Origin of the sequence: Streptomyces sp. NPDC007905 (assembly GCF_042959345.1) — a bacterium.
Taxonomy (GTDB): domain Bacteria; phylum Actinomycetota; class Actinomycetes; order Streptomycetales; family Streptomycetaceae; genus Streptomyces.
This window is the reverse complement of sequence record NZ_JBIBKS010000009.1, coordinates 1-113,097: the sequence shown is the minus strand read 5'-3', so window position 1 is coordinate 113,097 and position 113,097 is coordinate 1. Positions and strand designations below refer to the sequence as shown.

The window sequence follows — 113,097 nt, the reverse complement described above, 5'->3', positions numbered from 1 at the left end:
GACGGTTGAGCTGCTTGATGCGTTCCTCCAGTTCCGAGCGCCACACCTGCGAAAGACGCGCCCAGTCCTCGCGGGTCGGCGTGCGTTCCTCGGGGAGTTCGGCGAGGGCCCCGCGGATCGTGGCGAGGGGGATGCCGACCCGTTGGGCCGCGCGGACGAAGGCCACGCGGCGCAGCGTGTCACGGGTGTAGCGGCGCTGGTTGCCGGCGGTGCGGCGACTGCTGATCAGGCCCTTGGACTCGTAGAAGTGCAGGGCGGAGACGGCCGCGCCGCTGCGTGCGGACAACTGGCCGACGGTCAGCTCGTGGATCTTCTCGGGAATCTGGGGCACTCCTCAGACACTACCGACCCGGTCGGTCCCGGTCCGTTGACAGGGGCCCCGGACCCGAGCATGCTAAGCAGTTGCTTAGACATGCGAGCGAGAGGCCGGGAACATGGCAGAACCGAGGACCTTCACCTCCCCCGACGAGCTGAGGGCCGCCGTGGGCGAGCAACTGGGCCACACGGACTGGCTGGAGGTCGACCAGAAGCGGATCGACCTGTTCGCCGAGGCCACCGGGGACCACCAGTGGATCCACGTGGATCCGGAGAAGGCCGCCGCGGGGCCGTTCGGGACCACCATCGCCCACGGCTATCTGACCCTGTCGCTGATTCCGCTCTTCGGACCGCAGCTGATCAAGGTCGAGGGCGTGAAGATGGGCGTCAACTACGGGACGAACAAGGTTCGTTTCCCCGCACCCGTGCCCGTCGGCTCCCGGCTGCGCGCCACCGGGACGATCAGCGGCGTCGAGGACGTCCCGGGCGGCGTGCAGGTGACCGTCGCCTTCACCGTGGAGCGCGAGGGCGGCGACAAGCCGGTGTGCGTCGCGGAGTCGGTGGCCCGGTACTACCTCTGAGCCCGGGGTACCACCGCTGAGCCGAGGTGGGGCGCCCTACGCGGCGCCCACCATCCGCAGCACGAGGTCGGCGTAGAGCGCGCCGACCTGCTCGGGAGTGCGCGGCCCGTCCACCGTGAACCAGCGGGCCACGTCGATGCACAGCGACAGCACGGCCAGCGTGGTGCCCTGCACATCCAGCACCTGGAACTCGCCCGAGGCCACGCCGTCCTCGATGATCCCGCGCACCTCGGCGTCCACCTGCCGGCGCAGCGCGACGATCTCGGCGCGGGCCTCGGGGCCGAGCGCGTCGAGTTCGTACTGGACGACCCGCGCGGTGGTGCGCCGCCCGGCGTGCCAGCGGACGAAGGAGCTGACGGCGTCGGCGAGCCGCTCCGTGGCGGTGCCCTCGCGCCGGGCCGCCGTACGCAGGATGCCCAGGGCCTTGTCGTGGCCGATCCGGCTGATCCGGTGGAGCAGCTCTTCCTTGGTCTTGTAGTGGATGTAGAGCGCGGCCGGGCTCATGCCGGCGCGGCCCGCGATGTCGCGGGTCGTCGTCGCGTGGTAGCCGCGCTCGGCGAAGGCCTCCACGGCGGCGACGAGCAGCCGCCGGGCCGCGTCAGGGGTGACCTCTTCCCACGGCTCGACCTCGCCGCCGGCCGTCTCCTCCACCGTACTCATCGCTCGCTCGCCCCTCTCGGTGACAGGAGCACCACCATACCGCCCACGGTGAGCGGGCGCTTAGCGTGGCCGCTCGGCGCTCTTCACAGCTTCTCGAAGGGGTCGTGCTCGGCGAGCAGCTTCTCCAGCCGGGCCTGGTCGACGCGGCTGACGATCTGTCCGGCCTCCTGGCGGTCCCGGACCACCTTGGCGAGCGTGAATGCGGAGGTGACGAGGTAGAGGACGGCGATGGCCAGGAAGGCCCGGACCCAGGCGTCGGCGTTCAGCCGGAAGATGCCGATGGCGGTGGCCGCCATGGCGACCGCGAAGGACGCGACGGCCTGGCCGTAGAAGGCGGCCGTGCTCTGCTGTTTGACCGATGTGTCACTCATGGCGACGATCATCGGCGCACGCGGCCCGCGCCACATCCGCCGAGATACTCAGGGAACGTACTCAGAAGGCGGAGACGCCGGTCAGGGCCCGCCCGATGAGCAGCTTCTGGATCTGGCTGGTGCCCTCGTAGAGGGTCATCACGCGGGCGTCGCGCAGGAGTTTGCCGGCCGGGTACTCGTCGATGTAGCCGTAGCCGCCGAAGACCTGGAGGGCGTTGTTGGCGGCGCGCACGGCGGCCTCGGAGGCGAACAGCTTGGCCTTGGAGGACTCGACGGCGAACGGCTGCCCGCGGTCGATCAGGTCGGCCACCCGCCAGGTCAGCAGCCGGGCCGCGTCCACGTCCACGGCGATGTCGCTGATCAGCTCCTGCACCAGCTGATGGTGGGCGATGGACCTGCCGAACTGCTCGCGCTCCCCGGCGTACCGCACGGCCGCGTCCAGCGCCGCCTGGGCTATGCCGACGCAGCCGGCGGCGACCGACATCCGCCCCTTGGCCAGCGCGGACATGGCGACGGAGAAGCCCTTGCCCTCCTCGCCGACCAGCGCCGAGGCCGGCACCCGGACGTCCTGCAGGACCAGTTCGGCGGTGCCCTGGCCGCGCAGGCCGAGCTTGCCGTGGATGGTGCGGCGGGTCAGGCCGGGGGTGTCGGTGGGTACCAGGAAGGCGGAGACGCCCCTGTGCCCGGGGGCGTCCGTGGAGCGGGCGAAGAGAAGGACGACATCGGCCCAGGTGCCGTTCGTGATGAACATCTTGGTGCCGTTGACGACGTAGTCGTCGCCGTCGCGCACCGCCCGTGTGGCGAGGTTGCCCGCGTCCGAGCCGGTGCCGGGCTCGGTGAGGCCGAAGCAGCCCACGTACTCGCCGGCGGTCAGCCCCGGCAGCCAGCGCCGCTTCTGCTCCTCGCTCCCCCAGGCCGCGATCGACTTGGCGACCAGCCCCAGGGACACCGAGACGATTCCGCGGACCGAGGAGTCCCCGCGCCCCAGCTCCTCGGTGACCAGGCAGTACGCGAGATGGTCGCCGCCCGAGCCGCCGTACTCCTCGTCGACGGTCAGACCGAGGAAGCCGACCTCGCCGAGCTTCTTCACGATGCCCCGGTCGACCTCCTCGGCCCGGTCCCAGGCGACCACGTGCGGGGCGATCTCGCGCTCCACGAAGTCCCGGGCTAGCTGCCGCACGGCCGCCTGTTCCTCGCTGAGCCCCAGGTTCACCACGAGATCACCCCACACCAGATGTATCTTGAAAGCCGGACATTTAAATTAGCACTGCTAGTTTCCGGTTGCAGCCCTACTATGTGCGCCATGGCCCGACCGCGCAAGCCCCTCCTCAGCACCGACCGGATCGTCGAGACGGCCCGGGAACTCGTGGACCGGGAGGGCCTGGCGGCCGTCTCCACCCGGCGGCTCGCCGCCGAGCTGGGGGTGAGCGGGCCCTCGCTCTACAACCACTTCCGCACCAAGGACGAGATCCTCGAGGTGGTCGCCGACTCGGTGAGCGCGCTGGTCGACCTGTCGATGTTCGAGGACGGCCGGGACTGGCGGACCGCGCTGCACGACTGGGCCGTCTCCTACCGGGCGGCCCTGCGCGCCCACCCGAACATCGTTCCGGTCCTCGCCCGCGGACCCGGCCGCCGCCCCGCCGCCCTGCGGCTGGCCGACGCGGTGTACGGCGCGATGGTCGACGCCGGCTGGCCGCCCGCGCAGGCCACCTCCATCGGCGCGCTGATGCGGTACTTCATCATGGGCTCCGCGCTCGGCTCCTTCGCCGGGGGCTTCGTGGACGACGCGAGCGCGTACGACCCCGCCGACTACCCTCACCTCGGGCAGGCGCACCTGCTCGCCGAGCAGCAGGAGAAGATCGACGAGCGGGCCTTCGAGACGGGACTGACGGCGCTGCTCGACGGTCTGGCGCAGCACTACGAGCAGGTGCGGCAGCGCGTGTAGGGATCCTTCGGCCGTCGCCGAAGCGTCGATGTTCCATGCTGGGTGCATGACCGCCAAGGACTCCCGGGCCGCCGGCCTCGCCGCCTTCGCCTCGCTGGCCGCCGACGAGACGCGGGCCGCGTGCCTGCTGGCCCTGCTGGACGGGCGGGCCTGGACCGCCGGGGAACTGGCCCGGCACGCCGGGGTCGCCGCGTCCACACTGAGCGAGCACCTGGGCAAGCTGGTCGCGGGCGGGCTGCTCGCGCAGGAGCGGCAGGGGCGGCACCGGTATGTGCGGCTGGCCGGCGCGCGGGTGGCACAACTCGTCGAGGATCTCGCCGCGCAGGTTCCTCCGGCGGCCGTGCGGCGGCCCCCACGCGGCCTGCGCGAGTCGAGCGCGGGCTCCGCGATGGCCCGGGGCCGTACCTGCTACGACCATCTCGCCGGGCGACTCGGCATCGCGGTCACGGATGCGCTGACCGCGCGGGGACTTCTTCAGCAGGACACCGGATTCGCGCTGACGGAGGCGGGGCTGGAGTGGTTCGGCAGGGCGGGGATCCCCCTCGACCGCGCGGGGCGCCGACCGCTCGCCCGGGCGTGCCTGGACTGGACCGAACGGCGTCCCCATCTCGCGGGCGTTGCGGGGGCCGCGTTGTGTCGGCACGCGCTGGAGGCGGGGTGGTGCGTGCGCATCGGCTCCGAGCGGGCCGTGAGAGTGACGCCGTCGGGGGAGCGGGAGTTGGACGCTCTGCTGGGCATTCCCTCCGGTGCCCTGCGATGAGTTCGGCTACGGGTGGGCACGCGCCGGCCCGCCGAGTGGGGGTGCGCGGTGACTGGGCGCGCGGTTCCCCGCGCCCCTGGGAGGTGCAGTCGTCGCACCCGCGCAACGCGCCGCAGCCCGCGCGCAGCCGATACCCGCCCCGTTCACGGCCGATCCGCGCCCCGGCGCCCCGTCCGATTCCCGCCAGTCCCGTTCGACCCCGTTATCCAGCCTCAGGAGCATGATGCGTACCGCCCCACTCCACCGGTTCCTCCCCGCCGGCGCCGCCGTCGTCACCGTCGTGCTCTGGGCCTCCGCGTTCGTGGCGATCCGCAGTGCGGGGGACGCCTACTCGCCGGGGGCGCTGGCGCTGGGACGGCTGCTCGCCGGTGCCCTCGCGCTGGTCGTCCTCTGCGTCGTACGGCGGGAGGGGCTGCCGCCGAGGTCGGCCTGGCGGGGAATCGGGCTCTCCGGGCTCCTCTGGTTCGGGTTCTACATGGTCGCCCTGAACTGGGGCGAGCGGCAGGTGGACGCCGGTACGGCGGCCCTCGTCGTGAACGTCGGCCCGCTGCTGATAGCCCTGCTCGGTGCCCGCCTGCTCGGCGACCCGATGCCGCCCCGGCTGCTGGCGGGGATGGCCGTCTCGTTCGCCGGTGCCGTGACCGTGGGTCTGTCGATGTCGGCCGGGGGCGGGTCCTCGGTGCTCGGGGTGGTGCTGTGTCTGCTCGCCGCCGTGGCCTACGCCTCCGGGGTCGTGGCGCAGAAGCCCGCCCTGGGGCAGGCCAGTGTGCTGCAGGTGACGACCTTCGGGTGTCTCGTCGGTGCCGTGGTCTGTCTGCCGTTCGCGGGGCAGTTGGTGAGCGAGGCCGCCCACGCACCGGCCTCGGCGACCCTCGACATGGTATATCTGGGCCTCTTCCCGACCGCGCTGGCCTTCACCACCTGGGCCTACGCCCTCGCCCGGACCACCGCCGGCCGGATGGGCGCGACGACGTACGCGGTTCCGGCCCTGGTCGTGCTCATGTCCTGGCTGGCGCTCGGTGAGGTGCCGGGGGTGCTCACGCTGGTGGGCGGGGCGCTGTGCCTCGCGGGGGTGGCGGTGTCCCGGTCCCGGGCGCGCGGGCGGACGAGGCGGGTCGCGGCCGGGGAGCCGCGACCCGAGAAGGTCGGCTGACCGTCAGAACACCACCAGGGCCCGGCCGCCCTTGCCCGCGATCATGTTGTCGAAGGCCGCCGGGATGCCCTCCAGGGCGATCCGTTCCGTGACCAGCGCCGAGAGGTCCAGCCGTCCCTCCCGTACGTGCTCGGCGAGCACCGGCAGGTCGCGGGCCGGGTCGGTGTTGCCGTACACGCAGCCGGACAGGGTGCGGCCCCAGTGGAAGAGCTCCAGGGCGTTGAAGGTGACCTCCTGCTCCTTGCCACCGATGCCGACGACGGTGGTACGGCCGCCCCGGCGGGTGGAGTCCCAGGCGGCACGGATGGTGACCGCGCGGCCCACGCACTCCACGGAGACGTCGACGCCCTGCTTGTCGGTGAGGGCGCGGATCTCCCGGGGGGTGGTGTCGGAGGCGAGGACGTAGTCGGTGGCGCCGGCCGCCCGGGCCAGTTCCTCCTTCTCCGGGGAGACGTCGACGGCGATGATCCGGGAGGCTCCCGCGATGCGGGCCGACTGGAGGGTGGCCAGGCCCACTCCGCCGACGCCGAAGACGGCGACCGTCTCGTCGGGCCGGACGCGTGCCGAGTGGTGGACGGCGCCGTAGCCGGTGAGGACGGCGCAGCCGAGGAGGGCCGCGTCGGTGAGCGGAATGCCCTCCGGGAGGGGCAGCACGCAGGACGCGGAGACCACCGTCTCCTCGGCGAACGCGGCCACGTTCAGACCGGGGTGGAGGTCGGTTCCGTCGGCGGTGCGGGCGTGGACGTCGGCGGCGCCGTTCAGCGCGTTGGCGCACAGCCATACCTCGCCGAGCGCGCAGGCGTGGCACCCACCGCAGGAGGGTGCCCAGTTGAGGACGACGGGAGCGCCGGGGGCCACGTGGGTGACGCCCTCCCCCACGGCCACGACCGTCCCCGCGCCCTCGTGGCCGAGGACCGCCGGGACCGGTACCCGCATGGTGCCGTTGGACAGGGACAGGTCGGAGTGGCAGACGCCGGCGGCGGCGAGGCGGACGCGGACCTGCCCGGGGCCCGGGTCGGGCAGGTCGATGTCGGTGATCTCCAGGGGGGCGCCGATGGCGGGCAGGACGGCGGCTCGTACGGCCATGGGTCGCGGACTTCCTTAGAACTGGAGGGACTTGGTCTGAAGGTACTCGGCGAGCCCGTGGCTGCCGAGCTCCCGCCCGACCCCGGACTGCTTGTAGCCGCCGAAGGGGGCGAGGGGGTTGAACCGGCCGCCGTTGATGTCGACCTGGCCGGTGTCCATGCGGCGGGCGAAGGCGACGGCTTCGGCCTCGTCACCGGCCCAGACCGCGCCCGCGAGGCCGTACACGGTGCCGTTGGCGATGCGCAGGGCGTCCTCCTCGTCCTCGTAGCGCAGGATCGTGAGGACCGGACCGAAGATCTCCTCCTGGGCGACGGTCATGTCGGCAGTGACGTCCGCGAAGACCGTCGGGCTGACGAAGTAGCCCTTCTCGCGGGGGGATTCGGGGCCGCCCGCGACGAGCCGGGCGCCCTCGGCGATGCCCTTCTCGATGTAACCGCGGACACGAGCCTGCTGCTTGGCGTTGACCACCGGGCCGATCCGGTCGCCGTACTTGGCGGCGGCCGCGGCGGCCAGTTCGACGGCCTCGGCGTACTGGTCGCGGTGGACCAGCATCCGGGTCCAGGCGCTGCAGGTCTGCCCGGAGTTGGACATCACGTTGGCCACGCCGACGTTCACGGCCTTGGCGAGGTCGGCGCTTCGCAGGATGACGTTGGCGGACTTGCCGCCCAGCTCCAGCGCCACCTTCTTGACGGCCGCGCCGGCCACCGCGCCGATCCGCCGGCCGACCGCCGTGGAGCCGGTGAAGGAGACCAGGTCCACGCCGGGGTGCTCGGCGAGGGCCTGACCGGCCACCGGGCCGAGGCCGGTGACGAGGTTGAACACCCCGGCCGGTACGCCCGCCTCGTGGACCGCCTCGGCGAAGAGCTGGGCGGTGAGCGGGGTGTCCTCGGCGGGCTTGAGGACGATCGTGCAGCCCGCGGCGAGCGCCGGGGCGACCTTGGCGACGATCTGGTGGAGCGGGTAGTTCCAGGGGGTGATCGCGCCGACGACACCGATCGGCTCGTGCAGGACGGTGGAGTTGCCCACCTTCTCCTCGAAGGAGTGGGTCGCCGCCAGTTCGGCGTAGGAGCCCGCTACCGCGATCGGCACACCGGCGTGCACCGCCTGGGAGAACTGCAGCGGGGAGCCCAGTTCCGTGGTGACCGTCTCGGCGATCTCGTCCTTGCGGGCCACCAGGACGTCCCGCAGGGCGGTCAGGCGCGCGGCCCGCTCGGCCGGAGGTGTGGCGGCCCAGGCCGGGAGGGCGGCGCGCGCGGCGCGTACGGCGATGTCGACGTCCAGGGCGCTTGCGGCCGGCACCCTGCCGACGACCTGCTCGTCGGCAGGGTTCACGACCTCGATCACGTCCTGGCTCTCGGCGGGGCGCCAGGCGCCGTCGATGTACAGGTCGTCATGTGCCTTCATGGTGCTTCCTCCCGGCAGGTCTCCGTCGTCCGCCACACAAACTAGCGGCGATAGTTTTCGCGCGCCAGAGACACCTGGTCACCAGACGTACCGGGACATCATCGCGGGCGCGCTCACTGCTCCAGGTCGGGCAGCCGGGCGGGGGACGGGCAGATGCGGTCGCCGTGCTGGTCGAAGACGAACAGGTGGGCGAGGTCGACCAGGAGCGGGACCTGCATGCCGTGACGGAGCCGGATGTCGGGGGTGGTGCGGACGACCAGGTCGCCGGGGAGTCGCCCCTGCGGCGGTGCGGGCTCCGCTTCCGTGTCCTCAGGGTGCTCCAGTACCACCACCGGCCCGGCGCGCAGTGCACCGGCCCGCTCCCTCAGCCGGTCCAGCACGGACGACCCTTCCCGCCGTCGCCGCCGCGCCGGCCGGGCCCCCGGGCGCGGAGCCTCCAGCTCGGGTACGACGGCGGGGCGGGAGCCGGTGTTGAAGTGGACGAGGGTCTCGTGCCCCTGGAACTCCATGTGCTCCACCAGTCCGGTCAGCGGCACCTCGCCGGGCCTGGCGGCACTGCGCTTGGCGATGCGCACCGCCTCCGAGCGCAGTCCGACGATGACCTCGCGGCCCTGCTGCACCCGGAGCAACTGGTGGTCCAGGCACAGGGGTTCGGGCAGCCGCAGGTACTGCTTGCCGAGGCTGATGGTCATGGCGCCGTCCAGCGGGGCGCGGACCAGGCCGCGCAGCAGGTTGATGCGCGGGGTGCCGATGAAGGCGGCGACGAAGACGTTGCGGGGCAGGGCGTAGACCTCGCGCGGGCTGCCGACCTGCTGGAGGACTCCGCCGCGCAGGACGGCGACCCGGTCACCGAGCGACATGCCCTCGGCCTGGTCGTGGGTGACGTACACCGTGGTGACACCCAACTGGCGGGTGAGCTGCGATATTTCGGCCCGCAGATGGTTGCGGAGCTTGGCGTCGAGGTTGGACAGGGGCTCGTCCATCAGGAACGCGGAGGGGTGGCGGGCGATCGCCCGGCCCATGGCGACGCGCTGGCGTTCGCCGCCGGAGAGCTGGCCGGGGAAGCGGTCGAGGAGGTCCTCGATGCCGAGCATGCGGGCGGTCGCGTCCACCCGCGGGCGGGGATCGGCGCCGGGGGCCTCGATGCGCAGCGGGAAGCCGATGTTGTCGCGGCTGGTCATGCTCGGGTACAGGGCGAAGTTCTGGAAGACCATCGCCATGTTGCGTTCGGCGGGCTGCCAGTCATTGGCGTACCCGCCGTCCAGGAGCAGTTCGCCCTCGTCGATGCCCTCCAGTCCGGCGATCATGCGCAGCACGGTGGACTTCCCGCAGCCGGAGGGTCCCAGCAGGACCAGGAACTCGCCGGGCGCGATGTCCAGCGAGAGGTGCTCCACCACGCGGGGGCCGCGTGCGTAGGACTTGCTCACGTCGTGCAGAGAGATGGCGCGTGTCATGACTGCTGCCCCCGGGGCTGTCCGGAGCGCCGCTGCTCCGTGGGTCCGAAGGCCCCGTGCGGTCGTACGGGGCCGAGGGCCCGTCGTCGCATGCCCGTCGCGGCGGGCGGGAATGTGACGACAGGCCCTACGGGTCACGGAAGTTAACGGAATGTGCCCGGCCGGGGAAGACAGGACGCGGCACCGGACGCTGCGCCCCAGGCAGGGGTGGAAACGGACGGCGGCATTCGGGGCGCCGGGCTCGGCCGCCGCCGTCCGCACCACGCGGTCACCTCGTCGCGGTCAGGTGGGCGAAGACCACCACGTTGCTCGTGTAACCCGTACGCCGGCTGAACAGGCCGCCGCAGGTCAGTACGCGCAACTCCGGGCGCCGGGCGGGGCCGTAGACCTCTTTGTCGGGGAAGCCGGCCTTGTCGAAGACCTTCACGGAGTCCACGGTGTAGACGGCGGTACGGCCGTCCGCACGTCCGGCCTCGATCAGCTTGCCGGGTCTGAGTAGGGCGAGCGCGGAGAAGACGGCGGGGCCCGTTCTGGTGTCGCGGTGACCGACGGCGAGGGCGGTGCCGGTCTCCCCCGGTGTGGGGCCGCCCTCGAACCAGCCGACCAGCTTGGGCTTGTCGAGCGGTGGCGTCTCCAACTGCCGGTCCCGGTCCAGCCGGAGACCGGTGATCGGCGCGTTGATCCCGAGGGAGGGGATGCGGAAGGAGGTCGGCCGGGACCGGGGCAGCGGGCGGGGCGGGGGCGTCGGGCTGGGAGTGGGCGTCGGGCCGGCCGGATCGGACTCCTCCCGGCCCGCGCCCCGCCTGTCCGATCGGGCGGAGTCCGGACCGGCGGCCGGGCCCCCCGCCTGGAGGGGGGTGGCCGGCCTGTGGTGCCCGTCGCACCGGACCCCCACCGTCACCAGGACGGCCGCGAGCAGGGCCGTCCTGGCGAGCCGGTAGGCACGGGTGCGGTGCCACGGCCTGCGCCTGCGCCTACGCGGCGCCATGCGGCCGCCGGCGGATCAGCCGGAAGTACACCGCACCGCTGACCGCGACCAGTCCCACGGCCGCGGCGGCGGCCACCGGTGAGAACGCGCCGGTCGTGTCGACCAGGCCACCGCCGCCCGCGTGGACACCGCCCTTCGGACCGTCGTTGCGGTCGCCGCCCTGGCCCGAGGTGGTGTCGCCGCGCTGGTCGTCTCGCTGGTGGTCCTCGATCTGGCCGGCCGGCCCGTGCTGGCCCTCCTGCTTCTCGTCGTGGCACTTGACGCGGAAGACCTTCTCCTTCGGGGCGCCGGCGATGATCCAGGTGATCTTGTACTGCCCGTCCGCGAGCCCCAGCGGGTCGGTGTGCCCGGCACCGCCGGCGAGCTGGATGCTGCCGGTGACGGTCGCGGCGGTGGGCAGCGGGGGCTGCGGGGTGATGGTGTAGGCGATGGTGGTCAGGACGTCGAAGTTGACGGCGTCGAGGTAGAATCGGCAGGTCACCGGGTCGTCTTTGGAGACTCCGAAGGGCACACCCTCTCGGTGGATCCTGATGTCGCCGTTCTCCCCCTGGGCCGCCGCGGGGGCTGCCGCCACCCACGACGCGCCCGCCGCGGCGAGGGCGGTGAGGACGACGGTGGCGCCCGCGCGGGAGAAGGTCCGCGGAAGTGTCAGCGTGGCCATGCAAGCTCCTCCGAGTTAGACGATTTTCATATAAATCGACCTTTCGATGGGACTCTCACGCACACATTCCACCGTCCGCGGCACCACGCCGGACGCGGCGTCAGATATCGCTCGTGCGGCGCAACGCCGAGCCCTTCCGCCCCGCCCGCGGCGCCGGACCGGCCCCCTCGGCCGGCCTTCCGGTGCCCGGTGAGCCCAGCGCCACCCCCGACGACACGAACAGCGGCGCCCCGGGCATCACGAACGGCGCGGCCACCCCGGCCACGCCCGCGACCAGGTCCGCGGCGGCCGGTGCGGCGACCTGGCCGAGCCGGTTGCCGGTCAGCGCAGGGCGAGGGCGGTGGAGCGGGCGCCCTCCGGGCGGCCCGGACGACCGTCGTCATGGACAGCGGCTGCCCGTCGCCAAGCGCAAGACCCAGGCCACAGCTTTGGTCAGGTCACCGGGCTGAGTTTTTCGGACACGGCGGCGACCGCGGACACCTCCACGGGGACCCCGTTGAGGACCGCGTTGCCCGACAGCGGGTCGAGCAGGCTGCCGTCGAGGAGCTGGTTCACGTTGACGCCGGGGTCGGTGGTGGCGTGGCCGAGCCGGGTGCCGGGGCGGTCGTGGCCCCAGCCGTGCGGGAGACTCACCACACCCGGGCGTACTCCGTCGGTGACCTCGGCGGGGGCGGTCACCTCTCCCCCGGCACCCTTCACCCGCACCGGCTCCCCGTCGCGTACGCCGAGGCGTGCGGCGTCCTCGGGGTTGAGGTGCAGGGTGCAGCGGTTGCTGCCGCCGGTGAGCGCGGGCACGTTGTGCATCCAGCTGTTGTTGGAGCGCAGATGACGGCGGCCGACGAGGACGAGCCCCTCGGGGCGCTCGCGCAGGGCATCCCGGAGGCGGGGCAGGTCGCCGGCGATCGGCTCGGGCAGCAGCTCGACCTTGCCGCTCACGGTCTTCAGCGGCTGCGGCAGGCGGGGGCGCAGCGGGCCGAGGTCGATGCCGTGCGGGTGGGCGAGCAGCTTCTCCAGCGTCAGGCCGTCGGGCCGTACGCCGAATCCGTCGCCGTACGGGCCGAGGCGCAGCATCATGTCGAGTCGGCGCTCGGGGCCGCTGTCCCCGGTGAGCTGTGCGGCGAGCTGCTCGGGGTCGCGGCCGTGCACCGGGGAGTGGGGTTCCTGGACGGCCCTGTCGAGGGTCTGGTCGATGACCATCGCGTCCACGGCGGCCGGGTCGGCGCCCTGCCTGCCGGTCGCGGCCAGGATCAGCCGGGCGAGGATCTCGGTCTCGGCCATGCGTCCGGGTTCGAGGGGGACGGCGGGACGGCTGTAGCGGACCTGGTTGCGGACGGCGAGGGCGTTGAAGGCGAAGTCGTGGTGCGGGCTCTGCGAGGGCGGGGGCGGGGGCAGCACGACGTCGGCGTGGCGGGAGGTCTCGTTGAGGTAGGGGTCGACGCTGACCATGAAGTCCAGCGAGCCCAGGGCCTTGTCGAGCCGGTCGCCGTCGGGGGCGGACAGTACCGGGTTGGCCGCGATCACGACGAGCGCGCGGACGGGCTCCCCCTCGTCGGTGGCGGTGTCGATCTCCTCCGCGAGCGCGGAGAGCGGCAACTCGCCCTTCGCTTCCGGGAGTCGGCGCACCCGGGAGTGCCAGCGGCCGAGGGTGAAGCCGCGGCCGGGGCCCGCCGGGCGGGGTGTCCTGTCGGTGGCGGCCTGCGGGAACAGGGCGCCGCCCGGCCGGTCCAGGTTGCCGGTGAGGACGTTGAGGACGTCGACCAGCCAGCTCGCCAGGGTGCCGTGCGGGACGGTGCAGCTGCCGATGCGGGCGTAGACCGCGGCGGTGGGCGCGGCGGCGAGGTCGCGGGCGAGGTCACGGATGACGGCGGGGTCGAGGTCACAGGCTTCGGCCACGGCCTCGGGGGTGAACTCCCGCAGGGCGCCCCGCACTTCCTCGACGCCCTGGACGTGCGGGGCGAGGTCGTGGAGGTCGACGAGGTCCTCGGCGAAGAGGGTGTGCGCCATCGCCGCGAGCAGCAGGGCGTCGGTGCCGGGGCGGATCGCGAGGTGGCGGTCGGCGAGCTTCGCGGTGCGGGTGCGGCGCGGGTCGACGACGGTGAGCCGGCCGCCGCGGGCCTTGAGGGCCTTGAGCTTGCCGGGGAAGTCGGGTGCGGTGCACAGACTGCCGTTGGACTCGAGCGGGTTGGCGCCGATGAGGAGCAGGTGGTCGGTGTGGTCGAGGTCCGGCACCGGGATGGCGTGGGCGTCTCCGAAGAGCAGCCCGCTGGAGACGTGCTTGGGCATCTGGTCGACCGTGGATGCGGTGAACAGGCTCCGGGTGCGCAGGGCACCGAGCAGAACCGGCGGATAGAGGGCGCCGGCCATGGTGTGCACATTGGGGTTGCCGAGGACGACACCGAGGGCGTCGGGGCCGTACCGCTCCACGACCGGTCGCAGACCCGCCGCCACCGCGTCGAAGGCCTCCTCCCAGGTGGCCTCGCGCAGGGCCCCGTCCTCGCGGACCAGCGGGGTGCGCAGCCGGTCGGGGTCGCCGTCGACGGCACCGAAGGAGGCGCCCTTGGGGCAGATGAACCCCTTGCTGAAGACGTCCTCGCGGTCGCCGCGGGCGCTGGTGACACGGGTGCCCTCGATGGTGAGGGTCAGCCCGCAGGTGGCCTCGCACAGGGGGCAGATTCGCAGGGCGGTGCGGGACACGGGTCCTCCCGGAGGGTCGGCGGCGGCAGTCCCGCACGAACGGGGGTTCGGCGGCATGCCGGGCAAGCACAGGCGGGCTCTGGGCGAGCATACCGACCGGTAGGCATGTGGGGGAGCCCCCTGCGGCGGTCCGTGGCGTTCCTCAGTCGAGCACGCGTGCCAGGTACGCCCGCAGCAGCTCCCGCGTCTCGTGGATGATCGCCTCGTCCCCCTGGGCGTCGACCTGGAAGGCCAGCTGCACGAGGGCGTCCGCGCTCTCCACGGCGACCAGGAAGACGCGCCGCAGCTCCTCGTCCGGGGTGCGGCCGAGGTAGCCGGAGAGCAGGTCGGTGAGGCGGTCGGCGACGCGGGTGTTGGGCTCGGCCTGCCGGACGCCGACCGGGATCTGGTTGCCGAAGTCCACGAGGGAGAAGCCGGGCGCGGTGCGCTTCATGCTCAGGTACTCGTCCAGCACGGCGTCCATGGCGGCCCGCCAGTCTCCCCGCCGTGCCTCCTTGAGCCGCTCGGTGACGCGTTCGCTGTACCACTCCAGGTTGCGCTGGGCGAGGGCATCGGCCATCTGCCGCTTGTTGCCGAAGAAGCGGTAGACCGAGCCGATGGGCACGCCCGCCCGCGCGGCCACCGCGCGGGTGCTCAGGTCGTCGTAGCCGACCTCGTCGAGGAGGTCGGCGCAGGCGTCGAGGATCCTGGTCAGCCGTTCTGCGCTGCGCCGCTGGACGGGCGCACGGCGAAGCGATGTCGCGTGGGGCACGGACTTCATGATGCCTTTCCGCCGGGGTCAGGTGAACCTCGCCCCCCAGTACGCAACAGGGTGGCCGGTGCACTCATCGGCCCCCGGTGAGGGACGTGCCGACGGCCGGCCCGGACGGGGCCGGGGCGGATTCGGCGGCGGATTCGGGCGGCTCCGGCTCCGCGCCGGACGCGGTGATGTCGGCGGTGCTCTCGACCGGGTTGCCGTGCACGGCCCACGCCGTGCCGTCGTCGGCGTACAGACGGGCGGTGACGTGGTGGGTGCCGTGCGGGACGAGACGGCCGGCCAGGCGGTACCGGGGCGCGCGCAGCCGGGTCACCGGGCGGCCGTCGACGTAGAGGTACGCGAGCCCGCGGCCGGGAACCACCTCGGGCCGCGCACCGGCCGGGGAGAAGCGGAAGCGGCGCAGCGTCAGCACGACGTCCCAGCCGCGGGCGCTGTCCCAGGTCACCTCGACACCCACCTCGGGCGCGTGCTTCCTCGCGACCTCGCGCAGGTGCCGGCCGGTCTCGTCCGTGCCGTCCAGGACCTTGCCCACCGGCGGGGGAGAGACGGCGTCGGCGCGCCCGTGCGCCTCGCCGGTCGCGCACCCCTGCGCTCCGAGCGGCAGCAGGACGCAGACCGCGAGCGCGATCAGAGTTCTCCGCGTCCACGACATGTCCGGGACGGTAGAACAACGCTCCGGCACCCGAATCCCCCTGAAGTCTGGTTCCCGCCCTACCTCGGAGGGAGATCCGGGCCCTCTTGCGCCCGACCTCTCTGATTCCTACGGTGATGCATAGGAATCAGGAGCGCAAGGGAGCGATCATGAGCGGGGACGCACGGAAGACCGCCGAGGGACTGTCGTATCTCTGCGGGTTCGGCAACGAACACGCCTCGGAGGCGGTGCCGGGTGCCCTGCCCGACGGCCGCAACTCGCCGCAGCGCGCGCCGCTCGGTCTGTACGCGGAGCAGCTGAGCGGTACGGCCTTCACCGAGCCGCGGGCGCACAACCGCCGCTCCTGGCTCTACCGCATCCGCCCGTCGTCCGCGCACCCGGCCTTCACCCGGACCGGCAACGGCGCGATCCGCACCGCTCCGTTCGCCGAGACGGAGCCCGACCCCAACCGGCTGCGCTGGAACCCGCTGCCCGAGCCGCCGGCGGGCACGGACTTCCTGGCGGGGCTGTGGACCCTGGGCGGCAACGGCGACGCGACCCAGCGCACCGGCATGGCCGTGCACCTGTACCACGCCAACTCCTCGATGGAACGGGTCTTCTCCGACGCCGACGGGGAGCTGCTGATCGTGCCGGAGCGCGGCGGGCTGCTGCTGCACACCGAGTTCGGCCGGCTTCATGTGGAACCCGCCCAGGTGGCGCTGATTCCGCGTGGGGTGCGCTTCCGTGTGGAGCTGCTCGATGAATCGGCTCGGGGTTATGTGTGCGAGAACTACGGAGCCCCCTTCCAGCTCCCCGACCTCGGCCCGATCGGCGCCAACGGTCTCGCCAACGCCCGGGACTTCCGAGCGCCGGTCGCCGCGTACGAGGACGTGGAGGGGCCGGTGGAGGTGGTGAACAAGTTCTGCGGCAACCTCTGGACGGCCACCTACGACCACTCCCCGCTCGATGTGGTCGCCTGGCACGGCAACCATGTGCCGTACATCTACGATCTGCACCGTTTCAATGTGATCGGCACCATCTCGTACGACCACCCCGACCCGTCCATCTTCACGGTCCTGACCTCCCCGTCCGACACCCCGGGCCTGGCCGGCGTCGACTTCGTGGTCTTCGCGCCCCGCTGGCTGGTGGGTGAGGACACCTTCCGGCCGCCGTACTTCCACCGGAACGTGATGAGTGAGTACATGGGCCTGATCGAGGGCGCCTACGACGCCAAGGCGGAGGGCTTCGTGCCGGGCGGTGGCTCGCTGCACAACATGATGTCCGCGCACGGCCCCGACCGGGAGACCTTCGACCGGGCGAGCGCGGCCGAGCTGAAGCCGCAGAAGATCGACGACGGGCTGGCTTTCATGTTCGAGACGCGCTGGCCGGTGACGCTCGCGCCGCAGGCGGCCGAGGCGGACCACCTCCAGCAGCGGTACGACGACGTGTGGCAGGGTCTCGAGCGTCACTTCCGCGCACTGTGACGCCTCCGTTGCACCGAACGTTCTTCAACAGGTACGGATAGCCGTGTGACCTCCTTCGCTCCGGATTCGATCGTCCTGAACCGCAAGCTGCCGCTGTGGTACCAGGTGTCGCAGTCGCTGCGCGCCTCCATACTCGGCCGCTCGCCGCGGGACCCGCTGCGCCTGCCCACCGAGGAGCAGCTGGCCGAGCACTACGGGGTCAGCGTGCTGACCATGCGGCAGGCGCTGAAGGAGCTGGAGGACGAGGGGCTGATCAGCCGGCACCGGCGGCGCGGCACCTTCATCGAGCCCGGGGTGCGGCGAGGGGCTCCGGTGCGGCTGCTGGGCTCCGTGGACGCCATCGTGGCCCAGCAGTCCGGCATGACGACCGAGCTGCTGGAGCACGGCCACGCGCCTGTGACCGGCGAACTCGCCGAGTACTTCCCGGACCTCACGGAGGTGGCGACGTACCACCGCCTGCGCAGCGACGAGAAGACCGGCGAGCCGACCAACCACGCCCGTAACCACGTCCGCCCCGAACTGGCCGCGCGCATCGACCGGGAGGACCTGGTGCGCTGGCCGATGACCAAGGTGCTGCGGGACGCCGTCAGGGCGGACATCAGCCGCATCACGGACACCGTGGAGGCGAGGCTCGCCGACCCGGAGACCGCACGCCTGCTCCAGGTGCCGCTCCTCAGCCCGATCCTGCACTACACGGGCGTGACGTACGACGCCCAGGGCCGGGTGCTGGACGTGGCGGTGATCCACTACCGGGGCGACCGCTTCTCCTTCACGGTGACCTTGGACGCCACCTGATCCGGGTGTCCCCGCGAGGCTCTACGATGCCCAGCGTGACGCACGACGACGCTCCGCTGCTGGCGGACCTCATGCCGTGGTCCGTCGCACCGCTGCGGCCCGGCCGCGCCTGGCCGACGGCACCCGATCCGGCTTCGCTGAAGGCCCGCTGGGACGCCCTGCTGAAGTCCGCGGGGCCGGCCCGGGAAGCGCTGTTCGAGCCGACCCGCTCCCGCACGCTGCAGTCCGCGGTGGCCCAACTGCCCGGCCGGTCCGGCGGCACGGAGCGACTGGCGCGCGCCGAGGGCCCCTGCGCCGAGCCGGTGCGGGTGCTCACGGCGCCCTTCGACGAGCAGTGGCTGATCCCGGACCACCGGCTGATCGACGCGGCCCGCCCGGAGCTGTGGCGAGTGGCGGACGAGCACCAGGTGTTCGTGGTGGAGACGGCCGGCGACGACCCCCTGCTGGCGACCTCGCTCCTGCCCACCCTCCGCACCGGCCGCATCCGCCCGCTCTACCGCCGCCCCGGGGGCAGGGAACCGAACCTGGCTTTGGGCCTGCTGGACCACCTGTCGGACCGCCTGGGGGTGCGACCCACCGCACCGGACGTGCTGGCCTGGATCCTGGCGGCGGTCCGCCCCGACCTCACCGTGCCGCTCACCGGGGACGTTGAACGCTGGTCGCAGGGCGTGGAGACGGGCCACCGCGCCCTGTGGCTGATGCGCCGCAACGGCGAACGCCCCAAGCTTCCGGGCGGCCGCCGTCCCTACGTCCGCTCACCGCTGCCCGCTCGCCCCCTCACCCTGCACTACGACCGTGACGAGGAGACCCTCCACCTCGACGAGGGCCGCATCTCCCCCGTGCCGCCGCAGGCCTGGGACCACGAGGTGGCCGGCGTCCGCTCCCTTGAGTCCTGGTTCGCCGTCCGGACCGCGACGGCCGAGCCCGGCACCCTCGCCGCGATCCGCCCCACGACCTGGCCCCAGCCCTGGACGTCGGAGCTGCTCGAGCTGATCACCGTGCTCGCCCTGCTCGGAGAACTGCGGGCCCGGCGGACCGAGTTGAAGCCGACGTCCCCGGTCACGGCAACCGATCTGCGGCACGCCGGCATCCTTCCCGTACCCGAGGCGTCCCGCCGCCCCGCGTCGGTCCTCGACCACCACGAGGAGGGTCCGGAGGGCCAGTTCGCCCTGCTCTAGGACCGGCGCCGCAGAGCGGTCTCGAGGCGCGCGATGTCTCCCACGTCCTTCGCGCGGCGGGGCCGGGAGGGATCCCGGACGGGCATCATGCGCTTGATCTCGATCTGCACCCGGGGACTGACGATCGGCGCCTGCAGCGGGCCGATGCGGCCCGGCTCGCCGTCGGGCAGCCCGTCCGGCCAGGGAGTCCCGGCCCAGGGGCCGCAGCGACGGTCACCCGGCCCGCCGCGTCCCGGTCCAGCAGGGTGAAGCGGCTGTCGAGACCGTCCTTCACGAAGTCGAGCCGAGATCGGAGGGCGGCCCGGGCACCGGCGTGTGGCCGGGCCGGGTGAGGACATCGGCGAGGACCGCCGCGTCCCGCGCCCACGCGAACCAGTCGATGTCCCCGTGGTCCCGGGTGACCTCACCGAGAAAGACGTCCATGGCCCAGCCGCCGCGCAGCCGCAGTGCGAGCGACACCGCTCCTGCACGCCGCGTCCAAGGTCGCCGAGATGCCGCCGAGTTGGCGCCGTGCGCGCTCTTGATCCCTCACCTGTGCACCGCTCCGATGCGGCCCACGCTCCCCCGCCCCTCACGAACCGCCTCGCCTTCCGCCGTGACCGGCTGCTGACAAAGCCGCCGGTCAGGGGAGATCATCCACTCCATGGATCATCTCCCGCTGCCCCTGGAGGGCATCACCGTCGTCGCCGTCGAACAGGCCGTGTCCGCACCCTTCGCGACCCGGCAGCTCGCCGACCTGGGCGCCCGCGTGGTCAAGGTGGAGCGGGTCGACGGCGGCGACTTCGCGCGCGGCTACGACACCGCGGCCGGCGGGCTCGCCTCGCACTTCGTGTGGTGCAACCGCGGCAAGGAGTCCATCGCCCTGGACCTCAAGGACCCGCGCGGTCTGGACGTCGTACGGCGGCTGATCGCGGACGCGGACGTGTTCGTGCAGAACCTCGCCCAGGGGGCCGCGGCCCGGCTCGGCCTGGACGCGGCCACGCTGTGCGCGGCGCATCCGCGGCTGATCGCCGTGGACATCTCGGGGTACGGCGGCTCGGGGCCGTACGCGGACAAGCGGGCGTACGACATGCTGGTGCAGTGCGAGGCCGGGCTGGTCTCGGTGACCGGGACGCCCGGGCAGCCCGTGAAGGCGGGGATCCCGGCGGCGGACATCGCGGCGGCCATGTACGCCTTCTCGGGGGTGCTCGCCGCACTGGTGCGGCGCGGCACGACCGGGCGCGGCGGCCCGGTGGAGGTGTCGATGCTGGAGGCGCTCGCCGAGTGGATGGGCCATCCACTGCATCACGCGATGCACGGGGGCGAGCCCCCGGCCCGTACCGGCCTCGCGCACGCCGTCATCGCGCCCTACGACGCGTATTCGACGGCGGACGGCGGGCGGGTGCTGTTGTCGGTGCAGAACGACCGGGAATGGCGGCGGCTCGCCGAACAGGTCATGAAGCGACCGGAATTGGGGACGGATCCGGCATATGCGACGAACGCCGCCCGCGTGACGAACCGGGAGCGGACCGACGAGCTGGTCGCGGGGGCGCTGGGGGTGCTGGACGCCGACGAGGCGCTGGACCGGCTGGAGAAGGCCGGCATCGCCTGCGCGCGACTCAGGGACCTGCACGAACTGGCGGAGCATCCACAGCTGGCGGCCCGGGAGCGGTGGCGTCAGGTGGGGTCGCCGGTCGGGCCGCTGAGGGCGCTACTGCCCCCCATCACGCTGCCGGGCGGGGACGAGGCACGGATGGGCGACGTACCCGCGCTCGGACAGCACACCGAGGCGCTGCTGCATGCCGTGGGGATGACGGACGACGAGATCGCAGCGTTGCGCCGGGACGGTGTGGCGGCCTGAGCGCGGGTCCTCGAAGGACTCTTGAGGAAGGCCGGTTCACCAGGTGACCGCTCAGTGGCCGCCGAACAGCGAACGACGCAGCCGGCGCAGCGGTGCGAAGAGGGACACGCGGCTGACCCGCCTGCCTCGGTCGCTGCGCTCGTGCGCGGTGTCACGTGCCGTCAGCTCACGCATCAGCGAGGTGGCCTCGACCGTCTCCCGCTGCGGTATGGCGGGACCCGCCAGCACCGACAGATGGCGGTCGAGGCGCGAACTGGTCGCGCCGCTCCCGCAGGTGATCGCAGGGACCCTGGCCCTGCTGCGCACTGTTATCTGCTCCATGTCACTCCCCACCCGTACGAGTCCACCCGGCCCGGGCAGGGTAACCCTATCGCCCCAGCGGGGCACGCGTGTATCTCGGCCACAGGATTCACCTTCCCTGCAAGGCGGTTGACCATCCCATTGCGACTACTCTCCGAATCCGAGCGATTTCAGGGTGAGTTGGACAACCGGCTGGCTGGTGGGTTGCGCTGAGCCACCCTCAGGCTCCACGGTTACGGCGAGTGACGTCGACGACTTGTCGAGGCCCTTCGCGACCAAGGGCGTGTCGCCCGCGAAGAGCCCCAGGGAGCGCGGTTGCACACGGGGGCGCATGAGCCAGAGCTGGTGCACGCGTCCGCCGGACGGGGCGCCGTATCCGCGCAGGGTGACGACAGCCTGCCCCTCCGATGCGGAAGCGATCACTCCGATACTGCGGCCCCGGGCGTCCTCGCTGCCACTGGCGCGTGCGTCCGGAGCGGCCAGAACGTGGGCGATCTCACGTGCCCGGTCCCGCTCGGCGTCGAGCCTGCCCTGGGTGCGGTTCGCCTGGACCGCGAAGAGGGAGGCGACGACGAGGGCCGCGGCGGCGGTCGCCGTGGCGAACGGGACGAAGAGAGGGCGCGGCCGGGCCGCACGGGTGCGCGCGGGCGGGGGCTGGGTGCCCCAGACGTGCGGCGGCAGCTGGGGTGCGCGCTCCCGCGCGGCCGCCGGCGTCTGCTCCTGCGGGATGGTGCGGACGGCGGCCAGGACCCGGTCGCGCAGGGCGGCCGGTGCGGGGGCCGCCGCGGACCAGGCCAGGCGGACCGCGTCCTCGGCCAGGGCCCGGACCTCGCCGGCGCAGCGGTCGCAGGACTTCAGGTGCTTCTCGAAGCGGCGCCGCTCGCCCGGATCGAGGGCGTCGAGGGCGTAGGGCGCGGCGAGGGAGTGCAGGTTCTCGCGGCCCAGCAGGCGGCCGAGGATGCTCACGCGGCACCTCCCAGGCACTCGCGCAGCCGGGTGAGTCCGTCGCGCATCCGCGTCTTGACCGTGCCCAGCGGCAGCGAGAGCCGCTCGGCCACCTCACGGTACGTGTAGCCGTCGTAGTAGGCGAGGGTCACGGACTGGCGTTGCAGTGCGGTGAGCCGGTCCAGGCAGCGGCGCACCCACTCCCGCTCGAGGCCCGCCTCGACCTCCTCGGCGACATGGTCGAATGCGGGTTCGCCCGCGCGCAGCGCCTCCCGCTGCTCGCGTTCCCCGGCCGCGCGGGCGCTGCGCACCCGGTCGACGGCGCGGCGGTGGGCGAGGGTGAGGATCCAGGACAGGGCGCTGCCGCGCCGGGGGTCGAACCGGGCGGCGGAGCGCCACAGTTCGAGCAGCACCTCCTGAGCCACCTCCTCGGACTGGGCGGGGTCGCGCACGACCCGTCGTACGAGTCCGAACACCGGTCCGGACACCAGCCCGTAGAGATCCTCGAACGCCTTCTGGTCTCCGCCCGCAACGAGCACGAGGAGCTCGTCCGCCTCCACCCCGGCCCTCCCCCTCCCGTGTCCGCAGCCGGCCCTGCCTCTGACTCCACGCATCCGCACGAGCGCACACCTCCGGCGGGTGATACGGATCAGTGGGCCGAAAACGCGGGTCCGGAACGAGGAAAAAAATCTTTCCGCCGGACCAATCCGATCGGCTCGCCCGCTCCGTATACCCGTCCGTCAAGGCAAGTTGGCACTGAGGACGGACGGCATGACACCTCTCTTCTCCAGGAGCGGCACGGGACGCAAGGGCCTGGTCTCGCTCATCTGTGGTGCGCTGGCCGCCGGAGGGCTCGCAGCCGCCGGCGTCGCCACGCTGGAACCCGGGGCGGCCTCCGCCTCCTCCCACCGGGAGGCCCCGCTGATCTCGGGCACCCCGCAGTACGACAACACGGACCTGTACGCGTTCGTCAGCCCGGACAAGCCCGACACCACGACGATCGTGGCCAACTGGATCCCGTTCGAGGAGCCGGCCGGCGGCCCGAACTTCTACACGTTCGCGGACGACGCCCAGTACGACATCCACATCGACAACAACGGTGACGCGCAGGGCGAGTTGCTGTTCCGCTACACCTTCAAGACGCACACCAAGAACGGCAACACCTTCCTCTACAACACCGGTCCGGTCACCAGCCTGGACGACCCGGACCTCAACGTCACGCAGACCTACGACATCGACCTGATCCGGCTGAAGAACCAGCACGTGGTGTCGAAGACGAAGCTCGCGGACGACGTACCGGTCGCACCGTCGAACGTGGGCAAGGCGTCCATGCCGGACTACGGCAAGCTGCGTGCGCAGGCCGTGTACAAGACGGCGGGCGGTGCCGCGACCTTCGCCGGCCAGGCCGACGACCCGTTCTTCCTGGACCTGCGGGTCTTCGACCTGCTGTACGGCGGCAACCTCACCGAGGTCGGCCGGGACACGCTCAAGGGCTACAACGTCAACACGATCGCGCTGCAGGTCCCCAACGACCTGATCCGCGAGTCGTCGAAGCAGCCGATCGTCGGCCTGTGGTCCACCACCCAGCGCCGTAACGCCCAGGGTTACTACGCGCAGGTCTCGCGGCTCGGCAACCCGCTGGTCAACGAGGTCGTCAACCCGCAGAAGGACAAGGACAAGTTCAACGCGTCCCAGCCCTGGTACGACGGGCAGTTCCTGAAGAACGTCACCAACCCCGAGCTGCCTAAGCTCATCGAGTCCATCTACAAGATCAAGGCGCCGGCCGAGCCGCGCAACGACCTGGTCGACGTCTTCCTCAAGGGCGTCAAGGGCCTGAACCAGCCGCCGAACGTGCGGGCTTCGGAGGAGCTGAGGCTCAACACCTCCATCCAGCCGAGCATGCATCCCAAGCGTCTCGGCGTCCTGGACGGTGACAACGCCGGCTTCCCGAACGGCCGCCGGCTCACCGACGACGTGGTGGACGAGGCACTGCAGGTCGTGGAGGGCGAACTCGTCGGCTCCAAGAACGACTTGGGCGACGCGGTGAACAAGAACGACAAGAAGTTCGAGAAGTACTTCCCCTACGTCGCCGAGCCCACGTCGGGTTCGCGCGGACCGCTCGCCAAGGGCACGACCTCGGGCACGGACGTGCGCAGCCAGCTCGGCGACGCGCTGCAGCCGGCCGGCTCGTCCTCGGGCGGCTCGGGCAACACGGTCCTGATCGCCGCCTCGGCGGCGTCGGGCGCGGCCGGGATCCTGCTGATCGGCACCGCCTTCGCCTGGTGGCGCCGCCGGATGCAGCGCCCGTACTGACCCGCACCACCCGCACCCCACAGACCGGCGCGGCCCGTATCCCCTCCCCCACGGCGGGCCGCGCCTTTTCCTTCGACCACTTGAGGCGACCGAGGAGAGGCATGTCCGCGCGCACGAACCACGAGCCCGGCGAGCGGAGGACGCGCCCGGGCGATACCGCCGCCCAGGGCGACGCGGTGACGACGTCCGGGGTCCCCCCGCGGGAGACCTCCGCGGACCGGCCGCGGCCGTCGGCGCCCTCCCCACCCGAGCCCACCGCGGTCACTCCCGCGCCGACCGCGGACGCACCGGGCAGCTCCACGGCCACTCCCGCACCGGCCGCGGACGCACCGGGTGTCCGGACGGCGCCGGGCGGGCGCCGTGCCGCCGGGAGCCTGGCGCCGTCCCAGAGCGCCGCGGTCCCGGCCGGCGACGCCTCCCGGGAGGCTCGCGTGACGGAGATCCCGGCCGAAGACGCCGCCCCGGCCGCCTCCGAGGCCGGGGCCCCACCCCCCGGGGGCGCCTCGCCCCCGGGGCCCCCGGCCGCCCCCGTCGGCGACGAGCGTGTCGCCGCTGTCCGCCGGCTCGCCGCAGCCGGCCGGCGCCGGCGTGGTGCGCGACTCGTCGGCTGTGCGGCGCTGTTGGCGGTCGCCCTCACCGGCGGGGCGATCGCCCTGGGTGCCGCGCGGGATGGGGCACCCGTGGCCGTGGCCGCCTCCACCAGTGCCGTGGATCCAGGGATTCTGGGCAGCGGCGACCTGGACGCGAGCATCGCCGCCCTGCAGTCACATCTGCGCTCCCAGCCACGGGACTCGGGCAGCTGGGCCACCCTCGGTCTGGCCTACGTCGAGCAGGCGCGGACCAAGGGCGACCCGGCCCGCTACCCGCAGGCCGACAGCGCGTTGAAGCGGTCCCTGGCGGTCGCCCCCGGCAACGACCAGGCGCTGGCCGGCCGGGCCGCCCTCGCCGCCGCCCGGCACGACTTCAAGGACGCCCTGACCTACGCGGACCAGGCGCTGAAGCAGAACCCTTACAGCGAACGCGCCCTGTCCTCGCGCATCGACGCCCTGGTGGAACTCGGCCGGTACGCCGAGGCGTCCCGCGCCGCCGGGACCGCTGACGCGCGCAAGCCGGGCGTGCCGGTCTTCACACGGTACGCGTACGTGCACGAGCTGCGCGGCGACGTGCCGACCGCCCGGCGTGTGCTCAAGCAGGCCCTCGCCGCCGCCACCTCGCCGGGTGACGTGGCGTACGTGGCCGCACAGCTCGGCCAACTCGCCTGGAACCAGGGCGACTACACCTCCGCGCTCTCCTACTACGCCCGGGCCCTGGCCGCTGACGAGAACTACCTCCCCGCGCTGGAGGGCCGGGCCCGCGCCCAGGCGGCGAGCGGCCACCGGGACGAGGCGATCAAGGGCCTGCAGACCATGGTCTCCCGCTATCCGCTGCCCCAACCGCTGGTCGAGCTCGGCGAGCTGTACGAGGCCCGCGGCGCGTCGGGCGACCGGGCCAGGGCCCGGGACCAGTACGCGCTCGTGGACGCCTGGATCGCGCTCGCCCGCGCCAATGGTGTGAACGCCGACCTCGACACCGCGCTGGCCGCCGCCGACCACGGCGACAAGGCGTCCGCCCTGCGCGCGGCCCGCGCCGAATGGGCCCGCCGCCACACCGTGCACACCGCGGACGCCCTCGCCTGGGCGCTCCACGTCAACGGCCGTGACGAGGAGGCCCTCCCGTATGCCCGCCGGGCCACGGCGACCGGCTACCGCAGCGCCGCCTTCCGCTATCACCGCGGCATGATCGAGCTGGCCACGGGCCACGCCGAGGACGGCCGCGCCTCGCTGAGGGCGGCCCTGAGGCTGAACCCCGGCTTCTCCCCTCTGGGCGCGGCCAGGGCCCGCACGGCACTGGAGGCCGCCAAGTGAACCTCCGTCGCCAGCTCACCTGCGCCGCCGCCGTCCTCACCGCCGCCTGCGCCCTCGCGCTCGCCCCGGCCACGGCCGCGAGCGCGCACCCCCTGGGCAACTTCACCGTCAATCGCTACGACGGTCTCGTCGCCGCCCCCGGACAGCTCCGCGTCGACCATGTGGAGGACCTCGCCGAGATCCCGGCCACCCAGGCCAAGCCCGACATCCAGCGGCTGGGTCTGGCCACCTGGGCCGAGCGGCGGTGCGCCGAGGCCGCGCGGGGCAGCAGGCTCACCGTCGAGGGACGCTCCACGACACTGACCCCCGGCTCCGCCCACGCCGGCCTGCGGCCCGGTCAGGCCGGGCTGAACACCCTGCGCGTGGAGTGCCGGTTCACCGCGGCGCTCCCCCGGGGCAGGTCCGTCACCCTCGGCTTCCACGGCGCAGGCGCCACCAGCGGCCCCGGCTGGCGGGAGATCACCGCGCGCGGCGACCGCATGACGCTCACCGCGACGGACGTACCGAAGACGTCGGTCTCGCACGAACTCACCACGTACCCGAAGGACTTGCTGTCCTCCCCCGCCGACACCCCCAGCGCCTCCCTGCGCGTGCGGCCCGGCGGCCCGGCCCTCGCGGCGGAGCGGCAGGCCGCCCCGGGCGCCTCCGTGCTGCCCCGGGGCGCCGATCGCTGGACCCGCGCCCTGGACGACCTGGTGGCCCGCCACGACCTCACCGCCGGTTTCGCCGCGCTCGCCCTGCTCGTCGCCGTCGTGCTCGGCGCGATGCACGCCCTCGCACCCGGCCACGGCAAGACCCTGATGGCCGCGACGGCGGCCGCGCGCGGGGGCCGGGCCCGGCTGCGGGACGTGCTGCCGCTGGCCGCCTCGGTCACGGTGACCCACACGCTCGGCGTGGTCGCCCTGGGCCTGCTCGTCACGGCCGGTTCCGCCGCCACGCCCTCGGTGATCGCGTGGCTGGGCATCGCCAGCGGCGCCCTGGTGCTCGGGGCGGGCGCGAACCTCGTACGACGGGCCTGGCGCAACCGCGCACACGAACACACCCATGTACATGCCCATGCGGAGGTGAAGACACGTCAGCCGGTCGGCGTGGGCGCCCACCACGGAACAGCCCAGCATCACCCTCACGACCATGGCCACCACAGCCACGGCCACGGCCACGGCCACCACGACCATGACCACCACGACCATGGCCATCACGAGCACCACCACCATGGGACCCACCACCACGCCGTCGAGCACAGCCATGGCGGTCGCACCCACACCCATCCCACCGCCCCCACCCTCCGCGGCACGATCCTGCTCGGGTTCGCCGGGGGGCTGGTGCCCAGCCCCTCGGCGGTCGTCGTTCTGGTCGGTGCCGCCGCGCTCGGCAAGGCCTGGTTCGGGCTGCTGCTCGTCGTGGCGTACGGCGCCGGTCTCGCGCTGACGCTCACGGCGGCCGGGTTCGCCGTCGTCAGGCTGGGCTCGGGCGTCACCCGCGCCCTGGACCGGCGTCCGCGCTGGACCGCACACCCGGGGGCCACCCTGGTGCGCCGGACCCTGCCACTCGCGTCCGCGATGGTCGTCGTCGCCCTGGGTGCCGGATTGGTGCTCAAGGGGGCCGCATCCGCTCTCGGCTGAGCTACTTTTGTGGAGAAATCGCGTCAGATGCCATGGGGGGGCGCCCGTGTCCGAAGAGCCGGGCCGTGAACGTGTGATCGCGGGCCGCTACCGTCTGCTGTCCCCGCTGGGCGAGGGCGGCATGGGCACCGTGTGGCGCGCCCGCGACGAGGTGCTGCACCGTGAGGTGGCCGTCAAGGAGGTGCGGGCCCCGGCCGGGTTGCCCGTCTCGGACGTGGAGCGGATGTACGCGCGCCTGGAGCGCGAGGCGTGGGCGGCGGCCCGGGTCGCGAACCGCAACGTGGTCACGGTGTACGACGTGGCGATGGAGGGCGGCCGCCCGTGGATCGTGATGGAGCTGGTCCGCGGGCTGTCCCTCGCCGACCAGCTGGAGGCCGAGGGTCCGCTCACGCCGCAGCGGGCCGCGCACGTCGGTGCCGAGGTGCTGGCCGCGCTGCGTGCCGCGCATGGCGCCGGGGTGCTGCACCGGGACGTGAAGCCGGCCAACGTGCTGCTGTCCAACGACGGCCGGGTGGTCCTCACCGACTTCGGCATCGCGACGGTGGAGGGCAGCTCGGCGCTGACCATGACCGGCGAGGTGATCGGCTCGCCCGAATTCCTGGCACCCGAGCGGGCGTTGGGGCGTACGCCGGGACCGGAGTCGGACCTGTGGTCGCTGGGCGTGCTGCTCTACGCGGCCGTGGAGGGCAACTCCCCGTTCCGGCAGGACACTCCGCTGAGCACCCTGCGTGCCGTGGTGGACGACGAGCTGCCGCCGCCGCACCGGGCAGGACCGCTCGCTCCGGTCATCCAGGGGCTGCTGCGCAAGGACCCCGCCGAGCGGCTGTCCGCCGAGCGGGCCGAACAGGATCTGCGGATCGTCGCGGCGGGTGGAGGGCCCCGCACGGAGCCCCTGCCGGCCGCGCCGTACGCCCCGACGGTCGCCACCCAGCCGCAACGGCCTGCCCCGGCCCCGCCGATGCCGCCCACGGGGTATCCGGAGCCACGGACGACGGCCGCCGTCGAGCCGGAGCGCAACCGGCGGGCCGGTGCGGTGCTGGTGGCCGGCCTCCTGGCGGTCGTCCTGGCGGTGGCGGGACTGACGTACGCGCTGCTCAACCGGGACAACGGCAGCGGCGACCGGAACAACGGCGCGCACACCAGCCGGGCGAGCGGCAGTGCGCACTCCCCCTCCCCGAGCACCGGAACCGACTCGGACTCCGGGGCGCCGCCGCCCGCGCGGAGCAGTGGTACGGCGAGCAGCCGGCCGGCCCAGTCGGTACGGGTCACCCTGACGGGCTCACACACGGCGTACGACGGGACCTGCCCGCCGCCGACCGCGCAGGCGCCCGCGTTCACGGCGACGTTCACGGTGGGGCGGCTGCCCGCGCAGGTGGAGTACCGGTGGGTGCTCGCGCACGGGTCGGTCTCCGACCCGGGGTGGAAGACGCTGTCGTTCCCGTCGGGCGGTGGGAGGACCAGGCAGGTGCAGGTGGTCGTGACCGCCTACTCCGACAGCGCGACGATCGAGAACGAGATCAGCGTGGAGGTGCGCAGTCCGGTGCGGACCACGTCGAACGCGGTGCCGTTCTCGGTGACGTGCGCGACGACGGCGACGGAGACCCCGTCGGACGGGGCCTCCGCATCGCCTTCGGGCTCACCCTGAGAACTCACCCTGAGAACTCACCCTGCGATTTCACCCTGACGAGTGAGTCCTGAAGGTGTCGCGGTGACGGTCTCGCCGCCATGGCTCAGGCCGCGTTGGCGAACACCGGCAGATAGCCGCCGGACTGGCCGGCCGCGGTCGGGTGGTACGACTCGCCGATGTCGAGCCAGTTGACGCTGTGCAGCCAGGAGTCGCTGGAGCAGATCTCGTGGCCGGTGAACGTGGTGCGGACGTCGCCGAACACGAAGTTGTGGTCCAGAGCGCGCTTCTGGATGGCGTTGTCCAGGTGGTCGGCCGCGTCGTTGATCGCGGACCTCTTGGTCCCGGAGAGCCCGATGCAGGTCTGTCCGAGCTTGTAGAAGCGGGGGTAGCCGAGCACGACCACCCGGGCGGACGGGGCTTTGGCCCTGATCGCGTTGTAGACGGCGTCGAGCTTGCCGGGGAGCGTCGAGTCGACGTACGCCTCAGCGGTGTTGATCCTGGCCAGACAGGTGCTGTCGGAACTGCTGACGCAGGTCGTCATGACGTCGGCGAAACCGGCGTCGTTGCCGCCGATGGTGATGGACACCAGGGCGGTGGAGGAGCTGAGCGAGCCGAGCTGGCTCGCCAGCACGTCGTCGGTCTTCGCGCCCGAGCAGGCGTTGAAGGCGAACGAGGACGGGCCGTGGGCGGCGTTCCACAGGTACGGGTACGCCTTGGTGCTGCGGTCGCAGCTGCCGCTGGAGCTGATGTAGCTGCCTGATCCCACCCCGGAGGAGTAGGAGTCGCCGAGCGCCACATAGCCGCCGGTCGCGACCGTCGAAGAAGCCTGCGCCGTGGCGGCCCCGGTGAGGGCGAGGCCGGTGGCGAGGAGAAGCGAGGTAACGAATCCGGTAAGTCGGGAACGTCTCATGGAACCTCCCTTTAGCAGGATCTCTGCCACAACTGTCGTAGCAACTACGCGTGTTGACGGGAAGTGTCCATGCCAAGACTTTTGGCGTCTCAACGAGATCGATCGGAGATGTTCACCGATCCGAATATTGCGTGCGCATGCCACATCAACGGGGCGGATCGCCACCGCAGTCGAAGCGCGCTCCGCAACACCGCCCGGATCACTTTGAACACCCGTTCCCCGGGGGCCTCGAAACGTCCGGGGAACACGTGTTTAAAGAGGGACCGTCGTCTTGACGGCCCGCACGGGCCTGCGCGACATTGAAGTCCGGCATCCGGCGCGTCGGGGGGCAAAGTCGCCAATGCAGACGTTACGCATCAAGACACCTTCAGCAGACGGCTCCGGGGACGGCCCCGAGCGGGCCGGGTCAGGACCGGGGAGGGACCTGTCACCGCTGCTCGCCGGTGCGGCCACCGCCGTCGGGGCGGTCGGCGCACTGCTCGCGTTCGCCGGCGCCGGCACACCGCTGCGCGGTCCGTGCATGCTGTTCTTCCTGCTCGCGGCGCCGGCCGTGGCGATCGGGTCGGCGCTGCGCGGGCTGGATCCGTTCGGCCGGGCGCTCACCGCGCTTGCGGGCGCGGTCGTACTGAACATGCTGGTGGCTCAGGGCATGCTGGCCGTGCACCGCTGGTCGGTCCGGGGCGGGGTCGTCGCGGTGACCGTGCTGAGCCTGACGGCGCTTCTACTCACCCTCGCCCGGAGGGAATTGCGTTCGAAGAAACCCCCGAAAGAGTGACCAACGCAGGCCAAAGTCATGTAACAGCCAAACCAATAAAAACGTGAGGCCTCGTTCCAGGTCTTGCCATTCTGCTTCAATCGTCAATACCGTCATACATCTCACTCGCATCGGTCCGTCAGCACACGGTTCAGGGGAGGGCTCAGGGCCGTGACGTTCCGGCGCGGGGCGCGGTAGGGGGGTGCCGTGCTCGGTGACCGCACTGGTGACCGAGTCGTGCCGCGCGACCGACTGCCGTCTTTTTCCGGCAGGCCGGCCAGCTTTGCCAGCTCGTCCGGGTGCACGGAGATCAATTCGCCGTGCCGAAGATGAGAACCCCCCTTTCGAACCGGACACAGAGCCGGGCCGCCCAGGGGCGGGCGGTCCACCGGACGAGAGGGACCACACTCATGAGTTCTGTTCTGCATCCGCCGAGTTCGGGCCGGGATCCGTTACTGGCGAGCCACTACCGGCCCATCTCCTCTCACCTGGCGATCACTCCGCCGGTGAGCGTGGTGATTCCCGCCATGAATGAGGCGGAGAATCTGCCCTACGTCTTCAAGACCCTTCCGGACTGGGTACAGGAAGTGGTTCTCGTGGACGGCAATTCCACCGACGACACCGTCGAAGTCGCCCGTTCGCTGTGGCCCGAGGTGAAGGTCGTCGAACAGCAGGGCAGGGGCAAGGGGGATGCCCTGATCACCGGGTTCGAGGCGTGCACCGGCGACATCATCGTGATGGTCGACGCGGACGGCTCGGCCGACGGCAACGAGATCGTGTCGTACGTCTCCGCCCTGGTCTCGGGCGCCGACTTCGCCAAGGGCTCGCGCTTCGCCAACGGCGGCGGCACGGACGACATGACCTTCATCCGCAAGCTCGGCAACTGGGCGCTGTGCACCGTCGTCAACCGCAAGTTCGGCGCCCGCTACACCGACCTGTGCTACGGGTACAACGCGTTCTGGCGGCACTGCCTCGACAAGATCGACCTCGACTGCACCGGTTTCGAGGTCGAGACGCTGATGAACATCAGAGTGGTCAAGGCGGGGCTGAAGGTGCAGGAGATTCCCAGCCACGAGTACCTGCGGATCCACGGCACGAGCAATCTGCGGGCGGTACGGGACGGGTTCCGGGTGCTGAAGGTCATCCTCAGGGAACGCTCCAACCGGCGGGAGCTGCGCCGCCAGGAACACCACTCACCCCTGCTCGACACCATGCGGGGAGAGGTGTCTTGAGAGATCCCGGCATCTCCGTCGTGATCTGCGTGTACACCGAGAACCGCTGGGAGGACATCCTCGCGGCGGTCTCCTCGGTGCGCGCGCAGTCGTATCCGGCGTTGGAGACGCTCCTGGTCGTCGACCACAACGCCGCCCTGCTGGAGCGGCTGACACGGGAGTACCAGGAGGCCGTCGGTGTCCGGGTGCTGGCCAACGCGGGCCCGCGCGGCCTGTCGGCCGGTCGCAACACCGGTATCGCCGCCTCCCACGGCGAGGTGATCGCCTTCCTGGACGACGACGCCGTGGCCGAGCGGGACTGGCTGCGCCGCTTCGCCGAGGGGTACGCCGACCCGCGGGTGATGGCGGTCGGCGGCCGTACGGTCCCGATCTGGGCGTCGGGCCGGCGTCCGGCCTGGTTCCCCGAGGAGTTCGACTGGGTGGTGGGCTGCACCTACCGGGGGCTGCCGCCGGGCCGGGCACGGGTCCGCAACGTCCTGGGCGGAAACGCTTCTTTCCGCCGCACGGCGTTCGAGGCCGCGGGTGGTTTCGCCACCGGCATCGGCCGCGACGGCGACCGGCGCCCGCTGGGCTGCGAGGAGACGGAACTGTGCATCCGCCTCACCCGGGCCCGCCCCGACGCCGTGCTGCTCATCGACGACCGCGCGGTGATCCACCACCGGGTGCCCGAGCCCCGCGAACACTTCGCGTACTTCCGCACCCGCACCTACGCCGAGGGCCTCTCGAAGGCCCTGGTGACGAGGAGCGTCGGCGCCGGCAAGGGGCTGGAGACCGAACGCCGGTACACCACCCGGGTACTGCCCGCGGGAGTGGCCCGGGGGGTGCGAGACGCCCTGCGCGGCCGGCCGGGCGGCGCGGGTCGCGCGGGCGCGATCGTCGCGGGGGTGCTGACGGCGGCGGGCGGCTATGTGATGGGCAGTGTGCGGGCACGGCGGGGTGGGACGACGCTCTCCGTCGTACGGATCGAGGGGGAACGCCCAACAGTCGCACGGGCGTACGGATCGAAGGGGAACGCCCATGAGTGACACACCCGTACCGATCCTCATGTACCACGCGGTGGCGAGCGCGCCCCAGGACGCCACCCGGGCCCTGTCGGTCGCTCCGGAGGCGTTCGCCGAGCAGATGGCGCTCATCGGTGACCTGGGGCTGACCCCGGTGACGACCGCCGACCTCGCGGCACGCTGGCGGTCCGGCAGGCCGCTGCCCGGCCGTCCGGTGCTGGTCACGTTCGACGACGGCTACGAGGGCGTCCACCGGCATGCCCTGCCCGTGCTCGCCAAGCACGGATTCCCGGCCACGCTGTTCGTCTCCACCGGCTGGATCAGGGGCGCGTACGACACCGGAGGGGGTCTGGACACCATGCTCGACTGGCAGCAGGTGCGCGACCTCGCGGACACCGGCGCCGAGATCGGCGGCCACAGCCACACCCATCCGCAGCTCGATCAGCTGGACGACGCGGCCCTGCGCGCGGAGCTGGTGCGCAGCACGGAGATCCTCACCGGTGAACTCGGCTCGCGGCCGCTGTCCTTCGCCTACCCGTACGGCTACTCCAGCCGCCGGGTGCGGCACGCCGTGCGGGAGGCGGGGTACGCCCAGGCGCTCGCCGTCGGCAACTCGCTCGCCCGCCGCCGCCAGGGGCCGTACGCCCTGCGGCGCGTCACCGTCCGCCGCAGCACGGGTGTCGAGGAGTTCCAGCGGCTGCTCCAGGGCCGCGCGATCGCCCGTGACTTTGCCCGGGACCGCGCCCTCACCAAGGGGTACGCCCTCGTCCGCAGAGCACGCCAGGTCCGCCGGAAGGCCATCAGCTCCCGTGTCTGACACGACCACCACAACCGAGGCCGCGACGCCCGGGACCGAGGCGCCCGAACCCTCCCGGCGCCGTCTGCGCCTGCCCGGGACGGGCCGCTCGGCCGGCGGCAACCACCTGTTCCGCAACGCCTACGCGCTGATGCTCAACACCGGCATCTCCGCCGTCCTCGGGCTCGGCTTCTGGCTCGCCGCGGCACGCCACTACTCCGACTCGGCGGTCGGCCAGGGCTCCGCGGCCATCGCCGCGATGAAGCTGCTCGCCGGGCTGACCGCGGTGACCCTGACCGGTGCCCTGGCCCGCTTCATCCCGGTGTCCGGCAAGCGCACCGGACGACTCATCTTCCGCACCTACACGGGCAGTTCGCTGATCGTGGCGCTCGCCGCGGGCGTGTTCCTGATGACCCTGGACGTGTGGGGGCCGTCGTACCGCTTCCTGCACGGACCGGTCAACGGACTCGGCTTCATCGGGGCCGTCGTCGCCTGGAACGTGCTCACCCTCCAGGACGGCGTGCTGACCGGGCTGCGCAGCGCTCCCTGGGTGCCGGTGGGCAACACCGTGTTCTCGGCGGTGAAGCTGGGGCTCCTCGTCGCGTTCGCCGTGGCCATCCCGACCACCGGCGTCTTCGTGTCCTGGGTCGCCGCGATCGCCACCTCGGTGGTGCCGCTGGGCTGGCTGGTGTTCCGGCGGCTGGTGCCGCGGCACGTCAAGGCGACCGCGGACCACGCCAAGCCGCCGACGCTGCAGGAGGTCGGCAGGTTCCTGGCCGGGGACTACACCGGTTCCCTGTTCTCGCTCGCCGTGGTCTACCTCGTGCCGGTGATCATCGCCTCGCAGGTCAGCTCCGAGGACAACGCGTACTTCTACATCACCACGACCATCGGCGGCACGACCAACCTGCTCGCCATCAACATGGGCGCGTCCCTGACGGTCGAGGGTTCGCACGACCCGGGGCGCCTCGCCGCCAACACCCGCGCCGCGCTCAGGCGGATGGCCCGGATCATGCTGCCGATCGCGGGCGTGCTGTTCGCCGGCGCGCCATGGATCCTGGGCGTCTTCGGCGACGGCTACGCGGACGCGGCGACCCCGCTGCTGCGCTGGTTCGCGGTCGGCGCGGTGCTGCGGGTCGTGATGGAGACGCACTTCGCGGTGTTGCGCGCGCAGAGCCGCACCGCGGGACTCGCCTGGCTGCAGGGCCTGTTGTGCGTGCTGGTGCTCGGTCTGACGCTGCTGCTGCTGCCCCGCATGGGCCTGACGGGCGCGGGTGTCGCCGAGATCTCCAGCCTCACCCTGATCGTGGCGATCGCGGCGCCGAAGCTGTGGAAGACGGTCCGGGCGGCTCCTGCCACCGTGCCGGAGACGGCGGCACCGGACGGGGACCTCGCCGACCTGGGGGCGCTCGCCCACTCGCGGCTTCTCCCCCACTCCTGGCTTCGCCCCCGCTCCCGGCCTCGCTCGAGCGGGGAGTCCCCCAACGGGGTGACCCCCGCCGTCCCGGCCGGTTCCCCGAGGCACCGGCACAGCCCGGCCTGGGCGCTGGACAACGACACCCTCGCCCTCGGCATCCCCGTCGACTTCGACCACGTCGAACGCCGGCCGGACGTCCGCCCGGGTCCCGGCACCCCGCCGGCCGGTGTGCCCGCGCTGCGCCCGGTCGAGGAGCCGGAACCGGGCGCCGAGGCGTCGCTGGGCCCGGCCGAGGCGGCGCTGTTGCGGGAGGCGGAGGCCGACGCACCGTTCGCGGCAGCTGCGGTGCCGCAGGAGTACGAGGTCGACGCGCCGTTCGCGCAAGCGGCATCCGGGGACGCCGCGGCGGACGACGTCGTACCCGAGGAGCAGCCGGCGCCCGCACCGGGCAACCGTCCGCTGCCCACCCGTTCCGGAGTGGTCCTCGGCTGTCTGCTGACCGCCGCGCTCCTGCTGTACTGGGTGCCCGCGCTGCGGCTCGGCGAGGCCGACCTGGACGGGATGGGCGGGCTCGGCCTGGTCTCCGTCCTGCCGCTGCCCACGCTGGTGGGGGCGGCGCTGCTGATCACGGTGTTCGCCTCGCTGCTCTGGCTGCGCCGCGAGCACCGGGCCCTGCTGCTGGTGACGCTGCTGGCGACCGTGGTGTCCCTGCACGCGCTGCCGGCGGTGCTGGAGACCGAGCCGCGGTTCGCGACGGCCTGGCAGCACCTGGGCTTCATCGACTACATCGACCGCACCGGGTCCGCCGTGCCGGACCTGGACGCCCGCTGGAGCTGGCCGGGGTTCTTCGCGGCGGCCGCGTTCATCGCCCGGGCGTGCGGGATCGAGGACTTCACCGAGATCATCCGCTGGTGGCCGACGGCCATCCAACTCGCCTATCTGGCACCCATGTTCCTGCTGACCCGCGCCCTGCGGGCGAGCTGGCGGGCCAAGTGGACCGGCATCTGGATCTTCGTGCTGAGCGGCTGGGTCGGCCAGGACTACTTCTCCCCCCAGGGCTTCACCTACCTGCTGTATCTCGCCTTCGTCGCCGTCCTGCTGGTCTGGTTCCGCGCCCCCCGGATGATCTGGACGAGGTACTGCCCCGGCGAGGCCGAGGTGGAACCCACCGACCGGCGGCAGCGGGCCGTGCTGCTGCTGGTGCTGATCGGCCTGTACGCGGCGAGCGTCCCGGCGCACCAGCTCACCCCGTTCATGATGCTCGGGGTGCTCACGGCCCTGGTGCTGCTCGGGCGGTCGGAGCTGCGCGGCCTGCCCATCCTGTTCGCGGTGCTGGTCGCGGTCTGGGTCGGCTTCATGGCCGAGCCGTACTGGTCCGGACACTTCGACGACCTCTTCGGCGGAGTCGGCGGAGTCGGCAGCAACGTCTCGACCTCCGTCTCCGGCCGTATCCAGGGCGGCAGTTCCACACACAAGCTGGTCCTGTACACCCGGGTCCTGCTGGCCGGCTCGGTGATGGCGTTCGCCTGCTGGGGCTGGTGGCGCAGGCGCTGCCACACGTACCGCGAGCGGTCGCTGCCGGTGCTCACCTTCGTCCCGTTCCTCGGCTTCGGCATGCAGTCGTACGGCGGTGAGATGGCGCTGCGCGTCTTCATGTTCGCCGTACCGGGCGCGGCCCTGCTGGGCGCCCTCGCCCTCTTCCCGCGCACCGGCGTCACCGCGCGGGAGCGCGAGAAGGACCGGGTCAGCGTCGCCCCGCTGGCCGCGCTGCTGGCCGGGCTGCTGCTGATGGGCGGTTTCCTGGTGGCCCGGTGGGGCAACGAGCCGTTCGAGCGGACCCGGCCCGGTGAGGTCGCGGCCATGGACTGGGTGTACGCCCACGACCGGCCGACGGTACGGCTGCTGTGGCTGACCCAGGATCCGGTCAACGACGTGACCCCGGCGCTGCCGTGGGGTGCGCGGGACATGGAACGGGTGAACTACGTGCCGACGCAGGCACCGGTCGATCCGGTGCTGGTGTCGGGCCTGGTGAAGGCGCTCAAGGACGCGGGACCGCACTCGTACCTGATGATCAACGAGAGTCAGGTCACGTACCTGGAGCTGGACGCGGGCTACTCGGCGACCTGGGAGTCCCGGCTGATCCACCACCTGGACAACCGGCAGGAGCTGACGAGGGTCCTGGTCAACGACGATGTCGCCGTGTACGCGCTGCGCAGACAGCCCGCGGGCGCGGTACCGAAGCCCGACCCGGGCCCCATCGGGCCACAAGTGACGTGGACGCCCTGGTCGGTGGTCGGCGCGCTGGCCGCCGTGGCGCTGATCCTGCTGCTCACCGCCCGCGAGGTGGTCCGGGTCGCGGTGCGGCCGGGGGTACGGCAACTGCGTCGGCTGCAGGGCAGCTTCTGGTTCTCGCTGCCGCTGCTCGCGGTGCTGCTGGCCTCGCTGGTGCAGCGGTTCCTGACCATGAAGTGACGGGTGCGTGCGGGGTGGACGGTTCAGCGGTCCGAGCCGCTTCGGGGTGACTCAGCGGTCGAGCCACTTCACCTCGTACGCCTGCATGTCGAACCGCTTCCCGTCGACCTGTGCGCTGATCGTCCGGTCCAGGGTGTTGACCACCAGGACCGTTCTGCGGTCGGCGAGCACCCGGACGTTGGGCACGTCGTCCCGGGCGACGGACACGGTCTCGTACCTGGTGCCCGGCGGAAACGCCCTGCCGAACCAGGACACCAGGTCGTACATGGGGAGTTCCTTCCCGCCGCCGGCGCTGTCGGTGGGCGTCCACAGGCAGCCGGGGCAGTCGGTGCCCTTCTCCTCCTCCGGGTTCCAGTAGAAACCGGAGTCGGCGCCGCCCTTGACCATGGCGATCAGCCCGGAGGCGTGGACGGCGAGGCGGTGGGCCTCGGACCAGCCCTTGCGGTCGTCGTTGCCGTCGGCGGGCTCGACGTAGTACTCGGCCCACCACAGCGGAAGGTCGTGGGTCTGCTGCCGGACCCACTCGCCCACCGCGGTGAGCTTGTCGGTGGCCGCGAACTCGTCGGGCAGCAGTTCGTCGTCGTTGGTGTAGCTGGAGCCGTCGACGACCACGAAGTCGGCTCCGGTCCTGTGGCCGTTCCAGTAGGCGAAGGCGTCGAGGACCCGCCGGTCCATGGCGCCCCATGGGCCCTTCAGCACGTCGGAGGCGTTCTGGTCGCGCGGGTCGAGGCTGTCCATGACCAGATACGGGCCGCCGACCATGATGTCCTTGTCGACCTGCTTCAGCGCCCTGTAGACGAGGTTGTACATCCTCGTGTAGCCCTCGTAGTCCCAGCGGCCCCGGGCGTTGTTCCAGAAGCCCTTGAACTCGTTCCAGACGAGGAAGTGGCGTACGTCGGGATAGCGCCTGGCGACGGTCGCGGCCAGGTCGGCGAAGTCCTGGTAGTGCTTGGGGGTGGGCGCGGTCTCCAGGGCGGTCCGGCTCCAGTCGGTGTTGCCGACGCCGGCCCTGCCGCCCTTCATCCAGTCCGGTGAGCAGCACAGCGTGATGACAGGGGTGCCGCCGGACCTGCGGATGAAGTCGATGCGGCGGTCCATCGCCCCGAAGTCGTAACGTCCCTTCACCGGCTCGGGGTTGTCGGCACCCCAGCCCATGATCGCCTGGTCCTGCGGCAGCCCGCCGTCCTTCGCCAGCAGCTGCTCGACCCGCTCGACGGCCGTGTCGCCGCCCTCGTCGGCGCTGTACTGGGTGTGGGTGAAGCCCCAGCCCACGTACGGCTTGGGGCGTCGCGGCGGCGTGAGGGGCGTGCCGTGCACCTTGTCTCCGTCGCGCGAGGTCCCGGCGGTGCCCGCACCGCCCCCGGGCAGGGTGTTGATCAGGCTCACCACCAGGGCCAGAGCGGCCACTCCCACACCGAGCAGGGCGGTGAGCCGCCACCGCCGAGTCCCCGTGTACCACTCATGACGTCCCATCAAGGACCACAGTAAAGGCCGAAACGACCTACGGGGCAGGTGTTGGGAACACCCGGAACAAGCGGCGGAAATGCCGTGCGCCGAGGGCATCGGTGCCGGATCATGGCGGCATGTCTGCGAACCCACACGACGCTCTGCCGATCCGGCTCCACGTCGACGACTCCGACTCGCCGTCCGACGTCGTCGACGCGCTGTTCCTCGGCCGCTTCGCGACGGGCGAGCAGCCGTACTCGCACGCCGTGAACATCGACCGCGTGCGCTCCGGCGCGACCCTGCTGCCGGACGGCGCCCGGGTGCTGCGGGTCGCCCGCGACGACGACCGCAGCGCGACCCTCGCCGAGGGCGAGGGCTGGACCCTGCTGATCTCCCGCTGGAACCGCGGCGCGGACGTCACGGTCACCGCGACCAGCGCCGAGCTGGCGAAGACGGTCCTCGACCGGGCCACGGACGGCGCGGCCGACGAGCCGGAGCCGCAGCCGGAGAACGTGACCATGGGCTTCTGGTACGTCTCCCCGCGGCGCGGCCCGCACCGCACCACCCGCCAGATCTCCGCGGGCACCTGGGACGAGGTCCGGCCCAACTACACGGCACCCGTGGCGGACGCGATGGACCGCCTGATGAAGACGACCCCGGAGGACATCGCGGGCCGTCTGCTGCTGCTGCACGGCCCGCCCGGGACCGGCAAGACCTCCGCGCTGCGCACGCTCGCCCGCTCCTGGCGGGACTGGTGCCAGGTGGACTGCGTGCTCGACCCGGAGCGGCTCTTCTCCGACGTCGGCTATCTGATGGACATCGCGATCGGCGAGGAGGACAGCGCCGGCAAGGGCCGCTGGCGTCTTCTCCTCCTGGAGGACTGCGACGAGCTGATCCGCGGCGAGGCCAAGCACACCGCCGGCCAGGCCCTGTCCCGGCTGCTCAACCTCACCGACGGCCTGCTCGGCCAGGGCCGCAACGTCCTGGTCGGCGTCACCACCAACGAGGACCTGGAGCGTCTGCACCCGGCCGTGGTCCGCCCCGGCCGCTGTCTGGCCCGTATCGAGGTGGGCCCGCTGACCCGCCGGGAGGCGGTGACCTGGCTGGGCGGCGAGGCCGCGGGCCGGGAGGACGCCGTCGGCCGGGACGGTGCGACGCTCGCCGAGCTGTACGCGCTGCGCCGGGGCACGGCGCCCACGTCGGTGCCGGGGGCGCGGGACGGGGCGGACGCGGGGCTGTACCTGTAGTGCTTTGATGGTGCTATGACCTTGTTCGTCGGCACTTCGGGGTGGCAGTACAAGGACTGGCGGGACGTGGTGTACCCGGCGGGCGTGCCGGCGCGGCTGTGGCTGGAGGAGTACACGCGGCTCTTCGCGACCGTGGAGATCAACAACGCGTTCTACCGGCTGCCGTCCCGGGAGACCTTCGCGGCCTGGCGGGACCGCGTCCCGCCGGACTTCGTGGTCGCGGTCAAGGCCAGCCGCTTCCTGACCCACATCAAGCGGCTGAAGGAACCCGGGGAACCGGTCAGCCGGCTGATGACCCACGCGGCGGGCCTGGGCGACCGCCTCGGCCCGGTCCTCCTCCAGCTCCCGCCGACCCTGCGCGCGGACCCGCCCCTGCTGGACGCCTGCCTGGCCTGCTTCCCGGCGGGTACGAGGGTCGCGGTCGAACCGCGCCACGACTCCTGGTGGACACCGCAGGTGCGCAAAGTCCTGGAGTCCCGTGGCGCGGCCCTGTGCTGGGCGGACGTCCAGGCACGTCCGGTGACGCCGCTGTGGCGCACCACCGACTGGGGCTACGTCCGCTTCCACCAGGGGCGCGCCCAGCCGTGGCCGCGCTACGGCAAACGGTCCCTGGAGACGTGGGTGGACCGCATCGCGACCACCTGGTCCGACCGCCACGACGTGTACGCGTACTTCAACAACGATCCGGCAGGCGCGGCGGTGGAGGACGCGGTGACCTTCGGGAGGACGGCGCAGCGGGCGGGGCTGACGGTGACACGGATTCCTGAGCACGCGAGACTCCGGTGACCGCCTTCCGCCGTGGCGGCGCTCGGCCGGGGCGGCGCTTTCCGGCGGCGCCGAACCCCGCTCGGCCGAGGACGGGCCATCCCCTACTCGCCGTAAGCCGCCCGCAGGGCATCCCGCACGGCGGCCAACGCCTCCTGCTCCCCCAGCCCGAGCCTGCGCACCCGCTCCGCATAGGCCTGAGCGGCGAGGGACGCCTCACGTACCGCCGCCGAGCCGGCGGCGGCCACGAAGGTTCCGTTGCGCCCCCGCGTCTCGATCACCCCGTCGCTCTCCAGCGCCCGGTAGGCCTTGGCCACCGTGTTCACCGCGAGCCCCAGCGACTCGGCCAGCCCGCGCACGGTCGGCAGCCGGTACCCGACCGGCAGCGCCCCGGAGCGCGCCTGCTCGGAAATCTGCGCCCGCACCTGCTCGTACGGCGGCGCGCTGTCATCGATGTGGATCTTCATGCTCACAGGGCCGATTGTCCCGTACCCCGGGAAAAATGAGAGGCATCCCCGGCACGTCTCCCCGTACGGTGCCTCCCCATGACAGTGATCGTGCGCGACCTTCGCCCCGACGTCCCGGCCGACACCGAGGGCTACGCCCGGGTCCGCCATCTCGCCCTGCCCTACATCCTGTTCACCCCGGACTCGGTCCGCCACCTCCTCACCCGCACTCATCCCGACGCCCACCTCCGCTCGCTGATCGCGGTCGAGGACGGCGACGTCATCGGCACGGCCGGGGTCTCCCTGGCGCACGACAGCCCTGAGCCGGGCCAGGGATGCCTCAACATCTACGTACGCCCGGACCGGACCCACCGCGGTGCCGGCCGGCTCCTCGTCCGGGCCGCCGAGGAGCATCTCGCCGCCGTCGGCGCGACCAAGCTGTACACCTGGGTCCTGGACGAGCCGGGCAACCGCGCCTTCGCCGAACGGCACGGCTACACCCGGGGCCGCCCCGCCCACTTCCTCCGTCTCGACCTGGCGAACGGCACCCTCCCGCCGCTCCCGGAGATCCCGCCGGGCGTCGAGCTGCGTACGGCCGTCGACTTCGCGGGCGACCCGCGGCCGTTGTTCGAGCTGGACGCGGAGACGGTGGCGGACGAACCCGGCGAGGTCTCCATCGAGTTCACGGACTACGACGCCTGGCTCGAACAGAACTGGAAGCATCCCCTGCTCAACCGCACGCTGACCATGGTCGCGGTCGTCGACGGCCGTCCGGTCGCGCTCACCCTGGCGTACACCGACGGCGCCACCCGCTACTCCACCTCGATGACCGGCACGGCCCGCGCCCACCGCGGCCGCGGCCTGGCCAAGCTCGCCAAGATCCACTCCCTGTACCGGGCCCGCGCCGCCGGCCTCACCGAGGCCTTCACGGGCAACGACGCCGGCAACGACCCGATGATCGCGATCAACAAGTGGCTCGGGTACGAGATCTGCGCCACGGAGGTGCGCTATGTCCGCGAACTCGGCTGAACCCGCGGCCCAGGTGGAGGTCGTCCTGGTCAAGGGCGGCCGCACGAAGATCCGTTATCCGGCGGAGCTGCTGTACGACGACGGCGTCCACGTCTGCGTCCGCGCACCGTGGGCGGGCGGTGGCGTCCGCGACTTCGGCTTCGTGCGCTTCGAACCGGGCGACGTGTTCACCGAGCACTACTGGCGGGACCGCTGGTACTCGGTGAAGGAGGTCCGCGCCGCGAACGGCACCGTCAAGGGCTGGTACTGCGACATCACCCGCCCGGCCGCCCGGTCCGGCGCCGAACTGGTCGTCGAGGACCTCGACCTGGACCTGTGGCGCTCCGCCGACGGCACGGACGTACGGCGCCTGGACGAGGACGAGTTCGCCGAGAGCGGGCTGACGGAGACCGACCCCGAGGCCGCGTCCGCCGCGGTGGCGGCACTGGACGAACTGGAGGCGCTGGCCCGCGGCGGCGGCCTCGATGACCTGCTGACCTGAGGCCCCGGGATCCGGCTGCGCCGGCTATACCGTCGCCACCACCGCGTACCGCTCGTCGTCCACCATCTTCCCCCACAGCACCGGGTCGTCGGACAGTCGCTCCACGCGCACCTGCCGGGCGACCGGCCGCAGGAGGGACGTGAGCCGGTCGGCGGGTATGCCGACCGGGCTGAGGGTCCCCCAGACGCCCTCGACCAGCACGAACCGGCCCTCCGGCCGCAGCAGGGTCCGCCAGTGCCGCAGGACGCGCGCCGGGTCGGGCAGCGTCCACAGCACATGCCGGACGAGGACGACGTCGTAGCGCTGCTCCCCCACCGGCGGGGCCGCGGCTTGCCCGCGCAGGACCACCGCGTCCCGTCCGGCGAGCTTGGCCCGGGCCCGCTCCACCATGGCCGACGAGCTGTCGACTCCGGTCACGCGGTGTCCCCGCTCGGCCGCGAGGAGCGACAGACTGCCGGTGCCGCAGCCGAGGTCGAGGACATCGGCGGGGTGCTCGGGCAGCCAGGACCGCAGCCGCGCGGCCCAGGCCGCCCGCACCTCGGGTGCGCGCAGGCCGTGGTCGGGCTCGTCGTCGAACGCGGCGGCCTCCGCGTCCCAGTCCACCTCGGCACCCAGCGCGACCGTGTGCTCACTCTCGTTGGTCATGCCCCAAGCGTGACACCCGCCACTGACAGTCCCGACGTGACAGCCGCCACTGACAGACCGGCACCGATGAGGAACTCTCCCCAAAAGCGTCTACCTCCGTGACAACGCGGAACTCGGTAGGCACTGAGGAGGCAGCCATGCGCCGTGCGACCGTGCACAAGCCCCTGAAGAGGACGGACAGCCGCCGGATCCGTGAAGAGGCGGAGGAGCGCCCGGCAGGGCGCCCGGAGGTGCGCAAGGAGATCGCACGCACCTGGTGGCCCGACGGCTGACCGCCGAGGTCCGTCAGTCCAGCCGCTTGCGGTAGTGGATCCGGTCGTAGGGGCCGTCGGCACGGCGTTCCACGACGTCGTACCCGTACTTCGGATAGATCTCCTGGTTCTCCCACATCATCGCGTTGGTGTAGAGCCGGACTTCGCCCAGCCCCAGCGCACGCGCGCGTGCGTCGACGAAGCGCAGCAGCCGCCGCCCGACGCCCTTGCCATGGGTGCCGGGGTGGACGGCGATGCTGTCCAGGAGGAGATGGTCGGCGAACGCCTCGATCACCACAAGTCCGACGACGGGCTCTCCGGTGACGAACACCTTTCCGGCGGCCACGTCGGCCGCGTGGTCCGCCTCCATGGGCTGCGGCACCACGCCGATGCGCTCGATGTAGTGGCGGTAGGCCGCGTCGGTCACGGCCCGTACGGCCGGCACGTCCTCCGCGGCGGCCGGCCGGATCTGCTCATGGCGGTCGTTCCTCATACCAGGAACGCTACTTACCTGAGCGCAGCCTGAGCACGTCCTTAAGACGACCATAAGGATCTCCAACGACCGCGCCGAGCAGGCGATTTCACGGTTTCTTGGGGCTAGCTTCGGATCACCCCACGGGATCCGGGCCGCCGGAGAACCGCTTTCGAGGAGGCTCGGTTCGGCGGCGCTGTTCCTGTCGGTACGGCGGCGTGCGGCGGGTGGCGGGCGGCACCGCCGCTGAACCTCGCCCGGCAGCACTCCGGGGCCTGTCCGGCGGCTCAGGTCGGACAGGCCCCGGCGGCGCGTCAGCTGAAGGCCGACGCGCAGGTGGTGGCGGTGGCGCGGGCCGGGTCGAGGGCGTTGGCCACCTCGTGGAAGGCGATGCGGTCGAACAGGCCGATCGCCACGTGCTCGGACAGGTCGAGCGGGCACAGGTCCTGGAGCAGGACGTTGTGGACGTCCGATCCGCTCAGATACTGGTTGCGCCAGGGGGTGGCCACCTCGTCGTACTTGGTGGCGATGACCGTGTAGTGCACTCCGGGGACGGTGTCGCCGCCGGCGTTGAGCTTGGTGAGGAAGGCGGAGCCGGCGATCTGATCGGCGAGGCCGGGGGTGGTGGCCTTGATCAGGTCCACGGCGCCGGGGAAGTACGGCACCAGGTTGGTGAGGCCGTTCAGGTCGGTGCCGTGGTTGTCGGGGGCGAGGCCGACGAAGGCGTTCACCTTGGCGGCTCCGCCAAGGAACTTCAGGTAGTAGCGGGGCATCATGCCGCCCTGGGAGTGGCCGACCAGGTCGGCCCTGGCGGCTCCGGTCGACGCGAGCACCTTGTCGACGAAGGTGGACAGCTGCTCCGCCGACTTGTCGATGGGGCCGAGGCCGTAGAAGAGGGGGACGCCCGGCAGCTGGCCGTAGTCGAGGGAGTAGACGCAGTATCCGCGGGTCTCCAGATAGGGGGCGAGGGACAGCCAGTTGTCGATGGAGTTGCCCAGGGTGCCGTGGACCAGCACGACCGGGCGGGGATGGGCGGTGGAGGGCAAGCAGGACCAGTCGTTCCAGCCTCCCCCGCTCTCGGCTCCGCTCGAGCGGGTGGACCCCGAGCTGGGGGCGGTGTCGGCGGCATGCGCGGTGGCGGCGGGAACGATGGCGACGGCGGCGGTCAAAAGCAACGCGGCGAGGGGTCTGAGCACTCGCTTCCAGGGCAGCATCGGGTGATCTCCTTGCGGCTCAAGGGAGGTGCGACGGCCTAACCTTGTGATCCGGATCACGAGGATGCTGTTCACTCGTCAAGTTACGGGCGAGTAGTGCAGGTGTGAAGTTACGTGTCAGTAAAAACTTCCAGCGACAACCAGGGGCTCACTCGACCGCCGACGAACCGTCACCAGGCAGGCCTGACCGGACCGTAGGGCGCGATCCGCATCAAGCATTCCCGCAACACGCGCACTTCCCCCTCGCCCATCAGTTCGACCCATAGCCCCACAGCCTCGGCGGCCGCGGCCTCCGCCGCCCGGGTGCACTCCCACCCCCGCTCGGTGAGCACGACGAGCCGGGCCCGAGCGTCTTCGGGATGCGGCCGCCGCTCGGCGTAGCCCTTCCGCACGATCTCGTCGACCAACTGGCTCGCCGCCTGCTTGGTCACCCCGAGATGGGCGGCGAGGTCGGTGACGGTGGCGCCGTCCGGCGCGAGCCGCGCGAAGGCGAAGCCGTGAGCGGGCCGAACGTCCGTGAAGCCGCGAGCCACGACTCCGTTGTGGATGCGTTGCGTGAGATCGCCCGCGACGGCGAGGAGGGCGGCGGACAGGGCCATGGCTTCGGAGTTCTGCACGGAGGCATTGAAACACCCTTGACGAGTCGGTCAAGCTGCTTGACCATGTAGTCAAGTAGCTTGACCGAATGAAACGGAGTTTCCCATGCCCGTCGTCCGCTCGGCCGAGGCCGTGACCCACGAGATCCACGGCACCCGCTTCGTCTCGTACGCCACCCCCCGCACCGGAAGCAGGGAACTGTGCGCGTGGCGGGGCGAGATTCCCGCCGGGACCAGGGCGCCGGCCCACACGGTCAACCGGGAGGAGATCTTTCACCTGCTGGTGGGCGAGCTGCTGATCAGCCTCGACGGTCGCACCGAGCGGGTGTCCGCCGGCGACACGGTGATCATCAACGCCGGCACGACCCTGGCCGTCGAGAACCCCACCGACCACACCGCGATCTCCTGGGTCGCCACCTCCGTCGGCCTGGAGGCACGGCTGGCCGACGGCACACGCATCACGCCGCCGTGGGCCAACTGAACGTCCCGCGGTGGTGTTACGCCGCCAGCGATCCGGGCATCACCGCCCGCGGTCCGAACTTCGCGCGGGCGCGGTCGGCGACCTCCTCGATGCGGCGGACCCTCTCGTCCACGGCGTCGAAGGTGAGCTGGTAGGAGGCCTGGTCGGCGGGGACCAGGCCCTCGGCGCGCAGGGCGAGCGCGCGGACCCGGGCACGCTGGAGGCCGAGCGCCTCGTACATGCCGTAAGCCGTCTTCGTCAGGGCCGCCGAGTGCGCGGTCGGCTCCTTGAGGGTGCGGCTGCGGGTGGTCGAGGAGCGGTCGGCGTAGCGCACGGTGAGGGTCAGGGTGCGGCAGACTCGCTCCACCGCGCGCAGCCGGGCACCGATCTCCTCGGCGGCCGACAGCAGTGCCCTGCGATGCCGGTCGGGGTCCAGCTCATCGAGTTCAAAGGGGCGTTCAGCAGCCAAAGAACGGGAAACGGCGTTCGGCACGACCCGGCCGCGGTCGATGCCGCTCGCCTTCTCGCGCAGCTCACGGCCCGCCTTCGCGCCGATCAGCCGCTGGAGCGTGGACAGGGGCGCGGCGGCGACCAGGCCCAGGGTGTCCAGGCCGTACTCGCACAGGGTGCGGGCGGTCGCCGTACCGACGCCGGGCAGCGCGGACACGGGCCGGTCGGCGAGGAACTCCGCGATGGCGTCCGGCTCTTCGGGCACGACACAGGTCACCCCGGGACGGGCGTCGCGCAGCGCCACGCGGGCCAGCATCGGGCCCGGCCCGGCGCCGGTCACGCAGTCGACGCCGTGCAGCGCGAGGGCGCGGACCCGGATCACCGAGGCCAGCTCGACGGCGCTGCGCCCGAAGTACCGCTCGGCGCCCCGGAGATCGGCCAGCGCCCCGTCCGGGGGCAGTGCCTCCACGACCGGGGTGAACTCCTCCAGCAGTCCGAGCAGGCCGGGCAGGGCCGCCTCGTACATCGGCGGCAGCCGGAAACGTACACAGAGAATGGTCATCCCGCGCTCCCCGGACTCTGGTGCCACAACTTCCTTACGGCCGAAGGCCCTTGTGAGGCCTCCTGGCCCGCGGGCCGCAGGTCGGCCCACGGATGCATCTCGTATCCGGTCGGCAGATGGATCCGGCGCCCGCCCGTCGGATCACCGTCCGCCCGTTCCGCCACGGGCTCCGCCAGCCGCGCCGCCACCTCGTCGAGCCCGCCCTCGACGCGCAGTTCGACGAGTTCGGCGAGGTTCCAGGCGGCGGAGCCCACCACACTCAGACTGCGCGGACCGCGCCGCTGCACCACTCCGCGCACCAGCAGCAGCCAGGAATGGAAGACCGTGTGGGCGCAGGCGTCGTGCGAGTCGTCGAAGAAGGCGAGGTCGACCAGGCCCGTGCCGTCGTCCAGCGTGCTGAAGATGACCCGCTTGCCGGACCGGATCGGCGGGGTCTGGGTGGCCGCCTTGGCGCCCGCGACCAGCACCGTCTCCCCGTGCCTGGCCTCGCGCAGCCGACGCGCCGACACCACGCCCAGCTCCTTGAGGAACTCCCGGTGGTCGTCCATCAGGTTGCGCGAGGCGTCCATGGAGAGCACGCCCAGCTCGGCGCTGAGCCGTTCCGCCGAGGTCAGGTCGGGCAGCCCGGCCGAGGCCGTCCTCCGGCCGCCGGCCAACGGAAGCTGACCGCCGCCCCCGCCCCGGGCGCCCCGGTGCAGCTCGGTCAGGTGCAGTTGCAGATCACGCCGATTGGCACCGAAGGCGTCCAACGCCCCCACCTGGGCGAGCCGCTGGGCCAGCGGACGGCTCGGGCGGGCCCGCTCCCAGAAGTCCAGCAGGGAGGCGTACGGCTGCCCGTCCGCGATCCGCTTCGCCTCGGCCTCGCTGATGCCGTGCACGTCGGAGAGGGCGAGCCGCAGCCCCCATACCCCTGATTCAGACACCAGTTCGATCCTGTGTGCGACCCCGGACACGTTCACGTCCAACGGCAGGATCGGCACCCCGCGCCGCCGCGCGTCCGCCAGCAGCAGCCGCTTCGGGTACATGCCGGGGTCGTGCGTGAGCAGCCCGGCGTAGAAGGCGGCCGGGTGATGGGCCTTCAGCCATGCCGACTGGTAGGTCGGTACGGCGAAGGCGACCGCGTGCGCCTTGCAGAAGCCGTACGAACCGAAGGCCTCGACGATCTCCCAGGTCCGCTGGATCGTTTCCGCGTCGTACCCGTTCGCCGCCGCGTGCTGGGCGAACCACACCTTGATCCGCCCCTGCGACTCCGGATCGGACAGCCCGCGCCGGATCCGGTCCGCCTCACCGCGCCCACAGCCGGCCATGATGGCGACGATGTCGATGACCTGCTCGTGGAAGACGACGACCCCGTACGTGTCCTTCAGCGGCCCTTCGAGGTCCGGGTGCGGATACCGGACGGGCGCCCGCCCGTGCCGCGCCTCGATGAACGGCCGCACCATGTCGGCGGCGACCGGCCCGGGCCGGAACAGCGAGATGTCGACGACCAGGTCGTGGAAGGTGGCCGGCTGCAGGCGTCCCACCAGATCCCGCTGTCCCGGCGACTCGATCTGGAAGCAGCCCAGCGTCTCGGTGGACCGGATGAGCCCGTACGTAGCCGGGTCGCCCGGCGGCAGCGCGTCCAGGTCGACCCGCTCGCCGGACACCCGCTCCACCTCGGCGACCGCGTGCGCCATCGCCGACTGCATCCGCACCCCGAGCACGTCCAGCTTGAGCAGTCCGAGGTCCTCCACGTCCTCCTTGTCGAACTGCGACATCGGCAGCCCCTCGCCACTGGTCGGCACCACCGGCGTACGGGCGAGCAGGGAGGCGTCGGACAGGAGCACCCCGCACGGATGCATGGCGACGCCACGCGGCAGGGCGTCGAGAGCCTCGACCAGCTCCCACAGCTTGCCGAACTTCTCCTTCTCCCCCGCGAGCTGCTTCAGCTCGGGCAACTCCTCCAGCGCCGCGCGAGCGTCCCGCGCCCGGATGTGCGGAAAGGACTTGGCCACGCGATCGATCTCGGCCGGATCCATGGACAGAGCGGCCCCCACATCGCGGATGGCGTGCCGCACCCGATAGGTCTCGGGCATGGAGACGGTGGCGACCCGCTCGCTGCCGAACCGGCCGATGATCGCCCGGTAGACCTCCAGCCGGCGCGCGGACTCCACATCGATGTCGATGTCGGGCAGCACGACCCGCTCCTTGGACAGGAAGCGCTCCATCAGCAGCCCGTGCTCGATCGGGTCGGCGTGCGCGATGCCCAGGAGATGGTTGACGAGAGAACCGGCGCCGGAGCCGCGAGCGGCCACCCGGATCCCCATCTCCCTCACGTCGTCCACGACTTGGGCGACGGTCAGGAAGTAGGAAGCGAAGCCGTGGTGGGCGATGATGTCCAGCTCCTGGTGCATCCGCTCCCAGTAGGCGCGCCGGCCGGCGTAGCCGTGCAGCACCATGCCCGCCGCCGCCCGGGAGGCGAGCGCCCGCTGGGCGGTGCGGCGGCCGGCACCGACGAGGTGCGGCTCGGGGAAGTGGACGGTGCCGATGCCGAGGTCGTCCTCGGGATCGACCAGGCATTCGGCGGCCGTGGCCCGGGTCTGCTCCAGCAGCCGGCGGGCGGTGTCCCGCCGGTACCCGGCCGCCTCCACGACCCGCTCGGCGACCCGCAGCATGGTCTGCGCGTCCTTCAGCCAGGCAGCGCCGGAGTCCAGCTCCTTGCGAGGGTCGATCGGAACCAGACGGCGGGCGGCGTCCAGGACGTCGGCCACCTGCCCCTGGCCGGGGTCGGCGTACCGGACGGCGTTGCTGAGCACCGGGCGGATCCCCTGCTCGGCGGCGAAGCCGACGGTGCGGGCGGCCAGCCGCAGGGAGCCGGGCCCCGTCCCTTCACGGCCGTGGCAGACGGTCTCCAGACGCAGCGCGTCGCCGTAGATCTCGCGCCAGGGGACGAGCAGCTTCGCGGCGCGGTCGGGACGCCCCGCGGCGAGCGCACGACCCACGTCCGACCCCGGACCGAGCAGCACGGTGAGACCGTCGCCATGGTTGCCGGCCCAGGGAAGCAGGGGCCCGTCCTCGCCCCCGTGCGCCGCCGTGACGATCCTGCACAGGTCGGCCCAGCCGCGGGCCCCGTCCCGGGCGAGGAAGGTCACCCGGGGAGCCGACTCGTCCACGAAGGCGCCACCGCGCACCGGGGTACGACGCCGCTCACGCCGTACGACCTCCGGCTCGGCCACCGCCAGGTTCACGCCGAACAGGGGACGGACCCCCGCCCTGGCGCAGGCCTTGGCGAACCGGACCGTACCGGCGAGGGTGTCGCGGTCGGTGAGGGCGAGAGCGTCCATGCCCCGTTCCTCGGCGCGCTCGGCCAGCCGCTCCGGGTGGGAGGCCCCATACCTCAGGGAGAACCCGGAGACGGTGTGCAGATGCGCGAAGCCCGGCACACACACCTCCCGCACTCGTGAGTCCCGAACGACTCTCGAACATCAGTTCCCACTCCCACCATACCCTCATTCCCGAACAAGTGTGCGACATCCGTGCGACCGCATCCCACCTGCACAAACACCCGATGCCCGGGGTGGCCCGCACCCGCCGGGGGGGTGTACGCCCGCAGCGGCCGAGGTGATGCCGGAGAGCCCGCGGAGACATGGCGCGAGTCGAGCCCGGACAGGCGTGAGCCCCCGCACGCACCTCGCGCGCGGGGGCTCACCGGAGCCGTCCCGTCAGGGAAGGGTCACACCGTAGTAGCTCAGCGCTTCGGTGACCGGCTGGAAGAAGGTCGTACCGCCGGAGGAGCAGTTGCCGCTGCCCCCGGAGGTCAGACCGTAGGCCACGCTGCCCGCGTAGAGCGGACCGCCGCTGTCGCCGCCCTCGGCGCAGACCGTGGTCTGGATCAGGCCGTAGACGATGTCACCGCTGCCGTAGTTGACCGTGGCGTTGAGGGCCGTGACCCGGCCGCTGTGGGTGCCGGTGGTGGAGCCGCGCCGGTAGACGGTCGTACCCACGGCCGGGGTGGCCGCGCTGCTGATGGTCTGGCTGCCGACCGCGCTCGGGTGCGCGATCGAGGAGTTGGTGTAGCGCACCAGCGCGAAGTCGTTGCCCGGGAAGCTGTAGCCGACGTTCGTGCCCAGCACCGTGGAGTGGCTGGAGTTGCTGTACCAGGTGGAGGCGACCTCGCCGCAGTGGCCGGCGGTGAGGAAGTAGTACGTGCTGCCGCTGCGCACGTTGAAGCCGAGCGAGCAGCGGTACTGGCCGCCGTAGATGGCGTCGCCGCCGGTGATCAGCTTGTTGAACTTGCCGGCGGTGTGCTTGATGGTCAGCGCGCCCGCGTCGGCGCCGGCCTGCCGCCTGATCTTGGCGATCTCGGCCTGGGAGACCGTGCTGTCGACGGTGACGACGACACGGTCGGTCCTGCTGTCCACCGCCCAGGCCGTGCCGGGGACGTCGGCCTTGAGGACGGAGTCGCTCGCCCTGGTGAGCTGGTTGGCGCTGAACGTGTGGGCATCGGTGGCGTTCGCGGTGGGGGCGGCGAACGCGGCCGCGGCCAGGAAGCCGGTCGCCACGGCGATCAGCCGGGTCCGTCTCGCGGTGCCGCTGCGGGGAGTGGTGCGCTTGATCCTCACGTTTCGTTCCCTCCCAGGGGAAGTCGGGGGCCCGCGTGGGGTCGGGGCCCGTGAGGCGCAGCCAGGAACCGGCCCGGGATTCCGAACACTCATGCCCCTGACAAGCGCTGAGGGGGAGTATTCGGCCGAACGGCCGGTCGGCACAAGGGCGCCTTTCGGCCGTGCAGCGTTCAACCGCCGTACCGGTCACGCGCCTTGACTTTTCCTGAAAGCGGAAGCCCTACGGGGTGGGGGCCAATGGGACGCTGCCGGATCGGCGTGTTCCTCAAGGTGCGGCCCCCGGGTTCAGCTCAGAGCGCGCTCCCCCGCCTCGACCGCCACGTCCAGCCGGTCCCCCGGCGGCGGGAAGGGGCAGACGAAGTGGTCGGCGAAGGCGCACGGCGGGAGCTGGGCGCGGTTGAAGTCCACCGTGGTACGGCCCTCGGCGTCCGGTGCCCGCGGGAAGAGGAACCGGAAGCGGAAGCTGGTGTCGCCGCTGGTGGCGTCGGCGAACACCGCCCACAGCCGGCCGTCGCCCTGCTGCGCGACCTGGAGCGTCAGGTCCTTCCCGGCCACGGTGAAGGCGAGTTCGCCGGCGAGGGCGAGCCCGCGTTCCCGTCCGTCCGCGGTGCCGACCCGCACGGTGCGCGTGTCCTCGTACGGCGTGAAACGGCCCGGCACCGACCAGCTCGGGTCGTACGGGGTGGCCTCGATGCCCCGGAAGGCGCGCCGGGTCTCGGCCTCGGGGTCGAAGACCCGCACGCCCCAGACGCCCTCACGGACCAGCACCACCAGCCGCTTCTCGCCCAGTGCGACCCGCGCCCCGGCCTCCGGTCCGCTGTCGGCGGAGAGCTCGACCTCTCCGGAGAAGGGCCGGCCGTCCACGGTCAGGCCGTGGGCCTCGACGGCGGCGAGCACCACCCCGTCACCCTCGGCCACCCACGTTCCGGCGATGTCCGGAAGTCGACCCTCCGGATGATCCACGATCCAGTGGGTGGCGGTCAGCGCGAGCGGTCCGTGAGGAGCGGAGACCGCCGCCACGCGCTGCTCGTGCCACCGCTTCCAGGCGTCGGGTGCGTCGGTCGTCATGCGATCGGTTCCTTTCCTGTGCGCTCAGCCTTCTCCCGTGGGTCGGGCAGCCCGAGGTGTGAGCGCAGGGTCGTGCCCCGGTATTCCGTGCGGAAGACGCCGCGCTCCTGCAGCAGCGGCACCACGCGGTCCACGAACTCCTCGAGGCCGCCGGGCGCGAGGTGCGGAAGGAGAACGAATCCGTCGGCGGCGTCCTCGCGTACGTAGGCCTCGAGTTCGGCGGCGACCGCCTCCGGGGTGCCGATGAAGGACTGGCGGCCGCGCAACTCGATCACGGTCTCCCGGATCGACAGCCCCTTCTCCTCGGCCAGCGCCCGCCACTTCTCGGCGAGCGTGAGCCGAGTCCGGTCCTCGCTCGTCCCCCGCCCCGGCACCGGGTCGGCGTCCGGGAGCGGCCCGTCGGGGTCGTGGCCGGAGAGGTCCCGGCCCCAGACCCGCTCCAAGGTGTGCAGCGCGCCCCGCGGGGTGATCTGCTGCCGTCTGATCTCCACGGCCCGTTCCTGGGCCTCGGCGGCGGTGTCGCCGAGGACGACGGTGACAGCGGGCATGACCTTCAGGTCCTGCGGTGCCCGGCCGTACGCGGCGAGCCGCCGGTGGATGTCGGCGCGGAAGGAGCGGCCCGCCGCCGGCGGGCGGTGCCGGGCGAGGAGTACGTCGGCCGAGGCCGCCGCGGACTCCCGGTCCTGCTCCGAGTCCCCCGCCCGGATCACCACGGGGTGGCCCTGCGGCGAGCGGGGCAGGCCGAACTCGCCCGCGATGTCGAAGTGCCGGCCTTGGTGCGCGAACGGCCGGGACACCCCGTCGGCCGTCCAGGAGTCCCACAGCTGCCGTGCCACGGCGACAAACTCGGCGGCCCTGCCATAGGGATCCGCATGCTCGACACGGCCGCCGTGGCGGAAGTTGGCGCCGGTGAAGGCGTCCGAGGAGGTCTCCACGTGCCAGGCGGCCCGGCCGCCGCTGAGGTGGTCCAGGGTCGCGAGTCTGCGGGCGAGTTCGTACGGCTCGTTGAAGGCCGCGTGCACGGTGGCGGCGAGCCCCAGCCGTTGGGTGACGCCGGCGAGCGCGTTCAGCACGGTGACCGACTCCGGCCAGCCCGTGGCGTGCAGGTCGTGGATCCGCCCCTTGTGCTCGGGCAGCCGCAGCCCCTCGGTCAGGAGCATGAAGTCGAACAGTCCGCGCTCGGCGGTACGCGCCGGCTGCTCCACGGTGGCGAACGCGGTCCGCGAGCCGGAGCGCGGATCGGTCCACACGGCGGTGTCACCGCTCCCCGGCAGACGGGCCGCCAGGTGTACCTGCCGTCGTACGGTCATGACGTTCCCCCCGTCACGGCGTACTGGCTGACGGGCCGGGACAGGCCCAGGTGCTCGCGCAGGGTGCTGCCCGGGTAGAAGGTGCGGAACAGGCCACGGTGCTGGAGCAACGCCACCGTGCCGTTGACCAGCCGCTCCAGGTCACGGCCCGGCTCGACCGGGATGAGGTGGAAGCCGTCGGTGACGCCCTGCGCGTGCCAGGCGGCGATCAGCTCCGCGAGGTCGACGGGGCCACCCCGGTACAGCGGGCCCTGTGCGCTCGCCCGGGGCCCTCCCCCGCCGTGCCCTGGCTCGGCGGCGTGCTCACCGGCCCCGAGGTCGACGATCAGGCTCACCAAGACCCGAAGAGCCCCCGGATTCCTGCCGGACCCTGCGGCCCCTTCGTGCAGTTGCCGGCGTACGGCGGCGGCCTGCGCGGGGCTCGCGGCGCGGACCAGGGCCACGTCGGCGTACCGGGCCGCGATGGACCGGGCCCGCCCCTCGGTGGCGTCGACCACGCGGACGGGGTGGCCCTGCGGTGGCCGGGACACGGTCGAGGGGCCCTTGACGGAGAAGCCGGTACCGGTGAAGTCGACGTGGTGCAGCCTGTCCCGGTCGAGGAAGCGGCCGCTCGGCACGTCCCGGATCTCCGCGCCGTCCTCCCAGCTGTCCCACAACCTCGCGGCCACGTCGGCGACTTCTCCCGCCTCCTGCCACAGCGCGTCCACGGGGCCGGCGTGTCTGCGGCCGAAGAGGCGGGCCTCGCCCTCGGTGGTGGAGACGTCGATCCGCCAGCCGGCCCGGCCCCGGCTGGCCCAGTCGAGGGTGGCGACGGCGGCCTGGATGCGGAAGGGCTCGGTGTGCGTCGTGCTGACGGTCGGGACCAGCCCGATCCGCCGGGTGGCGGGTGCCACGCGCGACAGCACGGCGAGCGCGTCGGGCCCGGGGCGTGCGAAGGAGTCGTCCAGCGTCACGAAGTCGAACCCACCGCGCTCGGCGAGCTGCGCCAACTCGACGTAGCATGCGGCGTCGAAGGAGCCCGGCCGATCGAGGGCGGCGGCGAGGTGCAACAGCCCACTCATGTCAACGCCCCTCGGCCTTCGTTCCACAACGGCGCGCAACGGCGACGCGGGCCGGCGGCGGCCGGACACAGGGGACCCACGGCGGCCATCCTCACAGCACCTTCGACACGAACGCCCGAGTCCGCTCCTCCCGCGGAGCGCCCAGCACCTCGCCCGGCGGCCCCTGCTCGACGATCCTCCCGTCGGCCATGAACACCACCGTGTCGGCGACCTCCCGGGCGAAGGAGATCTCGTGCGTGACGACGATCATCGTCGTGCCCCGGCTCGCCACGTCCCTGATGACATCGAGGACTTCCCCGACCAGCTCGGGGTCCAGCGCCGAGGTCGGCTCGTCGAACAGCAGCAGCTTCGGTTCCAGCGCGAGCGCCCGTGCGATGGCGACCCGCTGCTGCTGGCCGCCGGACAGCTGCCGGGGGTAGGCGTCGGCCTTGTCGCCGAGCCCCACCCGTTCCAGCAGCCGGTGCGCGCGCTCCACCGCCTCCTTCCGCGGCCGCTTCAGCGCGGACACCGGCGCCTCGACGACGTTGTCGAGGACGGTGAGGTGCGGGAAGAGGTGGAAGTTCTGGAAGACGAAGCCGATCCGCGTGCGCTGAGCGAGGACCTCGCGCTCGGGCAGCTCGTACAGCTTGTCACCGGCGCGCCGGTAGCCGATCAGCGAGCCGTCCACGCTGATCGTGCCCTTGTCCACCTTCTCCAGATGGTTGATGGTGCGCAGCAGCGTCGACTTGCCGGAGCCGGAGGGGCCGAGCACGACGGTGACCTCACCGGCGCGCACCTGGAGGTCGATGCCCTTGAGGACGTCGAGCGAGCCGAAGCTCTTGTGCACCGACCTGATGTCGACCATGACGGTCATGGTGGGGGTTCCTTGTCAGTGGACGTGGGTGGGGCGGTCACGCGGCGGCCTCGCCGGCCCGGTCCCGCAGGAAGGCCAGCGCGGCCCGGGCGGTGGAGTCGTTCTGCCGGAACGCGGGGCCGCCGGTGCGCGGCCGGGTGAAGGCGCCCGGGGTGCGGGCGTCGGTGAACGGGCCGAGCGCGAAGCGCCGCGGATGCGGTCGTCCGGCCCCGTCCAGAATGCGGCCGTCGCCGGGGTCGACGCGCAGCAGCCCGTCGGGGGTCTCGGCGGCCCCGTCGGCGTGCAGGTCCCGCAGCAGGGCGTCGCGGGCCCGGCCCACGGCCGGCTCGGGCAGCCGGGCCTCGACCAGCGCCCGCGCCTCGACGGAGAACCCGGGCACGGTGGGACTGGTCGCCCGGAACACGCCGCCCTCGGCGGTGACGGCCATGTCGGCGCCGACGAACCGCACCAGCCCGGCCCGGGACAGGGCGAGCATCTGCCGCAGCCGGGGCCCGGGCGGCCCGGACGCCAGACAGCTGAAGAAGCCGTGCCACCAGGGGGCCGTGTTCCCGAGCCGCACCAGCTGCCCGTAGACGGACAGCAGCCCGAGGAAGACGCCCAGGTCGGCGCTGTGGTCCGGATCGTGCCTGCGGCCCAGGTCGCCCTCGACATAACCGCGCAGGCCCTCCTGGAACTCCTCGTGCGAGGCGTACCGGACACCGTCGAGGGGGTGGTCGAGCGCGGCGAGGTCGAGGCGGTCGGCCGGGTCGGGTACGGCGGCGGCGACGAGCGCCCGGGTCTCGGCGGGGTCGGCGGCCGCGTACTGCTCCTCGAAGTCGGCCCAGGTCATCGCCGTACGTTCGGCGTGGGCGGTGAACAGCCGGTGGTAGTGGGCGAAGCCCAGTTCCTTCTCCACCAGCGGCCACACGTCGCGCCGGAAGTCGAAGCCCTCCGGCCGGGCCAGCAGCCCCTCGACCTCGGGAGGGCCGAAGAAGCGGGGCAACGGCGGCCGGTCGCCGGTCCAGTCGTAGCCGATCTTCGAGTGGTACGGCACCCCGCGCCGCGAGCCGACGTACAGCACCGGCTCGCGCCCCGACGGAACATAGGTGTCACCCTCGTAGCGCCCGCCCCGGCCCTCGGTGAGCAGCACCATCAGGTCGACGAAGGCCAGCCCGAAGCCGCGTACGAGGACGGGTTCGCCGGGTCTCAGCGGGGACAGGTCGCTGTCGGCGGTGAAGTCGGGCGGCAGGTGGACCAAGCCGTGCTCACCCGCGTAGGCGGCCAGCTCGGCCTGGTCCGGGTCGAGTTCGGAGTCGAGGTGGCCGAGGGCGAGGACGACCAGGTCGGCGAGCAGGGGGCGCGGGCGGCCCTCCAGCCACACCTGCTGGCGTCCCTCGCGCGGGCCGCTGACGCGCAGGGCACGCCGGGCGTGGTGGTGGACGGTGATGCCCGGGGGCAGCTCGGCGAGGGCCCGCTCGTACACCCAGCGCAGATAGCGGCCCTGGAGCTGCCGGTCGGCGAAGGTGCGGCCGTCCAGGCCGGCCCACTCGTGCAGGGTGGGACCCTCGCGCACCGGGCCGTCCATCCGCACCGTCCCGTCGGTGAACATGGTGACGTCCTCGGCGTGCGAGTTCATCCACAGCAGCGGCGACTGCGCCTCGCGCCAGATGCGTCCGCCGCCCGGTGGATGGGGGTCGACCAGGTGGATGTCGAGCCCCGAACCGGTGTACAGCGCAGGCGCGTTGGCGGCGATGCGTTCGAGGAGACCGGTCCCCCGCGGCCCGGCACCCACGATCACCAGGTGCGACCTCATCGGGCGGACTCCGTCCCGCGGGCGTAGTGCCTCTCGACGTAGTGCTGGCCGACACCGAGCACCGAGGTGACGATGGTGTACCAGAGGGTGGCGACCATCAGCAGCGGAATGACCTGGTAGGTGCGGTGGTAGATCAACTGCGTCGAGAACAGCAGGTCGTTGACGGCGATGACGCTGACGATGGAGGTGCCCTTGAGGGTGCCGATCAGCATGTTCCCGGCGGGCGGCACGATGGAGCGCATGGCCTGCGGCAGCACGATCCGCCGCCCGCGCCGCCACCGGCTCAGGCCGAGCGCCTGGGCGGCCTCGGTCTGCCCGCGGTCGACGGAGAGGATGCCGCCCCGGACGACCTCGGCGGCGTAGGCGGCCTCGTGCAGGGTGAGTCCGACGACCGCGACGGCGGCGGGGCTCAGCAGGTTGACGGTCTTCACCCCGAACACCTGCGGGTACAGCGCCCCGATGTTGAACCACAGGAGCAGCTGCACCAGGATCGGGATCGACCGGAACAGCCAGACGTATCCCCGGCTTACCCACCGGAGCACCGGGTTGGCGGAGAGCCGGAAGACGGCGAGCAGGGTGCCGAGGGCGAAGCCGAGGACCATCACGACCGCGGTCAGCCACAGAGTGAGCCACAGTCCGCGCAGGACGGAGTCAGAGGTGAAGTAGCCGGCGACGACGTTCCACTGGAACGCCTCGTTGCGCAGGACCGAGTTGACGGCGAGGGCCAGCAGCACCAGGACGGCGACGGCGGCTGTCCACTGGCCGAGTCGGCGCTGCGGGACGATCCGCAGGGCGTCCGCGCGCTCGGGTGCCTCGGAGGCGGCGGGGACGTGGGCGAGGGTGTCGGATGACATGCGAAGGCTCCGTGGTGGGGTCCCCCGGCCCGAACGAAGTCGAGAGTGGGGGAAGGTCGAACACGGTGGGTGCCTTCACACGGGCGCGCCGCTGGCGCGGATACGGCCGAGCCCCTCAGCAGGGCCGTCCACCGAGAGTACGTGGGCGTTTCGGTGCACTGTCAAGGCCGTCCACACTGTGAGCCGTACGTCTCAACTCGGTTGACGCGGAATCGGATGCCTGTTCCACTTGGCCCATGCATCCACAGCAGTGGCTGGTCACCCGCTCCCACATCGACTTCGGTCGCGTGTGGTCCGCGTCCTGTTGAGCTGACCCCCTGCCACGTCTGCCCTTCGGCGGGCGTACTCGCGTTCTCCCCTTGTCTTCGCGTTGCTCTTCGCGTTCTCTTCACGCCTTCACACGCGCACCCCCTCCCCTCGCGCTCTGCACGCCTGCTGCTCTCAGGAGACCGCTTTCCGATGCGTACGCGTCATCTGCTGCCTTTCATCACCATCACTTCGGCCGCTCTGCTCCTCACCGCCTGTGGCTCCGGATCCGGTGGCCCGGGCGGGACGGACGCCGCCGGAGTGGGGGGCACGTCCGACAGGGTGCCCACCACCGACGTCGTCTCCGCCGAGCAGAAGGACGGGGCGGCCGCGAAGCTGCTGCCCGCCGGCGTCACGAGCCTCACCGTCGCGGTCAGCGTCGGCGGCACCCCACCCGGCACCACCTACCTGCCCGACGGCAAGACTCCGACCGGCCAGGACATCGACTTCACCAAGGCGGTCGCCAAGGTGCTCGGCCTCGAACTCAAGGTGGAGCAGGCGAGCTTCGAGGCGATCCTGCCCGCCCTGGACAGCGGCAAGTACGACGTCGGCGCGAGCAACTTCGGTGTCACCGACGAGCGTCGCAGGACGATCGACTTCGTCACCTACGTCAACGACGGCCAGGGCTTCGCCACCCGCAAGGACAGCAAGCTGACCAGGATCACCGATCTCACACAGCTGTGCGGCCTCACCGTCGCGACCGGCGCGGGGACGACCTTCGAGGCCACGCTGGAGGACAACGCGCACGTGTGCACCGACGCGGGCAAGAAGGCGTACCAGGTGCAGACGTACTCCGAGCAGGGCGCCATCTGGTCCTCGGTGCAGCAGGGCCGCAGCGACGTGGTGATGTCCACGATCAACGGTCTGCGCTACGCGGTTGCCCACCAGCGGGGCGTGAAGTTCCTCAACGAGTACCACCGCCTGGACGTCGGCTTCGCCTTCAAGAAGGGCACCCCCCTGGCCCCGGCCTTCCGGGCAGCGGTGAACAAGCTGATCGCCGACGGCACGTACGACAAGATCCTGAAGAAGTGGGGGACGACGGGCTCGGCGATCGCCACGTCCCGGATCTCTCCTCCGGAACCGAAGAACTGAAGCGGCCGGGGTCCGTACGGGGGGTCCGTGGGCGGACCCCGGCTGTTCGTGAGGTGACGCTCAGCAACCGTCGCACGGACAGCAACAGTCACAGCCGTCACAGCCGTCACAGGGGCAGTCGCAGTCGCAGTCGCGGCAGCAGCCCTCGCGCTTCCTCCGGGACCAGGGGCCCTCGTACTCCTCGGCGCAGCACAACCGGCAGGTGCAGCACAGCGCCAGGAACGCCCCGCAGCCGGCCAGGAACCCGCGTGGCACCGTGGGCTTCTGCGGCGTGTACGGCCCGTACGGACCGGACCCCGGCTGATGTGCGGCACACGCCGGTACCGTGCCGAACGCCCGGTCCACGGAGCGCCGCAGTTCGTGTGCGAGCAGCAGATGGACGAGCTTGCCGTCGGTGAACTCCGCTTCCCGCAGGGCGAGCCGGATGCCGTGCAGGGCGTCCTCGGCGAGCCTGCGGGCCTCGGCGAGGGGGGTGCCGGTGACGGTGAGGGGGTTCCAGGCGCCCGAGCGGGCGTCGGGCTCCCTGTCCTCCACGGCGTCCAGCAGATGCGCCAGCCGCCCGAAGAGGCGGCCGGCCTCGGCGAGCGGCTCGGCGTTGCCCGGCCGTCCGGCGAGCACCGCGGTGTGCGCGAAGGCGGCCGCGGTTGCGGTCTCGGTCGGCTCGGTGACCGTCAGCAGCGGGGTGCCGTACCCGGCCAGGGCCTCGATGCCGGTCTGCCGGTCGACGGCGTCGACCAGGACACCGGTGTCGAACCCGACCGCCGACCCGCCGCGCTCCCCCGCCCGTCCCCAGCCGACCGCGACCCGGCGCGCCGCTGCCGCCATCGGCCGGTGGGCCAGCAGCCCGTCCCGGTCGGCGACATGGTCGTGGACCTTGGCGGAGGCGAGCACCAGCGACACGGCGGCGGCGAGCCGCGCGCCCTCACCCTGCGCGACGGACGCCGTCCGCATCCCGCGCAGCGCACAGGGGCCGGCGGGCCGACGGGACCCGCTCGTCGCGTCCGCCTGAGCCTCCGTCAGAACCGATAGGAGAAGCCCGTCATAGTTCGTCACGACGCGGGCGAACTGTCCGTGGTCGCGGCGCAGCGCGAGACAGAGTCCGCACAAGTGCGCCATCCACTGGGCCTTGAGCCCCTCACCGAGCCGGTGGCCGCACGGCCTGACGATTCCGAACACGCCGATCCCCCGTGGTGTGCTGCGACCTTGAGCCGGGGCATCATATCGGCCGACTGTCAGGTCGTATCAGGCGTCACGTTCACCCGTACGCACCGTGCATCACCCATCCGCCGCCGACCATCATATTTCACTCACAGTCAGCAGCCGTATGAGTCGGGACCCTTGGGGCACAAGGACTCTCGACGGATCCGCTGTGCACCAGTACCGTCACAAACCCCCCGCGCGGCGTCTATCCACTTGGCGCGCCGTCCGCATCATGGATGACCATAGGGATGCGGAAAGCAAGAAGGACCGCTGTGAGAGGAGGCGTCCATGGGATCGGTACGCAAGGCGAGTGCGTGGCTCGGCCTCGTCGACGACAACGATGACGAGCGCTACTACGACGACGACTACTCCGAGGGCACCGAGTCCCCAGACGCCTGGGTCACGGACCCCCGGGTGAAGGTGGCCACGGACACGGCCGAGGAGAAGGGCCGCCGGATCGGCACGGTCACCCCGGACAGCTTCCGGGACGCCCGCGCCATCGGCGAGCTGTTCCGGGACGGCGTCCCGGTCATCGTGAACCTCACGGCGATGGAGCCGGCCGACGCCAAGCGCGTCGTCGACTTCGCGGCCGGGCTGACCTTCGGCCTGAGGGGCACGATCGAGCGGGTCGCGAACCGGGTCTTCCTGCTGACGCCCTCGAACACGGAGATCGTCAGCGGTGAGCCGGCGAAGAACCGCGAGGACGGCTTCTTCAACCAGAGCTGAGGCAGGGCCGCTCACCGGCCCTGCCTACCCTTCGGGGGCTCACCGGAAGGCGTCGAGCCCGGTGAGCGCCTTGCCCAGCACGAGCTGGTGCATCTCGACCGTGCCCTCGTAGGTGAGCACCGACTCGAGGTTGGTCGCGTGCCGCATCACGGGGTATTCGAGGGAGATCCCGTTGGCACCGAGGATCGTCCGCGCCGTACGGCAGATCTCGATGGCCTCGCGGACGTTGTTGAGCTTGCCGAAGCTGACCTGCTCGGGACGCAGGCGGCCGGCGTCCATCCGACGCCCCAGATGGTGGGCGAGCAGGATCCCCTTGTGCAGCTCGACCGCCATGTCGGCGAGTTTGGCCTGGGTGAGCTGGAAGCCGCCGATGGGCCGCCCGAACTGCTCCCGCGTCCGCGCGTACTCCAGGGCCGACTCGAAGCTGCTGCGCGCCGCGCCCATCGCGCCCCAGACGATGCCGTAGCGGGCGTGCGAGAGACAGCTGAGCGGTCCGCGCAGGCCGGTGACCTCGGGGAGCGCGGCGGTGGCGGGCAGCCGTACGTCGTCGAGGACGAGTTCGCTGGTCACGGAGGCGCGCAGGGACCACTTGTGCTTGATCTCGGGCGCCGAGAAGCCGGGGCGGTCGGTCGGTACGACGAACCCCCGGATCCCGTCCTCGGTCTGCGCCCAGACGACCGCGACCCCGGCCACGGACCCGTTGGTGATCCACATCTTGCGGCCGTTCAGGACCCAGTCGTCACCGTCGCGCTTGGCGTGGGTGCGCATGGCGGCGGGGTCGGAGCCGTGGTCGGGCTCGGTGAGCCCGAAGCAGCCGATCACCTCGCCGGCGGCCATGCGCGGCAGCCACTGCTGCTTCTGCTCCTCGCTGCCGAACCGGTGGATGGCGTACATGGCGAGGGAGCCCTGGACGGAGACCAGGGACCGGATGCCCGAGTCGGCCGCCTCCAGCTCCAGACAGGCCAGGCCGTACTGCACGGCCGTCGCGCCCGCACAGCCGTACCCGGTCAGCGACATGCCGAGGGCGCCGATCGCACCGAGCTCGCGCGCGAGGTCCCTGATACCGGGCAGCTCCCCCTTCTCGTACCAGTCGGCGACGTAGGGCAGCACGCGGTCGGCCGCCCAGCCGCGGACGGTGTCCCGGATCGCCAGGTCCTCCGGGTCCAGGAGGTCGTCGATCCCGAGCGGGTCGGCGGCATCGAACGGGGGCAACTTCGCGGACGCGGACATGGAACACCCTCCGGGACACTGAGGCACGTTGCGGCAGAGTAAAAACTAGCAGCGCTAGTTACGACTCCACAGCCGACGTTACGGTGCAGTGTCCCGCACGTCCAGAGCGGGGGTCAGGCCGACACCCTCGGCTTCGCGGCCTCCCGCGGCGACGGCAGTTCCACCTCGGCGGCCCGCTCGCTCTCCTCGCCGCACTGCATTTCCCGGGGCAGCCGCAGCGCCATCACCGCCCCCATCAGCAACAGGCCCGCACTGACCAGCAACGTGACATGCAGGCCGTGCACGAAGGACTCCTGCGCGGCCCGGCGCAGCGCCGCCCCGGCGGAACCACCCAGGCGCCCGGCCACCGCGTAGGCCTCGCCCAGCGAGTGGCCTGCCGCGTCCGAGGCGCGGGAGGGAACTCCCGGCACCGACGCGAGACCGGGTGCGTAGGCCGCGTTCATCACGCTGCCCAGCAGAGCGATCCCGATCCCGGCGCCCAGCTGGTACGACGTCTCGCCGATCGCGGCGGCCCCGCCGGCCTGCTCGGCCGGGGCCTCGCTCAGCATCGACTCGTACGCCCCGAAGAGCGTGGTCTCCAGGCCGAACCCGAGGAGCACGAAGCCGAACAGCAGCAGGCCCGCGTTGTCGTTCCCGCCCATCGCCGTCAGGGTCAGGACCGCGGCGGCGGTGAGGCAGAAGCCGAAGCAGACCATCCGGCGCGGTCCGAAGCGGCGCAGCATCCGCGCGCCCGCCAGACCCGCGGCCATGGCCGCGATGGTCAGCGGCAGCAGCCTGAGGCCCGTCTGCAGCGGCGAGAGACCCAGCACCAGTTGCAGGTACTGCGCCGCGATCAACTCCAGGCCCACCAGCGCGAGCATCGCCAGCACGATGCAGCACACCGAGGTGCTGAACGCCGGCCGCCGGAACATGCGCAGATCCACCAGCGCGAGCGGCCGCCGCGCCTGCCGCCGTACGAAGAGGAAGAGCAGCGCCGCACCCACCAGCAGCGGCACCAGCGTGAACGGGCTCGCCACCGGCTCACCGCCGCCGAGCCGCTTCACGCCCAGCACCACACCGAACAGGCCGACCGCCGCCATCAGCGCGCCGACGACGTCCCACGGGCCGTTGCGGTCACCGCGCGACTCGGGCAGCAGCAGCCGCCCGACCGGCAGGCTGACGAGCATCAGCGGGATGTTGACGAGGAAGACCGCGCCCCACCAGAAGTGCTCCAGCAGGAAGCCGCCGAGCAACGGGCCGACCGCCGCGCCGACGGCCGCGACCGCGCTCCAGATGCCGATGGCCAGCGCGCGCTCGCGCCGGTCCGGGAAGACCTGGCGGAGGATCGACAGGGTCGCCGGCATGATCATCGCACCGCCGACGCCGAGCAGCGCCCGCGCGAGGATCAGCGCCTGGGCGCTGGGCGCGAAGGCGGCCACACCGGAGGCGACCCCGAAGAGGGCGTAGCCGAGCAGCAGGACGCGTCTGCGGCCGACCCGGTCGCCGAGCGTGCCGAACAGGATCAGCAGCGAGGCGCAGACCAGTGGGTAGACGTCGACGATCCAGAGCAGTTCTATGGCGCCGGGCCTGAGGTCCTCGGTGACGGCGGGGACCGCCACGTGCAGCACGGTCGCGTCGAGGGCGACGAGCAGCAGGCTGACGCAGAGGACGACGAGGACGACCCAGCGGTTGGCACCGGCCCCGGCCGCCCGACGGCGCGGCCCTACGGCAGCCGTGGTCGTCCCGGACATGTACGTACCTCCCAGATGATCCCTCGCGTGCGGCGGATCGGCGGGGTGGGGATCCCCGTCGTACGGCCGGAGAGGAGCGGTGTCTCCGGCCCGCGCAAACCCACGCGGGTGACTCGCCAGCGTACGCGAGTTCGCTGCGGGCACGCGTGGCGGACCTCTCAGACGCAGGACCGAACCCGTGTGGCATACGCCACCTCGGCCGCTCTCGACCATGCCCCGGCGGACGGGCCGGTTCCGCGTCCGGTCGATAATCGAGCCCGTGACCGACCTCGCACCACGCGTGGCCCCGCCCCACGCCCCACTGCTGCGCCGGGTGGCTCCGGCCCTTCTCGGGTACATGGCGGTCCGCGCCCTGGGCCTGGTCGTCCTGGCCGGGTGGAGCGCCGCTCGCGGCAAGAGCGCGTACACGCTGCTGACCGCGCGCTGGGACTCGCTCTGGTACACGCGGGTGGCCAAGCTGGGGTACGGCTACGAGGTCCGGCTGCCGAACGGCGACGTCCACTCCAATCTCGCGTTCTTCCCGCTGCTGCCCTGGCTGGAGCGGCTGCTGCACGCGGTCGGGCCGCTGTCGTACGCGGACGCCGGCTTCGTCGTCAGCCTGCTCGCCTCGCTCGCGGCGGCCTCGGGGATCTTCGCGGTCGCGGAGCATGTGTACGGCCCTCGGGCCGGGGTCTGCGCGGTGCTGCTCTGGGCGCTGCTGCCCGTCGGGATCGTGCAGTCGATGGCCTACAGCGAGTCCTTGTTCACGGCACTGGCCGCGTGGTCGCTGTACGCCGTGCTGACCGGCCGGTGGGTGAGCGCGGGTGTGCTCGCGGCACTGGCCGGGCTGACCCGGCCGGTGGGGCTCGCGGTGGTCGCGGCGGTGTGGGTGGCGGCCGTGACCTCGTTCGTGCGAGACCGAAGCGCGCGGGCCACGCACGGCGCACACACCAGCGAACACGCCCCTACTGCGGCGGGCGACGCCCGCTCGGGGCGCACGGCGCACAGTGGAGGCACGGACGCGACGACGCACGCCTCCTCAGCATCAGAGGGCGCATACGTGACAACATGCGCCCCTTCTTCCTCAACAGGCCCGGACGGCACCACACGCGCCCCCTCATACCCAACAGGCCCACAGGACACGGCACTCGTCCCCGCGCGCACCCCCGGTGCGAGGGGGGCGAGCCGCGCCGGCGCCGGGCGCCGTGTCCTCGGCATGCTCCTCGCCCCGCTGGGCACCGCCGGTTACGTCCTCTGGGTCGGCCACCGCACCGGCAGGGGTCCGCTCGGCTATCTGGATGTGCAGGCCGGCTGGCGCAACGGGTTCGACGGCGGGTACGCCTTCGCCCGTTTCGTCGCCGACAAGTTCACGTCACTTCCATCGGCCCTCGCCGGGGCGGGTCTGATCATCGGGGTGGTCCTGCTGATCCTGCTCTACGTGACCGGCGTGCGGCAGCGCCAGCCCGTCGCGCTGCTGGTGTACACGGGTGTCGTCCTGGCCCTCGCGCTGTGCGCCTCGAGTTATTTCGGGTCGAAGCCGCGGCTGATGATGCCGGCCTTCCCGGTGCTGTTCCCGCTCGCCCGGGCCCTGGCCCGACTGCGGACGTCCAGGGCGGCGCTGGTCACGGCGGGTGTGACGGCGGCGACGGCGGCCTACGGGGCGTTCTGGCTGAACGGCTCCGGTCCTCCGTGATCGAACCCGGCGGCCGATGACGCCCCGGAGAATTCCACCCCATGAACCGGTGAACGCATTAATAAGGGCGATATAAACAACACCCGGCATGATCAAAGGAATTGCACGAAGTGGTCTCAGCAGATTGCTGAACCCCGGTAATTCAGGCCACTCCTGAGAGGTTTCCCACATCACATCGTCATCACAAACCCCCTGTTTCGACCGGGAACAGAGCTCACTCGCTGTAACGTCGATTGAGTGCGTACCGAACGAAACCTGACCCGGCGTCTGGACCGGGTCTTCGCCAGACTCGACCGTGAGCCGGAACGACCGGCCCACATCGATGTGCCGAGGATGAGCCGGCACCGGGTCGTGCTGTTCACCGCGACCCTCGCCTTTTACCTGGCGATCGTGTGGGCCGTGGTGATCACCTCCTGGCTGGTCAGGCTCGACTGGCAGGTCATGTTCTTCCGGCCGTACCAGCAGTGGCCGCAGATCCACGCCTTCCTCGACTACTACGTGGTGCTCGGCCAGCGCGGCCCCACCGCCGTGATGGTCGCGGCCTGGCTCGGCTGGCGCTCCTGGCGGCAGCACACGCTCCGCCCGCTGCTGACCCTGGCCGCCTCGCTGCTGCTGCTGAACATCACGGTCGGCGCCGCCAAGCTCGGCATGGGGCGGCTCGGTCCGCACTACGCGACCGTGATCGGCTCGAACGAGATGGGTCTGGGCGGCGATATATTCCCCAGCGGCCACACCGCCAACGCGGTGGTGACCTGGGGAATCCTGGCGTATCTGGCCTCCACACCGAGAGCGCGCCGCTGGTTGTCGGCGCTCTCCGCGGTCACCTCGCTCGGGGTCGGCCTCACCACCGTCTACCTCGGTACGCACTGGCTGAGCGACGTGCTGCTGGGCTGGGCCGCGGGCCTGCTGATCCTGCTCGCCCTGCCCTGGTTCGAGCCGCTGATCGCCGGGGCCGAGACCACGCTCTTCGACCTGCGCGACCGCTGGCGCGCCCGCCGGGGCCGTACGGTGCCCGCGCCGGCCGTCCCGGTCGCGCCGGTGGTGCTCAAGCCCCGGACCGCTGCCGCCGAGCAGCACGCCGTGGCGCGCGAGCCGGTGGCGTCGGCGCGCGGCTCCCGGGCCCCGATGCATCTGGCCCCGGGCCCGCACACGGCCCGTTCGGAGCGCACCCCGGTCACCCCGGTGGGCAGCCGCCGCCCGCCGCACGCCGACCGTCTTCCGCGCGGCACCTCCCAGTCGGCCCGTCCCGTGACCGGCGGCTGACGGTTCACCACGGCAGTGGGGTCCGGTACGCACAGCCCGCCCCGCCCCGACGAAGGCCCCGCCTCCCTCTGCCGGGAGCGGGGCTTCGTTCTGCGTGCGGGGGCCTCAGCCCTTCCAGGCGCGGGCCACCCGGCCGTCCCGTACCTCGAAGTTGAGCCGGCCCACCCGGTACTCCATGGTGATGATCGCGCCCGGCGGCAGCGACCGTACGGTCGACCACCCGCGCTGCCGGGCGAGCCGCTCGGCGCTTGCGGCATGGAGGCCGACGTACCCGTCCGGACTGTCCTGGGGCTCCGCTGGCGGAGTGGGAATCGGTGCCATGCCGCCACGCTAGGCCGCTTCGCGCGGCGACGGAAGCCGGAAACCCGCGGCCGGCGCCACGGGTCCCTCTCCGGTCACACTTCTGTCACAGGTTCCCGACACCCATTTCTGTCGAACTGCGTGGACACGTACAGGCGTTTCCCGTGCTGTCACCGGGGTAATCGAACAGAATTCCCGCGCGTCGGCGCACCCCCTCGAATTACCCGGCGGAAAGCCTCGCAGCGGGGAGCGCAGCCGGCCCGGGACGCGATTCCCCGCGGAATCCGGCGTCCTACGGGCGAGCTGACGCCGCATAGGAAATCCACGGATTCGGCACACGACCGCCATACACCTCCGGCCGAAGCGCCCGCCCGGCGAGCATCATGACGTCAGCTCGCGGCTCCGCGTGCCGCGGGCCACGGCGGGGGCGCGGGGTGCGATGGGGCGGGCTGCCGGTGGTGGACCGGCTCACACCCCGGACCACGAGAAAGCACAACGTCGTCACCTGCCCCGGATCCGCTCGGAGGCGCCGGCGTCCGCCCCGCACCCTCCCCCGTACGCGGTCCGGGCGCCGCGGCGCGGGCCAGAGCGGCGTCGAGCCGGTCCCGAACCGTCCTGATGGCCTCGGTCAGCTCGGCGGGCTCCAGCACCTCGAAGGGGACCCCCGTCATCATGATGTGAATGACCATCACCTCCAGGTTCGGCGCACCGCTGTGCAGGATGCAGGCGTTCTCCCCGTCGGCCTCCAGCGTCCCGGCGGACGGCGAGATCCGCTCGGCGGCCTCCCGCAGCGGCACCAGCAGCCGGACGGCGGAGTGCGTGGCGTAGGCGCGCGTGGAGACTCCCTTCGACACATAGGCGGCGAGATCCTCGGCGGGCGCCTCGCGCGGGGTGAAGCGCGGGCCGTGCGGCGGCTTCGGCGTGATGCGGTCGACGCGGAAGGTCCGCCAGTCCTCCCGGTCGACGTCCCAGGCGACCAGGTACCAGCGCCGCTCGGTGCACACCAGCCGGTGCGGTTCGACGGTACGGCGGCTGGCCGCGCCCTCGTGGCTCAGGTACTCGAAGCGCAGCCGCTCGGCGTCCCGGCACAGGTGGGCGAGTTCGGTGAGCAGCGCCGGATCGACGGGTGACACCGGCGGGCCGCCGCGCAGCATCGGCACGGTGAAGGCGTTGAGGGCGCTCACCCGGCGGCGCAGCCGGTCCGGCAGCACCTGTTCCAGCTTGGCGAGGGCGCGTACGGAGGTCTCGCCGATGCCCTCGATGCCCTGTCCGGCGGCGGTGCGCAGGCCCACGGCCACGGCGACGGCCTCGTCGTCGTCGAGCAGCAGCGGGGGCAGCTCGGCGCCCGCGCCCAGCTGGTAGCCGCCACCGGTGCCGGGGCTCGCGTTGACCGGATAGCCCAGCTCGCGCAGCCGGTCCACGTCCCGGCGGATGGTGCGGGCGGTGACGCCGAGCCGCTCGGCGAGTTCGGCCCCCGACCACTCGCGGTGGGCCTGGAGCAGCGAGAGCAGGCGCAGCAGGCGTGCCGAGGTCTCCAACATGGCGCCGAGTCTGCCAGCCGATGCGGACAGCCGCTGTCCTCGTCGGGGACAGCGGCTGTCCTGAGCGGGTGATCGGCGCTCAGAGCGCGAGGCGCTGGCCGGGCACGATCAGGTTCGGGTCATCGCCGATGACCGTCTTGTTGGCGGCGTAGATCCGCTGCCAGGTGGTCCCGTGCCGGGAGGCGATGGTGCTCAGGGTGTCGCCCTGGCGGACGGTGTAGTCGCCGCGGGAGGCACTGCGGTTGGTGTGGGCCTTCGGGCGTTCCGGCGCCTTCGCGGGTGCGGACTTCGTCGTCACGCTGCCCTTGGAGGCGCTGCCCGAGGCGGCCGCGGGAGCGGCTCCCGAGGCTCCGGCCCGGGCCGAGCAGACCGGCCAGGCGCCCCAGCCCTGGGCACTCTGGACCTTGCCGGCGACGGCGATCTGCGCGCTCCTGGAGGCCTGGTCGGCCGTCGGGGCGTAGGCGGTGCCGCCGTACGCGCGCCAGGTGCCGGCGGAGAACTGCAGCCCGCCGTAGTAGCCGTTGCCGGTGTTGATGTGCCAGTTGCCGCCGCTCTCGCACTGGGCGATACGGTCCCACACTCCGTTGTCCGCCGCGGCGGCGTTGCCGGTCGCGGCCAGCAGCCCCAGCGGGGCCAGCAGCGCCGCCCCGGCGAGGGCGGCCGTCGTACGGCCCTTGCGGGCGCTGTCGTGACGAGCGGTGTTGCGGGTGGTATCGGCACACTCGGACATGTAATTCCCTCTCCACGAACCCGGGCTCCCCCGGGCGGGACGCGCCTTGCCGCGCATGACCGCGGTTCCTCGCGCCCGCCCCGTCCGCCGCTGCCGGTGCCGTGATCGTGCTCTGCTGGTGCCGGCCGGCGGACGTACCCGAGCGGTGCTCGTTGCACACGGCGGAGGAATGTAGGGAGTACGGGCGGCTGATATCAACCAACTCCTCGTCATTCCAGGCCAGTTCGCCGTTACCCAGGGTACCGGCGATTTTCGGCCAGCCCTTTCATGCGTTGATTTCATGATTTTTCGACCATCCACTGAGGCGATCTGTGACCCACTTCACCCATTCAAGTTCCTTGACTCCGCCGAGAGTTGACGGTGAGTGTCCGATTCCGTACCACAGGTGACCCTGTGCGGTGGATGGTTCGATTCCGTTGTCCCCGGGGCGTGACCCCCACCACAGGACGCCCGTTGTCTTCTTCATGAGCCCGGAACCCCGGGGCTCAGGGGCCGGGAGCCACCCGGCCGACCCAGCACCGCATCCCGAGGGAGCCACCGTGCCGCGCATGCTCGACGTCAGTGACGCCGTACGCGCCGAGATCGGCGACGAAGAAGCCGACCGGCTGCTCGCCGGAGAGAACGCCCCGGGCAGTTACGACTGCACGTCCTGCCGCACCCCGGGCGACTCCGAGCAGGAGCGCACCAGCACCGTTCTGTTCGTCGGCGACGAGACCGCCGTCCTCGCCTTCGCCCACGCCAGCTGCCTGCCCTCCCAGGTGGTTCAGGTCACCGAGGAGCATCTGCAGGGTGCCGTCCGCTCCATCGGCGGCACCGGCAGCGACATGGCCGCGGGCGGCGAGCCGTACGGGTCCGTGCCCGAGCAGGCCGTGCTCGGCGTGACCAGCGGACTCGTCCTGATCGAAGGCGAGTTGCACCCCGCCCTGGTCGTCGAGCCGACCGCGCCGATCGTGCGCCCCGGCTCCGCCGGGCTCGGCGACGACTTCCTCCCGCTGCTCATCGAGCAGGGCTTCATGCCGGTGACCCACCTGGCGTCCGTGCCGCCGGTGCTGCACGGCTGGTCGGTGCTGCTCGCCGTCGGCCAGCTGCACGCGGTACTCCAGCCGGGCGCCAACGGTGGTCAGCCGGTGGCCTGGTGGCAGGCGCATCAGCCGCTGCAGGTCACGGACAGCTGGCGGGCCGCCGCCAACAAGCACCAGCAGGTGCTGATGTTCGCGGCACCGGTGGGGTCCATCGGTCGGCAGCCGCGGGAGGATCTGCTGCGGGAGGCGCTGGACAGGGCCGCGGCGAACGGGAAGTTGGTGGCGGCGGCGCTGCCCCTCGCGGGCACATGAGCGTCGTCCGGGGCGCGGGGAGCCGCGTCAGGAGGGTAGCCGCTGGTTCGTCGTGACGTGTCGCGCCCAAGCGGCGAAGCCACCTGTCCGGCACAGCCGCGCCCTAAAAGGGCTTGCACCGGCCGCATCCCTTCCAGGTTGCCGTCGTTTGGACATACGTGCACGCATACGACACTCCTCCCCGCCGGTCCTCCTACTCCTCCATCCCGCACGCGCGGGCGGGCCAGGAGGGGGCCGGCGGGCCATCGGCCACGCCGATCTACGACATGCTCTACGCGGAGTGGGTCAGGACCTTCCGTACGCTGCCGGGTGACCGCAGCGGTGAGGAGGAGCTGGAGTTCAGCGCCTTCGGGAACGCCCCGTACAGCACCGGCTCGTACCGTTCGAGCTCCTACAGCGCCTACAGCGCGGGTGCGTACAGCGCCCGGTACGGCAGCGGTCAGCACCAGGCGCAGTGGCAGCGGGTCGGCACTCTGGGACGGCAGCACGACACCGGGATGCACCACGTTCCGGCGGCGCTGCCGCCCGGCCCGCGCCGGGGTGTGTGACGCACGGCGAAGGGCGGCCCCCGGTACGGGGGCCGCCCTTCGCCGTGGAGCCGTTACTTCTTCTTGGCGCCGCGCTTCTCGCGCACCCGGACCGAGATGTGGATCGGGGTGCCCTCGAAGCCGAACTCCTCGCGCAGCCGGCGCTCGATGAAGCGCCGGTAGCCGGCCTCGATGAAGCCGGAGGCGAACAGGACGAACCGCGGGGGCTTGGTGCCGGCCTGGGTGCCGAACAGGATGCGCGGCTGCTTGCCACCGCGGACAGGGTGCGGATGGGCCGAGACCAGCTCGCCGAGGAAGGCGTTCAGACGGCCCGTGGGGACGCGGGTCTCCCAGCCGGCGAGGGCGGTCTCGATCGCCGGGACCAGCTTCTCCATGTGCCGGCCGGTGCGGGCCGAGACGTTGACGCGGGGCGCCCAGGCGACCTGGGCCAGCTCGGTCTCGATCTCCCGCTCGAGGTAGTAGCGGCGCTCCTCGTCGAGGGTGTCCCACTTGTTGAAGGCAAGAACGACCGCGCGACCCGCCTCGACGGCCATGGTGACGATGCGCTGGTCCTGGACCGAAATGTTCTCCGAAGCGTCGATCAGGATCACGGCGACCTCGGCCTTCTCGACGGCAGCCGCGGTGCGCAGCGAGGCGTAGTAGTCGGCGCCCTGCTGGAGGTGGACGCGCTTGCGGATGCCCGCCGTGTCGACGAACTTCCAGGTCACGCCGCCCAGTTCGATCAACTCGTCGACCGGGTCGCGGGTGGTGCCCGCCAGCTCGTTGACGACGACGCGCTCCTCGCCGGCCACCTTGTTCAGCAGCGAGGACTTGCCGACGTTCGGGCGGCCGATCAGCGCGATCCGGCGCGGGCCGCCGACGGCGGTGCCGAAGCTCTGCTCGGGCGCCTCGGGCAACGCCTCCAGGACGGCGTCCAGCATGTCGCCGGTGCCGCGGCCGTGCAGCGCGGAGACCGGGTGGGGCTCGCCGAGGCCGAGACTCCACAGGTAGGCCGCGTCGGCCTCGCTGCTCGGGCCGTCGACCTTGTTGGCGCACAGCACGACCGGCTTGCCGGCCTTGCGCAGCAGCCGTACGACCGCCTCGTCGGTGTCGGTGGCGCCGACCTTGGCGTCCACGACGAAGACAACGGCGTCGGCCGCCTCGATCGCGTACTCGGCCTGGGCGGCCACGGAGGCGTCGATGCCGAGGACGTCCTGCTCCCAGCCGCCGGTGTCGACGACCTTGAAGCGGCGGCCCGCCCACTCGGCCTCGTAGGTGACGCGGTCACGGGTGACGCCCGGCCGGTCCTCGACGACCGCCTCGCGACGGCCGATGATGCGGTTGACCAGGGTCGACTTGCCGACATTCGGCCGGCCGACGACGGCGAGCACCGGGAGCGGCCCGTGGCCGGCCGCCTCGATGGCGCCCTCGACGTCCTCGAGGTCGAAGCCCTCTTCCGTGGCGAGCTCCATGAACTCCGCGTACTCGGCGTCGCCGAGTGCCCCGTGCTCGTACTCGTGCTCGGCCGAGCCGTCGGGCTGGATCTGGTCGTTCATGAAGTCCGTACCTCGTTGTTCATCGTGGTGATCGGTGGAACGACCCTTTTGGGCTGGTCCACTACTCAAGTGTCGCCTAGCGCCCGGTCAGGCGCCTGGCGTTTTCCAGGTGGCTGGTGAGCTGCTTCTGGATGCGCTCGGTCGCCTCGTCCAGCGCCCTGCGGGTGCGCCGCCCGCTGCCGTCACCCGCCTCGAACGGGTCACCGAAGACGACGTCGACACGGGAGCGCAGCGGAGGCAGCCCCTTCATCAACCGTCCCGGCTTGTCGGTACTTCCCAGGACGGCCACGGGCACAATCGGCGCGCCACTGCGGACCGCGAAGTAGGCGAGGCCTGCGCGCAGGGAGGCGAAGTCGCCCTCGCCCCGGGTGCCCTCGGGGAAGATGCCCAGCACTCCCCCGTTCTGCAGGACGCCGAGCGCCTGGCCGATGGCCGTGCGGTCGGCGGACGCGCGGTCCACCTTGACCTGGCCGATGCCGGTCAGGAAGGGGTTCAGCGGTCCGACGAACGCCTCCTTCTTGATCAGGAAGTGCGTCGGCCGGGGCGACACGCCCATGACCATCGGGCCGTCGATGTTGTGGGAGTGGTTCACCGCGAGGATCGCCGGGCCGGTCGCGGGCACCCTCCAGGCGCCGAGCACGCGCGGCTTCCACAGCCCGTACATCAGGCCGACGCCGATGCGCCGCCCGACCTCGGCGCCCCGCTCGGACGGAAGGCTCACTTCCCGGCCCGCTTCTCCTCGACCAGGGTGACGACGCACTCTATGACCTGGGCAAGGGTGAGTTCGGTGGTGTCCACCTCGACCGCGTCGTCCGCCTTGGCGAGCGGCGAGGTCTTGCGGCTGGAGTCGGCCGCGTCCCGCTTGATCAGCGCCTCTCGGGTGGCGTGGACGTCGGCACCCTTCAGCTCGCCGCTGCGGCGGGCGGCGCGGGCTTCCGGGGACGCGGTGAGGAAGATCTTCAGGTCGGCGTCCGGCAGCACGGTCGTGCCGATGTCCCGGCCCTCGACCACGATGCCGCGCTCGGCGCCGGCGGCCAGCGAGCGCTGCAGCTCGGTGATCCGGGAGCGCACCTCGGGCACCGCGCTGACCGCGCTGACCTTGGAGGTGACCTCCTGGGTGCGGATCGGGCCGGCCACGTCGACGCCGTCGACCGTGATGGTCGGGGCGGCCGGGTCGGTGCCGGAGACGATCTCCGGCTTCCCCGCGACGGCCGCGATCGCGGTGGGGTCCTCCAGGTCGATGCCGTTGTTCACCATCCACCAGGTGATCGCCCGGTACTGGGCACCGGTGTCCAGGTAGCTCAGGCCGAGCTGCGCGGCCACGGCCTTCGACGTGCTCGACTTGCCCGTGCCGGAGGGGCCGTCGATCGCGACGATCACGGGCTTGGCGGTCGGGGCGCCGTTTTCCACGAGGGGACACCTTCCTGGTGCGGTGCGGTGCGGTGCGGTGCGATGCGGTGCGGTGCGGTGAGCGGGGTGCGGGGAGCGAGAGCGCCCTGCACAAGGTTACTGGGTACGGGTCACTCGTCCGGACGCACGTGCGCGCCGGACGGGAGCGCGCGGCGGGCGCCTACTGCCGCAGCGCCCAGCCCCGCTCCCGCAGGCCGGCCGTGAGCACCGGAACCGCCTTCGGCTCCACCATGAGCTGGACGAGGCCCGCCTGCTGCCCCGTCGCGTGCTCGATGCGTACGTCCTCGATGTTGACCCCGGCCTGTCCCGCGTCGGCGAAGATCCGGGCCAGCTGTCCCGGCTGGTCGTCGATCAGCACCGCCACGACCTCGTAGACCCGCGGCGCGGACCCGTGCTTGCCGGGTACCCGCACCTGGCCCGCGTTCCCGCGCCGCAGCACGTCCTCGATGCCCGCGCTGCCCTCGCGCCGCTTGGCCTCGTCGGAGGACTGCAGGGCGCGCAGGGCGCGCACGGTCTCGTCCAGGTCGGTGGAGACGTCCACGAGAAGGTCGGCGACCGGGCCGGGGTTGGCGGAGAGGATGTCGATCCACATGCGGGGGTCGGAGGCGGCGATCCGGGTCACGTCCCGGATGCCCTGCCCGCACAGCCGTACGGCCGCCTCCTCGGCGTTCTCCAGGCGGGCGGCGACCATGCTGGAGACCAGGTGGGGCATGTGCGAGACGAGGGCGACGGCCCGGTCGTGGGCGTCGGCGTCCATGACGACCGGGACGGCACGGCAGTGCGAGACCAGTTCCAGGGCGAGGTTGAGGACCTCGGTGTCGGTGTCCCGGGTCGGGGTGAGCACCCAGGGGCGGCCCTCGAACAGATCGGCCGTCGCGGCGAGCGGGCCGGACTTCTCCCGGCCGGACATGGGGTGGGTGCCGATGTACGACGACAGGTCCAGGCCGCGGGCCTCCAGCTCGCGGCGCGGGCCGCCCTTGACGCTCGCCACGTCGACGTAGCCGCGCGCCAGGCCCCGGGTCATGGCGTCCGCGAGGACGGCGGCCACGTGGGCGGGCGGGGCGGCGACGATCGCGAGGTCCACCGGGCCCTCGGGTGCCTGGTCGGTGCCGGCGCCGAGCGCGGCGGCCGTACGGGCCTGCTCCGGGTCGTGGTCGGCGAGGTGGACGATGACGCCCCGCTGGGTCAGGGCGAGCGCGGCGGAGGTGCCGATGAGCCCGGTGCCGATGACGAGTGCGGTCCTCACTGGGCGATGTCCTTGCGCAGGGCGGCGGCGGCGCCGAGGTAGACGTGGGCGATCTCGGCGCGGGGCTTGTCCGACTCGATGTGTGCCAGTACCCGGACGACCCGGGGCATGGCGCCCTCGATGTCCAGTTCCTGCGCGCAGATCAGCGGCACGTCGACGATTCCGAGCTTGCGGGCGGCGGCCGCCGGGAAGTCGCTGTGCAGGTCGGGGGTGGCCGTGAACCAGATGCTGATCAGGTCGTCGGTGGTCAGGCCGTTCCGCTCCAGGACGGCGGTGAGCAGGGCGCCCACCTGCTCGTCCATGTGACCGGCCTCGTCCCGCTCCAGCTGGACGGCCCCCCGGACCGCTCGTACCGCCACGGCGCTGCTCCTCGCTGACATGCGTATCGGCTCCTGGTACGTCCAGCCTAGTCAGACCGGACGGGCCGGGCGCGCGGGGTTCGCACGCTGAGACGGGGGCCGGACCGGTGACGCCCGTCCGCCGGCCCCTTCGCCTCCTTCGACTTGGAGACCTTTGGTGAAAAGGTGTCGGACATTACGGCTTTTTCCTGCCACGGTTCGGAGTGACGGCATGACCTACAGCACGACGCGGCGCACGGTGATGGCGACGGGGGCGGCGGCGCTCGCCGTCTCCTGCGGCGGCAACACGACCAAGGGCTCCTCGACGAACCCCTCGACGAGCCCCTCGTCCAGCCCTTCCGGCGCCTCGTCGAGTCCCTCGACCAGCCCCTCGTCCAGTTCCTCGGCGAAGCCCTCGGCGCCGGGCGGTCAGGAGCTGACGAGGACCAGCGACATCCCGGAGGGCGGGGGCAGGGTCTTCAAGGCCCAGAAGGTCGTGGTGACCCAGCCGAAGAAGGGCGACTTCAAGGCCTTCTCGGCGATCTGCACGCACGAGGGGTGCCTCGTGAACCAGGTGGCGGACGGCACCATCGACTGCCCCTGTCACGGCAGCAGGTACCACATCGCCGACGGCGCGGTGGCGCACGGGCCGGCGACCCTGCCGCTGGCCCCCGAAACGATCATGGTGGAGGGAAATTCGATCCGCCTGGCGTGACCGGCCCGCGTACGCTCCCGGCATGCTGCCCGAGCACCCCGAGGACCTCGTACGCGACCACACGATCTACGCCTGCGTCATGGGGTCCCGCGCCTTCGGCCTGGCCACGGACACCAGCGACACCGACCGCAGGGGTGTCTTCCTCGCCCCCACCCCCCTGTTCTGGCGGTTCGAGAAGCCGCCGACGCATGTGGAGGGGCCGGGCGAGGAGCGGTTCTCGTGGGAGCTGGAGCGGTTCTGCGAGCTGGCGCTGCGCGGCAACCCGAACATCCTGGAGTGCCTGCACTCCCCGCTGGTCGAGCACGTGGACGACACCGGCCGCGAGCTGCTGTCCCTGCGCGGCGCCTTCCTGTCCCGCCAGGTCCACGGCACGTTCACCCGCTACGCCCTCGGCCAGCGCCGCAAGCTCGACGCCGACGTCCGTACGACGGGCGCCCCGCGCTGGAAGCACGCGATGCACCTGCTCCGGCTGCTGACGAGCGCCCGCGACCTGCTGCGCACCGGCGAGCTGCGGCTCGACGTCGGTGACCGGCGGGAGCCGCTGCTGGCCGTGAAGCGGGGCGAGGTTCCGTGGGCCGAGGTCGAGGCACGCATGGTCCGGCTGGCCGCGGAGACCGACGAGGCCCTGCGGCACACTCCCCTGCCGCCGGAACCGGACCACGCGCGCGTGGCCGACTTTCTCCACCGGGTCCGCCGTGCCTCAGCCTGTGGGCCGGACCCGCACCACGAAGTCGTGCAGGGCGTCGTGGGCACTGGGCGCGTCGGGCAGGGCTGAGGCGGCCTGCGCCTCGTCGAGCACGGCGTGCAGCCGCTCCACGTCGGCCTCCACGCGCGCGTGCTCGATGTCGGCGGTGCCGTGCTCACGCTCCGCCTTGGCGGCTATCAGCTCGGGCAGACAACCGGGCGCGTCCACCTGCTCCAGGAGCGTGGGCAGATGGGCCTCGACCTCGCCGCTGCGCATCAGGTGGATGCCGGTGAGCAGCACCCGGAACGTGTAGAGCAGCGGCTTGAGTTCGCCGGTCTTGTCGAACAGCCGCCACTGGGTGACCGCGAAGCCGCGGTAGTGGTGGGCGTGGTGGGAGGTGAGGACGCCCGGCACGAGAGCGGTCAGCTCCCGGTGCGCCTGCGTGGTGTGCGCGACCAGGGGCGAGAGCAGTTGCACCAGCACATAGCCGTTGCGCCGGAGCATCAGCCGTACGAACTTGCGCACGTCGTGCGTGACGAGGTCCATCTCGACGCCGAACCGCACCCACGCCCGTGACCGGGTCTCCTCCGGCTCACGCAGTCCCACCAGGTCGGCGACGGGGAGCAGGTGGGCGCCGCGCAGGTCCAGGTCGGAGTCCTGGGAGGGAAAGCCGTACAGGTGGGCTCCGGAGACGGTCGCGAACAGCTGGGGGTGCCCCCAGGCCCTCAAGGCACTGGGGGAGGGTCCGGCTGTTCGGCGATCACGGGCGTCAGGTCCATGTCGAGGTCGTCGATCATGGGCCTAGCGTCCCAGAGCGCTCCCAGCATCAACAGGTCGCCCCGGTACTCGATCCGCTCGGCCCACTAGGCCGGCCAGGCGTCCGCGCCCAGCCAGGCGCCGGCGAAGGCCCCGGTGAGGCAGGCGATCGAGTCCGAGTCACCCGAGGAACAGGCGCCCCGGCGCAGGGCGGTGACGGGCTCGTCGGGGAAGAGCAGGAAGCACAGCAGCCTGGTGGCCAGGGCCTCTTCGGCGATCCAGCCCGCGCCGGTGGACAGGCACGGATCGGTCTCCGGGGAGACGCCGCGCACGGCCTCCTGGAGCCGGCCGAGGATCTGCAGGCACTCGTCCCAGCCGCGCGCGATGAAGTGCTCGGGGCTGGGGTCCTGGGAACGCGTCCACAGGTCGCCGAGCCAGGTGTGGTCGTAGCGGGTGCGGTTGTCGTAGGCGTACGAGCGCAGCTGTCCGACGAGTCCGGCCGGATCGGTGCCCCGGGCGAGCAGGTGGACGGCGCGGGCGGTGAGGTCGGAGGCGGCGAGCGCGGTGGGGTGGCCGTGGGTGAGCGCCGACTGCAACTGGGCCGCGCCGGAGCGCTGTTCGCCGCTCAGGCCGGGGGCGAGCCCGATGGGGGCGACGCGCATGTTGGCGCCGCAGCCCTTGGAGCCGGCCTGGCTGGCCTCCTGCCAGGTCCGGCCCTCCTCCTTGAGCAGGCCGCACGCGGTCAGGCAGGTGCGGCCGGGGGCACGGTTGTTCTCCTGACGATGCCGTTGCGCTGTGATGCCACCTCGACCGGCCGGTCACCAGCCCGCCGACGGGCCTGTCAGCTCCCGCACCGCGGGCAGCGCGACTTCCAGCACGGTGCCGAACCACGCGGACAGCGTGGTCTGCTCCCTCAGCTCGGCGAGGCCGTCCGGGGTGACGAACGCAACGTCGCAGACCTCTTCCGGATCGGGCCGCAACTCGGCCCGGACCAAGCCCACGATCAGATGGTTGTACTCCTGCTCCACCAGACCCGAGGCCGGATCCGGGTGGTTGTAGCGCACCGTTCCCGCCTCGCGCAGCAGCACGGGCGCGACGCCCAACTCCTCGGCGGTGCGCCGGGCAGCAATCAGTGACGCGGTGGCGTGCCCGAACTTGATCGACCCGCTCAGCCGCAGCAAGTCGTCCCAGTGCTCCTCGATCAACGAGAAATTGATCTTCGCCGTTGGTTTTGCGGCCATTACTACCGGGACCCCGATCCGCAAGCCCCGCAGCGCCTCTCGGGCCCCGTCCGCGCACACGACGACGGCCGGGCCCGGGGATCCCGGGACCGGCCGTCGGAAAGCCGCGCAGCCGCCTCCTAGAGGTCGACCTCCTTCATGAGCATCCCGACCTCGGTGTTGGACAGGCGGCGCAGCCAGCCCGACTTCTGGTCGCCCAGGGTGATCGGCCCGAAGGACGTGCGCACCAGCTTCTCCACCGGGAAGCCGGCCTCGGCCAGCATGCGGCGCACGATGTGCTTGCGGCCCTCGTGCAGGGTCACCTCGACCAGGTAGTTCTTCCCGGTCTGCTCGACCACCCGGAAGTGGTCCGCGCGCGCGTAGCCGTCCTCCAGCTGGATGCCGTCCTTCAGGCGCTTGCCGAGGTCGCGCGGGATCGGGCCCACGATGGCGGCGAGGTAGGTCTTCTTCACGCCGTACTTGGGGTGGGTCAGCCGGTGGGCCAGCTCACCGTGGTTGGTGAGGAGGATGACGCCCTCGGTCTCGGTGTCGAGGCGGCCGACGTGGAAGAGCCGGGTCTCGCGGTTGGTGACGTAGTCACCGAGGCACTGCCGCCCCTCCGGGTCCTCCATGGTGGACACCACGCCGGCGGGCTTGTTCAGCGAGAAGAACTGGTACGACTGCGTGGCGACCGTCAGGCCGTCGACCTTCACCTCGTCCTTCTCCGGGTCCACGCGGCGGCCCTGCTCCAGGACGATCTCGCCGTTGACCTCGACGCGGGCCTGCTCGATCAGCTCCTCGCAGGCGCGCCGGGAGCCGTAGCCCGCGCGCGCGAGGACCTTCTGCAGCCGCTCGCCCTCCTGCTCGGCACCCGGGAAGGTCTTGGGCAGCTTGACGTCCTTCTTGCCCTCGTACCGCTCCCTGTTGCGCTCCTCGACCCGCGTCTCGTACTCGCGCGAGCGGGCGGGAGCCGTACGGCCGCCCTGCTGGGGCTTCTTCGGGCCGCCCTTGGCACCGCCGCGCGCGGCGCCACCGCGTCCGGCCTTGGGGCCGTCCTTGGTGGCACCGGGGCCCACGTCGTAGCGGCGCTCCTCGGGGCGGGGCTTGCGGGGCCGGCCCTGCCCCTGCTTCTGGTCCCTGTCGTTGCCGGCACCGCGGTAGTTACCGCGTCCGCCGCTCTTGCCGCTGCCGCTGCTTCGCATCAAGGTTTCCGTCTTAGTCGTCTGCGTCCTGACCGCCGGGCGCGTCGGGCGCGTCCGGGTCGAACGACGGGACTCCCTCCTGGGTCTCGGCCTCGATCGCCTCCGCCTCCGGGAGGAAGGGCGCGAGCTCCGGAAGCTCGTCCAGGCCACGCAGGCCCATCCGCTCCAGGAAGTAGTTCGTCGTCCTGTACAGGATCGCACCTGTTTCGGGTTCCGTGCCCGCCTCCTCGACCAGACCGCGCTGCAGGAGGGTGCGCATCACGCCGTCGCAGTTGACTCCGCGCACGGCGGAGACGCGGCTGCGACTGACCGGCTGGCGGTAGGCGACGACGGCCAGGGTCTCCAGTGCCGCCTGGGTCAGGCGGGCCGTCTGACCGTCCAGCACCAGCCGCTCGACGGCGGGCGCGTACTCGGCACGGCTGTAGAAACGCCAGCCGCCCGCGACGAACCGCAGCTCGAAGCCGCGGCCCTGCACGGTGTAGTCGTCGGCCAGCTCCCGCAGCGCGTCCGCGATCTGCCGCTTCGGCCGTTCCAGGATCCTTGCCAGGTGCTCCTCGGTCGCGGGCTCGTCCACGACCATGAGGACCGCCTCCAGGGCGGGCTTGAGGTCGAGATCGGCGACGGTACGGAGTGCCGGCGGGAGCTCCGCGGTCTTCTCGCTCATGCCTTCTTCTCCTCCTTGGGCTCCTCGGGCGGTCGGTCGAACTCGTCGGTGACCATCGGCGCCGCGTCCCCGTGACCGCCGGTCCAGCGGACGAGCAGCTCCCCGAGCGCGGCCTGCTGCTCCAGGGCGACGGCCTTCTCCCGGTACAGCTCAAGCAGCGCGAGGAACCGGGCCACGACCGTGAGGGTGTCGTCGGTGTCCTCGACGAGAACCCGGAAGCTCGCCTCGCCCAGCTCCTTCAGGCGCGCCACCACGATCCCCGCCTGCTCCTGCACGCTGACCAGCGGGGCATGGATGTGGTCGACGTACACCTGCGGCTTGGCCTTGGGCTGCATGGCCTTGACCGCGAGCTTGGCGAAGCCCTCGGGGCCGATGCTGATGACGACCTCGGGCAGCAGCTCGGCGTGCTCGGGTTCGAGGCCGACGGTGCGGGGGTAGCGGCGGGCCTCCTCGTCCAGTCGCTGGTTGAAGATGTCGGCGATCCGCTTGTAGGCGCGGTACTGCAGCAGCCGCGCGAACAGCAGGTCCCGGGCCTCCAGCAACGCGAGGTCGGCCTCGTCCTCGACCTCGGCGGTGGGCAGCAGCCGGGCCGCCTTGAGGTCCAGCAGGGTGGCGGCGACGACGAGGAACTCGGTCGTCTGGTCCAGGTCCCAGTCCGGCCCCATGGCCCGGATGTGCGCCATGAACTCGTCGGTGACCTTGGAGAGGGCGACCTCGGTGACGTCCAGCTTGTGTTTGGAGATGAGCTGAAGGAGGAGGTCGAAGGGGCCCTCGAAGTTCGACAGGCGGACCTTGAAGACACCGTCGGTGGGGGGTTCGGCCGGGTCTTCGGACTCGGCACCGGGAGTGCGGGCCGGGGAGAGCGACCCGCCCTCGCCCGGGAACCCCGGCTCCGGCTCGGCCGCACCCCTGGACACGCTCCGCCGACCGGCCTCCACCCCGGCCGCCCGCCCGGACGCGCTCCGCCGATCTCCCTCCGCCACAACCGAGGACCCCGACTCGACGAGCGGCTCATCCCCGACCTGCCCCTCAGGCTCACTTCCGGCCATTGCCCCGGACCCACCCCCGGGACGCGGCTCGGACTCATCCCCGGGACACCGCGCAAGCTCACCACCGGGGCCCGGCTCACGCGCCATCCCGGGACGCGCCTCGGGCTCACGTCCACGGCGCGGCTCGGAGCCACTCCGGGAACGCGGCTCCGGCTCACCCCCCGGATAAGGTCCGGACTCATCCCCGGGGCCCGGCTCACGCTCACTTCCGGGATACCACTCGGACTCGCTCCTGGAACGCGGCTCGGACTCACCCCCGGACCGCGGCTCACGCTCGTCCTCGGGGCGCGGTTCGGATTCGTCTTCGGCGTCCGGCGCGGGTGCGAGGTCGGGCTCCGGGCCGGGTGCGGCGACGGGAGACGGACCGTACTCCTGCCCGGCCGCCCGGGGCGGCAGCGGCGTGGGATCCGGCTCGGCGGGGGCCGGCGATGACCCGGGGGGCACGACCGGTGCGGTGGGGGCGCCTGAAGCCCCTGGTCCCCGTCCCAGCGCACGCCTGCGGCCGGCGCCTGGGCCGGGGGCGGGAGCGTCGTTCGAGGTCATGGCCGTCGCAGGCTATCGCTTACCGCCCGCGAGGCCGACTACCGACCCCGCAGCCGCCGGACCAGGATGCTCGCGTCCCCTCGGGACTCCAGGTCGGCCAGGACGACGGCGACCGCCTCGCGGACGATCCGGCCGCGGTCGACGGCGAGGCCGTGCTCGCCCCTGAGGACCAGTCGCGCGTGCTCGAGGTCCATGAGTTCCTCGGCGGACACGTACACCGTGATCTTCTCGTCGTGCCGCTCGCGCCCGCTGGGCCGCCGGTTCGCCGCCCGCCCGCGCTTGCGCGGCTGCGCGGCCGCAGCGTTGCCGGCAGAAGAACCTTCCTGCGCCGTCTGGCGCCGGGCCGGCCGGGTGCGGGACTCGCCGGCCTCGGAGGCTTCCGCCTCCGCCGCGACGTGCTCCGCGCCCTCGCCGTCACCGCCCTGGACAGGTACCGACGGCGGCACGTCCTCGGCGGCCGCCACGTCGTCGCTCTCCCCCGCGGGACCCGGCACCCGGGCCTCGCCGTTGGCCGGGCGTCGGGGCGTGGACGGCTGGAGCGCCATCCCCCCTGTCGTACGGAACAGTTCGTCGGCCCCGGGCAGACTCACTCGGCGTGACACCGGGCGAGCACCTCCCTGGCGAGCTGGCGGTAGGCGGCGGCACCGACGGAGTTGGAGGCGTAGGTGGTGATCGGCTCACCGGCGACCGTGGTCTCCGGGAAGCGGACCGTGCGGCCGATGACCGTGTGGTAGACGTGGTCGTCGAACGCCTCGACGACACGCGCGAGCACCTCACGGCTGTGCACGGTGCGCGAGTCGTACATCGTGGCGAGGATGCCGTCCAGTTCCAACTCGGGGTTGAGCCGCTCCTGGACCTTCTCGATCGTCTCGGTCAGCAGCGCCACACCGCGCAGGGCGAAGAACTCGCACTCCAGCGGCACGATCACCTTGTGGGCGGCCGTCAGCGCGTTGACGGTGAGCAGGCCCAGCGAGGGCTGACAGTCGATCACGATGTAGTCGTAGTCCGGCAGCAGCGGCTTGAGGGCCCGCTGGAGCGTCGACTCGCGCGCGACCTCGGAGACCAGCTGGACCTCGGCGGCCGACAGGTCGATGTTGCTGGGCAGCAGGTCCATGTTGGGGACCGCCGTCTTGAGGAGGACCTCGTCGGCCGACATGCCCCGCTCCATGAGCAGGTTGTAGACGGTGAGGTCGAGCTCCATCGGGTTGACACCGAGACCCACCGACAGCGCGCCCTGCGGGTCGAAGTCCACGAGCAGCACACGCCGGCCGTACTCCGCGAGCGCGGCACCCAGGTTGATGGTCGACGTAGTCTTGCCGACGCCGCCCTTCTGGTTGCACATCGCGATGATCTTCGCGGGGCCGTGGTCGGTCAGTGGGCCCGGGATCGGGAAGTACGGCAGCGGGCGGCCGGTCGGGCCGACGCGCTCGCGGCGCTGACGGGCAGCGTCGGGCGCGAGCGTGGCCGCGTACTCGGGATCGGGCTCGTACTCGGCGTCGGGGTCGTAGAAGTGCCCCTCGGGCAGTTCGTCGTAGGCGGCGAAGTGGTTGTGGGGCGCGCCACTTCCGTCGCCGGCCATGGCGTTCACGTGATGGCCATCCATGCTCTGGTGTGCTGTCCGGGCCGGCTGCGGCCCCGGACTCTGGTGGGCTGCGAAGGTGCGCACAGCGACGGAGCCGACAGCCTCGAATCCCGCGGAGCCCTGGCCCCGTACAGGCATTCCTGGTTGACCACCCCCGGGAGAAAATGTCGACTCATTCACAAGTCGTCTTACCTCCTTGGTGACCAGGGAACTTCTAGACAAGGTCAGCGTGGCACCATGCCGACGGTTGGCGACTCTATGGCGTGTCGGCGGTCCGCAGCAACACAATCCGCCGGACCCGGCAGGATGTGTCGGCAATGAAACATCCCGCTGTCAAGGGCGTACGGCCGTCGCACAGCAGGTTTCACCGGTGTGCGAATCGGTCGAAGGGTTACGTTCGAGGCGAGTTGACCGAGAGCCGCAAAGTGACCATACACACATCCGGCCGGGCCTTGTCGGGCAAGGTCCGGCCGCGTGCGCGCTGTTGACGAACCGTGTTGACGAATCGCCTTTTGGCTGGCGGTGACTTAGCGACTCACCAGGTCGGAGGGTCAGCCGAGCAGGGACTCCAGCTCCACGTGCTCCAGGCCGAGCGCCTCGGCGACCTCCTTGTAAACGACCTTGCCGTCATGGGTGTTGAGGCCCTTGGCGAGCGCGGCGTCGCGGCGCAGCGCCTCCACCCAGCCGTTGTTGGCCAGCGAGACGATGTACGGCAGCGTCGCGTTGGTGAGCGCGTTGGTGGAGGTGTTCGGCACCGCGCCCGGCATGTTGGCGACGCAGTAGAAGACCGAGTTGTGCACGCGGAAGGTCGGCTCGGTGTGCGTGGTGGGACGCGAGTCCTCGAAGCAGCCGCCCTGGTCGATCGCGATGTCGACAAGGACACTTCCGGGCTTCATGCGGGACACCAGCTCGTTGGTGACCAGCTTCGGGGCCTTGGCGCCCGGGATGAGGACGGCGCCGATGACGAGATCGGCGTCCAGGACGGCCTTCTCCAGCTCGAAGGAGTTGGACATGATGGCCTTGACCTTGGTGCCGAAGACCTTGTCGGCCTCCCGCAGCTTGTTGATGTCGCGGTCGAGCAGGGTCACGTCGAAGCCCATGCCGACCGCGACCTGGGTGGCGTTCCAGCCGGAGACGCCGCCGCCGATGACGACGGCCTTGGCCGGGGTCACACCCGGGACACCGCCCGGCAGCACGCCGCGGCCGCCGGCCGGACGCATCAGGTGGTAGGCGCCGACCTGCGGGGCCAGGCGGCCCGCGACCTCGGACATCGGGGCGAGCAGCGGCAGCGCGCGGTTCGGCAGCTCGACCGTCTCGTAGGCGATCGCCGTGGTGCCGGACTCGATGAGCGCGTCCGTGCACTCCCTGGAAGCGGCCAGGTGCAGGTAAGTGAAGAGGATCTGGTCCTTGCGGAGGCGGTGGTACTCCTCCGCGATGGGCTCCTTGACCTTGAGCAGCAGGTCGGCGGCGGCCCACACCTCGTCGGCGGTGTCGAGGATCGCGGCGCCGGCGGCGGCGTACTCCTCGTCCGTGATCGAGGAGCCGAGACCGGCGCCCCGCTCGATGACGACCTGGTGACCGTTGCGCCCCAGCTCGTGCACACCGGCGGGGGTGATGGCCACCCGGAACTCGTTGTTCTTGACCTCGCGGGGGATGCCGACCTTCACGTCGATCACGGTCCTTGGCTCAGAGGGTATGGGGGTGCATTACAGACGTACCCAGACATGCAGGGGCATACCGGGAGACACCGCAGGAGAACGTGCGGCAGAGCCAGTTTAATGAAGGCGTTCCGACTGTCTAGCCTTTCATTGCATCAATCTTCGCTGGATGCACTGCGGATTTCGCAGGCCTTAGCGCCCTCGCCCGCGCTGGAGTCGTCCTCCTGGACTTCCTCACCCAGCATGCGCTCGGCCGCCGACCGGTGCAGATGGGCGGCCGTGGGGTCGCCGAGCCGGTCCAGCGTGTCGGCCACCCGGAGCTGCAGCGCGGCCTGCAGACGGACGTCCTTGGCACGCCGAGCCCACTCCACCGCCTCCTGGCAGGTCCGCAGCGACTCCTCGGGCCGGCCCGCGTACTCCTGGACCCGGGCCACCTCGCTCAACGCCCGCGCGTGCCCGGCCACATCACCGTTCTTGCGGTACGCGGCGGCGGCCGCCCGCCAGTTCCTGAGCGCCTCGCCGTAGCGTCCCGCGTAGGTGTGGGCCGTGGCGATACGGCCGTACAGCCGGGCGGCCTCCGGGCGCTCGTCCCGGGCCAGCCGCTCGGCGAGGGCCCGGCCGAACCAGTCGGCGGCCCGGTCGTAGTCCCCCAGCTCCTGGTGCGCGCCGCCTACGGATTCCATCGCGCGGCCGGTCGCGTACGGGTCATTTGCTTCGCGTCCGGCGTCCAGGGCAGCCCGGTACCGGGCGAGCGCGGCCCGGGTGCGGCCGGTCTGCGCGTCCAGGTCGCCCAGGTTCAGCAGGGCCGCGGCCTTCTCCCGGTGCAACCCCCGCCGCTCGGCGACGTCGAGGACCAGGCCGTGCACGCCGTAGAGGTCGGGCGCGGCCGCCTGGGTGCCGACGTGCGCCGCCATGGCCCTGACCAGCTGGGCCATCAGCCGACGGGCGAGGGTGTCCAGCTCCCCGTCGGCCACGGCCAGGCGGACGGCGGCCAGCAGGGCGGGCCTGCGGACCCGCAGCCACTCGGCGGCCGCGTGGGGGGTGGGGAAGCGCAGCGCCCGGGGCATCTCCTGCAGCTTCTCCCGGGCCTGCGGGATGTCCGTCTCGGTGATCACCCGGCACGACTGCAGCAGCCGAACGGTCCGTTCCAGCATGCGGGCCCGGGCCAGCTGCAGCTCGGCCGGGCGTTCCTGGCTCTCGGCGAGGGAGCGCAGCAGCGGGTGCAGGCAGCCGGGGACGTCGTACTCGGGCAGCGGGGAGTCCACCGTGCGCAGCAGGCCGAGGGCGACGAACTCGTCCAGGGCGGCGCGGGCGGCGCTCACCGAGCAGCCGGCCAGGGCCGAGGCGGTGTGCGGGTCGATCAGGCCGGCCGGGGCCAGACAGAGCAGTCGCAGTATCCGGGCGGCGGAGCCCGGCAGCTCGTCGTGGACGAGCCGGAAGACGCGGGCGAGCGGGGTGGCGTCGGCGCCGTCCTCGACGTCCGCGTGCATCCGCTTGGCGAGGTCGGAGACGGCCGCCTGGGGCCGCGAGGCGAGCCAGCCGCCGGCCAGGGTGAGCGCGGCGGGGTGGCCCTGGCACGCCTCGGCCAGGCTCTCGGCGGAGCGCGGGTCGACGGTGATGCGGACCGAGCCGGTGTAGCGGGTGAGGAGTTCCACGGCGGACTTGGTGTCGAGGCCGCCCAGGGTGCAGGGGCGGACGTCCGCGATACCGGTGAGGGGCCCGCCGGAGACGGCGACCACCAGGCAGTCGGGGGCGTCCGGCAGCAGCGCGTCGACCTGCTCGGCGCCGGCCGCGTCGTCCAGCAGGAGCAGCACCCGCCGGCCGGCGAGGGCGGCGCGCAGCGCCTCGGTCAGCTCGTCCTCGGCGGTCCCGGCGGGCGCCCGCACGTCCAGTGCGGTGAGCAGCTCGCGTGCGGTGCGCTCGACCGGTACGGGGGTGCCGTCGGGCTCGCTGAGCCGGGCCCGCAGCACTCCGTCGGGGTAACGCTCGGCGACCTGCCGTACGAGTTCCTCGGCGAGGGCGGTGCGGCCGGAGCCGGGGCGGCCCGCGATGAGGAGCACGCGCGCGCGGGGTGCCTTGCGGCCGGAGAGGGTGTCCAGGCCCGCGCGCTCGATGTCGGCGCGCAGCTCCTTCAACTCCCTTGTGCGGCCCAGGAAATGGTCCTTCGTGGCTCGGTGTGCGGACAGCCGCACGCCGTCTGTGTCCACCGCCTGATCCGCCACGGGCCACACTCCCGTCCCACCGCACGCGCAAGCCCGCCGGGTCTTCCCGGTACGGCCGTTTCCAGAGCCTAGTTCACGCTCTGCGACGATCCGGGAGGAGCGCGGCGGACACGTCCCCCGATCGGATCAGGCGATCGTCACACCAATGCGCGGACGGGTGGGTTCAGGACTCGAAGGGGCGCGCGGGCCACGGCGCGTCGGCCGGGCGCAGGGCGTCGAGACCGTCCCCGCCGCGGGCCGCCACCAGGGAGAGGACGCCCACGACGAGACAGTTGTTGTGCAGGTCACCGGCGAGCATCCGGCGCACCAGCTCGTCGACGGGCACGCGCGCGTGCTGCATGTCGGTCTCCTCGTGCTCCGCCTCGAAGCGCTCGCCCTCGGCCTCCGACAGGTCGCGGGCGAGGAAGATCCGCACGGCCTCGTCGCAGCCGCCGGGGGTGGTGTACACGTCGGTCAGCACCCGCCAGTCCTCGGCCTTGACGTGCGCCTCCTCGTACAGCTCGCGCTGGGCGGCGTGCAGCGGGTTCTCGCCCGGCACGTCGAGCAGGCCGGCGGGGATCTCCCACAGCTTGTGCCGCACGGGGTGGCGGTACTGGTTGATGAGCAGGACCCGGTCCTCCCCGTCCAGGGCGAGGACGGCGACGGAGCCGGGGTGCACCTGGTAGTCGCGGCGGACCACCGAGCCGTCGGGCATGACCACGTCGTCCGTGCGGACGGAGGTCTTGTTGCCCACGAAGGGGGTCTCCGTCGCGCGGATCTCCCACTGCTCGGGGGTGTCCTTGATCGTCATGCCCTGTCCTTCCACACGCTTTCCCAAAGAACCGGCCAGATGAAGAACCGGGGTGCCCACCTTTTGAAGGTATGCACCCCGGCCACCGTACAACTGGTGTGTTACTTCGAATTCTTCCGCGCGGCCTCTGTCCGTTCGACCGCCGCCTTCACGAGGCCGGCGAACAGCGGGTGCGGACGCGTCGGCCGCGAGCGCAGCTCGGGGTGCGCCTGCGTGGCGACCAGATAGGGGTGGACGTCGCGCGGGTACTCCACGTACTCGACGAGCTTGCCGTCCGGCGAGGTGCCCGAGAAGAGGATGCCGGCCTTCTTCTCCAGCTCCGCGCGGTAGGCGTTGTTCACCTCGTAGCGGTGACGGTGCCGCTCCTCGACGTACTCCTTGCCGTCGTACACCTCGCGCACGATGGAGCCCTCGGCCAGCTTCGCCGGGTACATGCCGAGCCGCATCGTGCCGCCCATGTCGCCCTCACCGGCGACGATGTCCATCTGCTCGGCCATCGTGGAGATGACCGGGTGGCCAGTGGCCGGGTCGAACTCGGTGGAGTTGGCGTCCGGGATGCCGGCGAGGTTGCGGGCGGCCTCGATCACGATGCACTGCAGGCCCAGGCACAGACCCAGCAGCGGGATCTTGTTCTCGCGGGCGAAACGGATGGCGCCGACCTTGCCGAGCACGCCGCGGTCGCCGAAGCCGCCGGGGATGCAGATGCCGTCCACGTCGTCGAGCTGGGCCTTGGCGCCGGCCGGGGTCTTGCAGTCGTCCGAGGTGACCCACTTGATCTTGACGCGGGCCTTGTTCGCGAAGCCGCCCGCGCGCAGCGCCTCGGTGACCGAGAGGTAGGCGTCGGGCAGGTCGATGTACTTGCCGACCAGGGCGAGGGTGATCTCGTGGTCGGGGTTGTGGACGCGGTCGAGCAGGTCGTCCCAGGTCGTCCAGTCCACGTCCCGGAACGGCAGGTCCAGCTTGCGTACGACGTAGGCGTCCAGGCCCTCGCCGTGCACGGTCTTCGGGATGTCGTAGATCGAGCGGGCGTCGGGGCAGGCCACGACGGCGGCCTCGTCGACGTCGCACATGAGGGAGATCTTGCGCTTGATCGCGGTGGGCACCTCCCGGTCGCAGCGCAGCACGATCGCGTCCGGCTGGATACCGATGTTCCGGAGGGCCGCGACCGAGTGCTGGGTCGGCTTGGTCTTCAGTTCGCCGGAGGGGCCGATGTACGGCAGCAGCGAGATGTGCACGACGAAGACGTTGTCCCGGCCGACCTCGTGGCGGACCTGGCGGACGGTCTCCAGGAACGGCAGCGACTCGATGTCGCCGACCGTGCCGCCGACCTCGGTGATGACGACGTCCACCTCGTCGGTGGCCATGCGCCGGATGCGGTGCTTGATCTCGTTGGTGATGTGCGGAATGACCTGCACGGTGTCGCCCAGGTACTCGCCGCGCCGCTCCTTGGCGATCACGGTGGAGTACACCTGCCCGGTGGTGACGTTGGCGGAGCCGTCCAGGTCGCGGTCGAGGAAGCGCTCGTAGTGGCCGATGTCCAGGTCGGTCTCGGCGCCGTCGTTGGTGACGAACACCTCACCGTGCTGGAAGGGGTTCATCGTGCCCGGATCGACGTTGAGGTACGGGTCGAGCTTCTGCATCACGACGCGCAGCCCGCGGGCCTTGAGCAGCATGCCCAGGCTGGAGGCGGTGAGGCCCTTGCCGAGCGAGGAGGCGACACCCCCGGTGACGAAGATGTGCTTGGTCGTCGTGGATTTGGGCGTCATGGCCAAGAGGGGGCTCCCGTGGTCGCTGTCTGTCGTGCGGTGCGGCTGCCGGTCCGGACGCTTCCGGGGGTGCCGTCGCTGCGGTTCGGGGGTTCGTCTCCCACCGGTCCACGGGCTACCAGCGTATCAGCGCCCGGGCGGGATGGCTTCCGGCCACGCTCCGCGCCCGGGCCGACACGGAACGCCCGCCACGTGCGCCGACATGGTGCACATCGGTCACATCGTTCTCACCGGCTGGTCACTCGTTCGGCCCACACGGGTTGCCCGGAGCGGCACGCAGATCATCTACGTGCGTCGTATCCTGCTCGGACACTCGCTGCCGAGCCCAGCCGGAACGACGGCACACCCCCGCCTGCATCACCCGGAACGCGAGAGCGCGGCAGTTCGTTGAGCAAGGACTGTCGTGTTGCCTCAGGGCTCGGCGGGCTGCTTTGCTTCACCGCTCAACGACGCACAACAACGACCCCTTGACCGCACTAGCGACAGCCCCCCTGCGCGGGGGTGACGTGGCCGTTCGACTGGAGTTGCACGTGGCCGGGCGCATCGAAGACTACGCACTCATCGGAGACATGCAGACCGCTGCCCTGGTCTGCCGGGACGGCACAGTGGACTGGCTGTGCCTGCCCCGCTTCGACTCGCATGCCATCTTCGCCGGTCTGCTGGGCACCGAGGAGCACGGCTTCTGGCGGCTCGGCCCGGCGCACGCTGCCGACTCACCGCCGCCCTCCGCGGCCCGGCGCACCTACCGCGGCGACTCGCTGATCCTGGAGTCGGAGTGGGACACCCCGCGCGGCACCGTCCGCGTGACGGATTTCATGCCCCCGCGTGACGGCGCCCCGCAGCTGATCCGGATCGTGGAGGGCGTCACCGGCCGGGTACCGATGCGCTCGGCGCTGCGGATGCGGTTCTCCTACGGCCGGGTGGTGCCCTGGGTGCACAAGCACGAGGGCCGGACGGTGGCGGTCGCCGGGCCCGACTCGGTGTGGTTCGACACCGAGGCCGAGACCTACGGCAAGGCGCTGACGACCTACGCCGACTTCACGGTCGCCCCCGGTGACCGGATCGCGTTCACGATCTCGTGGGAGCCCTCGCACAAGGAGCCGCCGGCTCTGCCGGAGCCGGAGCAGTCGCTGGAGGCGACGGAGGACTTCTGGCGCGAGTGGGTCGAGCACTGCACGTACCACGGGCCGTACCGCGAGGCGGTGGTCCGCTCGCTGATCACCCTGAAGGCGCTGACGTACGCCCCCACCGGTGGCATCGTGGCGGCCCCCACCACCTCGCTGCCCGAGGACATCGGCGGCGTCCGCAACTGGGACTACCGGTACACGTGGCTGCGGGACGCGGCGATCACCCTGTCCTCGCTGTTGCGCACCGGCTACCGCGAGGAGGCCCGCGCCTGGCGCGAGTGGCTGCTGCGCGCGGTCGCGGGCGACCCCGAGAACCTGCAGATCATGTACGGCCTCGCGGGCGAGCGGGAGCTGGGCGAGGCCGAGCTGGACTGGCTGCCGGGCTATGAGCAGTCCGCCCCGGTCCGGGTCGGCAACGGCGCCGCGCACCAGCTGCAGCTGGACGTGTACGGCGAGGTCACCGAGGCCCTGCACCTGGCGCACATGACGGGCCTGGCCCGCCACGACTACGCCTCCCTGCTCCAGCTGAAGCTGATCCGCTACCTGGAGGACCACTGGCAGGAGCCGGACGAGGGCATCTGGGAGGTGCGCGGCCCACGCCGGCACTTCGTGCACTCCAAGGTGATGGCCTGGGTGGCGGTGGACCGCACCATCAAGCTGATCGAGTCCGGTGACGCGGACGGCCCGCTGGAGCGCTGGAAGGAACTGCGCGACGACATCCACCGGGACGTGTGCGAGAAGGGCTACGACAAGGAGCGCAACACCTTCACCCAGTCCTACGGCTCCCGGGAGCTGGACGCCTCGCTGCTGCTGATCCCGCAGATGGGCTTCCTGCCTCCGGACGACAAGCGGGTGATCGGCACCATCGAGGCGATCCAGCGCGAGCTGTCGACCCCGGACGGGTTCATCCTGCGGTACCCGACGGAGGGCCAGGACGAGGGCGTCGACGGCCTGCCGGGCGACGAGGGCGCCTTCCTGGCCTGCTCGTTCTGGATGGCGGACGACCTGGCGATGATCGGCCGGGTGGACGAGGCCCGCAAGCTGTTCGAGAGGCTCCTCGCGCTGCGCAACGACCTCGGTCTGCTCGCCGAGGAGTGGGACCCGCGCCTGCAGCGCCAGGTCGGCAACTTCCCGCAGGCCTTCAGCCATGTTCCGCTGATCGACACCGCACTGCGGCTGACGGCGTCGGGGGCGTACGGCGGCTGAGCGCGCCCGGGTGACCGTGGCCGCCCAGGGTCGGTCCGGCGGATCGGAGCGGCCCCGGGGCAACGGTGTCCTGTCAGCTCGCAGGGGCGTGCCATGGCCAGCGATGGCGGTGTGAGCCGCCGGACAGGCCCTAGGCTGGAGGCGGACCCAGCCCCTTTCCGGAAGGGGGCGGCCATGGCTTCCCTCTCGAAGGCGGGCGCGGCTCTCGCCGCGCTCCGCGAGGATCTGGTCGGCGACGTGCTCGCGCCGGGGGATCCGGGTTACGACGAGGCCCGTGTCGTCTTCAACGCGCTGATCGACCGGCGTCCGGCCGTGATCGCCCAGTGCGCGGACGCGACCGACGTGGTCCGTGCGGTGCGGTTCGGGCGGGAGCTGGACCTGCCGATCGCGGTGCGGGGTGGCGGGCACGGCGTGGCCGGCACGGCCCTGGGCGACGGCGCGCTCGTGGTGGACCTGCGCCGCATGCATCACGTGACCGTGGACCCCGCGGCCGAGGCGGTCCGGGTCGAGGGCGGCGCCACCATGAGCCATCTGGACCGGGCCACCCAGCCGTACGGCCTCGCGACCACCGGCGGCCGGGCCTCCACGACCGGCGTCGGCGGTTTCGTCCTCGGTGGCGGCACCGGCTGGCTGGACCGCGCCTTCGGCCTCGCCGTCGACAACCTCCTCGGTGTGGAGCTGGTGACCGCCGACGCCGAGCGGGTGCACGCGAACGCCGACGAGAACCCGGAGCTGTTCTGGGCGCTGCACGGGGGCGGCGGCAACTTCGGCGTCGCCACGGCGCTCACCCTGGAGCTGCACGAGCTGCCGGAGTTCGCCATCGCCCTGCTGCTGTACCTGCCGAAGTTCGGCCCGGACGCGGTGCGCGTCTTCCGTGAGGTCATCACCGCCGGACCCGACGAGGTGGGCGGCGCGGTGCTGTATCTGACCGGTCCGCCCGAGGAGTTCGTACCGCCGGAGCTGGTGGGCGAGCTGGTGTGCGCGGGGCTGCTGACCTACGCGGGCGGCGAGGACGACCTGCGCAAGCTGGCCGAGCCGCTGCTGGCGCTGCCGCACGAGGTGGAGCTGGTCGGCGACATGCCCTACGCGGACCTGCAGTGCATGCTGGACTTTCCGCCGGGCCTGCGCAACTACTGGTCGGCGGAGTACCTGACCGGCCTGCCCGACGAGCTGGTGGACGTCTTCTGCGCCCGTGCCGAGAGCATGCCGGTGCCGACCCCCACCCAGCACCTCGCCTTCCCGCAGGGAGGCGCGATCGCCGCCGGTCCGCACGAGTACCCGGTGCCGTACCGGGACGCGCCCTGGGCGGTGCATCCCTTCGCCATCTGGGACGACCCGGGCGACGACGGGCGGGCGGTGGCCTGGGTGCGGGACGTCCGCGCGGCCGTACGGCCGTGGAGCACGGGTGCCGTGTACCTGAACTTCATCGGCGAGGAGGGCGCCGACCGGGTGCGGGCGGGCCTGGGCGCCGGGAACCTGCTGCGGCTGGAGAAGGTGAAGCGGAAGTACGACCCCGACAACGTCTTCCGGTTCAACCACAACATCCGGCCGATATAGCCGGGGCCCACGCTGTCGTCCGGGCGTTTGCGCAGGTAGCGTCCGCTGCATGGACAGCGGTACGGACAGCAGACTCGCCACTCAGGGCGCCGGGATCACCGTGCAGCGGGCGCTGGAGCTGCCGGGGCTGCGCAGCGGGCTCCCGGAGATCCTGGCCGGGGCCGACCGGCTGGGGCGCACCGTGCGCTGGGTGCACGCGGGCGAGGTACCGAACATCGCCTCGCTGCTCAAGGGCGGCGAGCTGCTGCTCACCACGGGATACGGCCTGGGCACCCGCCCCGCCGAGCAGCGGGCGTTCGTGCGCACGCTGGCCGAACGCGGGATCGCCGCGCTGGTGGTGGAGCTGGGCCCGCGCTTCGCCCGGCTGCCCGCCGCCCTGGTGGACACCGCCCGCAGCGCGGGGCTGCCGCTGGTCCAGCTGCACCGCGAGGTACCGTTCGTGACCGTCACGGAGGAGATCCACACCGAGATCGTCAACGGCCACTACGCGCTGCTGCAGCGGGCGGAGGAGGTCCATCGCCGTTGTACCGAGGCCCTGTTGGGCGGGGGTGGGGTGCCGCAGGTGCTGGGCATCCTGGCCGACTTCAGCGGCAACCCGGTGTTCCTGGAGACGGCGGACGGCCGGCTGCTGTACGCCGCCGGGTCCGGTCCCGAGGGCGCGGATCCGTTGCAGGTGTGGGAGGGGCTGCGTGGTCCGCACAAGGACGCGCCGCCGCCCGGCGGTTCGGTGCTCGTGGACGTGCCCGGCGGCGGGCCCGGCGCGGGGCCGGGGTCGGTACGGGCCCGGCTGGTGCTGCTGCCGGTCCGCTCGCCGCTGGCTCCGGTGCACCGCATCGCCGCCGAGCGGGCCGCGGGCATCCTGGCCGTGGTGCTGATGCAGGCCCGGCAGGAGGAGGAGCTCGCGGCACGTGGCCGCGGCGACTTCCTCACCGACCTCGCCGAGGGCCGCATCACCGCGGACGACGCCCCGGCGCAGGCCCGGGTCCTCGGCTTCAAGCCCGGCGACAGCCCGCTGTTGCCGGTCGTCATGCGGGTCGGGGACTCCCTCTCACCCGGCGGGGGCTGGGCGGTGCTGGCCAGGGCGGTCGCCGAGGAGCTGGCCGCGGTGGGCGTGCCGGTGCTGCTGGGCGTGCGGCCGGTCGAGGGCCGGGTGCCGGTGCTGCTCGGGCTGCGCTCGGAGTCCGAGCGGTCGGCGGTCGCCGACCGGGTGGCGGCCGCGCTGCGGGCGGGCGTCGAGCGGGCCGGGATGCGCCGGCCGGGCGCGCCGCCGCCGGTGGTGGTGGCCGGGGTGGCCGGCGGCTGGGCGGCCGCGTCGGCGGGACTGCGGCACGCGGCGGAGACGGCGACGGCGGCGCAGGGCCTGCCCGACCGGCCCTGGTACGACGCCCGCCGTCTCGACATCGACCTGCTGCTGTGGCGGCTGCGCGACCACCCGGACCTGGCGGCCTTCGTGGACCGCGCGATCGGTCCGCTGCGCGACCACGACCACCGCTCCAAGCCGCCGCTGCTGCCCACCCTGGAGACCTACCTGGCGCACGCGGGCCGCAAGGCGGAGACCGCCCGCGAGCTGCACCTCAACCGTCAGACCCTCTACAACCGCCTCGCCCGCATCGGAGAGTTGCTGGGCACCGACCTCGACGACCCGCAGACCGTACTGGCGTTGAGCCTCGCCCTGCGGGCCCGTCGGCACGTGCCCTAGACAGGTCCTAGGCCAGCGGCCTCGGCTGGGTCAACTCGTCGTAGACGTTGAGCACTTGGGCGACGGTTTCGTCCTCCGTCGGCCAGGTCGCCGCCTGCCGTGCACCCCATTGCCGCAGCTGCTCCCGCCGCTCCGGATCGGCGAGCAGCCGTACGACGGCGTCCGCGAGCGACTCCGCGTCGCCGTACGGGACGAGTTCGGCCGCGTCCCCGACGAGGTCCGGGATGCCGCCGACGCGCGTCGCGACGAGCGGTACCCGCGCGTGCAGCGCCTCCTGGGCGAGGACGGACCGCGACTCCCAGCTACTGGTCAGCAGAGCCAGGTCGGCGGCCGTGAGCAGCTCGGGCACGTCCTCGCGCCGCCCGACGAGCCGCACCGGCAGCTCCTCGTTCTCGATCCGTCGCTGCAGCACCGGCCGCAGCGGCCCCTCCCCCGCGACGACGACCAGCGGTACCGGGTTCAGGTCCCGCCAGGTCCGGGCGGCGTCCAGCAGGACGTCGTAGCCGCGCTGCCGGTCGAGGGAGCCGACCGCCATGAGCAAGGGGCGTCCGGTGGCTCCGAGTTCGGCGCGGATCTTGGGCCGCAGCCGGTCGGGGTCGTCGTGGTCGACGGGCCGACGCCGCCCGGGCAGGGCCACGGCCGCGAGCCGGGCGTCCCGCGCCCCCGTCCGGCGCGCCCGGTCCACCAGGTCGGAGGTGGTGCCGAGCACCACCGCGGCCGTCCGCACCACGCGCCGCTCCAGCAGCCGCAGCAGGTGCGCCCGGGCGCCCTCCGCCCGGGCCCGGTTGTGCCAGGTGACCACCAGCGGGGTGCGGCGCCCGCTGAGCGCCAGCACGGCACGGAAGGAGGCGTGCAGCCCGTGGGCGTGCACCAGGTCGGCGTCCGCGCAGGCCGCCCGGAGCGCGGCCACGGAGGCCGGGTCGCTGCTGCGTGGCACGTGCACATGGTCGGCGCCGGTACCGGTGAAGTCGTAGGCGTGGTCGGCCTCGACGGGGGCGCACACCGTGACCCGCACGCCCCGGGCGACGAGCCCCTCGGCCAGGGAGCGTACGTGCGCGCTGCTGCCGGCGTTGCCTCCGCCCAGCACCTGCACGGTGCGCAGCGGCGACTGGCCGTGCGGTGCGTTGCTGCTCACGGGGCTCACGGGGCCGGGGCTCCTGACTCGGGCGCGGGCGGTCACGAAGAAACGTACAGAAGGTAGCGGGCTCAGAGGGGCGGAAGGACGTACCGCGTGCCTCCCGCACAACGGGGTGGGACCCGCCACCCGCCCTGCGTTCAACCCGCCACCCGCCCTGCGCTCGACCCGCCACCCGCCCTGCGCTCAACCCACCACCCGCCCTGCGCTCCCCGCCAAGCATGCCAGGCCCTCCGGCCGTTCCGGGAAATCCGGGGAGGCGCACAGCGCGGCGGGCCGCAGCAGTGCGCCGGAGCACGTCACCCACACGGGTGAGGCACAGCGCGGCTCGACCGAACCCAGTCAGCACCCGTACCGCGAGGTCACAGGCGCAGATCCCGCGCCCACGCGCTCACCCGGTCGCCGCACGCCGCGGCCGCTACCACCGCGGCGGCGTGCGCCACCAGCCCCGCGCGCCGGTTGCACACGACCACGGCGGCACCGAGCGCCGCCCCGAGGGCGTGCGCACCCACGTCACCGATCATCACGCGCTCCCCGAGGTCGTCGGGAAGCACGGCCGCGGCACCGCCCAGGGCGGCCGCGGTCAGTTCCCCGCCCGGCCCCTTCCGCAACAGCCCGGGCGCCCCGAGCACGAGCACCGCACCGGCCGCACGCCCCGGGCGTACGTCGACCAGGTTCACGAAGTGCGCGGCCCCGGCGATCACGACACCCGCCAGCACCCTGTCGACCGGCCGCTCCTTCATCAGGGCCCCCGCCACCAGCCCGGCGGTCGAGATGCCGAACAGTTTGACGGCCCCACTGGTGACTTCACCGTCCCGCAACGCGCCGAGATGCGCCCGGAAACCGCGCCGGTGATCCCCCGCGACGTCGTCGTACGCCCCGCACACCCCGGCGGCCGGCACCGCGAGCCCGGCGCCGGGGTGGACCCGGGCGGCGGCCACCGCCGTGGCGAGCGCGGAGGCCGGCCCCGCGTACAGCCCGACGGACCGCCCGGCGTGGTTCTTCCGCTCCCATGGCCCGCGCCCGCCGGGCGGGTTGGCGCGCAGGAGCGCCTGCCCGGCCCGGGTGAGCACGGCGGACAGCAGGAACGAGTCAGGGCTACGGACGCGGTCGATCATCGCGCCGGCGTCACAGATCCGCGCGGGCGGTGGCCAGCAGCTCCTCCGCGTGCGCCCGGGCCGTCTCGGAATCCTCCTGGCCGGCCAGCATCCGGGACAGCTCGCGGACCCGTTCCTCGCCCTCCAGGACCTTCACGCCGGAGCGGGTGACCGAGCCGTCGTCGGTCTTCTCGACCAGCAGCTGACGGTCGGCGAAGGCGGCGACCTGGGGCAGGTGGGTGACCACGACGACCTGTGCGGTCCTGGCGAGCTTCGCGAGACGTCGGCCGATCTCCACCGCGGCCTTGCCGCCGACGCCTGCGTCCACCTCGTCGAAGAGGTACGTCGGCACCGGGTCGGTGCCCGCGAAGACGACCTCCACGGCCAGCATCACGCGGGACAGCTCACCGCCGGAGGCGCCCTTGGCGATGGGCCGAGGCGGCGCGCCCGGGTGCGGCGCGAGCAGCAGTTCGACCTCGTCCACGCCCGAGGGCCCGTACGCGACCGTGCGCCCGCCGACCTCGACGCCCTCGGGGTCCTCGGTCTGCCGGATGTCGAAGGACACGCGCGCGTGGGGCATCGCCAGCGAGGCCAGCTCGGCGGTCACCGCGGCCGCGAACCGCTCGGCGGCCTCCGTCCGCGCGTCCGTCAACGCCTGGGCCAGACCGCCCAGTTCGGTGCGCAGGGCGTCCCGCTCCGCGGTCAGCTCGCCGATCCGCTCGTCGTCGCCGTCCAGTTCTGTGAGTCGCGCGGCACTCTGCTCGGCCCAGGCGAGGACCGCGTTGACGTCGTCTCCGTACTTGCGGGTGAGGCCGCCGAGCGCGGCCCTGCGCTCCTCCACGGCGGCCAGCCGCAGCGGATCGGCGTCCAGATCGTCGGCGTAGCCCGCCAGCTCACCGGCCACGTCACCGAGCAGGATCCCGATCTCACCGATCCGGTCGGCGAGGGAGGCGAGCGCGGGATCGTGCGAGCGGACGGCCTCCAGGGCCCGGTGCGCGCCCGCGACGAGCGTCGAGGCGTCGATGCCCTCGGGGTCCTCGGGATTGCCCGCGAGAGCGGCGTGCGCGGCGGTGGCGGCGGACGACAGCGCCTCGGCATGCCCGAGCCGCTCCGCCTCCTCGGCCAGCTCCACGTCCTCCCCGGCCCGCGGCTCCACTGCGGCGATCTCCTCGAGCCCGTACCGGAGCATGTCGGCTTCCTGGGCCCGCTCACGCGCGCGCGTGACGATCTCCTCCAGCTCGGCGGCAACGGCCCGCAGCCGCCGGTAGTCCTCGGTGTACTTGGCCAGCGGCACGGCGACGGCATCGCCCGCGTACCGGTCCAGGGCCTGCCGCTGCCGGGACAGCTTCAGCAGCCCCTGCTGGTCGGTCTGGCCGTGCACGGCCACCAGGTCGTCGGCCAGCTCGGCGAGCAGCCCCACGGGCACACTGCGCCCGCCCAGGTGCGCCCGCGAGCGGCCCTCGGCGGAAACGGTACGGCTGATCAGCAGGGCGCCGTCGTCCAGCTCGGCCCCGGCCTCCTCGGCGCGTGCGACGGCGGCGGCACCCGCGGGGACGGCGATCCGCCCCTCCACGACCGCCTTCCCGGCGCCGATCCGCACGAGCGCCGGGTCCGCACGCCCACCGAGCAGCAGCCCCAGGCTGGTGACCACCATGGTCTTGCCCGCACCCGTCTCACCAGTGACGGCGGTGAACCCCGGCGACAACTCGACGACGGCATCGTCGATGACCCCGAGCGACCGTATCCGCATCTCCTCCAACACGGAACAGACCATACGAGGTCCGGGGCGGGGAGTGCACATGGGCCGCCCATGTCACTCCGGCGAGTGGTCCTGCTCGAGGGGCGCGGGGAACCGCGCGACCGGCCCCGGCCGGCCGGCACCCGCCGACGAACCGCGACCAACCCCCACGAACCGCTGGTGCTGTGACCGGAAAGGTTTGCCGCAAAGCTCGCGGCGTCCGGTGCTGGGGGCACCTCCCACGCCGTTCAGGCAGTGGGGGAGCATCGCAAGGCGGAGCATCGCCCGCGTACTGGATGTACTCGGGTGATGCGACAACGCGGCGAGGTGCCGTGCCGGGCGTCGCGAGCCGGTGAACCCTTCCGGTCACAGCACCTAGTGAGGCGCCCCCCGCCACCCGGAAACGGGCAACGCGAACTTGGCCACCAGCCGATCCGTGAACGAAGCGTGATGCAACCGAGCCAGCCGCACCGGCACGGCCCCCCGCCGCACCTCCACCCGCGCCCCGGGCGGGAGCTCGACGGTCCGCCGCCCGTCGCACCACAGCACGCCGGGCGGGACATGAGGCAGAACCTCCACAGCCAGGACCGAATTCGGTGACGTGACCAGTGGCCTCGCGAACAGCGCATGTGCGGAGATCGGCACCATCAGCAGCGCCTCCACCTCGGGCCACACCACAGGCCCCCCGGCGGAGAACGCGTACGCCGTGGACCCGGTGGGCGTGGACAGCACGATCCCGTCGCACCCGAACCCCGTCACCGGGCGGCCGTCGATCTCCAGCACGACTTCCAGCAGCTTCTCGGCGCCGGCCTTCTGTACGGCCGCCTCGTTCAGCGCCCAGTCCGTGTGCACGATGTCCCCGTTGCGGTGCACGACGACGTCGACGGTCATCCGCTCCTCGACCTCGTAGGACCGCGCCACCACCCGGTCGACCACCCGATCGAGGTCGTCCCGCTCGGCCTCCGCAAGGAACCCCACCCGTCCGAGGTTGACGCCGAGCATCGGCACCCCCGACGCCCGGGCGAACTCCGCGCCGCGCAGCAGCGTGCCGTCGCCGCCGAGCACGATCAGCAGCTCACAGCCGTCGAGGCACTGTGGCGTCGCCTCCTTGACCAGCTCCACCTCGTCGGGCAGCGGCAGGTCGCACGCCTCCTCCTCCAACACCCGCACCCCGATGCCGTGCCGCAGCAGCCCCTTGACCACCAGCTCCGCACTGCGGATGGCCGCGGGCCGCCCGGTGTGGGCGAGCAGGAAAACAGTACGCGCTCGGTTCTGTGTCAACGCGGCCCCTCCGCCACTGCTCGGTCGACGTCGGCCGGGTCCAGTTCGGGGGCGCCGGCCCGCAGCCAGAGAAAGTACTCGACATTGCCCGAGGGACCGGGCAGCGGGCTGGCGGTGACCCCACGCACGCCGAGCCCCAGCTCCCAGGCCTTCTCGGCCACCCCGCGCACGGCCTCCGCCCGCAGCTGCGGACTCCGTACGACACCCCCGCTGCCGAGCCGCTCCTTCCCCACCTCGAACTGCGGCTTGACCATCATCACCAGGTCGGCGTCCGGCTTCACGCACCGCTTCAGGGCGGGCAGCACCAGCCCGAGCGGGATGAAGGACAGATCCCCCACGACAAGATCCACAGGCTCCCCATCGATCGCCTCAAGCGTCAACTCGCGTACGTTCGTACGGTCCTTGACGGTGACGCGTTCATCGTTTCGGAGGGACCAGGCAAGTTGGCCGTATCCGACGTCCACGGCGACGACGTGCGCGGCGCCCGCGCGCAGCAGGACGTCGGTGAAGCCGCCGGTGGACGCGCCGGCGTCCAGCGCGCGCCGGCCCTCGACCACGAGCCCCTGCGGTACGAAGACCTCCAGCGCACCGGCGAGTTTGTGGCCGCCGCGCGACACGTAGTCCGGGTCGCCGGCGTCTGCCTCGACCACGATCGCCGCCGCGGTCTCCACCTGCGTGGCCGGCTTGGTCGCCACGGTCCTGCCGACGGTGACCCGCCCAGCGGCGATCAGCTGACCGGCGTGCTCGCGCGAGCGCGCGAGCTTCCGGCGGACCAGCTCCGCGTCCAGACGGCGGCGTGCGACTCCTGCCACGGTGGGTTCAGCTCCTGCTCTGGTGGTACGACGATCGAAGGGTGCGACCCGAAGGGTCTCATTGGGGGGCGGCGGTCGGGTGACGGGTGGGAGCCGGAGGTCCCGGGCGGGCGTCGAGCGCGGTGAGCGCGTCGCGCAGCCCCCCGTGTACATCCTCGTACACCTCGAGATGGCCGTCGGTGGCGAGGTGGTCGGCGTCGGCCAGCCGCTCCAGCTGGGCGTCGACCTCCGCGTTGCCGGTGGGCGCGCGCGGGACGTGCAGGGGTGCCGGGGCGGCGGGGTCGTACTCGGGCTCGGCCTCGGTGACGACCTGTTCCCCGGTCCCCTCGGTTTCCTCGGTGTCGTCGGACACGGACTCGCTCATGCCCAGACGCTACCCCGAACCGCTGGGGTACCGTCGGTGGCGATGGCCACGATCGAGGAGTGCCGCACCGCGCTGGGAAAACTCTCGGACACCATGCAGGGCACCGAGGGCGACGCCCGGGCCGCCGCCGCGCTGGACCGCTCGGTGAGCTGCCACATCACCGACCTGGACGTCACCTTCGTGGGCCGGATGACCGGCGGCCGGATCGAGGTCGACGAGACCCACCCGGGGCCACCGCGCGAGAAGGCGCAGATCGGGCTCGCCCTGGCCGGCGACGACCTGGTGGCCCTGGTGGACGGCGAACTGAACTTCGCGACCGCCTGGGGCAAGGGCCGGGTGAAGCTGGAGGCGACCCTGCTGGACCTGTTCCGGCTCAGGAAGCTGCTGTGAGCCTCGCCCTGCGCGCGGCCGGAACGACCAGCGGGGTCCCGGTCTCGGGGTCGTCGATGATCCGGCAGCGCAGCCCGAAGACCTCCTCCACCAACTCGGCCGTGACGATGTCGTTCGGGGCGCCCTCGGCGATCACCTGGCCGCCGCGCAGGGCGATGAGGTGGGTGGCGTACCGGGCGGCGTGGTTGAGGTCATGAAGGACGGCGACCAGGGTGCGGCCCTGGGCCTCGTGCAGCTCCGCGCACAGGTCGAGGACGTCGATCTGGTGCTGGATGTCGAGGTAGGTGGTCGGCTCGTCCAGGAGCAGCAGTGGGGTCTGCTGGGCGAGCGCCATGGCGATCCACACGCGCTGGCGCTGGCCGCCGGACAGCTCGTCCACGTACCGGTCGGCGAGTTCCGCGACGCCGGTCTGTGCCATGGACTCCCGGACGATCCGCTCGTCGTCGGCGGACCACTGCCGCAGGATGCCCTGGTGCGGGTAGCGGCCGCGCGCGACGAGGTCGGCGACGGTGATCCCGTCCGGCGCGATGGACGACTGCGGCAGCAGGCCGAGGGTCCGCGCGACCTTCTTCGCGGGCATCGACCGGATGACCTGCCCGTCCAGCAGCACCCGGCCCCGGATCGGCTTCAGCGTCCGCGACAGCGCCCGCAGCAGCGTCGACTTGCCGCACGCGTTCGGGCCGACGATCGCCGTGAAGGAGTGGTCGGGGATCTCCACCGACAGCTGTTCGGCGATGACATGCTGGTCGTAGGCGAGGGTGACGTTCTCGGCGGACAGGCGGTGCACGGTGCTCCTTCGGTTGTTCGTCGCGCTGCCGGCGGTCATATCCGGCCCGCCCTGCGCTCGGTGACCAGCAGCCACAGCAGATAGGCACCTCCGAGGACACCGGTGACCACGCCCACGGGCAGCTGGTCGGCGCCGAAGGCGCGCTGCGAGGCCCAGTCGGCGGTGACCAGCAGGGCGGCGCCCATGCACAGGGAGGGCACCAGGTTGGGCCCGGGCGAGCGGGTCAGGCGCCGGGCGAGCTGCGGCGCGGTGAGCGCCACGAAGCCGACGGGTCCCGCGGCGGCGGTGGCGGCGGCGGTGAGCAGGACGGCGCAGACCATCAGCACCAGCCGTACGCGCTGTACGCGCACCCCGAGGGCGTTCGCGACGTCGTCGCCCATCTCCATCATCCTGAGGCCCGGCGCGTTGGCGAGGACGAGCGGCACGAGGAGGACGCACAGCCAGAGCAGCGGCCAGACCTGCTGCCAGTCACGGCCGTTGAGGGACCCCGTCATCCACACCACCGCACGGGCCGCGTCGACGAGGTCGGCCTTGGTGAGCAGGTAGCCGTTGACCGCGGTGACGATCGCGGAGACACCGATGCCGACCAGGACCAGCCGGTAGCCGTGCACGCCCTGCTTCCAGGCGAGCAGATAGATGGCGAATCCGGTCACCAGGCCGCCGATCAGCGCGCCGACGGTGACCTGCGTGGCACTGCCGGACATCAGCACGATCACGATCAGCGCGCCCGCCGTCGAGCCCTGCGAGAGGCCGAGCACGTCCGGGCTGCCCAGCGGGTTGCGGGAGACGGCCTGGAACAGGGCACCGCCGAGGCCGAGCGCGGCGCCGACCAGCAGGCCGACCAGGACGCGCGGCAGGCGCAGTTCGTGGACGATGAAGTGCTGGTAGGCCGTACCGTTCCCGGCGAGCGTCCTGAGGACGTCGGCGGCCGGGATCTCGGCGTCGCCGGTGCCGATCAGCGCCACGCCGGCGGCGAGCGCGGCGGCCAGCAGCAGAGCGACGACGATCAGCGCGCGGACGTCCAGGCGCAGACAGAGCCCTCCGGGGGCGCGTACGGCACGGCTCCTGGTGGGTGTCTTCACAGCTTGGCCGTCCTCCGCCGCCGTACGAGAAGGATGAAGACCGGGCCGCCGATGATCGCGGTGACGATGCCGACCTGGAGCTCCGAGGGGCGGGCGACGACCCGGCCGATGACGTCGGCGCCGAGCAGCAGCACGGGCGACAGAACCGCCGCGTACGGCAGGATCCAGCGCAGGTCGGGGCCGGTGAAGGAGCGCACCGCGTGCGGGACCATCAGACTGACGAAGACGATCGGACCGCAGGCGGCCGTCGCGGCACCGCACAGCACGGTCGCGGCCAGCATGGCCAGGGCTCGGGTACGGCCCAGGTGCGCGCCGAGGGCACGGGCCGTGTCGTCGCCCATCGCGACGGCGTTCAGCGGCCGGGCGAGGGCGAGCGCGAGGACCGTGCCGACCGCGAGGAACGGCAGCACCTGCAGGACGGTCGAGTCCGTGGCCGAGGCGAGTGAACCCACCGTCCAGAAGCGCATCCTGCCCAGCGCCGCATCGTCCATGATCATCGCGGCCTGGAGATAGCCGTACAGGGCGGCACTGATCGCCGTACCGGCGAGTGCCAGCCGCACCGGCGTGGCGCCCCGGCTTCCGCCGAGGAACCACACCAGCGCGCCGATCGCCGCCGCACCGCCGAAGGCGAACCACACATAGCCGGTGAGGCTGGTGACCCCGAAGTAGGTGACGGCCGTGACGACGGCGGCGGAGGCGCCGGCGTTGATGCCGAGCAACCCCGGGTCGGCGAGCGGATTGCGGGTGAGCGCCTGCAGCACCGCCCCGGACAGGCCGAGCGCGGCACCGGCCAGCAGACCGAGGACGGTGCGCGAGAGCCGCTCGTCGACGACGACGTCGCCGTAGGTCCCCGTGTCGTGGAACAGGCCGTGCCCGACCTGGTCCAGCGACAGCGCCTTGGCCCCGATCGCGATGCTCGCCAGGGCGAGGAGCACCAGGACCGCGACGGAGAGGATGAGCCCAAGGGCCCTTGGCACCCGGCGGGTTGGGGGCGCGGGGGCGGTCCGCGCGCGCGGTTCCGTAGGACTGTCGACCAACACAAGGTTAGGTTAGCCTACCCTCGCATTCGACTTCGATCCTGCGGCTCCTGTGACGTGTCGCTGCCCGTCAGAGCCCGAGTCTGGCCAGCGCCTTGCCCGCCTCCAGCTCACAGGAACCGTCCCCGGCCGCCGTCCAGGCCGCAGCGCACAGGGCGCGCAGCCCGTCGAGCGCCTCACCCTCGCCCTCCAGCTCCAGCCGGTCCGCACCGGCGGTCGCCGTCCAGCCCGCGCAGCAAAAGCCCTCGCCCTTCCGGGTGATTTCGGGCTGGCCGGTAAGCAGGCCCCGCAGATCGGCGTCCACATACGTCGGCCGGTGCCGCGGCGGCGCCGCGAGCAGCTGGGGGCCGTCCGTGACGCCGGTCAGCACCAGCAGCGAGTCCACCCCGCCGTTGAACGCGCCCTCGATGTCCGTGTCCAGCCGGTCCCCGACCACCAACGGCCGCTTCGCGCCCGTCCGCAGAATCGTCTCCCGGTGCATGGGCGGCAGCGGCTTGCCCGCCACCTGCGGCTCCCCGCCCGTCGCGATACGGACGACCTCCACGGCCGCCCCGTTGCCCGGCGCGATCCCCCGCCCGCTGGGAATCGTCAGGTCGGTGTTGGACGCGAACCACGGCACCCCTCGCGCCACGGCGTACGACGCCTCCGCGAACCGCCCCCATGGCAGATCGGGCCCGCCGTACCCCTGCACCACCGCCGCCGGATCGTCGTCCGCCGACTCCACCGGCGTCAGGCCGCGCTCGCGCAGCGCCACCCGCAGCCCCTCACCACCGATCACCAGCACCCGCGCCCCGGTCGGCACCTGCTCGCTGATCAGCCGCGCGACCGCCTGCGCCGACGTGATGACGTCGCCCGCACCCGTGGGTATCCCCAGCTCCGTCAGGTGCTCCGCCACGGCGTCCGGCGGGCGCATCGCGTTGTTGGTGACGTAGGCCAAATGCATCCCGCCCGCACGCGCGTGGGCCAGCGAGTCGACGGCGTGCGCGATCGCGTTCCCGCCGGCGTACACCACCCCGTCCAGATCGAGCAGCGCCGTGTCGTACGCCTCGCTCAGGGGCTGCCCACTGCCCTCGGGCTTCGTCCTGACGCCCTGGCTCATTCCACATCGCTCCTCGTTCGACCGTCTTTCCCTCGATCATCCCCCACACCCCTGACACACGTACGATGCCGGGATGAAGACTGCAGGTCACTCGGAAGCAACAGCGCGCCGAGGCCTGGAACTCACCCCGTTCCGTGGCCTTCGTTACGACCCCGACCGGGTCGGCAGCCTGGCCGCCGTCACCTCCCCTCCCTACGACGTCGTGGTCCGCCCCGACGGCCTGCACCACCTCCAGTCAGCCGACCCGTACAACATCGTCCGCCTGATCCTCCCCCAGGCCGGCACCCCCGACGCCCGCAACGAACAGGCGGCCGACACCCTGCGCCGCTGGCTCGCCGAGGGCGTCCTGACCGCCGACACGGACCCCGCCCTGTACGTGTACGAGCAGCGGGACGGCAACGGCATGCTCCAGCGCGGCGTCATCGGCGCCCTGCGCGTGTCGGACCCCTCCGAGGGCGTGGTGCTCCCGCACGAGGACGTCATGCCGCCGGTGGTCGCCGACCGGGCGGCCCTGATGCGCGCCACCCGCGCCAACCTGGAACCCCTGCTGCTGACCTACCGCGGCAACGGCACGGCGGCCGAGGTCGTCGAACACACCGCCGAGCTGCCCCCGCTGCTGGCCACGACCACCGAAGACGGCTTCCACCACCGCCTGTGGGCAGTCACCGACCCCGCCGACGTGAACCGGATCCAGTCCGACCTGGTTCACCACCAGGCCCTCATCGCCGACGGCCACCACCGCTGGGCCACCTACCGGCGGCTGCGCGCTGAGCACCCCTCGCCGAGCCCCTGGGACCACGGCCTGGTCCTCCTGGTCGACACCGCCCGCTACCCGCTGCGCGTCCGGGCCATCCACCGCCTGCTGCACGGCCTGCCGGTCACGGACGCGCTGGCCGCCCTGGACGGCCTGTTCCGGGTACGACATCTCGACAAGCCGCTGCCCGAGGCCCTGGAGGCACTGGCGGACGCGGCCTGCGCGGGCAACGCCTTCCTGCTGGCCGGCGACGGCGCCTTCCACCTCATCGACCGCCCGGACCCGGACCTGCTGGCCCGCACCGTCCCCACGGACCGCCCGGCCGCCTGGCGCTGCCTGGACGCCACCGTCCTGCACGCGACGCTCCTCGACCACGTCTGGCACATCCCCGAGGACTCCCCGGCCCACATCGCCTACATCCACGACACGACGGCCACGGTCGAGAAGGCCGAACGCGACGGCAGTACGGCGGTCCTGCTGCACCCCGTCCACGAGGAGGTCGTACGCGACCTGGCCCGCCAGGGCGTGACGATGCCCCGCAAGTCGACGTCGTTCGGCCCCAAGCCGGCGTCGGGACTGGTGCTGCGGGCGCTGGAGATCTGATCCGGCGCATACGAAAGGGCGGGACCCCTGGGGTCCCGCCCTTCGTCACCTCGTCACCCGAACGGGTCAGTCCTTGCCGTCCTGCTCGGAGGCGTCCGTGGCGTCGGCGTTCTCTCCGCGCTCACCGTCCGGCTCCTTCTCGCTGTCGGCCTCGCCTTCGCCCTCGTTCACGCCCTCGTTCACGCCCTCGCCCTCGCTCCCGCCCTCGTTCTCGTCGAGGGCGTCGACGAACTCCACGCCGTCCAGCTCGGCGAGCCGGTCGGAGGCGTCCGTGCTGCCGTCCCGGTCGGCCTCCACGGCCTTCGCGAACCACTCCCGCGCCTCGTTCTCCCGGCCGGCGGCCAGCAGGGCGTCGGCGTAGGCATAACGCAGACGGGCGGTCCACGGCTGGACGGAGTTGGAGGCCAGCTCCGGGCTCTGCAGGGTCACGATGGCCGCGTCCAGCTGCCCCATGTCACGCCGGGCACCGGCGGCGACGAGCCGCATCTCGACCTGCCCGGCCTTGTCCAGCTTGTGCACCTCGGGGGCACCGGCCATGTCCAGCGCCTTCTCCGGCCGCCCGAGCCCACGCTCGCAATCGGCCATCACCGGCCACAGTTCCACGGTCCCGGTCATGCGCCGCGCGGCCCGGAACTCGGCCAGGGCCTCGCTGTACTTCTGGTTGGCGTAAGCGGCGAACCCGGCGGCCTCGCGCACGGCGGCCACGCGGGACGCCAGGCGCAGGGCCACCTTGGAGTAGCCGTAGGCGCCCTCAGGGTCCTCGTCGATGAGGCGCGCGACCATCACCAGGTTCTTCGCGACGTCTTCGGCGAGCGTCTTGGGCAGGCTCTGCAGCTCCTGCCGGACGTCCCTGTCGATCTCGTCACCGGTGACGTCCTCCGGGATCGGCAGCCGCTTGATCGGCTCCCGGTCCCGGTCGCGCTCGTCGCGGACACGGCCGCCACCACGCCGGTCGTCCCGGCCCCGGAAGCCACCGGTACCCGGCCGACCACCACGGTCGTCCCGGCGGAAGTCGCCCCGGTCGTCGCGACGGGGGCCACGACCGCGGTCGTCCCGACCACGGAAGCCGCCGCGGTCGCCGCGGTCTCCCCGGTCGTCACGCCGGAAGTCACCGCGGTCACGACGCTCGCCACGGTCATCGCGCCGGAAGTCACCGCGGTCGCCACGGTCATCACGGCGGAAGCCGCCCTGGTCGCCGCGGGCGCCTCGGTCGTCACGGCGGAAGCCGCCCTGGTCGCCGCGGGCGCCTCGGTCATCGCGCCGGAAGTCACCGCGGTCGCCACGGTCATCACGGCGGAAGCCGCCCTGGTCGCCGCGGGCGCCTCGGTCGTCACGGCGGAAGCCACCCTGGTCGCCGCGGGCGCCTCGGTCGTCACGGCGGAAGCCACCCTGGTCGCCGCCACGGTTGTCCCGCCGGAAGTCACCGCGGTCGCCACGGTCGTCACGGCGGAAGCCGCCACGGCGGTCGTCCCGACGGTCATCACGCCGGGAGTCGGAACGTTCACCGCCACGGCGGAACCCGGAGTCACCTTCACGGCGGTCGTCGCGGCCTCGGAAGCCACTCTGCTCGCCACGGTCGTCGCGCCGGAAGCCGCCACGCTCACCGCGGTCGTCCCGCCGGAAGTCACCTCGGGCGCCACGGTCGTCACGACGGAAGCCGCCACGCTCACCGCCACGGCGGTCGTCGCGGTCGTCGCGAGGGAAGCCGCCGCGGTCGTCACGGCCCCGGTAACCGCCACGGTCATCGCGGTCGCCCCGGTCACGGTCGTCCCGGCGGCCGGAGCCACCGCGTTCGTCGTCACGGCGGAAGCCGCGCCGGTCGTCGTCGCGTCGCTCACCGCGGTGGTCACGCCGGTCGTCGTCACGGCGGAAGGAGGGCCGGTCGCCGCCGCGGTCGTCACGGCGGAAGGAGGGCCGGTCGCCGCCGCGGTCGTCACGGCGGAAGGAGGGCCGGTCGCCGCCGCGGTCGTCGCGACGGAAGCCGCTGCGGTCGTCACGTCGGGAGTCACCGCGGTCACCTCGGTCGTCACGGCGGCCGTAACCACCGCGGTCGCCGCGGTCCCGGTCCTCGCGCCGGCCGTAGCCGCCACGATCGCCGCCGCGGTCCTGCCCCCGCTCGCCGCCACGGCGCGGACCGCCACTGTAGCCACCACGATCACCGCGGTCACCACTGTCCCGTCGCCGCTGGTCGCGCTCCGGTCGATCGTCGGGAGAGTTGGTGGACATCGGTGACTCCTGTCTTCGGTACCGCAAGCATTGTAAAAACGAAAGGACCCCTGGTCCCAGCTGAACGCTGGTGACCAGGGGTCCTTCCAAAGATTGTTCGGCGGCGTCCTACTCTCCCACAGGGTCCCCCCTGCAGTACCATCGGCGCTGTGAGGCTTAGCTTCCGGGTTCGAAATGTAACCGGGCGTTTCCCTCACGCTATGACCACCGAAACCCTAATGGTTTCGAGCGAACAAGCACACTCTTCAATTGTGACCACATGTTCGGCTCAAAGCCGGCAACCGTTCGTTGCCTCAGAACATACACAGTGAACGCGAGCATCAATGGACAAGCCCTCGGCCTATTAGTACCAGTCAACTCCACCCGTTACCGGGCTTCCATATCTGGCCTATCAACC

The 113,097-nt window shown here is 72.2% G+C and carries 98 protein-coding genes, 2 rRNA genes and 6 pseudogenes (1 of these 106 only partly in view); 36 read left to right on the top strand and 70 right to left on the bottom strand.

Annotation, left to right across the window (positions count from 1 at the left end):
• Positions 1-331, bottom strand: the 5' portion of a protein-coding gene (soxR, locus tag ACFZDC_RS17775) for a redox-sensitive transcriptional activator SoxR (protein ID WP_391324744.1). The gene continues 128 nt to the left of window position 1, outside the view; only the first 331 of its 459 coding nucleotides appear in the window; its start codon is at positions 329-331; the stop codon falls past the left edge of the window.
• Positions 332-434: 103 nt separating this feature from the next.
• On the opposite strand from soxR, the gene ACFZDC_RS17770 reads away from it, so the two are divergent.
• The gene (locus ACFZDC_RS17770) at positions 435-896 is read left to right on the top strand and encodes a MaoC/PaaZ C-terminal domain-containing protein (protein ID WP_391324742.1); all 462 of its coding nucleotides are present in this window, start codon (positions 435-437) and stop codon (positions 894-896) included.
• Between the two features lie 36 nt (positions 897-932).
• Here the strand turns inward: ACFZDC_RS17770 and ACFZDC_RS17765 are convergent, their stop codons facing one another.
• The 3 genes from ACFZDC_RS17765 to ACFZDC_RS17755 all read right to left on the bottom strand — a co-directional run bounded on the left by ACFZDC_RS17765 (position 933) and on the right by ACFZDC_RS17755 (position 3,140).
• On the bottom strand, positions 933-1,556 hold the full coding sequence (locus ACFZDC_RS17765) for a TetR family transcriptional regulator (protein ID WP_391324740.1): 624 nt from the start codon (positions 1,554-1,556) through the stop codon (positions 933-935).
• An 83-nt stretch (positions 1,557-1,639) separates the two neighbouring features.
• Positions 1,640-1,927: a YiaA/YiaB family inner membrane protein gene (locus ACFZDC_RS17760; RefSeq protein ID WP_391324738.1), complete on the bottom strand. Its 288-nt coding sequence runs from the start codon at positions 1,925-1,927 to the stop codon at positions 1,640-1,642.
• A gap of 61 nt (positions 1,928-1,988) precedes the next feature.
• Positions 1,989-3,140, bottom strand: coding sequence for an acyl-CoA dehydrogenase family protein (locus tag ACFZDC_RS17755; RefSeq protein WP_391325099.1), 1,152 nt, complete (start codon positions 3,138-3,140; stop codon positions 1,989-1,991).
• A 90-nt stretch (positions 3,141-3,230) separates the two neighbouring features.
• On the opposite strand from ACFZDC_RS17755, the gene ACFZDC_RS17750 reads away from it, so the two are divergent.
• The 3 genes from ACFZDC_RS17750 (at position 3,231) to ACFZDC_RS17740 (ending at position 5,785) form a co-directional block, all read left to right on the top strand.
• The gene (locus ACFZDC_RS17750) at positions 3,231-3,872 is read left to right on the top strand and encodes a TetR/AcrR family transcriptional regulator C-terminal domain-containing protein (RefSeq protein ID WP_391324736.1); all 642 of its coding nucleotides are present in this window, start codon (positions 3,231-3,233) and stop codon (positions 3,870-3,872) included.
• Between the two features lie 46 nt (positions 3,873-3,918).
• Positions 3,919-4,632, top strand: coding sequence for a helix-turn-helix domain-containing protein (locus tag ACFZDC_RS17745; RefSeq protein WP_391324734.1), 714 nt, complete (start codon positions 3,919-3,921; stop codon positions 4,630-4,632).
• 223 nt (positions 4,633-4,855) lie between these two features.
• Positions 4,856-5,785: an EamA family transporter gene (locus ACFZDC_RS17740; RefSeq protein WP_391325097.1), complete on the top strand. Its 930-nt coding sequence runs from the start codon at positions 4,856-4,858 to the stop codon at positions 5,783-5,785.
• Positions 5,786-5,788: 3 nt separating this feature from the next.
• On the opposite strand, the gene ACFZDC_RS17735 is transcribed toward ACFZDC_RS17740, so the two are convergent.
• The 9 genes and pseudogenes from ACFZDC_RS17735 to ACFZDC_RS17695 form a co-directional block, all read right to left on the bottom strand.
• A complete protein-coding gene (locus ACFZDC_RS17735; RefSeq protein ID WP_391324732.1) occupies positions 5,789-6,871 on the bottom strand; it encodes a zinc-binding dehydrogenase in 1,083 nt (360 codons plus the stop codon).
• Between the two features lie 15 nt (positions 6,872-6,886).
• Positions 6,887-8,275, bottom strand: coding sequence for an aldehyde dehydrogenase family protein (locus tag ACFZDC_RS17730; RefSeq protein ID WP_391324730.1), 1,389 nt, complete (start codon positions 8,273-8,275; stop codon positions 6,887-6,889).
• A gap of 113 nt (positions 8,276-8,388) precedes the next feature.
• The gene (locus ACFZDC_RS17725; RefSeq protein WP_391324728.1) at positions 8,389-9,729 is read right to left on the bottom strand and encodes an ATP-binding cassette domain-containing protein; all 1,341 of its coding nucleotides are present in this window, start codon (positions 9,727-9,729) and stop codon (positions 8,389-8,391) included.
• A 268-nt stretch (positions 9,730-9,997) separates the two neighbouring features.
• Entirely contained in the window at positions 9,998-10,717 is a 720-nt protein-coding gene (locus ACFZDC_RS17720) for a class F sortase (protein WP_391324726.1), read from the bottom strand.
• Positions 10,704-11,378 (bottom strand): hypothetical protein, encoded by a 675-nt coding sequence (locus ACFZDC_RS17715; RefSeq protein ID WP_391324724.1) that lies wholly within the window; start codon positions 11,376-11,378, stop codon positions 10,704-10,706. The genes ACFZDC_RS17720 and ACFZDC_RS17715 overlap by 14 nt, the downstream gene beginning before the upstream one ends.
• A gap of 100 nt (positions 11,379-11,478) precedes the next feature.
• Positions 11,479-11,797, bottom strand: a pseudogene (locus ACFZDC_RS17710) (MFS transporter); the annotation flags it as partial.
• Positions 11,798-11,810: 13 nt separating this feature from the next.
• Complete coding sequence (locus tag ACFZDC_RS17705) at positions 11,811-14,072, bottom strand: molybdopterin-dependent oxidoreductase (protein ID WP_391324722.1); 2,262 nt, start codon at positions 14,070-14,072, stop codon at positions 11,811-11,813.
• Positions 14,073-14,214: 142 nt separating this feature from the next.
• Positions 14,215-14,832, bottom strand: a complete 618-nt coding sequence (locus ACFZDC_RS17700; RefSeq protein WP_391324721.1) for a TetR family transcriptional regulator — start codon at positions 14,830-14,832, stop codon at positions 14,215-14,217.
• Positions 14,833-14,896: 64 nt separating this feature from the next.
• Positions 14,897-15,481 (bottom strand): hypothetical protein, encoded by a 585-nt coding sequence (locus ACFZDC_RS17695; protein WP_391324719.1) that lies wholly within the window; start codon positions 15,479-15,481, stop codon positions 14,897-14,899.
• Positions 15,482-15,630: 149 nt separating this feature from the next.
• Here ACFZDC_RS17695 and hmgA point away from each other — a divergent pair, with 149 nt between their 5' ends.
• Genes hmgA through ACFZDC_RS17680 form a run of 3 tightly spaced genes read left to right on the top strand, consistent with a single transcriptional unit; the run spans position 15,631 to position 18,917 of the window.
• Entirely contained in the window at positions 15,631-16,944 is a 1,314-nt protein-coding gene (gene hmgA, locus ACFZDC_RS17690; RefSeq protein WP_391324717.1) for a homogentisate 1,2-dioxygenase, read from the top strand.
• A gap of 45 nt (positions 16,945-16,989) precedes the next feature.
• A complete protein-coding gene (locus ACFZDC_RS17685; RefSeq protein WP_391324715.1) occupies positions 16,990-17,739 on the top strand; it encodes a UTRA domain-containing protein in 750 nt (249 codons plus the stop codon).
• A gap of 26 nt (positions 17,740-17,765) precedes the next feature.
• On the top strand, positions 17,766-18,917 hold the full coding sequence (locus ACFZDC_RS17680; RefSeq protein ID WP_391324713.1) for a type ISP restriction/modification enzyme: 1,152 nt from the start codon (positions 17,766-17,768) through the stop codon (positions 18,915-18,917).
• 270 nt (positions 18,918-19,187) lie between these two features.
• Here ACFZDC_RS17680 and ACFZDC_RS17675 read toward each other — a convergent pair whose 3' ends face one another.
• On the bottom strand, positions 19,188-19,376 hold the full coding sequence (locus ACFZDC_RS17675; protein ID WP_391324711.1) for a nucleotidyltransferase domain-containing protein: 189 nt from the start codon (positions 19,374-19,376) through the stop codon (positions 19,188-19,190).
• Between the two features lie 184 nt (positions 19,377-19,560).
• Here ACFZDC_RS17675 and ACFZDC_RS17670 point away from each other — a divergent pair, with 184 nt between their 5' ends.
• The gene (locus ACFZDC_RS17670; RefSeq protein ID WP_391324709.1) at positions 19,561-20,757 is read left to right on the top strand and encodes a CoA transferase; all 1,197 of its coding nucleotides are present in this window, start codon (positions 19,561-19,563) and stop codon (positions 20,755-20,757) included.
• Positions 20,758-20,808: 51 nt separating this feature from the next.
• Here ACFZDC_RS17670 and ACFZDC_RS17665 read toward each other — a convergent pair whose 3' ends face one another.
• The 3 genes from ACFZDC_RS17665 to ACFZDC_RS17655 form a co-directional block, all read right to left on the bottom strand.
• Entirely contained in the window at positions 20,809-21,078 is a 270-nt protein-coding gene (locus tag ACFZDC_RS17665; protein WP_391324707.1) for a hypothetical protein, read from the bottom strand.
• 126 nt (positions 21,079-21,204) lie between these two features.
• Positions 21,205-22,023 (bottom strand): anti-sigma factor domain-containing protein, encoded by an 819-nt coding sequence (locus tag ACFZDC_RS17660; RefSeq protein WP_391324705.1) that lies wholly within the window; start codon positions 22,021-22,023, stop codon positions 21,205-21,207.
• Complete coding sequence (locus tag ACFZDC_RS17655; protein WP_391324703.1) at positions 22,020-22,562, bottom strand: ECF RNA polymerase sigma factor SigK; 543 nt, start codon at positions 22,560-22,562, stop codon at positions 22,020-22,022. The genes ACFZDC_RS17660 and ACFZDC_RS17655 overlap by 4 nt, the downstream gene beginning before the upstream one ends.
• 211 nt (positions 22,563-22,773) lie before the next feature.
• Between ACFZDC_RS17655 and ACFZDC_RS17650 the strand changes: the two genes are divergently transcribed.
• From ACFZDC_RS17650 to ACFZDC_RS17635, 4 genes are all read left to right on the top strand, one after another.
• Positions 22,774-24,315 (top strand): DUF4331 family protein, encoded by a 1,542-nt coding sequence (locus ACFZDC_RS17650; RefSeq protein WP_391324702.1) that lies wholly within the window; start codon positions 22,774-22,776, stop codon positions 24,313-24,315.
• Between the two features lie 101 nt (positions 24,316-24,416).
• Positions 24,417-26,219 carry a tetratricopeptide repeat protein gene (locus ACFZDC_RS17645; RefSeq protein ID WP_391324700.1) on the top strand — a complete coding sequence of 601 codons (1,803 nt, stop codon included), beginning with the start codon at positions 24,417-24,419 and terminating at the stop codon, positions 26,217-26,219.
• Positions 26,216-27,841: a sulfite exporter TauE/SafE family protein gene (locus ACFZDC_RS17640; protein ID WP_391324698.1), complete on the top strand. Its 1,626-nt coding sequence runs from the start codon at positions 26,216-26,218 to the stop codon at positions 27,839-27,841. Before ACFZDC_RS17645 ends, ACFZDC_RS17640 begins: the two co-directional genes overlap by 4 nt.
• Before the next feature lie 46 nt (positions 27,842-27,887).
• Positions 27,888-29,486 carry a protein kinase gene (locus tag ACFZDC_RS17635; RefSeq protein WP_391324696.1) on the top strand — a complete coding sequence of 533 codons (1,599 nt, stop codon included), beginning with the start codon at positions 27,888-27,890 and terminating at the stop codon, positions 29,484-29,486.
• 85 nt (positions 29,487-29,571) lie between these two features.
• On the opposite strand, the gene ACFZDC_RS17630 is transcribed toward ACFZDC_RS17635, so the two are convergent.
• On the bottom strand, positions 29,572-30,378 hold the full coding sequence (locus ACFZDC_RS17630) for a GDSL-type esterase/lipase family protein (RefSeq protein ID WP_391324694.1): 807 nt from the start codon (positions 30,376-30,378) through the stop codon (positions 29,572-29,574).
• 340 nt (positions 30,379-30,718) lie between these two features.
• On the opposite strand from ACFZDC_RS17630, the gene ACFZDC_RS17625 reads away from it, so the two are divergent.
• The 5 genes from ACFZDC_RS17625 to ACFZDC_RS17605 all read left to right on the top strand — a co-directional run bounded on the left by ACFZDC_RS17625 (position 30,719) and on the right by ACFZDC_RS17605 (position 38,050).
• The gene (locus ACFZDC_RS17625; protein WP_391324692.1) at positions 30,719-31,153 is read left to right on the top strand and encodes a hypothetical protein; all 435 of its coding nucleotides are present in this window, start codon (positions 30,719-30,721) and stop codon (positions 31,151-31,153) included.
• Positions 31,154-31,542: 389 nt separating this feature from the next.
• Positions 31,543-32,364, top strand: a complete 822-nt coding sequence (locus ACFZDC_RS17620) for a glycosyltransferase (protein ID WP_391324690.1) — start codon at positions 31,543-31,545, stop codon at positions 32,362-32,364.
• The gene (locus tag ACFZDC_RS17615) at positions 32,361-33,389 is read left to right on the top strand and encodes a glycosyltransferase (protein ID WP_391324688.1); all 1,029 of its coding nucleotides are present in this window, start codon (positions 32,361-32,363) and stop codon (positions 33,387-33,389) included. Before ACFZDC_RS17620 ends, ACFZDC_RS17615 begins: the two co-directional genes overlap by 4 nt.
• Positions 33,382-34,182: a polysaccharide deacetylase family protein gene (locus ACFZDC_RS17610; protein ID WP_391324686.1), complete on the top strand. Its 801-nt coding sequence runs from the start codon at positions 33,382-33,384 to the stop codon at positions 34,180-34,182. Before ACFZDC_RS17615 ends, ACFZDC_RS17610 begins: the two co-directional genes overlap by 8 nt.
• Positions 34,175-38,050, top strand: a complete 3,876-nt coding sequence (locus ACFZDC_RS17605) for a lipopolysaccharide biosynthesis protein (protein WP_391324684.1) — start codon at positions 34,175-34,177, stop codon at positions 38,048-38,050. Before ACFZDC_RS17610 ends, ACFZDC_RS17605 begins: the two co-directional genes overlap by 8 nt.
• A 51-nt stretch (positions 38,051-38,101) precedes the next feature.
• Here the strand turns inward: ACFZDC_RS17605 and ACFZDC_RS17600 are convergent, their stop codons facing one another.
• A complete protein-coding gene (locus ACFZDC_RS17600; RefSeq protein ID WP_391324683.1) occupies positions 38,102-39,523 on the bottom strand; it encodes a xylan 1,4-beta-xylosidase in 1,422 nt (473 codons plus the stop codon).
• 110 nt (positions 39,524-39,633) lie between these two features.
• Here ACFZDC_RS17600 and ACFZDC_RS17595 point away from each other — a divergent pair, with 110 nt between their 5' ends.
• Together ACFZDC_RS17595 and ACFZDC_RS17590 are read left to right on the top strand one after the other, a co-directional pair.
• Positions 39,634-40,743, top strand: coding sequence for a DUF5925 domain-containing protein (locus ACFZDC_RS17595; protein WP_391324682.1), 1,110 nt, complete (start codon positions 39,634-39,636; stop codon positions 40,741-40,743).
• A 15-nt stretch (positions 40,744-40,758) separates the two neighbouring features.
• Positions 40,759-41,529 (top strand): DUF72 domain-containing protein, encoded by a 771-nt coding sequence (locus ACFZDC_RS17590; RefSeq protein ID WP_391324680.1) that lies wholly within the window; start codon positions 40,759-40,761, stop codon positions 41,527-41,529.
• An 83-nt stretch (positions 41,530-41,612) separates the two neighbouring features.
• Here ACFZDC_RS17590 and ACFZDC_RS17585 read toward each other — a convergent pair whose 3' ends face one another.
• On the bottom strand, positions 41,613-41,981 hold the full coding sequence (locus tag ACFZDC_RS17585; protein WP_391324678.1) for a GntR family transcriptional regulator: 369 nt from the start codon (positions 41,979-41,981) through the stop codon (positions 41,613-41,615).
• A 72-nt stretch (positions 41,982-42,053) separates the two neighbouring features.
• On the opposite strand from ACFZDC_RS17585, the gene ACFZDC_RS17580 reads away from it, so the two are divergent.
• A complete protein-coding gene (locus ACFZDC_RS17580) occupies positions 42,054-42,983 on the top strand; it encodes a GNAT family N-acetyltransferase (RefSeq protein WP_391324676.1) in 930 nt (309 codons plus the stop codon).
• Positions 42,964-43,464, top strand: a complete 501-nt coding sequence (locus ACFZDC_RS17575; RefSeq protein ID WP_391324674.1) for a DUF402 domain-containing protein — start codon at positions 42,964-42,966, stop codon at positions 43,462-43,464. Before ACFZDC_RS17580 ends, ACFZDC_RS17575 begins: the two co-directional genes overlap by 20 nt.
• A gap of 24 nt (positions 43,465-43,488) precedes the next feature.
• Here ACFZDC_RS17575 and ACFZDC_RS17570 read toward each other — a convergent pair whose 3' ends face one another.
• The gene (locus tag ACFZDC_RS17570) at positions 43,489-44,109 is read right to left on the bottom strand and encodes a methyltransferase domain-containing protein (protein ID WP_391324673.1); all 621 of its coding nucleotides are present in this window, start codon (positions 44,107-44,109) and stop codon (positions 43,489-43,491) included.
• Positions 44,110-44,246: 137 nt separating this feature from the next.
• Here ACFZDC_RS17570 and ACFZDC_RS17565 point away from each other — a divergent pair, with 137 nt between their 5' ends.
• Entirely contained in the window at positions 44,247-44,381 is a 135-nt protein-coding gene (locus tag ACFZDC_RS17565; RefSeq protein ID WP_391324671.1) for a hypothetical protein, read from the top strand.
• 13 nt (positions 44,382-44,394) lie between these two features.
• Here the strand turns inward: ACFZDC_RS17565 and ACFZDC_RS17560 are convergent, their stop codons facing one another.
• The 3 genes from ACFZDC_RS17560 to ACFZDC_RS17550 all read right to left on the bottom strand — a co-directional run bounded on the left by ACFZDC_RS17560 (position 44,395) and on the right by ACFZDC_RS17550 (position 46,663).
• On the bottom strand, positions 44,395-44,853 hold the full coding sequence (locus ACFZDC_RS17560) for a GNAT family N-acetyltransferase (RefSeq protein ID WP_391324669.1): 459 nt from the start codon (positions 44,851-44,853) through the stop codon (positions 44,395-44,397).
• A 293-nt stretch (positions 44,854-45,146) separates the two neighbouring features.
• On the bottom strand, positions 45,147-46,046 hold the full coding sequence (locus ACFZDC_RS17555; RefSeq protein ID WP_391324667.1) for an alpha/beta fold hydrolase: 900 nt from the start codon (positions 46,044-46,046) through the stop codon (positions 45,147-45,149).
• A gap of 170 nt (positions 46,047-46,216) precedes the next feature.
• Entirely contained in the window at positions 46,217-46,663 is a 447-nt protein-coding gene (locus ACFZDC_RS17550) for a MarR family transcriptional regulator (RefSeq protein ID WP_391324665.1), read from the bottom strand.
• Between the two features lie 85 nt (positions 46,664-46,748).
• Between ACFZDC_RS17550 and ACFZDC_RS17545 the strand changes: the two genes are divergently transcribed.
• Positions 46,749-47,123, top strand: a complete 375-nt coding sequence (locus ACFZDC_RS17545; RefSeq protein WP_391324663.1) for a cupin domain-containing protein — start codon at positions 46,749-46,751, stop codon at positions 47,121-47,123.
• Positions 47,124-47,139: 16 nt separating this feature from the next.
• Here the strand turns inward: ACFZDC_RS17545 and ACFZDC_RS17540 are convergent, their stop codons facing one another.
• The 9 genes from ACFZDC_RS17540 to ACFZDC_RS17500 all read right to left on the bottom strand — a co-directional run bounded on the left by ACFZDC_RS17540 (position 47,140) and on the right by ACFZDC_RS17500 (position 59,653).
• Positions 47,140-48,114 carry a hypothetical protein gene (locus tag ACFZDC_RS17540; RefSeq protein WP_391324661.1) on the bottom strand — a complete coding sequence of 325 codons (975 nt, stop codon included), beginning with the start codon at positions 48,112-48,114 and terminating at the stop codon, positions 47,140-47,142.
• Positions 48,111-51,536, bottom strand: coding sequence for a DNA polymerase III subunit alpha (locus tag ACFZDC_RS17535; protein ID WP_391324659.1), 3,426 nt, complete (start codon positions 51,534-51,536; stop codon positions 48,111-48,113). The genes ACFZDC_RS17540 and ACFZDC_RS17535 overlap by 4 nt, the downstream gene beginning before the upstream one ends.
• Positions 51,537-51,815: 279 nt before the next feature.
• On the bottom strand, positions 51,816-52,715 hold the full coding sequence (locus ACFZDC_RS17530) for a trypsin-like serine protease (protein ID WP_391324658.1): 900 nt from the start codon (positions 52,713-52,715) through the stop codon (positions 51,816-51,818).
• Positions 52,716-53,000: 285 nt separating this feature from the next.
• Positions 53,001-53,783 (bottom strand): DUF1684 domain-containing protein, encoded by a 783-nt coding sequence (locus ACFZDC_RS17525; protein ID WP_391324656.1) that lies wholly within the window; start codon positions 53,781-53,783, stop codon positions 53,001-53,003.
• On the bottom strand, positions 53,780-55,093 hold the full coding sequence (locus tag ACFZDC_RS17520; protein ID WP_391324654.1) for an NtaA/DmoA family FMN-dependent monooxygenase: 1,314 nt from the start codon (positions 55,091-55,093) through the stop codon (positions 53,780-53,782). Before ACFZDC_RS17520 ends, ACFZDC_RS17525 begins: the two co-directional genes overlap by 4 nt.
• Positions 55,090-56,154 (bottom strand): LLM class flavin-dependent oxidoreductase, encoded by a 1,065-nt coding sequence (locus ACFZDC_RS17515; RefSeq protein WP_391324652.1) that lies wholly within the window; start codon positions 56,152-56,154, stop codon positions 55,090-55,092. The genes ACFZDC_RS17520 and ACFZDC_RS17515 overlap by 4 nt, the downstream gene beginning before the upstream one ends.
• Before the next feature lie 91 nt (positions 56,155-56,245).
• On the bottom strand, positions 56,246-57,007 hold the full coding sequence (locus tag ACFZDC_RS17510) for an ATP-binding cassette domain-containing protein (protein WP_391324650.1): 762 nt from the start codon (positions 57,005-57,007) through the stop codon (positions 56,246-56,248).
• A gap of 37 nt (positions 57,008-57,044) precedes the next feature.
• Positions 57,045-58,799, bottom strand: coding sequence for an FAD/NAD(P)-binding protein (locus ACFZDC_RS17505; RefSeq protein ID WP_391324648.1), 1,755 nt, complete (start codon positions 58,797-58,799; stop codon positions 57,045-57,047).
• Entirely contained in the window at positions 58,796-59,653 is an 858-nt protein-coding gene (locus ACFZDC_RS17500; protein WP_391324646.1) for an ABC transporter permease subunit, read from the bottom strand. The genes ACFZDC_RS17505 and ACFZDC_RS17500 overlap by 4 nt, the downstream gene beginning before the upstream one ends.
• A gap of 459 nt (positions 59,654-60,112) precedes the next feature.
• Between ACFZDC_RS17500 and ACFZDC_RS17495 the strand changes: the two genes are divergently transcribed.
• The gene (locus tag ACFZDC_RS17495) at positions 60,113-61,051 is read left to right on the top strand and encodes a transporter substrate-binding domain-containing protein (RefSeq protein ID WP_391324645.1); all 939 of its coding nucleotides are present in this window, start codon (positions 60,113-60,115) and stop codon (positions 61,049-61,051) included.
• 60 nt (positions 61,052-61,111) lie between these two features.
• On the opposite strand, the gene ACFZDC_RS17490 is transcribed toward ACFZDC_RS17495, so the two are convergent.
• Positions 61,112-62,227 (bottom strand): DUF5685 family protein, encoded by a 1,116-nt coding sequence (locus tag ACFZDC_RS17490; RefSeq protein WP_391324643.1) that lies wholly within the window; start codon positions 62,225-62,227, stop codon positions 61,112-61,114.
• A 312-nt stretch (positions 62,228-62,539) separates the two neighbouring features.
• Here ACFZDC_RS17490 and ACFZDC_RS17485 point away from each other — a divergent pair, with 312 nt between their 5' ends.
• A complete protein-coding gene (locus ACFZDC_RS17485) occupies positions 62,540-62,977 on the top strand; it encodes a cell division protein SepF (RefSeq protein ID WP_391324642.1) in 438 nt (145 codons plus the stop codon).
• A 39-nt stretch (positions 62,978-63,016) separates the two neighbouring features.
• On the opposite strand, the gene ACFZDC_RS17480 is transcribed toward ACFZDC_RS17485, so the two are convergent.
• The gene (locus ACFZDC_RS17480; RefSeq protein WP_391324641.1) at positions 63,017-64,207 is read right to left on the bottom strand and encodes an acyl-CoA dehydrogenase family protein; all 1,191 of its coding nucleotides are present in this window, start codon (positions 64,205-64,207) and stop codon (positions 63,017-63,019) included.
• Between the two features lie 113 nt (positions 64,208-64,320).
• Positions 64,321-65,937, bottom strand: coding sequence for an MFS transporter (locus tag ACFZDC_RS17475; protein WP_391324639.1), 1,617 nt, complete (start codon positions 65,935-65,937; stop codon positions 64,321-64,323).
• A 259-nt stretch (positions 65,938-66,196) separates the two neighbouring features.
• Here ACFZDC_RS17475 and ACFZDC_RS17470 point away from each other — a divergent pair, with 259 nt between their 5' ends.
• Both ACFZDC_RS17470 and ACFZDC_RS17465 read left to right on the top strand, forming a co-directional pair.
• Entirely contained in the window at positions 66,197-67,609 is a 1,413-nt protein-coding gene (locus ACFZDC_RS17470; RefSeq protein ID WP_391324637.1) for a mannosyltransferase family protein, read from the top strand.
• 237 nt (positions 67,610-67,846) lie between these two features.
• Positions 67,847-68,872: a phosphatase PAP2 family protein gene (locus ACFZDC_RS17465; protein WP_391324635.1), complete on the top strand. Its 1,026-nt coding sequence runs from the start codon at positions 67,847-67,849 to the stop codon at positions 68,870-68,872.
• A gap of 105 nt (positions 68,873-68,977) precedes the next feature.
• Here ACFZDC_RS17465 and ACFZDC_RS17460 read toward each other — a convergent pair whose 3' ends face one another.
• The 3 genes and pseudogenes from ACFZDC_RS17460 to ACFZDC_RS17450 form a co-directional block, all read right to left on the bottom strand.
• Complete coding sequence (locus ACFZDC_RS17460; protein WP_391324633.1) at positions 68,978-69,193, bottom strand: I78 family peptidase inhibitor; 216 nt, start codon at positions 69,191-69,193, stop codon at positions 68,978-68,980.
• A 485-nt stretch (positions 69,194-69,678) separates the two neighbouring features.
• Positions 69,679-70,713: pseudogene (locus ACFZDC_RS17455) on the bottom strand (helix-turn-helix transcriptional regulator); the annotation flags it as partial.
• Between the two features lie 79 nt (positions 70,714-70,792).
• On the bottom strand, positions 70,793-71,443 hold the full coding sequence (locus ACFZDC_RS17450; RefSeq protein ID WP_391324631.1) for a transglycosylase family protein: 651 nt from the start codon (positions 71,441-71,443) through the stop codon (positions 70,793-70,795).
• 539 nt (positions 71,444-71,982) lie between these two features.
• Between ACFZDC_RS17450 and ACFZDC_RS17445 the strand changes: the two genes are divergently transcribed.
• Both ACFZDC_RS17445 and ACFZDC_RS17440 read left to right on the top strand, forming a co-directional pair.
• Entirely contained in the window at positions 71,983-72,777 is a 795-nt protein-coding gene (locus ACFZDC_RS17445) for a hypothetical protein (RefSeq protein WP_391324629.1), read from the top strand.
• 158 nt (positions 72,778-72,935) lie between these two features.
• Positions 72,936-73,325: a hypothetical protein gene (locus ACFZDC_RS17440; RefSeq protein WP_391324627.1), complete on the top strand. Its 390-nt coding sequence runs from the start codon at positions 72,936-72,938 to the stop codon at positions 73,323-73,325.
• Between the two features lie 53 nt (positions 73,326-73,378).
• On the opposite strand, the gene der is transcribed toward ACFZDC_RS17440, so the two are convergent.
• The 5 genes from der to aroH all read right to left on the bottom strand — a co-directional run bounded on the left by der (position 73,379) and on the right by aroH (position 77,875).
• On the bottom strand, positions 73,379-74,860 hold the full coding sequence (gene der, locus ACFZDC_RS17435) for a ribosome biogenesis GTPase Der (protein ID WP_391324626.1): 1,482 nt from the start codon (positions 74,858-74,860) through the stop codon (positions 73,379-73,381).
• A gap of 76 nt (positions 74,861-74,936) precedes the next feature.
• A complete protein-coding gene (locus ACFZDC_RS17430) occupies positions 74,937-75,524 on the bottom strand; it encodes a 1-acyl-sn-glycerol-3-phosphate acyltransferase (protein ID WP_391325095.1) in 588 nt (195 codons plus the stop codon).
• Positions 75,525-75,577: 53 nt separating this feature from the next.
• Positions 75,578-76,270, bottom strand: coding sequence for a (d)CMP kinase (gene cmk, locus ACFZDC_RS17425; RefSeq protein WP_391324624.1), 693 nt, complete (start codon positions 76,268-76,270; stop codon positions 75,578-75,580).
• A 160-nt stretch (positions 76,271-76,430) separates the two neighbouring features.
• Positions 76,431-77,516, bottom strand: a complete 1,086-nt coding sequence (locus ACFZDC_RS17420; protein WP_391324623.1) for a prephenate dehydrogenase — start codon at positions 77,514-77,516, stop codon at positions 76,431-76,433.
• Positions 77,513-77,875: a chorismate mutase gene (gene aroH, locus ACFZDC_RS17415; RefSeq protein ID WP_391324621.1), complete on the bottom strand. Its 363-nt coding sequence runs from the start codon at positions 77,873-77,875 to the stop codon at positions 77,513-77,515. Before aroH ends, ACFZDC_RS17420 begins: the two co-directional genes overlap by 4 nt.
• A 211-nt stretch (positions 77,876-78,086) precedes the next feature.
• Between aroH and ACFZDC_RS17410 the strand changes: the two genes are divergently transcribed.
• Together ACFZDC_RS17410 and ACFZDC_RS17405 are read left to right on the top strand one after the other, a co-directional pair.
• Positions 78,087-78,569, top strand: coding sequence for a Rieske 2Fe-2S domain-containing protein (locus tag ACFZDC_RS17410; RefSeq protein ID WP_391324619.1), 483 nt, complete (start codon positions 78,087-78,089; stop codon positions 78,567-78,569).
• A 22-nt stretch (positions 78,570-78,591) separates the two neighbouring features.
• A complete protein-coding gene (locus ACFZDC_RS17405; protein ID WP_391324617.1) occupies positions 78,592-79,344 on the top strand; it encodes a DNA polymerase beta superfamily protein in 753 nt (250 codons plus the stop codon).
• Here ACFZDC_RS17405 and ACFZDC_RS17400 read toward each other — a convergent pair.
• The 13 genes and pseudogenes from ACFZDC_RS17400 to ACFZDC_RS17340 form a co-directional block, all read right to left on the bottom strand.
• Positions 79,270-80,051 (bottom strand): annotated as a pseudogene (locus tag ACFZDC_RS17400) (DNA polymerase beta superfamily protein). The gene ACFZDC_RS17405 and the pseudogene ACFZDC_RS17400 overlap by 75 nt on opposite strands.
• Before the next feature lie 6 nt (positions 80,052-80,057).
• Positions 80,058-80,786: pseudogene (locus ACFZDC_RS17395) on the bottom strand (ADP-ribosylglycohydrolase family protein); the annotation flags it as partial.
• Between the two features lie 42 nt (positions 80,787-80,828).
• Positions 80,829-81,137, bottom strand: a pseudogene (locus ACFZDC_RS17390) (NUDIX domain-containing protein); the annotation flags it as partial.
• Between the two features lie 6 nt (positions 81,138-81,143).
• Positions 81,144-81,251, bottom strand: a pseudogene (locus ACFZDC_RS17385) (Tn3 family transposase); the annotation flags it as partial.
• A gap of 119 nt (positions 81,252-81,370) precedes the next feature.
• Positions 81,371-82,432: a pseudouridine synthase gene (locus tag ACFZDC_RS17380; RefSeq protein ID WP_391324615.1), complete on the bottom strand. Its 1,062-nt coding sequence runs from the start codon at positions 82,430-82,432 to the stop codon at positions 81,371-81,373.
• 13 nt (positions 82,433-82,445) lie between these two features.
• Positions 82,446-83,096, bottom strand: coding sequence for an SMC-Scp complex subunit ScpB (scpB, locus tag ACFZDC_RS17375; protein WP_391324613.1), 651 nt, complete (start codon positions 83,094-83,096; stop codon positions 82,446-82,448).
• Complete coding sequence (locus ACFZDC_RS17370) at positions 83,093-84,145, bottom strand: segregation/condensation protein A (protein ID WP_391324612.1); 1,053 nt, start codon at positions 84,143-84,145, stop codon at positions 83,093-83,095. The genes scpB and ACFZDC_RS17370 overlap by 4 nt, the downstream gene beginning before the upstream one ends.
• A gap of 581 nt (positions 84,146-84,726) precedes the next feature.
• The gene (locus ACFZDC_RS17365) at positions 84,727-85,290 is read right to left on the bottom strand and encodes a hypothetical protein (protein ID WP_391324610.1); all 564 of its coding nucleotides are present in this window, start codon (positions 85,288-85,290) and stop codon (positions 84,727-84,729) included.
• Positions 85,275-86,408 carry an AAA family ATPase gene (locus tag ACFZDC_RS17360; RefSeq protein ID WP_391324608.1) on the bottom strand — a complete coding sequence of 378 codons (1,134 nt, stop codon included), beginning with the start codon at positions 86,406-86,408 and terminating at the stop codon, positions 85,275-85,277. The genes ACFZDC_RS17365 and ACFZDC_RS17360 overlap by 16 nt, the downstream gene beginning before the upstream one ends.
• Before the next feature lie 413 nt (positions 86,409-86,821).
• Positions 86,822-87,946, bottom strand: coding sequence for an alanine dehydrogenase (gene ald / locus ACFZDC_RS17355; RefSeq protein WP_391324607.1), 1,125 nt, complete (start codon positions 87,944-87,946; stop codon positions 86,822-86,824).
• A gap of 137 nt (positions 87,947-88,083) precedes the next feature.
• Positions 88,084-90,150 carry a tetratricopeptide repeat protein gene (locus ACFZDC_RS17350; protein WP_391324605.1) on the bottom strand — a complete coding sequence of 689 codons (2,067 nt, stop codon included), beginning with the start codon at positions 90,148-90,150 and terminating at the stop codon, positions 88,084-88,086.
• Between the two features lie 163 nt (positions 90,151-90,313).
• Positions 90,314-90,940: an NUDIX domain-containing protein gene (locus ACFZDC_RS17345; protein WP_391324603.1), complete on the bottom strand. Its 627-nt coding sequence runs from the start codon at positions 90,938-90,940 to the stop codon at positions 90,314-90,316.
• Between the two features lie 101 nt (positions 90,941-91,041).
• On the bottom strand, positions 91,042-92,706 hold the full coding sequence (locus tag ACFZDC_RS17340) for a CTP synthase (RefSeq protein WP_391324601.1): 1,665 nt from the start codon (positions 92,704-92,706) through the stop codon (positions 91,042-91,044).
• A gap of 530 nt (positions 92,707-93,236) precedes the next feature.
• Between ACFZDC_RS17340 and ACFZDC_RS17335 the strand changes: the two genes are divergently transcribed.
• The 3 genes from ACFZDC_RS17335 (at position 93,237) to ACFZDC_RS17325 (ending at position 98,295) form a co-directional block, all read left to right on the top strand.
• The gene (locus ACFZDC_RS17335; RefSeq protein ID WP_391325093.1) at positions 93,237-95,039 is read left to right on the top strand and encodes a glycoside hydrolase family 15 protein; all 1,803 of its coding nucleotides are present in this window, start codon (positions 93,237-93,239) and stop codon (positions 95,037-95,039) included.
• A gap of 174 nt (positions 95,040-95,213) precedes the next feature.
• Positions 95,214-96,596, top strand: coding sequence for an FAD-binding protein (locus tag ACFZDC_RS17330; protein ID WP_391324599.1), 1,383 nt, complete (start codon positions 95,214-95,216; stop codon positions 96,594-96,596).
• A 49-nt stretch (positions 96,597-96,645) separates the two neighbouring features.
• Positions 96,646-98,295, top strand: a complete 1,650-nt coding sequence (locus ACFZDC_RS17325) for a PucR family transcriptional regulator ligand-binding domain-containing protein (protein ID WP_391324598.1) — start codon at positions 96,646-96,648, stop codon at positions 98,293-98,295.
• 7 nt (positions 98,296-98,302) lie between these two features.
• On the opposite strand, the gene ACFZDC_RS17320 is transcribed toward ACFZDC_RS17325, so the two are convergent.
• The 6 genes from ACFZDC_RS17320 to ACFZDC_RS17295 all read right to left on the bottom strand — a co-directional run bounded on the left by ACFZDC_RS17320 (position 98,303) and on the right by ACFZDC_RS17295 (position 104,722).
• Positions 98,303-99,439: a glycosyltransferase gene (locus ACFZDC_RS17320; RefSeq protein ID WP_391324596.1), complete on the bottom strand. Its 1,137-nt coding sequence runs from the start codon at positions 99,437-99,439 to the stop codon at positions 98,303-98,305.
• Between the two features lie 353 nt (positions 99,440-99,792).
• A complete protein-coding gene (locus ACFZDC_RS17315) occupies positions 99,793-100,548 on the bottom strand; it encodes a hypothetical protein (RefSeq protein WP_391324595.1) in 756 nt (251 codons plus the stop codon).
• Between the two features lie 10 nt (positions 100,549-100,558).
• On the bottom strand, positions 100,559-102,301 hold the full coding sequence (recN, locus tag ACFZDC_RS17310; RefSeq protein WP_391324593.1) for a DNA repair protein RecN: 1,743 nt from the start codon (positions 102,299-102,301) through the stop codon (positions 100,559-100,561).
• A gap of 339 nt (positions 102,302-102,640) precedes the next feature.
• Positions 102,641-103,546, bottom strand: coding sequence for an NAD kinase (locus ACFZDC_RS17305; RefSeq protein WP_391324591.1), 906 nt, complete (start codon positions 103,544-103,546; stop codon positions 102,641-102,643).
• Positions 103,543-104,358: a TlyA family rRNA (cytidine-2'-O)-methyltransferase gene (locus tag ACFZDC_RS17300; protein ID WP_391324589.1), complete on the bottom strand. Its 816-nt coding sequence runs from the start codon at positions 104,356-104,358 to the stop codon at positions 103,543-103,545. The genes ACFZDC_RS17305 and ACFZDC_RS17300 overlap by 4 nt, the downstream gene beginning before the upstream one ends.
• A 58-nt stretch (positions 104,359-104,416) precedes the next feature.
• Positions 104,417-104,722: a hypothetical protein gene (locus tag ACFZDC_RS17295; RefSeq protein WP_391324587.1), complete on the bottom strand. Its 306-nt coding sequence runs from the start codon at positions 104,720-104,722 to the stop codon at positions 104,417-104,419.
• A 42-nt stretch (positions 104,723-104,764) separates the two neighbouring features.
• Between ACFZDC_RS17295 and ACFZDC_RS17290 the strand changes: the two genes are divergently transcribed.
• Positions 104,765-105,112 carry a sterol-binding protein gene (locus ACFZDC_RS17290; protein WP_391324585.1) on the top strand — a complete coding sequence of 116 codons (348 nt, stop codon included), beginning with the start codon at positions 104,765-104,767 and terminating at the stop codon, positions 105,110-105,112.
• On the opposite strand, the gene ACFZDC_RS17285 is transcribed toward ACFZDC_RS17290, so the two are convergent.
• The 4 genes from ACFZDC_RS17285 to ACFZDC_RS17270 form a co-directional block, all read right to left on the bottom strand.
• Positions 105,096-105,938 (bottom strand): ATP-binding cassette domain-containing protein, encoded by an 843-nt coding sequence (locus tag ACFZDC_RS17285; protein WP_391324583.1) that lies wholly within the window; start codon positions 105,936-105,938, stop codon positions 105,096-105,098. The two genes, ACFZDC_RS17290 and ACFZDC_RS17285, sit on opposite strands and share 17 nt — an antisense overlap.
• Complete coding sequence (locus tag ACFZDC_RS17280; RefSeq protein ID WP_391324581.1) at positions 105,935-106,981, bottom strand: iron chelate uptake ABC transporter family permease subunit; 1,047 nt, start codon at positions 106,979-106,981, stop codon at positions 105,935-105,937. The genes ACFZDC_RS17285 and ACFZDC_RS17280 overlap by 4 nt, the downstream gene beginning before the upstream one ends.
• Complete coding sequence (locus ACFZDC_RS17275) at positions 106,978-108,021, bottom strand: iron chelate uptake ABC transporter family permease subunit (RefSeq protein ID WP_391324579.1); 1,044 nt, start codon at positions 108,019-108,021, stop codon at positions 106,978-106,980. Before ACFZDC_RS17275 ends, ACFZDC_RS17280 begins: the two co-directional genes overlap by 4 nt.
• A 67-nt stretch (positions 108,022-108,088) precedes the next feature.
• Positions 108,089-109,117, bottom strand: a complete 1,029-nt coding sequence (locus ACFZDC_RS17270) for an HAD-IIA family hydrolase (RefSeq protein WP_391324578.1) — start codon at positions 109,115-109,117, stop codon at positions 108,089-108,091.
• Between the two features lie 73 nt (positions 109,118-109,190).
• On the opposite strand from ACFZDC_RS17270, the gene ACFZDC_RS17265 reads away from it, so the two are divergent.
• Positions 109,191-110,474 carry a DUF1015 family protein gene (locus ACFZDC_RS17265; RefSeq protein ID WP_391324576.1) on the top strand — a complete coding sequence of 428 codons (1,284 nt, stop codon included), beginning with the start codon at positions 109,191-109,193 and terminating at the stop codon, positions 110,472-110,474.
• A 66-nt stretch (positions 110,475-110,540) separates the two neighbouring features.
• Here the strand turns inward: ACFZDC_RS17265 and ACFZDC_RS17260 are convergent, their stop codons facing one another.
• From ACFZDC_RS17260 to ACFZDC_RS17250, 3 genes are all read right to left on the bottom strand, one after another.
• Positions 110,541-111,365, bottom strand: a complete 825-nt coding sequence (locus tag ACFZDC_RS17260) for a hypothetical protein (RefSeq protein ID WP_391325091.1) — start codon at positions 111,363-111,365, stop codon at positions 110,541-110,543.
• A gap of 1,430 nt (positions 111,366-112,795) precedes the next feature.
• Positions 112,796-112,912, bottom strand: a 5S ribosomal RNA gene (rrf, locus tag ACFZDC_RS17255).
• A 111-nt stretch (positions 112,913-113,023) separates the two neighbouring features.
• Positions 113,024-113,097, bottom strand: a 23S ribosomal RNA gene (locus tag ACFZDC_RS17250); the annotation flags it as partial.

What these genes read in the sequence shown, in the direction of transcription:
- ACFZDC_RS17770 (WP_391324742.1), top strand. Translation starts at nt 435, where the DNA reads ATGGCAGAACCGAGGACCTTCACCTCCCCCGACGAGCTGAGGGCCGCC.
- ACFZDC_RS17765 (WP_391324740.1), bottom strand. Translation starts at nt 1,556, where the DNA reads ATGAGTACGGTGGAGGAGACGGCCGGCGGCGAGGTCGAGCCGTGGGAA.
- ACFZDC_RS17760 (WP_391324738.1), bottom strand. Translation starts at nt 1,927, where the DNA reads ATGAGTGACACATCGGTCAAACAGCAGAGCACGGCCGCCTTCTACGGC.
- ACFZDC_RS17750 (WP_391324736.1), top strand. Translation starts at nt 3,231, where the DNA reads ATGGCCCGACCGCGCAAGCCCCTCCTCAGCACCGACCGGATCGTCGAG.
- ACFZDC_RS17745 (WP_391324734.1), top strand. Translation starts at nt 3,919, where the DNA reads ATGACCGCCAAGGACTCCCGGGCCGCCGGCCTCGCCGCCTTCGCCTCG.
- ACFZDC_RS17740 (WP_391325097.1), top strand. Translation starts at nt 4,856, where the DNA reads ATGCGTACCGCCCCACTCCACCGGTTCCTCCCCGCCGGCGCCGCCGTC.
- ACFZDC_RS17735 (WP_391324732.1), bottom strand. Translation starts at nt 6,871, where the DNA reads ATGGCCGTACGAGCCGCCGTCCTGCCCGCCATCGGCGCCCCCCTGGAG.
- ACFZDC_RS17730 (WP_391324730.1), bottom strand. Translation starts at nt 8,275, where the DNA reads ATGAAGGCACATGACGACCTGTACATCGACGGCGCCTGGCGCCCCGCC.
- ACFZDC_RS17725 (WP_391324728.1), bottom strand. Translation starts at nt 9,729, where the DNA reads ATGACACGCGCCATCTCTCTGCACGACGTGAGCAAGTCCTACGCACGC.
- ACFZDC_RS17720 (WP_391324726.1), bottom strand. Translation starts at nt 10,717, where the DNA reads ATGGCGCCGCGTAGGCGCAGGCGCAGGCCGTGGCACCGCACCCGTGCC.
- ACFZDC_RS17715 (WP_391324724.1), bottom strand. Translation starts at nt 11,378, where the DNA reads ATGGCCACGCTGACACTTCCGCGGACCTTCTCCCGCGCGGGCGCCACC.
- ACFZDC_RS17700 (WP_391324721.1), bottom strand. Translation starts at nt 14,832, where the DNA reads ATGAAGTCCGTGCCCCACGCGACATCGCTTCGCCGTGCGCCCGTCCAG.
- ACFZDC_RS17695 (WP_391324719.1), bottom strand. Translation starts at nt 15,481, where the DNA reads ATGTCGTGGACGCGGAGAACTCTGATCGCGCTCGCGGTCTGCGTCCTG.
- hmgA (WP_391324717.1), top strand. Translation starts at nt 15,631, where the DNA reads ATGAGCGGGGACGCACGGAAGACCGCCGAGGGACTGTCGTATCTCTGC.
- ACFZDC_RS17680 (WP_391324713.1), top strand. Translation starts at nt 17,766, where the DNA reads ATGCCCAGCGTGACGCACGACGACGCTCCGCTGCTGGCGGACCTCATG.
- ACFZDC_RS17670 (WP_391324709.1), top strand. Translation starts at nt 19,561, where the DNA reads ATGGATCATCTCCCGCTGCCCCTGGAGGGCATCACCGTCGTCGCCGTC.
- ACFZDC_RS17665 (WP_391324707.1), bottom strand. Translation starts at nt 21,078, where the DNA reads ATGGAGCAGATAACAGTGCGCAGCAGGGCCAGGGTCCCTGCGATCACC.
- ACFZDC_RS17650 (WP_391324702.1), top strand. Translation starts at nt 22,774, where the DNA reads ATGACACCTCTCTTCTCCAGGAGCGGCACGGGACGCAAGGGCCTGGTC.
- ACFZDC_RS17645 (WP_391324700.1), top strand. Translation starts at nt 24,417, where the DNA reads ATGTCCGCGCGCACGAACCACGAGCCCGGCGAGCGGAGGACGCGCCCG.
- ACFZDC_RS17630 (WP_391324694.1), bottom strand. Translation starts at nt 30,378, where the DNA reads ATGAGACGTTCCCGACTTACCGGATTCGTTACCTCGCTTCTCCTCGCC.
- ACFZDC_RS17625 (WP_391324692.1), top strand. Translation starts at nt 30,719, where the DNA reads ATGCAGACGTTACGCATCAAGACACCTTCAGCAGACGGCTCCGGGGAC.
- ACFZDC_RS17620 (WP_391324690.1), top strand. Translation starts at nt 31,543, where the DNA reads ATGAGTTCTGTTCTGCATCCGCCGAGTTCGGGCCGGGATCCGTTACTG.
- ACFZDC_RS17610 (WP_391324686.1), top strand. Translation starts at nt 33,382, where the DNA reads ATGAGTGACACACCCGTACCGATCCTCATGTACCACGCGGTGGCGAGC.
- ACFZDC_RS17600 (WP_391324683.1), bottom strand. Translation starts at nt 39,523, where the DNA reads ATGGGACGTCATGAGTGGTACACGGGGACTCGGCGGTGGCGGCTCACC.
- ACFZDC_RS17595 (WP_391324682.1), top strand. Translation starts at nt 39,634, where the DNA reads ATGTCTGCGAACCCACACGACGCTCTGCCGATCCGGCTCCACGTCGAC.
- ACFZDC_RS17590 (WP_391324680.1), top strand. Translation starts at nt 40,759, where the DNA reads ATGACCTTGTTCGTCGGCACTTCGGGGTGGCAGTACAAGGACTGGCGG.
- ACFZDC_RS17580 (WP_391324676.1), top strand. Translation starts at nt 42,054, where the DNA reads ATGACAGTGATCGTGCGCGACCTTCGCCCCGACGTCCCGGCCGACACC.
- ACFZDC_RS17575 (WP_391324674.1), top strand. Translation starts at nt 42,964, where the DNA reads ATGTCCGCGAACTCGGCTGAACCCGCGGCCCAGGTGGAGGTCGTCCTG.
- ACFZDC_RS17570 (WP_391324673.1), bottom strand. Translation starts at nt 44,109, where the DNA reads ATGACCAACGAGAGTGAGCACACGGTCGCGCTGGGTGCCGAGGTGGAC.
- ACFZDC_RS17565 (WP_391324671.1), top strand. Translation starts at nt 44,247, where the DNA reads ATGCGCCGTGCGACCGTGCACAAGCCCCTGAAGAGGACGGACAGCCGC.
- ACFZDC_RS17560 (WP_391324669.1), bottom strand. Translation starts at nt 44,853, where the DNA reads ATGAGGAACGACCGCCATGAGCAGATCCGGCCGGCCGCCGCGGAGGAC.
- ACFZDC_RS17555 (WP_391324667.1), bottom strand. Translation starts at nt 46,046, where the DNA reads ATGCTGCCCTGGAAGCGAGTGCTCAGACCCCTCGCCGCGTTGCTTTTG.
- ACFZDC_RS17545 (WP_391324663.1), top strand. Translation starts at nt 46,749, where the DNA reads ATGCCCGTCGTCCGCTCGGCCGAGGCCGTGACCCACGAGATCCACGGC.
- ACFZDC_RS17540 (WP_391324661.1), bottom strand. Translation starts at nt 48,114, where the DNA reads ATGACCATTCTCTGTGTACGTTTCCGGCTGCCGCCGATGTACGAGGCG.
- ACFZDC_RS17525 (WP_391324656.1), bottom strand. Translation starts at nt 53,783, where the DNA reads ATGACGACCGACGCACCCGACGCCTGGAAGCGGTGGCACGAGCAGCGC.
- ACFZDC_RS17520 (WP_391324654.1), bottom strand. Translation starts at nt 55,093, where the DNA reads ATGACCGTACGACGGCAGGTACACCTGGCGGCCCGTCTGCCGGGGAGC.
- ACFZDC_RS17515 (WP_391324652.1), bottom strand. Translation starts at nt 56,154, where the DNA reads ATGAGTGGGCTGTTGCACCTCGCCGCCGCCCTCGATCGGCCGGGCTCC.
- ACFZDC_RS17510 (WP_391324650.1), bottom strand. Translation starts at nt 57,007, where the DNA reads ATGACCGTCATGGTCGACATCAGGTCGGTGCACAAGAGCTTCGGCTCG.
- ACFZDC_RS17505 (WP_391324648.1), bottom strand. Translation starts at nt 58,799, where the DNA reads ATGAGGTCGCACCTGGTGATCGTGGGTGCCGGGCCGCGGGGGACCGGT.
- ACFZDC_RS17500 (WP_391324646.1), bottom strand. Translation starts at nt 59,653, where the DNA reads ATGTCATCCGACACCCTCGCCCACGTCCCCGCCGCCTCCGAGGCACCC.
- ACFZDC_RS17495 (WP_391324645.1), top strand. Translation starts at nt 60,113, where the DNA reads ATGCGTACGCGTCATCTGCTGCCTTTCATCACCATCACTTCGGCCGCT.
- ACFZDC_RS17485 (WP_391324642.1), top strand. Translation starts at nt 62,540, where the DNA reads ATGGGATCGGTACGCAAGGCGAGTGCGTGGCTCGGCCTCGTCGACGAC.
- ACFZDC_RS17480 (WP_391324641.1), bottom strand. Translation starts at nt 64,207, where the DNA reads ATGTCCGCGTCCGCGAAGTTGCCCCCGTTCGATGCCGCCGACCCGCTC.
- ACFZDC_RS17475 (WP_391324639.1), bottom strand. Translation starts at nt 65,937, where the DNA reads ATGTCCGGGACGACCACGGCTGCCGTAGGGCCGCGCCGTCGGGCGGCC.
- ACFZDC_RS17460 (WP_391324633.1), bottom strand. Translation starts at nt 69,193, where the DNA reads ATGGCACCGATTCCCACTCCGCCAGCGGAGCCCCAGGACAGTCCGGAC.
- ACFZDC_RS17450 (WP_391324631.1), bottom strand. Translation starts at nt 71,443, where the DNA reads ATGTCCGAGTGTGCCGATACCACCCGCAACACCGCTCGTCACGACAGC.
- der (WP_391324626.1), bottom strand. Translation starts at nt 74,860, where the DNA reads ATGAACGACCAGATCCAGCCCGACGGCTCGGCCGAGCACGAGTACGAG.
- ACFZDC_RS17430 (WP_391325095.1), bottom strand. Translation starts at nt 75,524, where the DNA reads ATGTACGGGCTGTGGAAGCCGCGCGTGCTCGGCGCCTGGAGGGTGCCC.
- ACFZDC_RS17410 (WP_391324619.1), top strand. Translation starts at nt 78,087, where the DNA reads ATGACCTACAGCACGACGCGGCGCACGGTGATGGCGACGGGGGCGGCG.
- ACFZDC_RS17405 (WP_391324617.1), top strand. Translation starts at nt 78,592, where the DNA reads ATGCTGCCCGAGCACCCCGAGGACCTCGTACGCGACCACACGATCTAC.
- ACFZDC_RS17380 (WP_391324615.1), bottom strand. Translation starts at nt 82,432, where the DNA reads ATGCGAAGCAGCGGCAGCGGCAAGAGCGGCGGACGCGGTAACTACCGC.
- scpB (WP_391324613.1), bottom strand. Translation starts at nt 83,096, where the DNA reads ATGAGCGAGAAGACCGCGGAGCTCCCGCCGGCACTCCGTACCGTCGCC.
- ACFZDC_RS17370 (WP_391324612.1), bottom strand. Translation starts at nt 84,145, where the DNA reads ATGGCCGGAAGTGAGCCTGAGGGGCAGGTCGGGGATGAGCCGCTCGTC.
- ACFZDC_RS17360 (WP_391324608.1), bottom strand. Translation starts at nt 86,408, where the DNA reads ATGCCTGTACGGGGCCAGGGCTCCGCGGGATTCGAGGCTGTCGGCTCC.
- ACFZDC_RS17345 (WP_391324603.1), bottom strand. Translation starts at nt 90,940, where the DNA reads ATGACGATCAAGGACACCCCCGAGCAGTGGGAGATCCGCGCGACGGAG.
- ACFZDC_RS17340 (WP_391324601.1), bottom strand. Translation starts at nt 92,706, where the DNA reads ATGACGCCCAAATCCACGACGACCAAGCACATCTTCGTCACCGGGGGT.
- ACFZDC_RS17330 (WP_391324599.1), top strand. Translation starts at nt 95,214, where the DNA reads ATGGCTTCCCTCTCGAAGGCGGGCGCGGCTCTCGCCGCGCTCCGCGAG.
- ACFZDC_RS17325 (WP_391324598.1), top strand. Translation starts at nt 96,646, where the DNA reads ATGGACAGCGGTACGGACAGCAGACTCGCCACTCAGGGCGCCGGGATC.
- ACFZDC_RS17315 (WP_391324595.1), bottom strand. Translation starts at nt 100,548, where the DNA reads ATGATCGACCGCGTCCGTAGCCCTGACTCGTTCCTGCTGTCCGCCGTG.
- recN (WP_391324593.1), bottom strand. Translation starts at nt 102,301, where the DNA reads ATGGTCTGTTCCGTGTTGGAGGAGATGCGGATACGGTCGCTCGGGGTC.
- ACFZDC_RS17295 (WP_391324587.1), bottom strand. Translation starts at nt 104,722, where the DNA reads ATGAGCGAGTCCGTGTCCGACGACACCGAGGAAACCGAGGGGACCGGG.
- ACFZDC_RS17290 (WP_391324585.1), top strand. Translation starts at nt 104,765, where the DNA reads ATGGCCACGATCGAGGAGTGCCGCACCGCGCTGGGAAAACTCTCGGAC.
- ACFZDC_RS17285 (WP_391324583.1), bottom strand. Translation starts at nt 105,938, where the DNA reads ATGACCGCCGGCAGCGCGACGAACAACCGAAGGAGCACCGTGCACCGC.
- ACFZDC_RS17270 (WP_391324578.1), bottom strand. Translation starts at nt 109,117, where the DNA reads ATGAGCCAGGGCGTCAGGACGAAGCCCGAGGGCAGTGGGCAGCCCCTG.
- ACFZDC_RS17265 (WP_391324576.1), top strand. Translation starts at nt 109,191, where the DNA reads ATGAAGACTGCAGGTCACTCGGAAGCAACAGCGCGCCGAGGCCTGGAA.